Origin of the sequence: Paenibacillus sp. FSL M8-0228, from assembly GCF_038007385.1 — a bacterium.
In the GTDB taxonomy this organism is placed as follows: Bacteria; Bacillota; Bacilli; order Paenibacillales; family Paenibacillaceae; genus Paenibacillus; species Paenibacillus polymyxa_D.
Window position 1 is genome coordinate 473,358 of record NZ_JBBOXA010000001.1, and the last position, 115,343, is coordinate 588,700.

The window sequence follows — 115,343 nt, forward strand, 5'->3', positions numbered from 1 at the left end:
GCCATGGTCTGAGCAAATGGCCGGAAGATTGACCGAGCCAGCACGCTTGCAGTTGAAGCCATTTTTGGAACAGAAGGGTTTCCTGAAGCAATAAAATTTGAGTAGCGACAAAAAACTCTGCAAAATACAAGTACATTTGAGCTATATACGTTTGAAAATACAAGAACCTCCTTATTTACGTATGATGAAGTTCCGCGTAAATAAGGAGGTTCTTTGCTTTGGTTGCATGTTGTGGTTGTAAACCTTCCAGTCAGTAAACAGCTGGTATATCTTTATCCATCAGATAGTGAGTAAAAGCGTCTCGTATTTTCATAAAATAATTGATGGACGGCAGATTCATCTTGCTGGGTCAGCTTGCTGTACGCGCGAATGACGTCGGCAGTCATCCGGGGATGTGTCTGTTGTCCGGTAAAAGGACCCTCGAACGGCCAGGGACCGTCTGTCTCTGCCATGATCTGATCAGACGGATACTGTCTTGCCAAACTGCGGATCTCTTCTTCGTACAGGAGATCCGGTGTGAAGGAGACATAATAGCCGTTCCGGGCGATACGTTCGGTCGTGGCGGCAGAGCCTTTAAACCAGTGAAAATGCGCCTGCATGACGCCGTGACGTTCCAGAAGGTCACAGGCGATGTCTGCGTCTTCATAAACGGCGTGCAGGACAATGGGCTTGCTATGCTTGCTTGCAAACTGGATGAAACGCTCCAGTAGCACTATGTAGGGAGCGAGGTCAAAAGGAGCTCCGCTCTGCGAGGCTTCTAGCCGATTGTAATAGGGTAAGCCGACTTCACCCACGGCGACCATCTGCTGTACATGTTCGTCCATCCAGTCGAACAAGAGGTCAAGCTCAGTTTGCGGTGGAAGGGCCTGTTCGGGATGAAAGCCAAAGGCTGGCCGTACTAGCCCAGGGTAACGCTCGGCTAACCGTAGATTGGCTCGGCCGGAGTCCAGATGCATCGACACGGCTATCACAGCTTGGACGCTGCTATCAGCAAGTGAAGCGAGCAATAGCTTCTGTTGCTCGGGCGGGTAGCTGTCTACATGAATGTGCGCGTCGATTAATGGAGCGGGTCTTGTTGTGGTCAAATCCAAGCCTAGCTTTGTTTGGCTGTTCCATTTCGATGCACATCGAACTTTTACGTCACTCATGCCGATTCAATCCATCTTCCGGGATATTCTTGTGAACGCTCTGAGCATTGTCCATGTCGCCGTCCAGTTTGTACTTTTCCTCACGCATCCAGCCGGTCATGGTTCGCTTCCATTCAATAAAGAGAGGATCGAGGGTGATTTCTTCCCTACGCGGGCGGGGAAAAGGGACATCTACGACATGCACCACCGAAGCAGGTCGCGCTGACAGCACATAAATGCGGTCGGAGAGCAGCAGCGCTTCTTCAATGCTGTGGGTAATGAACAGCACAGAGCGGCGGTTCTTCTCCCACATCCGCAGTAACCATTGCTGCATATCTGCACGTGTCAGCGCGTCGAGTGCGCTGAACGGCTCATCCAGCAGCATTAATTCCTGCGGGCTGAGCAGTGCGCGAAGAAAGGCTGCACGCTGTTGCATTCCACCAGACAGCGTATGTGGATACGCCTTGGCGAATTTGCCTAGTCCAACCTGCTCGAGCCATTGCAGGGCTTCTTTGCGACGTTCGCGTTCACTGGCGTACTGAGGGGGGACTGCTGTATTTTTACGTGGAGCATTTTCCTGCCCAAGCAGTACATTATCCAGCGTGGTGCGCCACGGGAAAAGGGCGGGCTGCTGTGGCATATAGCTGATATGCCCACGTTCACCAGTCATGTCTCGTCCGTGCATACGGATACGTCCCTGCTGTGGTTTGAGTAGCCCGCCGATGATGTGAAACAGCGTACTTTTTCCGCTGCCTGACGGACCGATGAGAGAAACGAATTCTCCCGGCTTGACTGTGAGGGATACATCCTGCAGCACGGGCAGTAAGCTTCGCTTTTCGCGGAAGGCGAGGCTGATCCCGTCCAATTCCAGAGCAGAAGGGGCAGTCGAAGGACTCTGCTGGTCCCCGGCTCGTTGTTCATTAGCAACGTTGTGTGATGATAAGTCAGTCGGATGCAGACTCATATGTGCCACGTCCTTTCTTTGCTGTATTTAATTCAAGGAGGAAGCTATTCCTGATCCGGTTTCCAGCGAACCAGCCATTTTTCCAGTAGTACTATGATGACAAACATCAGTAAACTGAGCGCGACAATGATGCCGATGGCGGCAAAAATGAGGTCCGTGCGATAGGCCGATTTTTGCAGCAGCATATAATATCCGATTCCTTCGCTCGCACCAATCCATTCGGCAATAATTGCGCCCATCACACTGTAGGTGGCAGCAATCTTGATGCCGGAGAATACTTGCGGCAACGAGTGTGGCAACTCCAGCTTCATAAAAATAGCCATGCGACCTGCACCCGACATCTGCATATAGTTCATCATCATACGGTCCGTCCGTGTCAGCCCGTCCATGGTCGCTACAGCCACGGGAAAAAAGCATACTAAGGTAATGACCATCAGCTTGGGCAGCATGCCAAAACCAAACCACACCATGAGCAGCGGCCCCAGGGCGATGATCGGAATGTTTTGGCTCAGGATAAGCAGCGGATACAGGGCGGATTTGAGAAAAGGAATGGTATGAAGAACGATGGCGATCAACAGTCCCGTTGCTGTCCCTATAGCGAATCCCACAAGTGTCAGGCGAATTGTAGCCCATGTATGGGCACCAAGCAGCGCCGTCTGGGCCATGCCCTCCTGTACGATGAGGGATGGAGCTGGCAGTAGCCAGGATTCAATATGTAAATAGGAAACCGCCCCCTGCCAGGCTGCTAAAAAGAAGAGGACCGCCACAAGGGGCGGCCATACGCTTTTCCACCAGGATGCGTTCTTGCCTTTCGGATTCATGGGCGATATTTCTCGGTCAGCTTGTTCATGCTGATGCCTTGTGGGTTATGTGCGATTTTGATCTGTGAAATGACGCTGGGACTGCCCGCTTCCGTCAAAGCCTCATGCATTTCTTTAACCACTTTCAGCAACTCGTCGAGCTCGCCCTCCATGGTCGTATCCAATGGGTTCACCTGATGTTTGACACCGGAGCGCTGAATGACCTCAATCGCCTTATCTACATACGGGTAAGAGTCCTCGTTATTAGGAGTTTTAGGGATTACTTGAATACTGAGCAGTGTATTAGCCATGCAAATTCACCTGTCCTTCATTTGGAGTGTTTTAGAGAAAATAGGGTGGTTTAAGGCGTTTGAGACCGCTCCGCGTTTCATTTGGTCTTACGATCGCTGTTGCAGGGGGATTCTTGGATTATTTAAGTTTTCAAAGGTAAGAATTCCCCTGCAAAGGCGAACGCTCCGCTTCTCCAGATTCAAATGAACCGCTCCGCTGCTGCCCGCCTTAAAAGCACCCTATTTTTAAAGCTGGTTTGTGCGGCATTTTTAACACACAAGCGCACCTACTTAGCGCTTAGATAATATGAAACTAAAGAATAAACCAAGTTGAACGAGAACGAAGTGGGCGGAATGGTGCTGTACAAGCGTTAGCGTTCGCTTTAAAAGCTTTCCGTAGGAAAGCTCGCTTCGGAAGCATAACCTCCCCGGATTTCTACACTAATCATAAGTTTTTATTAAGAAATCCGGGGCGGTGGCGATGGGAAGCACCATCCGACTGCGTAGTAGGGCTTCGTTCACTTCTCTAGTTCAGTCTTATTTAGTGGTTTAACAAATGGTCAGCGCTTGGGCAAGAAGTCGTTTGTGAAGGCCTTATCGACTTCCAAAGGCTTGCTGAGCAGCTTGCGTTCGTACATCCAGTCCGAATAGTTTTGCCATACCTCCGCTTTTTGCACGCCCCATTGCGCGGCATCATCCTGATAACGTGGGCTTAGCCATTTTTGGCTGGCAAGTACCAGTTTTTTATCCAGCTCCGGTACAGCTTTGCTTAAGATGTCCGCGGCTTCTTCCGGATGGGCGATAGTGTATTCATAGCCTTGGGCGGTAGCGTCCATGAACGCTTTGACCAGCTCGGGATCATTTTTTATCGTCTGTTCGTTGCTCACAATTACAGGCGTATAGTAGTCGAGGCTTTTGGAATAATCTTTTACATACAGCATATCCAATGGCTCATCTCGAAGTTGGGCCTCGATTCCGGTCCATGCGTAGAAAATCCAGGCAAAGTCGATATCCCGCTTCACGGCTGTAAAATAGTCTGCATTGCCCATGTTGACGATCTTCACTTTGCTCACATCGCCTTTGTCTGAATCCATGATGGATTTCATGACCGCTTCTTCTACGGGAGAGCCCCAACCGCCGTATTTTTTACCTTCAAAATCTTTCGGGCTCTTAATTCCGCGATCTACCGGGGCTGCGAAGCCTGAGGTATTATGCTGAATCACCGCAGCGATGGATACAAGCGGCACACCTTGCGTGCGGGCCTGTGTGACGCCTTCTTGGTAGCTGATACCAAAAGGTGCAGCATTAGAAGCAACCATTTGATCGGCTCCGCCTGAACCAGGTTGAACAATTTGGACATTCAAACCTGCTTTTTCGTAAAATCCTTTGTCCTTGGCGACATAGAGTCCCGTATGATTCGTATTGGGTGTCCAGTCGAGCACGATTTTAACATCTTTGAGCCCCTTTGCCGGAGTAGACGTTTGAGTGTCGGTAGCGGAAGCCGCTTCTTGGGATGTAGGGGGACTTCCACCGCAAGCGGTCAGGGTCAGGGCCAAGAGCCACAGACTGATCAGTCCCAGGCTTAATATTTTCATGCGCTTCATCGTTAGTGTTCTCTCCTTTTGATTACCCGTTATCCATCCAATCAGACAGCTTAAGTTTCCCATTTTCATAAAAATAACATCTGCCGGACGCGATCTTTCCAACAACTTAATCCTCAACAAAAAAAGCGCCCCGAGTTTCCGGGACGCTTGCGCTTGTATATACCAAAGTAAGGGATGGTCCTATGTAAAAAAGGCACATCTTGCTTAAGCATTCCTACGCTGGCATTACCCAGATCAGGTTGTAAGGGTCAGTGTCTTGGGACACACTCTCAGCCGGCCGATTCCAGCACCCCTGGCATTGTATGGTTTAATGGGTTCATTTATTCGGGTTTACTACGACGATTATATGCTTTGAATGCAGGTCTGTCCAGCATGAAGGGAGAGATAACGGTTCATTTGCCGAACGACAGGGTACACTTTTACTGTGAGCTTTGATCTGAAAATGAGTATGAATCAATCCGATTCGATCCGGTCATGTTATTTTCAGAACAGCTGCGCAGGTAGGTTCAGATGGGCTGGTGCCCAATGGCATGGCGTAGAGAATTCTAATTCGTGAAAAGGAGTTGTTGTACTGTGGGTAAAACGGAAACATTGGATCGCAACCAACTGGAACAAGCCATTGTGAAGGCTTTGGATAACAACAAATTTTGTACGTTAGGTACGGTAGAGGGTGGCAAACCGAAAGTACGCTATATGGCCCTTTTTAACGATGGAATGAACATTCATCTGGCGACAGATCGCAAAACGCATAAAGTGGATGAGCTAAAGGACAATCCGAATGCTTATCTGCTGCTGGGTTATGAGGTTGGCGGTACGAAGGAAGTTGTTGAAGTGGAGGCTACCGTCCAAATTACAGCTGATGAGGGGCTACGCAAACAAGTGTGGAACGACTCCTTGAAGGAGTGGTTTTCCGGACCGGACGATCCCGATTATGTCATTCTGGACGTGAATCCGACTCGCATTGAGTATGTGGGTCAGCAAACGGAGCGCCAGGTGTGGAAGAAATAATACGAATATAAATGGATAAGCCAGTAAATCTCCAATTTTTTCAGGAGGTTTGCTGGTTTTTTTATGTTTGAGAAAATTAATTATTTTTTCATAAATAATTTTAAGTAAATGACTACTCTTTTGTCTGGCGTTGGATTAAAATAGAAATGGTGAGTTCAAGGCTTACATATATGTGCAAAAGTATGTATATGAGGCATACACCTTAATGAGGAGGGGTATATTTTGTTATTACGTAAAAATTGGTTTAAAGGGTTTACAGCAGCAGTTGTAGCTTGTAGCATGCTGGTGTTTTCAGCCGCTCCATCCTGGGCAGCTAGTGATTCTCGTGATAGCGCTACGGTGAATTTGCGGATCATGGAAACAACGGATATCCATGCGTCCCTGATGAACTACGATTACTATTCGGACAAAGAAACCAACGAGTATGGCTTGGTTAGTACAGCTAGCTTGATCCAGAAGGCACGTAGTGAAACAAGAAACAGTATGCTGTTCGATAATGGTGATTTGCTGCAGGGCAACCCATTAGGCGATTATATGGCCCGCAACAAAACCTTTGAGAAAGAAGGCGGTGTCCATCCGGTCTACAAGATGATGAACCTGATGGGCTATGATGCAGCTACAGTGGGCAACCATGAATTCAACTACGGTCTCGACTTTCTGGACAAATCGCTCAAGGGAGCTGATTTTCCTTATGTAAATGCGAACGTTTATGTTGATAAAGGGGGCCAAGCTACTAAGAATTATTTTACCCCTTATCAGATTCTTGATAAAACAGTAACGGACGAGAAGGGCGAAGAGCATACACTCAGAGTGGGTGTGATCGGTCTGGTCACACCTCAAATTATGCAGTGGGATGAAGCCAATTTGAAGGATAAAGTCGTTACGAAGGATATTGTGGAAACGGCGAAAAAGTTTATTCCTCAAATGAAGACGGAAGGTGCTGACATTATTGTCGTGCTTGCGCATACCGGTTATGAGGATGTGCCACAAACGCCACTGATGGAGAATGCCGTTAAGTATTTGAGCCAGGTGGACGGAATTAACGCTATTCTGTTTGGGCATGCTCATAAATCTTTCCCTGGCCCTGATTTTAAAGATATGAAGGGTGTAGATCTGGATAAGGGAACCATTAATGGGGTACCAGCCGTGGAAGCTTCCTCATGGGGCAAGGATCTGGGTATCATTGACCTGAGCCTAGAAAAGAAAAATCGCGAGTGGAACGTGACTAACTCTCAATCTCAAGTGCGTCCGGTTGTGAGCACCACTAATCAGACTGTGCAGTTTATCCCTGAATTTAAACTGATTGATGCGGTCAAAGAAGAGCATCAAGGAACGCTGGATTATATTCGCCAGCCTGTAGGAACAACGACGGCGCCAATTACCAGTTATTTTGCATTAGTGCAGGACGACCCTTCCATTCAAATTGTGACGAATGCACAGAAATGGTATGTTCAAAACCATCTCAAAGGAACTGAATACGAAAAACTTCCAGTATTGTCGGCAGGCGCTCCATTCAAGGCCGGCGGTCGAAACGGAGCCGAGTATTACACTGATATTCCTGAAGGTACGGTAGCGATTAAAAACGTGTCCGACCTGTATGTGTACCCGAACACGGTTCATGCTGTAGAAGTGACCGGTGCTGAAATTCAGGAATGGCTGGAGTGGTCTGCGGGTCAGTTCAACCGTATTGATCCGAAGCAAACTGAGGAGCAATCGCTGATCAACAAAGATTTCCCAACCTACAATTTCGATGTCATTGACGGTGTGAATTACCAGATTGATGTAACGCAGCCTGCACGATATGATGCCAAGGGAACTATTATTGATTCTTCAGCGCATCGTATCAAGGATCTGCAATACAATGGGAAGGCTATTGATCCTGCGCAGAAATTTATCGTAGCCACCAATAACTATCGTGCTTCCTCATCCAAACTGGCCAACCCAGATGGCAAACGAATTGTGATGGCAGCACCGGATGAAAGTCGTCAAGTCGTTGTTGACTATATCCGTACGAACGGAACGATTAATCCATCGGCGGATGGCAACTGGTCTATTGCTCCTTTTGGTCAGGCAAAGGTTACTTTCGAGTCCTCTCCTGATGCCAAAGACGTGCTGGCAGGCAATCAACAAATTTCATACTTGAGCAGCGCGGCAGACGGTTTTGCCAAATACAGCTTAAAAGCTGGCGCTAAGCCTAGTGCAGCAACGACTCCTGTAAAGGAAGCTGTGGCTCCCGCGGAAGCAACAGCAAAGCCAGCTGTTAAAACGACCAAACCGGCGGCTGTTAAACCAGCTAAAACAACAAAGCCAAAGGCGTCCAAATAACTTCGAATTTTAGTTTTCACTCAATATCAGAATGAAGCAGCAAGTCTCTTTAACCAAGAGATTTGCTGCTTTTTTTAATATCAAAAAAAACGGCCCCGAATTATTATGAGTGTAAAAAGGTTTTGTTTTTGTCGAATATGTACTTAAGTCCTAAGTTATCGTTAAGAATAAGCTGCTTTTTTGTAAAAAAACGTAATTATATAGTACTTTTGTTCTAGTTATTTGTGATATAATGGTGAAAAAACCGGAAAATTGTTCCGAGGAGGACCATTATGACATGCAGCAATTGCAGCATCATATTACCTATAAAGGATCAAGGATTGCTTAGAATTAGGTATTCCAGGGTGTCGCTTACTCCAGCATTAGATGGTTTGGGTATGCTATCGGAACAAATGAAGCAGCAACATGAGCGTGAGGGCGGCATAGAGTTTCGCTATGACAGCCGTTCAGAGTTGGAACAGCTGGTTAACGAACTGGCTCGTCTGCCGCAGGAATACTTGAACCATATACAAGTTGTGGTGACTGGCTTGCATCATGTCGAAGGATATGAGGACTGGCTTTTATTTAGTCAATTGCAAGCCAGACTGCAACATCCGGATATCGTGAGTATTATTAAGGATCAAAGTTTTTCCAGCCATATGCAGCCTATTGTTGACCACAAGCTGGATATTATCGGGTTTGAGTTTTTGCTGCGTCCGTCACATGCGGAGAGACCTTTTCAGCCTTTCCGACTGTTTGAAATCGCCCGTGAAGCTGGCTTGCATGCTCATCTGGATCGCTCGGCTCGTTTTTCCGCTATTGAAAAAAGTGCAACATGCCTTCCGGCGGGGATTAAACGTTTTATTAACTTTCTCCCTTCCACCATTTATAATCCGGCTTATTGCTTGAATCACACCTTTGAGACGATTAATCGGTTATCCATGAGTACGAAGGATTTTGTATTTGAGGTCGTAGAAACGGAAGAGATAGACGACCTTAATTTTTTGCATCATATCTTTGAGCAGTATCGTAATCGAGGAGTTTCAGTTGCCCTGGACGATGTGGGGGCAGGCTATTCTACGACAGAGCTTATGAATTGCCTTCAGCCGGATTATGTCAAAATTGACCGTAGCATAATTGACGGCTGTCATAGTAACAGTAATCAGAAGCGGCAAATCACAGGAATTGTAGAATCGGCTTTTCGTTTTGGAGGCCAAGTGTTGGCTGAAGGAGTAGAGCAGATAGAGGATTTTGAATTTTGTCGTGAAGCAGGTGTGTCACTGGCTCAGGGTTATTTGTTTGGCAAGCCGGAGCCCGGTCCGCCCTCCAATTTTATGCTTAGCAGCGTAATATAGTCAGGAACAAATTTAAGTAGATGTAGTTTATAAAAATTGGAGCTTAAATAAGGCTGTCGTATTAGCATTAATGTAAAAAACGCGAGTGCAGAGGTTATTTCACCCCTGCAACTCGCGTTTTTTGGTCATGCTTGCCCACCTGAACAAGCTCTGGCAAGCAAAGCCATCCAGTCTCCAATTTTACTTGGTAAGGGACGTTAAAAGCCCGGAAGCAGTTTACGACCGTTTTTTTTAAAAAGTAAAGATTGACGTTTTGAAGAGAATTGGATACAGTGTACTATATAAGAAACGGTGTTTCCTTGGTGATACACTGTATCTATATTAGGTAAAAGGTTTAACATTACAGGGAGGACAACCAAAATGAAAGCAGTGCAACTGAAAAACGGTTTTGGCTTTGAAGAGTTAACCTTGATGGAACTTGACACACCGGTGCCGGGACGGCTGGAAGTTCTGATCCGCATAAAGGCAGCGTCCCTCAATTACCGTGATTTGGTAGTTATCAACGGAGTCATGCCGATCGGCATTCAATTTCCCTTCATTCCGTTATCCGATGGAGCGGGTGAAATTGTAGCTGTGGGCGAAGGGGTGACAAAATTTCAGGTTGGACAAAGGGTAGCGGCAAATTTACAACAGAAATTCATTGGCGGGAGCACGAGAGCGGAGGTCTTAAAGGACAGTCTGGGAGGCCCGCTCAGTGGAGTGGCGGCTGAATATATCGTTCTGCATGAAGAGGGGGTCGTCGCCATTCCGGATCACCTTTCTTGGGAGGAGGCTTCCACCTTGCCGATTGCGGCATTAACCGCATGGAGCATGCTGATGGAATCCGGCGGGCTGCGAGCGGGGGATACGGTGCTCTTGCAAGGAACAGGCGGTGTTTCCATCTTTGGGCTTCAATTTTCTCTGATGGCGGGAGCAAGGGTAATTATCACATCGAGCAGCAATGACAAGCTGGAACGGGCAAAGGCTCTCGGCGCATGGCAGACAATCAACTATTCGGAGGTTCCAGAGTGGGATAAGGTAGCTCTGGAGCTGACAGGCGGCGGAGTCGACCATGTTCTGGATGTAGGGGGAGCGGCAACAATGGCGCAATCCATCAATGCACTTCGTACTGGAGGGACTGTGAGCATGGTCGGATTCTTATCGGGCTTGACCATTCCTGAGTTCGATGTCACCAGCATTTTGCAGAAGGCTGCGACGATTCGCGGCAGCCAGGTTGGTAACCGGGAACATTTCGAAAACATGAATCGTGCCATTTCCCGCCATCGTTTACATCCTGTCATCGACCGGGTATTCCCGCTCAGCCGAATCGGCGAAGCCTTCGCACTTTTGGCTGAAGGAAAACAGTATTTCGGTAAAATCGTCGTTCAAATATAAATGAGCATTTTGCATAAATCCCAAGAGCAATTTCAAATCAGCACTATATAGATCGAAACGGTTTAGTACGTCTATATAGTGTACTTTCGAGCGTTGGGAATTGAATTATGCAAAATGCTGAAATATTATTCACATTACATAGGAGGCACTCTAATGCCCAGTAAACCTGATTTATCTGTCAAAGATTCTCAAGGAAGAAAGAATAAGAAACCGCGTAAATGGGTACGCAGAACCGGATTATCGCTGCTGTCGGTAATCCTTCTGGGAGTGGTTATTTTTATGCTCATCCCTTCCCCTGTACAGCCTGCAAAATGGCTTGCACCTTCGGCCCCCTCTTTTGAACAAGCGGGTCCATGGCAACAAAACAACAAACTCAGCTCCGCCGAGCTTGTTACAGATGCCCCTAAGTTTCCGGAATTTATCACCTTTGACAAGGAAGGAAATTTATATACGGGAGACTCCGACGGGAAAATTTATAAGGTTGCCTTTGATACAAAGGGCAATCCGCAAAAGGCCCAGCTATATGCAGATACCAAAGGAACGCCCAATGGACTTATGTTTGATGCAAGTGGAAATCTGATCGTTACGGATGTTAAGAAGGGGCTACTGTCGGTAGATCCTTCCGGAAACGTGACGGTGTTGGCCAATCAAGTCGACGGCACACCGATCTATTTGGCCAACGAGCTGGATATTGCCAAAGATGGTACTATTTATTTTTCTGACACCTCCAATTATGGCAGTGTAGTCTTCAAAGAAATCGCCGAGAACAAGCCACATGGACGTTTGCTGAAATATGACCCGGCGACCAAGCAGACGACAGTTCTGTTGGAAGGCCTATATTTTGCGAACGGGGTTGCCTTGTCTGCGGACGAAGATTTTGTGCTTGTGGCAGAGTCGTATCACTACCAATTGACCCGATACTGGCTCAAAGGGCCGAAGAAGGGGACTTCGGATATTTTTGTGGATAATCTTGCCGGTTTTCCGGATAACATTACGCGTGATGATCAAGGCCATTTCTGGGTCGGTCTCTTCACGACACGTATTCCCTTTGTAGATCAAATGCATGGAAGCCCGTGGCTGGCTGGAATGATGGCCAAATTGCCTCAATCGCTGCTCAGCGGTGCAAGCGCACCTGTGAAGCATGGGCTTGCTGTGGAGCTTAATCCGCAGGGGAAACTCATCGGAAGCTGGCATGATCCTGAAGGCTCGCTTTATGGGGTAACCACGGCTGTAAACCATGATGGATATTTATATATAGGTACAGCTCCTGGAGGCAGCCAGGGTGTTCATCGCGTGCTTTTAACCAAATAAGCTTGGGGAGGGTTTAACATGATATTGGATGAGTTGAAATTATCCTGGACAGCGAAGGAAAGCCTGGCCGGGAAAGTAGCTTTGGTAACAGGCGCAAGCAGCGGCATTGGGGCATCGATTGCAAAAAAACTGGCAAAGCGTGGCGCGTATGTAGCTGTATTGGCGCGCCGTCAGGAGCGATTGGATGAATTGGTTCGCGACTTGCACCAAGAGGAATTGTATGAGGTCATGGCAATACCTGCCGATATCCAAAAGGCTGAAGACATACAGCAGGCGGTCCACGCCATTCTTGAACGCTGGGGGCGGCTTGACATTATCGTTGCCAATGCCGGCTTCGGGTATCGAAGTCCGCTGGCAGAGGTGGAACTGGAACGCTGGGAGGAGCTTTACAAGACGAATGTGCACGGTCTTGTCCTGACACTGAAGTACGGACTTCAGCCAATGAGGGAACAGGCCAAGGGGGATGTTGTCATTGTCTCCTCTATTGCAGCGAAGGAAGTGGTTGCCGGAGGAGGACTATACAGCGCTACCAAGTACGGCGTTAGCGCCATAGCCTCTGCATTGCGTTTGGAGACCAGTACGCAAGGAATTCGTGTAACTGCGATTCACCCCGGGGCGGTGGCGACGGAGTTTTCGCAGGTGGCCGGATATCCCGAGCAGGAAATTCGGGCGTTTGCTTCGAGCGTTTTGCCGCTGCATCCCGATGATGTTGCAGAAGCTGCCCTTTATGCACTAGAGCAGCCCGAGCATGTCAATATTCCAGAGTTGACCATTATGCCTTCGAGGCAGGTCCAGCGGTTCAAATAGAGCGATATTTATTCTGACACAAACCGGGTGACCGGGTATGGTCATCGCCGATGCCGGGTATGGCGGCGAGAGGGCTCGTGCCTTCGCTTGACCATAACCTGCTCAAATGGGTGAGCATGAACCAAAGCGCGAGCTACAGGGGGGAATAACCCTTGCACTCGCGCTTTTTTATACTAATGATGAAGCGTGACTGTCCAATAAAGTTTAAAACCACTTTGGGACAGCTCCATTTACTATAGAGGAGACCATATCCCGTAACATTTTGGCCCCACGTTCGCTCATCCAGTCATCGTGAGCACAGCTATAGTGTAATGACGTACAGACCTAGCGGCGTAGTTGCGCTACCTGCAACCATGAAGCTGAGAGAATAGCTGGATCTGCCGGGGGGAACGCTGATATCAGCCAATCGGCATACCTTGGTATTATCTCGTAGCAAAGGGATACCATATACACGATCATTCACGCGTACAGCCCCGGCGAACGCGCCCCCACGTGGATTCGCGTAGATTCTTACGATACGTACCTCGTCACTGTCGTTAACGATGGGAATGGTCGCGTTGTATATGGTTCCGAATTGTCCGCGATTATCTAGCGCAGGCCCCAGCTCGCTGCGTGCCCCGGTAAACAGCAGATCGGCAGGAGCCTCACCGTTTAGCTTTTTGGTGGCACACGCCCGATAGTTTGCGCTCTGTCCCACCACGTACTCTGGCATCCGCGCATTCGTTTCGGAAAAGGACCACACCCCTCGTGGATGCGCCTGTGGTGGAGGTACGGGAGGAAGCGCATCCATATGAATCTGGCGCAGATCGGTCTGCGTGTCCTTGCTGATCACGGTGCGAATCACATAATCCAGCGTACCGTGGCCTTCAGCAAATTCTACGGTAAGGTCATAGATGAATCCGGCCAGCGATCCCTCGGGCAGCTCAAATTCCTCCAGCAGAGCGGTGCCTTTGCCGAATTTATGACGGTCTGCTGGCCTCACACGTTCCATCGTACCCGCCAAACAGCTTTTGGCAATAGACTGCCCGACATCAATAATCCAGTTGCCGTCCTCAGGCACAATCTTAAGAGCGCGTTCAATATGGCGTACTTCCAGTTTAGCAGCGCTCCTGTTCTCTACAGTGATGCCCAGTTTAACAGGGCTGTCGATTTTGTTATAATGCCAGCCGAAAATGCGATGTTTGACTGTTCGGGTTGTCGAGCGAACCATGTCATGCCACAGGGTGGCTTGCTCGGTAGGTACCGTCACATGGGTAAGCGTCTCCGGGTTATCGCTAAGCATCAGGCGGCGTGTTCCGCCCTCAGTGGCTGACTCCACATCCACATGGATGTTGGGCGGGATCACGGCAGTTTCCACAATCAGATCCTTTGGCTCCTTGGATCGATGGTTCATGTAAATTCCTCCTTTTATTCAAAAGTGGCACCGCTTTGGGTACATGTATATGGGCAGTTCATAAATATAGGTAACGCCAGATCCATTTATACAACCTGTTTTACAAAATATTTTTTTAAAATAAACCTCCGCAGATTATAGCGGTTCTGCTAATGCATCGAAGCAAGCTTACAAGACTCTTGTTCCCAATCACCAACGATTCGCAGCCAGGTATTGCGTGTATGTTAAGAGCATAAGCTATTGGATGTACAGAGAAGCTACAGGAGGGAAACATGCCTAAAAAAATATGGTGGAAGGAAGCCGTTGTATATCAGATTTACCCGATCAGTTTTCAGGATTCTGACGGAGACGGTAAAGGGGACTTGCGAGGCATTTTGTCCAGGTTGGATTATTTGTGTGAACTGGGTATTGATGTTATCTGGATTTGTCCGGTATATAAATCGCCCAATCACGATAATGGATATGATATTAGCGATTATTATGCCATTATGGATGAGTTTGGAACAATGGAGGATTTTGACGAACTGCTTCACCAGGCGCATGAACGAGGTATCAAAATCATGATGGATTTGGTATTAAACCATACATCGGATGAGCATCCGTGGTTTACGGAGTCACGCTCGTCCAAGGATAATCCGAAGCGGGACTACTACATATGGCGAACAGGCAAAAATGGCGGATATCCGAACAACTGGGAATCGTATTTTTCTGGCTCAGTGTGGAAATATGACAAGCTTACAGACGAATATTACATGCATCTATATTCCGAGCATCAGCCGGATCTGAACTGGGAAAATGAAGAGATGGTGGGCGAGCTCTACCGCATGGTGGAATGGTGGCTGAAAAAGGGAGTCGATGGCTTCCGTTTTGACGCTATTGCCCATATTGTCAAAGCCGAAGGGCTGCCGGATGCCGATAATCCCGACAAACAAACCTTGGTACGGGCTTATCAGCTCTTTTCCAATCTGGAACAGGTACATGTGCTTCTACGGATGCTGAATGAAAAGGTGCTGGAATGTTATCCCTTAATGACAGTTGGCGAAACGTCTGGCTTAGGACCGGAACAGGCGCTTGATTATGTGGGAGACCAGCGGCATGAATTGAATATGGTCTTCCAGTTTGAACACATGTTTATTGATGCACAAGGGCTAGGGACGGAAAAATGGAAATCCAAGCCATGGACGCTGGTGGAGCTGAAAAAAATAATGAGCAGTTGGCAGACAGTGCTTCATCAGGAAGGATGGAATGCCAATTATCTCAACAATCATGATCAACCTCGGGCTCTCTCCAGATTTGCGAATGATGGACAATATCGTGTGGAATCCGCCAAAATGCTGGCAACCTTCACACATATGCTTGAGGGTACGCCTTATATTTATCAGGGTGAGGAAATTGGGATGACGAATATTGCATTCCCGTCGATTGATGATTATCGGGATGTGGAAACGTTAAACTATTATGAGCAGCAACGAAAGATTGGTGAGCCGGAGGAGCAGATTATGGCGGCAATCTGGCGAAAAAGCCGGGATAATGCACGCACTCCGATGCAGTGGGATGCTGGTCCTGCGGCCGGATTTACCGATGGAGAGCCGTGGATGAAGATTAACGATAACTACACACACATTAATGCAGAGGCTGAAAGAAATAATCCAGGCTCGATTTTCCACTATTATCGTAAGTTGATTGCTCTGCGCAAACAACATGAGGTCATAGTCTATGGCGAATACAAGCTTCTGTTGCCACTGGATACAGAGCTGTATGTATTCACTCGTATGTTGGGAAAAGAGCGTTTGCTGGTCATTTTGAATTTCTTTGACCGTGATCCGGTGTTCCACTGGCCCGAAGGTGAGGAGCTTCCTGCCGCCAAGGCGGAACTACTTCTCTCCAACTACGAACCGGTACAAGGGGAACAACTGCATGCCTTGAAGCTGCGGCCTTATGAAGCCAGAGTGTATAAGCTAACCATGCATTAGGCTTTGCTATCTTTAGAATGGTAAAAGAAGGGAAGGCCCATAGAGCCTTCCCTTCCTTGGAGTAAACTAAAAAGCCCAATCCACACTGGCTACCATGGGCAGGTGTGGATCGGGCTCATTATGATATGGTCTCATTAAATGTAGTTACTTTTTAGTGATAATGTTTCACCTTAAGGTCGTCTAGACTTTTAAACTCATACCCTTGCTTGCGAGCCTCGTCGATGATAGAAGCAAGCGCCTCGGCATTATCCTTGGATACGGAATGGAGCAAAATGACCGCTCCAGGGTGGAGCTGCTTCATGACTTGACGATAGGCATAGTCCGTTCCTTGCTGAATTTTTGTGTCCCAGTCCTTGTAAGCCACAGACCAGAATACGCTCGTATATCCGGCTTCTCGACAGGAAGCCAATGCTTTTTCACTAAAAATACCGCGAGGCGGCCGGACATATTTCATTTCTTTTTGCCCGGTTAGCTCTGCCGATGCATTTCGTACCCGATCCAGCTCAGACCGGATCTCTGCCGAAGAAATGGTGCTCATATCAGGATGGCTCCATGAATGGTTGCCGATAATATGGCCCTCACTCGCCATGCGTCGCATCAAAGCTGGCTGGTCTTTTACAAAATGCCCCGTCACAAAGAAGGCGGCCGGAACCTTTTTGGCCTTCAATACATCCAGCACTTTCGGAGTATACCCATTCTCATAGCCGTTGTCGAAAGTGAGAAATAATTCTTTTTTAGTCGTATCCCCCAGAAAGATGCCACCTTGTCTTTCGATCAGGTGCATAAAGCCTTCTTGTGCGATGGAAGGCAGCTCCCCTCCTTTACTTTTTTTAAACCCAAAATGATAAGGCTGTCCGTCAACAGTCTGAGTAGCCCATGCGGGTTCCGCCGTAACTGCCAACATACCCGTTACTGCAATGCATAGCCACAAGGTAAATATTCGCTTCATCTATGTTCCTCCGCTTTCGTCCCGTTCGGGTAAGGTGTGTATGCTTCGACATATTTCATACCATCTGCAATATCGTACTGATTTATGCAAGGACATGCTTTGACCGAATGTAAAACTCATATTGACATGAATATTAAATCGAAGTAGTATACTTTATAAAACTCACTAGAATACTCGGATTTAATTCGATCGTTTATGCCGAAGAAAAGCATCAGCTCAGAATATCTTACATACTTGTAAGAACGGAAGGAGTTAGGACTCATGATTGAACTTAGGAATGTATCTAAAACCTACGTGAGAAAAGGCCTAAGTATTGAAGCGTTAAAAAATATAAATATCAAAGTGGATAAAGGGGACATCTTCGGATTTATCGGATTCAGTGGCGCAGGGAAAAGTACGCTAATCCGTTTGGTCAATCGTCTTGAGAAAGTAACCAGCGGAGAGGTTCTTGTTGAAGGGGAGCAGTTAAATACCTATTCTACCTCTGGACTGCGGAAGGTAAGGAAGAAGATTGGAATGATTTTTCAGCATTTTAATCTGCTGGAATCAAAAACGGTGTTCGACAACATTGCAATTCCGTTGGTGCTGCTTAAGCGCAACAAACGCGAAATAGAGGGGCGTGTGAAAGAGCTTTTGGCGTTCATAGGATTGTCGGACAAGGCGGACAGCTATCCCAACGAGCTTTCCGGCGGACAAAAGCAACGTGTCGGGATTGCACGGGCGCTTGCGAGCAACCCATCCATTTTGCTCTGTGATGAGGCGACCTCGGCACTTGATCCGCAGACCACACAGTCTATTCTCGACTTGCTTCGCAAAATCAACAAGGAATACAAGATCACCATATTGATCATTACCCATGAGATGTCGGTGATTCAGCGAATTTGCAACAAGGTTGCCGTAATGGAAAAAGGGGAAATCATCGAGCAGGGCAATGTCCTGGAGGTATTCGGACAGCCGCAGCACCCGACGACGCAGAGCTTTGTACGCACGGTCATTCACGATGCAGTACCCGAGAGTGTGCTACAAACGTTCGAACAGCAAGAATCACAGCGGATTTACAAGCTGGAATTTATAGGACAGGTTGCTTCTGATCCGGTAGTTCATGAATTAATTCGGCAGCATGATATCCATGTGAACATTTTGTTTGCCAACATGACGGAGATTCAAGAAACGACGATTGGCTATATGACAATCCAACTGCGTGGTGGACAGCATTCCATTCAGCAGGCTGTTGATTTTATCAAGAGCAAAGGAGTCCATATTCAGGAGGTAGAGAGTCTATGATGATTACAGGAACCACGATAACCTGGGATCAACTGTGGGAAGCTTTGTATGAATCCGTGCTCATGGTCAGCATATCCTTATTCATTGGCGCCCTGATCGGTATCCCTATCGGTATTTTACTCGTCATCACACGCCCGGGCGGAATTCTGGAGAACAAATGGCTGCACAATATTTTGAATCCGATCATTAACATTGTTCGTTCCTTACCGTTTATTATCTTACTGATTGCGATCATTCCGTTAACCCGTCTGATTGTGCATACATCCATTGGGACCAGCGCGGCAATTGTCCCCTTGATTATATATATTGCGCCATATATCGGAAGGCTGGTCGAAAACTCGCTGTTGGAGGTGAATCCGGGGATATTGGAGGCAGCAGATGCGATGGGGGCGACCCCGTTCCAGGTCATTCGATACTTTTTGCTTCCTGAGGCATTCAGTTCTCTGATTTTGTCGTTAACGACAGCAGCCATTGGTCTGATTGGTGCTACTGCTATGGCTGGTGCGGTCGGCGGAGGCGGAATTGGCGATCTGGCGATCGCATATGGCTATCAACGTTTTGATACGCTGGTTATGCTGATTACCGTCATCATTCTAGTCTTGTTTGTACAAGGTGTTCAGTCCTTGGGGAACCTATTGTCCCGTAAAGCACGCAGGGGTTAAATTAGATGTTTTTTTTCACCTATTGTCTGTTCATAGCTTGTAATTTTATAATCCATGCGTTCCAATACGTTGTTCATATCTTTCATTTTTGCAATGAGCTGCTTGCGCTGCTCTATTAGGAGTTCTTTTCTCGCATACATTTAATATATTCAACCCATCTGCAATCTTCTTCCGTGTAATCTCTGATGCCACTTTTATTACGGTTCACACGCGGAATAAGTCCGATGCGTTCATAATAGCGGAGTGTATCCTGAGATAGTTCGAATTTTTTGCTTACTTCTGCGATCAACATGCAGACTTCACCTCCTGATTTCTGATCAAGAAACGCCCTATGTAAATAGATAGGGCGTTCTTGTCGTTTCTTATTTCGAAACTGTCATTTCATCCATATTTACTGGGCGCCAACTACCGGATGAGGAACATAAGGCTCTTCCAGCAATGCGATTTCTTCAGGTGTTAACGTAATCGAAAGAGCAGCTACTGCATCTTCAAGATGAGACGTTTTCGTAGCACCGATAATCGGAGCTGTTACCGGTTCTTTCTGTAGCAACCAGGCAAGTGCGATTTGAACGCGGGGAACTCCGCGTTTTTCTGCGATGGCCGCAACCTGCTCCACGATCAATCGATCGGTATCTGCAGTCGCATCGTATTTAGATTTTGCCACTTGATCGGTTTCGGAACGATGTGTTGTTTCCTGCGCATCACGCGTCAATCTTCCACCTGCAAGTGGGCTGTATGGAATCACACCGATTTTTTCTTCCTTACAAAGCGGCAGCATCTCTCTCTCCTCTTCACGATATAAGAGGTTTAAATGATTTTGCATCGATACAAACCGGGTCCATCCATTCTTCTCAGCTATATGCAAAGCCTTTAGAAACTGCCATGCGTACATGGCAGAAGCTCCGATATATCTTGCCTTCCCAGCCTTCACCACATCATGTAATGCTTCCATCGCCTCTTCAATAGGGGTAGTGTAATCCCAGCGATGAATTTGGTACAGATCCACATAATCTGTCCCCAGTCGCTTAAGGCTCTTATCGATTTCACTCATAATAGCCTTTCGAGAAAGTCCCGCACCATTGGGGCCTTGATGCATACGGAAATGAACCTTCGTTGCAAGGACAATTTCATCTCGATTCGCAAAATCTTTTAAAGCCCGTCCGACGATTTCTTCGCTAGTTCCGTCTGAATATACATTCGCGGTATCAAAAAAATTGATGCCTAGCTCCAGGGCCTTTTTTATAATGGGACGACTGCGCTCTTCATCTAATATCCATGGATGAATCCATCGTTCTGCAACCCCAAAGCCCATACACCCAAGACAAAGCCGGGATACATCCAAGCCGGTATTTCCAAGTTTCATATAGTCCATTTGATTATACATCTCTTTCCTAGATATTGTTTTCTTCAAATGTTCTACTCCAGCTACTTACACCGGATATTATTACATTTGGAGTTCACTCCAAGTCAAGCGATTTTGTTGCGTGATGCCTTCATATAGGACTAATTGTTCAGAATCGGTTCAGTGGGGTTTCGTATAATTCTCTTAGCATAGTTCCTTGGTTGCATAATCCGTAGAACTAAACATGACTAAAGACTTTGATAAAACAGGATATATGCCAATAAATAGCGTCTAGGAGTGGAAATGTTGAAACTTATAAATCGAAATAAATGGATTGCATCTGCGATGGTATTGGGGATTGCTTCAGGCTCCATCGTATCTTTGCCTTGGCTGGGGGGCGCTCAGACTGCTTATGCAGCGACAGCAGATACACAAAGTGAAACTGGATTTGTAGCACAAGCTCGTACTTTGGGTTTGATGACAGGTGGGAATCAGGGCGATTTTATGGCACAAAAGAATTTGACCCGCGCTGAAGCGGCCAAAATTTTGTGCGGTCTGTTCCAGTTGGAAGTTAACAATCAGCCGCAGACTTCTTTTATGGATGTATCGTCCGATGCATGGGGCGCTCCCTATATTGAGGCCGTACGTGCAGCCGGGTATATGACAGGTAACGGAGAACTCTTCCGTCCGGGGGATGCCATTACCAAGGAAGAACTGATTGTTTCGCTCGTACGTGCAATGCACTTGCAGGATACAAGTACTGCGGATGCACAGCAAAATGCAGTTCAGGTTGCCCGCTCTTACGGTCTGTTAACAGAGGATGCTTCTGCAACGGATTTGAAAAATCCATTGAACCGGGAGAGTGGTGCAGAAGTATTCGTCAGCCTGCTGGATCATCCGGTAGGAGAAGTGAAATCAGAGGGCAATACCGTTCGAATCGGAAATATCCCGTACCAGTTGGAAGGATCTTTGCAAGGCTTGTTTGGTGAAAATAACAAAGCTGTATTAAAAGGGGCAAAAATCGATCTTAACCGTAATTTGCGTACACTCACAGGTGTAAATAAGCTGGAAATTAACGCAGACGGTGGTGTATTTGACGGTAAGGGTGTGTCTTTTGATGGACGCCTGATCGTCAATGGTTCGGTAACCTTGAAAAACATGTCCTCCACAGGCGTATTAGAAATCAAAGGCTCAGGGACCCAGCCTGTATCGGCCATTTTGGAAAATACGACATGGTCCGGTGTAGAACTGGGCTCCAAGGATGCCAAACTGACTGCAACCGGGACGACAAAGATTGACAACCTTACGCTGAAAAATGATGCATCGATCGGGACCGAGGGGGATGCCGCGATTAGTCGTGTTTCATTGCAACAGGGACTAGGCAAGCTGTTGGTGAGCGGAAGTATTGGTTTGCTGGATGCATCACAATATGTGGGTGTTCCTTTTATCACACTGGCCAAGGGGGCTGCAATCAACCAGCTCAATCTGCCGGAACAAAAACAGCCGCAGGATGTTATTGTTAACTATAATGCGATGAAGGAAGCTGTTAGTCTCGTAAATGGTACGAAGAACTCATCCTCTGTTGGATCGGTTGTCACGGACACAGATAGCAAAGATAAGAAAAAACGTGACAGTGATATCGTCAGTATAGACCGCAGTCAGTTGGAGACGGAAGTCCATGCAGCCAAAGAACTGTTGGAGCGTGCAGGTGAGGGTGGACTGGATCAGGCGCTTTACACGGTCGCAGCGAAGGAAAACCTGTCCATAGCAATCAATCAGGCTATGCTGGTACTGAACAATACGGCAGCTACACAGGCAGAAGTAGATCAAGCGCTCAGCACATTGAAACAGGATGTTTCTGTGTACACAACCTCAGCCACAGAGCCGGTGATTGGAACACAGGAATTAACTAGACTGGTTCAGTTAGCTTCGACTACCCTTGAACAAAACCGAATGGTTGGTGATGAATTTCCACCTCTTTGGGACGACTCACTAAGTCAAGCGATTCAATTTGGCAACAATGTGTTGGAAGGAAATGCGCCTCAAAATATTGTGGATCGGGAAGCAGAAAGCTTGCGTCGAGTAATAAAGGTATACAAAGCATCAGTAAAACTCAGAGATGCCTATCTGCATTTTGTCGATGTAACGGATCGTGTGGATAATTTGAAAACAGATAAAGCGCGTTACAAGTCCTTAGTAAGAGAAGGATCAAATGTATATGTGAATCCATTGGCTACAACTGAGCAGTTGGAAGAATGGACACAAAAAATAGATCTTGCTACAGAATCATTCTTGGCACTGCAAGCAGCGGACTTCTCGGTGCTTAAGAATACTTTACAAGAAGCGCAGGTTATCTACGATCAGAATGGTTCTCAAAATGCTGAACTAGATAACTTGATTCAGGAATATACAGAGAAGATGCACACTGCTATGACCCAGCAGGACGTATTGAACTTGAACATGGAGCTGAGTCAAAGGCTTACGGAGTTCACTGTGCCATTGCCTGCTACAACTCGGGAAAAACTGCAGCAGCTGGTTCAAGATATTCAACTAAAACTGCTGTCTAACCCTGTGGCTCGTAATTACTTGAATACGGAAATGCTGTCTTTAGAGCAACAAACAGGACAAGCCAACTTTGCACTCATTATGCCATTTACTCCTGAGGAGCAATTGGTCATCTCTTATAATCAATTAAGTCAGGCTAAAGGGACCTATCTTGAAAAATATAACGAGAAAAGACTACAATTGAGAGACAAAGTCATTGAAATGCAGACTTCGATCAATGTAATTTTGCTGCAAAATTCAGGCGCATTAAGCGCTGAGGCTCAGCAAGCCTTGTCTTCTGCTTCAGAGCATGCCTCTACTTTCTTAGGCTTGTCCAGCTTTGAATTACAAGACGTTGTTCCTGTATATGAGGAGCTGCAACAAGTACAGAGCCAGTATGCTGCACCTATAACGGTGGATACTACGTTGTTGAATCACAATATCAATTTGGCCAATAATGAAATTTTGACGTTCGGCCGTCATTATACGGAACAAGATAACGAAGAACTTCAAGGGCAGATTAATCTGGCAAACCTTGTGCTTAATAATCCGGATAGCACACAGGTACAGGTAGACCAAGCTAATACGGATCTGATTACAGCGTTTGCGAACTACCAATTCAAATGGATCGTAACTGATCTTGATATCAATGAGCTTAAGAACATTGCGAACAATCTGCTTACAGTAAATGGTACAGATCCTACGACGGTCTACTTTCACAGAGTAGTGGATGCATTCAATCGTTTGGACCAGTATTTGCCTATGCCAGAACTTAAGAAAAATTACATGGATCTGGAAGATGCGATTCAGGAGTATAAAGATTTTGTAGCCAGCCAGCAACAAAACAGCGGAACAGGAAGCAGTGACAGTAACGGTCGACCAACGCCGCCGAGCGATAGCGACGGAACAGGAAGCAGCGACAGCAGCAGTGGAGCAACACCGCCGAGCGATAGCAACGGAACAGGAAGCGGCGACAGTAGCAGCGGAGCAACACCGCCGAGCGATAGCAACGGTACAGGAAGCGGCGACAGTAGCAGCGGAGCAACACCGCCGAGCGATAGCAACGGGACAGGAAGCGGCGACAGCAGCAGTGGAGCAACACCGCCGAGCGATAGCAACGGAACAGGAAGCGGTGACAGCAACGGTGGAGCAACACCGCCGAGCGATAACAGTGGAGACGATTCAAGCTCGATTCCTGGCGGTAGTATTGATGGCGTTATGATTCCTTAATAGGAGAGGCTAGAAACTACAAGTACGTATTGAAGGGGACGATTCCGCACAGATTTTATCTGCGGCGGGCGTCCTTTTTTGTATGGACAACGCTTCTAATGTAGCTGAATAGAATAACCGATACAAAAGATAGACGTTATTGAAAAGAGCGGAGGATTTATGAAAAAACAGGGTGTTTTATTTTTTATTATACTTCTGCTTGCGGTTGCGTTACCAGTGTATCCGTTAGTGTCGGGTGTTTTATCCGGAAACAGTCATTGGAAAGCTCATAACGGTATTATTGATTTGCGTAATTGGGACCCTCATAAGGAAGGCCCTGTACAGCTGGGAGGGGAGTGGGAATTTTACCCTAATCAGCTTGTGCAACCTTTATCCTTTCATGAAATGCAACAAGATAAGGATTGGGAAAGTCATCAGAGTTCTTCAGAGTTGGGGATGGAAACGAGATCTTCTGCCAAGATTGTGGATGTGCCAGGTAGATGGAATCAGTGGATGCCTAAGGGACAGGCGACCGGATATGGAACCTATCATATCCGTGTGCTGTTGCCTGAAAAAGCGGAAAATCTGTACGGCATCTATATGCAAAACATTCGCAGTGCCAGCCAAGTATGGATTGACGGAGAAAACGTCGGAGCGAGTGGTATTCCCTCTGTTTCTGCCGACAAGGGTAAGCAGGGCAATGTTCCCTATGTTGGGTTTGCATCGGTAGATGGACATTCGGCTGATATTACCGTGCATGTGGCTAATTATAGCTATTCTTCTGGTGGGATTATTTATCCACTGTTATTTGGGGATTACGAGAGTATTACGCATAGCCGGGAAGTTGCAATGGCAGAGGACACCGTACTGATCGCAGGATTTTTTATTCCTACCGTATTTTTTATCATGCTATACCTTTTGCGTAAAAAGGAGAAGGCATTACTTTACTTAGGATGCTTCTGCATCGCGGCTTTATTTTATATTCTGACACATGGAGAAAAGCTGCTAGTCTGGGGAATACCGGATTTACCTTATGAATGGGTACTGAAAATACAGTCGTTCTCGTCAACGCTGTTCTACTATTTTCTGATCCGCTATGTTCATCTTTCGACGCAGATTGTTATGAATCGGATCGTGCTGCGCTTCTATCATATTACAACCGCACTGATGCTGGGTATGGGGCTATTTTTGCCTACATTGGTACTCTCATCCTTTGAATTGTTTATTCTTCTTTTTGGTGTAGTCAGTGTGGGATACGTGTTACTAATCTTGATTCGTGGGCTTCTTCAACAGACGGATGACGCTGCACTGCTAGTCATTAGTATTATGAGCATTCTTATGATTGTAGTGACTAGTTTTGTGTATATTCTGGGCTGGGGAGATGTACGTGGGGTGACAGCCTATGAAATGCTCATATTCGTATTGGCTCAAACGCTGCTGCTGGCCAAACGTTTTGTACATTCGTTTATGGAGGTTGAGAACCTGTCACGACGATTGCTCACACTGGATGGGTTGAAAAACGAATTTCTGGCGAACACGTCACATGAACTGCGCACTCCTCTGCATGGAATTATTAATATCGCTCAATCCATGCTAGACCGCTACGGGACACAATTCAATGAGCCGCAAAAGCACAATTTGGCCTTGATTGCGAATGTAGGACGCAGACTTTCTTATTTAATTAACGATATTCTGGATTTTTCTAATTTGAAAAATGGCAGATTAGCCTTAAATCGTCGGCCTGTCAATGTACAGGCAGCTGTGAATTCCGTGCTGGAGGTATTGGGGCATACGGTGGGTAAGAAAAAGCTTCAATTCGTCAAAGAATGGCCCAGTTCGTTGCCCAAAGTAGATGCGGATGAGGATCGGCTGATTCAGATTTTATACAATTTGTTGGGTAATGCGGTGAAATTTACGGAGGAAGGCAAAATCGTAATCTCTGCCAAAGCGGGGACCCGTGAAATGGAAATCAGTATAAAGGATACCGGCTCCGGTATTGCCCAGGAGCATCTTTCGCATATATTTGAACCTTTTAACCGAGGGGCGAATGCTGAGGATGAAGGATACAGTGGGACAGGGCTTGGATTAGGCATAGTCCGTCGTCTGGTGGAACTGCATGGGGGTCATATCCGGGTAGAATCTAGATTAGGTAAGGGTTCGACCTTTTATTTTACACTGCCCTTGGCGCAGACCGGAACGTTGGGACATGAAGCTCAAAAAGATGTTTCGCCTGCGGTTATATTGCAGCCTGGCGTGACGTCGGGTCAGAATGTGATTCCGCATGAAGAGGATGCACTGGAGCGAGTCCAGACTGTCCCTTACAAAGTGCTGGCTGTAGATGACGACGAGGTTAACCTTCGGGTGCTGGAGGAACTATTATATGCCACAGGTTGTAGCGTGGTGGCTGTGGATCATGCCGAGGAGGCACTTCACATGCTGAATGGCCGTACCCGATTTGACCTGGTCATTACGGACTGGATGATGCCGGAAATGTCCGGTATTGAGCTGTGCCGACGGATAAGGGAACGGTATTCCCTGTCCGAGCTACCGGTGTTGCTCCTGACGGCACGCGATCTGCCCGGCGATATCCGCGCAGGTTTTATGGCCGGAGCGAATGATTTTCTACGTAAGCCTGTTGATGCTGAGGAATTAAAGGCACGTGTGCGCACGCTGCTGAACATGCGCCATTCAGCGGAGGAAGCGGTGCGTTCTGAAATGGCCTTTTTACAGGCACAAATCAAGCCGCATTTTCTGTACAATGCCTTGAATGTCATTGTTTCGACCGTAGCCGTAGACCCGGACAAAGCAGCGGAGCTGCTCATGGAGCTAAGCCAGTATTTGCGGGGGAGCTTTGATTTTCAGAACAGGGAGAATACGGTACCGTTATCCAAGGAGCTGGAATTGGTAGAATCGTATGTGGCACTGGAAAAAGCACGATTTGAAGAACGTTTGCAGGTAACCGTAGAGGTAGGGAGGAACATCCGGTCGCTCATCCCGCCGTTAAGTATTCAACCCATCGTGGAAAATGCGATACGGCATGGTGTGATGCAACGGGCAACAGGTGGAACCGTGCGAGTGGTTGTGCAGGAGGATGGAACCGATTTTGTGGTCAGCGTGACCGATGACGGCGTAGGGATTCCACCGGAGCGACTGGAACAACTGCTGTCGGATGATCATATATCTTCCAGCGTGGGACTGCGTAATATCCATCGCCGTCTTATCCATATGTATGGAGAAGGACTGCGGATTGAAAGTAATCCTATGCAAGGGACGACGGTAAGCTTCCGTGTGCCGGAAACGATTTCGCCCCGGAATACCGATGAATAAAAAAAGTACAGTACATTCGTCGGAAAAGCTAATGTCACGCCCGCGACGATACGATATATAAAATATAAGAAATTAAAATTCGTAAGGATAAAGCAGATAGCATGTAGATAGAGCATCATGATGGATGGTTGCAGCAGGAAGGGAGCATGGACACAAATGAAGGCGATTTTGATTGATGATGAGAGGTCGGCATTAACCTACTTGGAACGGTTGCTGGAGGCGGACGGACGGTTAACGGTAATGGGGAAATATACGTCTGCACAAGCGGGGCTGGATCATCTGGCGTCAGAACGTGCGGATATTGTTTTTATAGATATCGGAATGCCAGAGATGAACGGTCTGGAGGCCGCCGAGTGGATTCAACAGCTGGATTCCCATATTCATATCGTCTTTGTGACCGCGTACTCGGAATATGCTATTGAAGCGTTCGAGCTGCAAGCACTGGATTACTTGTTAAAGCCCGTTCATGCCCGGCGGCTATCCAAAACGATAGATCGGATTGCAGCCACGCTGGCTGATTCCCGTTCCTCCAGCTTGGGAGTTGCAGCAGAGCAATCCCCCAAGGTACGTTGTTTTCAAAAGCTTGAAATTTTGGAGGTTGGACAGGAAGCCGTAGGAGCGAAACCACTCAAATGGCGCACGTTAAAGTCACAGGAGCTATTTTCCTTTTTACTACACCATGAAGGGGAATGGGTGAGCAAAGAACAATTGCTGGATGCGCTGTGGCCTGAATATCATTTGGACAAGGCTGTTGTTCACCTGCACACGTCCATTTACCAAATTCGCAAGGCGTTGAAAGAACGGATGCAAGATACAAAACTAGAATACAATCTGGATCGCTACCGCTTGAACCGCAATGGCTGGATTACAGATGTAGAGCTATTCGAGCGGGGAATATCCGAATGGGCTGCATCCGGTAGCGGCGGTACGCCGCGTATTGATAGCCTGTTGGCTCTATACCGTGGCAACTACCTGGAGGAGCACGATTACCCGTGGGCGTATGCAAAAAGGGAGAAGCTGCGCAGTATGTATCTGGCATGTGCTTCTGAGCTGGCGAGAGAAGAGCTTCGCTCAGGTCGTACCCGGCAGTCTGTTCAGCGCTTGCTCAGCCTACAGCAGCGGGAGCCGTACTCAGACGATATCTGCAGTCTGCTGCTGACCGCCTATGCCCAACTGGGCGATTATACCGCTGCGCAAAAGCATTATGAAAGCTTCGTCAGAATATTGGAAGATGAGTTGGGTATTGAACCGCAGCAGGTGACGCACCAGTTGTACGTGCAATTGAAAACACAGACGCTACCTGCGTAAACGGCTGTACTGGCTCAGGTCGTATGAATAGGCCAACCAGAGATTACTGGTTGGCCTATTCTATTGGAGATTCTACGAGGGAGGCAGCCGGGAGAATGTGATAGCGCTGCTTTTTAGTTTTCACAACCGCTTGCTGAAGCTTTAATACACTTTTCTCCTGGTGGAGGATAAATACCCCAATTCTTCACGGTATTTGGCTACCGTTCTGCGTGACAGCTCTAGTCCTTCCTTTGCCATCAGCTCTGTGATTGCCTGATCTGAAAATGGTTTTTGCTTCTCTTCACTGTCGATGATCTGCTTTATCCGCATTTTTGCGCTCTCTGATGAAGTAGCATCTCCGTCTTTCGATCCTAGGGCGGAGGTGAAGAAATATTTGAGTTCAAACAATCCACGGGGCGTCTGCATGTATTTATTACTGACCGCCCGGCTGATCGTGGATTCATGCAGGCCGGTTATTCCAGCAATCTCCTTTTGGGTCATCGATTTCAGATGATAAACGCCATGCTCAAAAAATTCCCGTTGCCTATCAACAATAGCCTGGGCCACACGCATCAGGGTCAGGCGGCGCTGCTCAAGGCTATGAATAAGCCATAATGCTGTATTCATCTTCTCACGAAGAAATCGTTTCTCTTCCTCCATTGCCGGCTTTCGAAGCATACTTTGGTAAAAAGGATTAATCCCGACGCGTGGGACTGTGATATCATTAACTGTCACAACGTAGTCGTTTTTGGATTTCTCCACTGAGATATCTGCTATATGATACTGGCGTTCATATGGAGCAAATGCCGCTCCCGGACAAGGATTCAGTTTGCGTATCTGATCGGTCATTTGTTGTACCATGTGAATGTCGATCCCTAGAGCATCCGCGATTTTTTGTATGCGGTTACATGAAAGATTGACCATGTGATGTCGCACGATTTCTTCCAGGTAAACATCATCATTCCCGGCATATCGCAGCTGCAAAAGAAGACATTCCTCCAGACTGCGGGCAGCGATTCCTGCCGGTTCAAAGCCTTGGATCAGGGCAAGTATATTTTCAACCTCATCGGTGGGGACGTCAAGTATTCCGGCAGCTGTATTTACATCCAGCTCAAGGTAGCCTTTTTCATTTAAATTCCCAATTAGAAACATGCCAATCATCTGTTGTAGTTTGGATAGCCCGCGGACCATCCCAAGCTGCGCTTTGAGATGTCTATATAAATTATCTGCGGGATTAGAGACAAAGTCCAGAAGGTCTACCGGATTATCATTTTTTCGTAGCGAATATTCTTCTTCTGTGTTGATTCTTTCGATGGACATATCGATCTCTGCCAAGTCAATGATCGGATTTTCATTTGCTTGCTCATGAAGATATGACATTAGATCGACCGAAGAATATTGAAGAATCGTGATGGCTTGTCGTAATTCTGGAGTTATAGCCAGCCTGAATGTTTGCTCTTGCTGTAATCCGTAGCGTATCATTTTATCTCAGCTCCTTACTGGGAAACAAAAATAACTTTTTATGCAGCTTATTCGTGAAGCTTATGCAATTATACTGCCAACCTTTGATCTTGGAAAAGAAGTGAATGGAATGGGCTGAATTTGAGTTTTGGATAGATTCAATAAAAAGGGTATCAGATTAATGATTAACTTGTCAGTTTATTTTCTTGTAGAGGATTATTTCTTTTTTTATATACTAATTAAATAAGAACTAGTCAGCATGGGGGAATACCGTGAAACGAATTGATGAGATCTTAGAGTATATTGCCAATGGGACAAAGAAACTGTCAGTAGAGGCCTTGCAGGACGGCGGTGGAATTACGGCTGCGGAAATAGCCGATCAACAGAATATGTTAAGAAATAATGTAAGCAAGGAGCTTAATAGCCTACTTCGCGCCGACTTGATTATTAAAATCAAGGGGAGACCCGTCAAGTTTTTGCACAAGCAGGTGATCGAGGAGACCTTTCGGGTTCAGCTTAAAGAGAAACAAATCCAAGTCAACAGTATTCATGAAATATTGCTGCCTGGAGAGCAAGTGGATCCGTTTCACGCCTTAATTGGTTTCATGGGGAGTATGAGGAACCAGGTTGAGCAGGGAAAAGCGGCAATATTATACCCGCCGAAGGGCCTACATACGCTGATTGTGGGACAGACTGGCGTTGGGAAAACAATGTTCGCTAGGTTGATGTATAATTATGGGAAATATATGAAGCGCTTTTCAGAGCAAGCACCGTTTATCGTATTTAACTGCGCTGATTATTACAATAACCCTCAGCTGCTACTTTCCCACATTTTTGGTCATGTAAAAGGAGCATTTACCGGGGCTGATCGGGAGAAAGAGGGACTGGTCGAGAAAGCGGATGGGGGCATTCTGTTTTTGGATGAGATTCATCGGCTGCCCCCAGAAGGCCAAGAAATGATATTTTATTTCATGGACACGAACAGTTACAACAAATTGGGCGAGTCGGAGCGCAAGCGGGAAGCGAATGTGCTGCTCATCGGCGCTACGACCGAAGATCCCGGTTCTTCCATGCTGAAAACCTTTATCAGACGGATACCGATTACGATCAACATTCCTTCCTTGCAAGAGCGAACTGTTGAAGAGAGGTTTTTGATCCTGAAGCATCTCTTTGCAAACGAAGCCCATCGTGTGAACAAGCCTATTAGGGTTGAATTGGAAACTGTAAAAGCACTGATTGGCAGCGTAACCTATGGAAATATCGGTCAGTTGAAATCGAACATTCAGCTTGTGTGTGCCAAAGGATTTTTGAACAGCATACATGAAAATAAGGAAGAGATTGAACTTGATTTTAAAATTTTGCCCGGAAATATCAAGGAAGGTCTATTTAATATGGGGAAGAACCGCAAGGAGATTGCCGAAATGGAGATGGTCAACTCCTCGCTGTATATTACTCCTGAAGGCAGCAAAGGAATGGATGAAGTAGACGCTTTTGAACTGCCGTTCAACTTGTACAAATTGATTGAAGACAAGATAGGGATGCTCAAAGAAGAAGGACTCGACGACAGTTTTATCAATAAGTTTATTACTACAGATGTCAATATTCACATCAAAAGCTTCTATAACCGATTTTATAACATCAAAGGGGGAAGGGAACGGATCCTTAAGATCGTAGGCAGAAATATCCTAGAGTTCGCTGAACAGGTGCAAGAGATGGCTCAAAAAGAATTGAACAGAAATTACAGCGACAGGTTTGTTTATGCCTTCAGTCTTCATTTAAGTGCTTTTTTAAAGCGAATCCGGGAGAAAAAATATGTCAGTAAACAAATCTATGAACCGATGAATGATCAGGATGAAGAATACAGACTGGCACTCATTATCAAGGATTTGATCGAGTCCAAGTTTGAAGTCAGCGTACCCGATGCCGAGACCACCTATGTGGCGATTCTTCTGAAATCGGTAGAAGAGGAGCACCAGGGAAATGTGGGAATCATCGTAGCTGCACATGGCAACAGTACGGCAAGCAGTGTCGTTAGCGTTGTCGACAGCCTGCTGGGGAGCTCAAATATTTGCGCAGTAGACATGCCTTTGGATGTTAGCCCCAGAGAAATCCTGGAAGTTATTGTGGAAAAAGTGAAGGACATTGACAATGGCAGAGGCGTATTGCTGCTGGTTGATATGGGCTCCTTGCTCAATCTTGAAGCAACCATTATGGAACGTGTCGGGATTAAGGTGAAGACTATCGATATGGTTTCAACCCCGCTTGTGTTGGAGGCTGTGCGAAAGGCCAGTATTTTTGATATGAATATAGAGGAAATTTATCAATCTTTGAAGGATTTTCGTGGATATAACACTGGAAATGCTGGAGTGAAAGCGGAAAAGACCAGTAATAAGGTAATCGTGACGGTCTGTTCTTCCGGCAAAGGTGCCGCCGCCAAGCTAAAGGAGTTTGTAGAGAAGGTTGTTTATGACTTAACCGAAGAGAAAATAGTTGTTGTACCGGCAAAGGTCAGGGAATTGGATAAAGTGGTGAAGGATTTACGGGCCAAGCATACGCTTCTTGCGGTGATTGGGGTTAAGCGGCCAAGCGAGCTCAATGTACCGTTTATCCCTTTGGAAAAACTGATCGAGGCAAGCGGTGAACAGGCATTAAGAGAATTGTTGCTCAACAATCAGTTGCCTGTTATGCATGAACACGGAAGCGTGATCGTAAGAGATCTATGTGAGGATACGCTAAAGGAGTTTATGACTTATTTGAATCCTCACAAAATTTTGGGGATTTTGATGAAATTTATCGAGCAGCTGGAACAGGAACTGGAGGCTGATTTCCATTATGCAAAGAAGGTTCAGCTTGCTGTTCATACGGCTCATGCGCTGGAACGAATGGTCATTGGAGAAGGGCTAGTGTATCAGGAGGATGTATCCTTGCTTGACCAACGATTAATCGATGTGGTGAACCGTTCCTGCAATATATTTGCCTCCAGTATTAACATTAAGCTGACTAATGATGAAAAATATTATATTTGCGAAATCCTAAGCGAAGTATATAACTGTATCCCCAAGTAGTGGCGCAAGTGTATAAAACGATGCTGGATGTGTATTAATCATGCGGATAAGGATAATAAGTAGTTGGTGAGAAAAGGCCAAATTCCCGGAGCAGCCGAGGGTTTGGTCTTTTTTTTGATAGTTAATCGCATCATACAGAATCTTGGCATGAGACTTGCATATAAGTATAGGCGAAGGATGCAAGGAGGGGGTGAAACAAATGATAGGTGTTATTGTTGGCACTCATGGAAAATTTTCTGAAGAGATCCTAAGATCCACGGAAATGATTTTTGGCCATCTGGAAAATGTGGTGGGTGTAACGTTTGAACCAGGTGAAAGTGTTAACGGACTTGTTGAGAAGTACAAAGCGGCCTTGGAAACAATTGATTGGACGGACGGATTGATTTTTCTCGTCGATTTGTTTGGTGGCAGTCCCTATAATGCGGCCAGTAGGATTGTGGCCAGGTATGAAAAAATGGACATTGTAACAGGGGTGAACCTGCCAATGATCGTAGACCTGCTGACTAATAGAGGGCTGGAGAACGTGGAGAATCTAAGTGATCTGGCCATCCGTGCGGGTCAGGATTCAATGAAGTCTTTTCGTGTCATCCGGGACATACAAACAGAGGAGGAATTATAGGTATGGAAATATCATTTGTTCGTATTGATGACCGTCTAATTCATGGTCAGGTGGCTACTGTGTGGGTGAAGGAAACGAAGTGTAACAAAATTATCGCCGTCAGCAATGAGGTCGCTGCGGATACGCTGCGCAAAACCTTATTGTTACAAGTGGCGCCGCCGGGGATTAAAGCTTATGTTGTCACGATTGCGAAAGCGATTGAAGCTTATAACAATCCTAAATATAACGATTTCAAGACCTTGTTCCTGTTTACCAATCCCACGGATGTACTGCGGGTTGTAGAAGGTGGGGTACCGTTTACATCGGTAAATGTAGGTGGAATGTGCTTCAAAGAAGGCAAAACACAAATTACCGGAGCGGTGTCCGTAGACAAGCAGGATGTAGAGGCATTTTATAAATTGCACGAAAAGGGGATAGAACTGGAGATTAGAAAAGTGGCCAGTGATCCTAAAATTAATTTGATTAACAAGCTCCAAAATGTCCAGTTTTAACAACACGTACGCATAAGAGAGGGGGTCAAACATGAGTGTTTTTGAAATCGTAATGGTCACGCTGGTTGCAGCCATTTGCGGAATGGGCAGTGTTTTGGATGAAGGACAGACTCATCGTCCTATAGTTGCGTGTACACTGATCGGTCTGGTCCTGGGAGATCTCAAAACCGGTATTATTCTAGGCGGTACGCTGGAATTGTTGGCTTTGGGCTGGATGAATGTCGGAGCGTCCATGGCTCCGGATGCGGCTTTGGCCAGTGTAGTCTCAACCATATTGGTTATTGTCGGGCACCAATCGATCGGTGCGGGAATTGCCGTTGCGATTCCGATTGCGGCTGGCGGACAAGTGTTAACTATCTTTGTTAGAACGATTACCGTGTTCTTTCAGCATCTGGCAGATAAATATGCCGAATCTTCAAATTTCAAAGGAATTGAATTATGTCACTTCATAGCCCTCCTTCTTCAGGGATTACGCGTCGCTTTGCCTGCCGTATTGGTGGCTATTGCAGCAGAAACCGGTCTGGTTACGACTTTGCTGGACGCGATCCCGGAGGTCATTACAAAAGGGCTGCAAATTGCTGGGGGATTCATCGTCGTTGTAGGGTATGCCATGGTTATTAACATGATGGCAGCCAAATATCTGATGCCTTTCTTTTTCTTGGGCTTTGTCATCGCGGCATTTACAAGCATCAATCTGGTTGGCTTTGGAATCATGGGGGCGGTTCTGGCTCTGCTGTATATCCAGCTCAATCCTAAATATAGCCAGCGCAAAGATCAAGTGGGTGAAATTGAAGAGCTCTAAAGAAATTCTTAATGAAAGAGTGGGGTACTATGGAAGAAAAAAAGTTGACCAAAAGCGATTTAAACAAAATGTTTTTCCGTTCATGGTTCCTGCTGGGCTCGTTTAACTTTGAGCGTATGCAGTCGATTGGTTTTTGTGTCACCTTGATTCCGGCAATCAAGCGGTTATACAGCAAGAAGGAAGACCAAAAAGAAGCACTAAAGCGGCATTTGGAGTTTTTTAATACTCAACCGTTTATCTCTGCACCGATTATGGGGGTAACGGCCGCTATGGAGGAGCAGAAAGCCAATGGCCAGCCGATTGATAATGCTACCATAAGTGGTGTGAAAGTTGGCTTAATGGGACCTTTGGCTGGAGTAGGAGACCCTATTTTCTGGGGAACATTACGCCCCGTTCTGGCTGCATTAGGAGCTTCCATTGCGTTGTCCGGAAGCGTTATCGGGCCTGTCCTATTTTTCTTGCTTTTTAATGTTATTCGCCTGGCCACTAAGTGGTACGGACTGAAATACGGCTACAAAAAAGGGACGGAGATTGTGTCCGACATGTCCGGAAACCGACTGCAAAAGCTTACGGAATCGGCCTCCATCCTGGGACTATTTGTTATGGGCGCCCTCGTATCCAAATGGACTACTCTGAATATACCACTCGAAGTATCCCGATATACCCGTTCGGATGGAGTAGAGGTTGTTACGACGATACAGATGATTCTGGATCAATTGATACCTGGTCTGTTACCTCTCTTGCTGACTTTTTTATGCATGAGACTGCTCAAAAAGAAAGTAAATGCTATAGCTCTGATTTTTGCTTTATTCGCAATAGGAATTATTGGATACGCTCTTGGTGTATTGGCTTAAGCCAATTTGTAAAGTGATCCGGTCAAGCAGCCGTCTCTGACCGGCAACCTGCCGCTTAACTTGTAAACGCTTTAAATTTTACGGATTAAAATATTCAATCATCTACAAGCGAATCTGCTAGCGTTCAACGATAGTCATGAAAGGCTGCTGGCTTGTTGATAGCTGATATAAGCAATGATTCTATATCATTAATCACTACAGGCTCAATGATGGTTTTAAAGCCACATTGAGCCTGTAAAAGCAGGTTCCGCTCTTTTGCTGTTAGTATGTTCGTTGCAATTTCTTGGAGGAGCTTGCCAGCTCGGGTACTAATAGCCTCTTTTCTCTATGATCTGATATTCGCCGAGACCTGTTTTCTTCAGCGGCATATGCATATAGCATATCTCTCCACAGTTAGGTCATATTGAGAGGTTTATGAAGCCATGAAGACTTAAGGAGGCCACTGCATTGGGAAAAAGGAGACGAACTGGCTTTAAGGGCAAAAGAATTAGGGTGGACGTTAGACAATCTTCTTCAGCTCAAACAGGGCAAGGTGGTAACCCCATTTCAATCAATGCTTCGGATGTTGGGGTAGTAAGAACAGATGTTAAAAACAAATAATCGACTTGGATAGAAGCTCATATTCAACGTAAAAAGACCACCAGGAACAAGTTAACTATCTTGTTCCTGGTGGTTTCGCTTTTTTTGCCGTATTCGGCAGGTACTTTCATCAGCATCCGCGTCTATATAGCCTATGCCTTGCTTTGCGTCTTGTTGTCGACTTCTTTTGCAGAGTTGATTGATCGCACAGGCGTTGCCTTCAGCACAACATATCCGTAAGGAGGAAGCTCGGCATGCAGTCCCTTCGGTCCTACGGACCACTGGCTTTCGCCAAAGGCTAATTGCCATTCCTGCTCAGGAATGTCCAATTCAAAAACGTGATCCTCATCGGAACGATTGAGCAGCACGAGCAGCACTTCTTCCCCGCTGCGGCGCTCGTAGGCAAGTGAGGCACCCTCCGGCTGTGCCTCCAGGAAAGTGATGCCTCCTTGATCACGGAGGACCGGGTGCCCCTTACGAAGCGCAATCAGCTCGCGGTAAAAGTCGAACAGCTCGTGGTCCTGCTTATCGGCATCCCACTCCATGCACTGGCGGCAGCCTGGATCGGCATCTCCATCCAGGCCGATCTCATCGCCGTAAAAAATGCAGGGTGCGCCCATATACGTGAACTGGAACAAAGCAGCCAGCCGCATCAGTCGCTTGTCGCCCCCGCACAGCGTCAGTAGGCGCGGTGTATCATGGCTATCCAGCAGATTGAAAGCAACCTCGGATGCTTGCTGTGGATAGCGGGCCAGCTGTCGTCCGATGGCGTAGGCAAAGCTTTGGGCATCGGTCACTTTTTTGACGAAAAAATCATTCGCCGCGTAGGTGAACGGATAATTCATCGTTGCATCGAATTGGTCCCCCTGAAGCCATTCAGACGATTCATTCCACATTTCACCCAAAATGTACGCATCCGGATTGGCCTGCTTGACCGTAGTGCGGAATTCCCGCCAAAAGGCGTGGTCCACCTCGTCTGCCACATCCAACCGCCAACCATCGATGCCGATTTCTTCGATCCAATGCTTTGCCACATCCAGCAGGTACTTTTTTACCTCAGGATGTTCGGTGTTCAGCTTGGGCATCATCGGTTCCAGCCCGAATGTATCGTACGTCGGTATGCCATCCACCACTTTCAGGGGAAAGCTATGTACATGGAACCAGTCCTTGTAAGGCGAGGCTTCGCCTTTTTCCTGGACGTCGACGAACGGTTTAAAAGTACGCCCTGAATGGTTGAACACCGCATCAAGCAGCACCCGAATTCCTCGATCGTGGCAGGCATCGACCAGTTTTTTCAATGTCTTTTTGTCCCCGAAATGTGGGTCCACCTCCATATAATCCTCTGTATCATATTTATGATTGGTCGTCGCCTTGAAGACAGGAGTCATATATATGGCGTTAATTCCCAGCTCGTTCAGGTGGTCCAGGTGATCCAGAATCCCCTGTAGATCGCCACCGAAAAAATTGTCTCTTTGTGGGGTTCCACCCCATGTCTCTGCACCTTCTGGGCTGATGGAGGGGTCACCGTTCGCAAAGCGTTCCGGGAAAATCTGATAAAATACCGCATCCTTCACCCATGCGGGTGGCTTCAGAATATCAATCGGGTTCAAAAACGGATATTGGAACAGTTTATCTGCATTTTCGGGTTCTTGGGTAGTAAAGTCGTCCTCGTTCATCCAAATACGTTCCTCACCGTCTTCTAGCAAAAATCCATATTTCAGCCGACGGTGAGTAGGTTTTATACTGCACTCATAGTAATCAAACCTGCCATCAGTAGCGAATTTGGACATCGGGACAAGCTGTCGGGTGCGGTCCCAATCGTATTTATCTCCGGTGAGAGCATGAACGGTGTTCAGGTCATTTTTCTTCGCACGTAGCCGTAGAAATATCGTTTCATCATTATAACCAAAAGCCCAATTGCGTTTCGGGTGATGGTATATAGCTTCCAGCAGCATCGGGTAGGCCTCCTTTTTTCATAAGCATTCAAATTTGAAAATGTGAAGCGTATGTCGTATAAGATAGTTATTAACCTTTTTAAGTGGGTTATGTACCATAAATGCTATAATGCCCATTACATAAAAGAAAAACGATAAGTAGGTGCTCATGATGAAAACAAATGTGTTATACATCGAAGATGACCAGGATATCGGTGCTTGGACGCATCAGTATTTGGAAGAGCGGAATTACGCTGTAGTATGGCTTCGCAGCGGGGATGGGGCTGTGGAGGCAGCCCGTACGTGCCAACTCGTGATTTTGGATGTGATGTTACCTGGTCTGGATGGATTCACCATAGGGAAACGGCTCAAGAAAGAGTACCCGGAGCTTCCCATTCTCATGTTGTCTGCTCGTACCTCCATAGACGATAAACTGCAAGGACTGGATTTCGCCGACGATTATGTAACCAAGCCCTTTCACCCGGACGAGCTCATAGCACGTATGGAGATTTTGCTGCGCCGATCAGGAACCGTGCCTGAAGAATCCTTACAACTGGGGCATCTCTCTGTGTTCTCTCCTGATAACCGTATTGTGAACCGTGATACCGGGGAGGAAATTACACTGACAGGCAAGCAATATCACATTTTTGCTTATTTACTGCGGCATTTGGGCCAGATTATGACGAAAGAGCAAATGTATGAAGCGGTATGGGGAGATCCATATATCGACGGAGACAAAACTTTAATGGTTCACATCCGACACCTGCGCGAAAAGCTGGAGATTGATCCTGCGACACCTCGCATCATTGAGACGATCCGTGGTGTAGGATATCGGGTGAAAGCATAATGAACAGGACGCGCAAGGGTTGGAGGAGGTTGCATCCCAGCTCTAAGCCGGATCAGGGAGGTCGGTTTCGCAGTTCACTGTTGTTCCGTTATCTGGTCATCATTGTGGTTGCTATGATGCTGTTGCCCATTGTGTTGCCTGCTACAGCCTTGATATATAGCGTGTTATTCAATTGGGGGGCGGGGTCCAAGCCTAAAAACGCTTACTATCCCTCTGCTACCCATACCGAAAATAGCTGGCATCGCGAAGCTGTAGCCTTGAAGGGAGCCACACCAGAGCAAATCTCAGTCCATCTGCGCAAAATACAACAAGATATGTTCCCTAAATCCCAAATATTTTGGGTGGATACCGCAGGGTTAACTAGGTTGGAGTTACCGACCCAACCTAACCTGCCAAAACAATGGAACGCTGCGCAGGCTATAGCTTTTATGAAGCAAGCAAGCTATGAGGGGCCGTTTACGGTAGTAGCCTTTATTGGCGGGGGCAAGAATGATGTAAATCAGGGCTATATGGTATTAAAAGTGCCTCGTTCGTTCTTTGAACAGCCACCTACTGATAGTAGTATGTTGATGTACTATTTCTTTTTTATTGTATTGATTTTGGGCGCTTTTATATCCGTATCTCTTCTGTTTTTTGGAGACATTCGGCGTAGACTGTTGCAGCTTCAGGCCGCCATGTCGCAGCGAGGAGAGGACGGCTTGCCTATTCTTGTTGCCACTGGACGCCCGGATGAAATCGGCAAGCTGGAAGAAGCATTTAATCAGATGGTCGAGCAGTTGGCAGAGAGTCGGGGACGTGAGCGTCAGGAGGAAGAGCTACGGAAGAGACTGGTCGCGGATCTGTCACACGATATTCGGACGCCGCTTACGGTCGTGCGTAGCCATCTGTATACACTAGATGGTGAAAATCTCAGCAGCAGAGGGAAACAGTCGATTACACTAATGGAAAACAAGCTAAAGGACCTTGGGAGTCTGATCGACAACTTGCTGACCTATAATCTCCTATCCAGTGGCAAATACACCATGAATAACACACCGCGTGATATCCTGCGGCTAGTGCGGGAGTGTGTAGCCAGCTGGTATCCGGTGTGGGAGAAGGAGGGCTTTGAAGTGGATATCGACCTGCCTGAGCATAGTATGGTGTGGAATGTCGATGAGCAAGGCTTCCGTCGTCTGCTGGACAATCTCTTTCAAAATGTAGTTCGCCATGCTGCCTCAGGCCGATATATTGGTGTTCAAGTCCAGAAGGATAATGGGACAGAGGCATTGGTTATCACAGATAAAGGGCCTGGTATGGAGCAACAGTCCAGTGAAAAAGGAGCCGGGATTGGGTTGGCGATTACAGAACTGCTGGCTCGCGAAATGAATTTGGAGAGGGAGATTTTCAGTTCATCAGCCGGGACCCGAATCCGTTTTTTAAACAAAACTTAAACTCAGAGTTCCCTTGGCTTTAAACTTGGCACGTTACGATAGGTGTCGAGGTGAGGAACTTGAACGAATACATTATTGAAACGAACAGTCTCAGCAAAATATACAAAGGCCGCGCGGCGGTTAATCAGCTGGACCTGAAAATAGCTCGGGGAGATATTTACGGATTTCTGGGTCCAAATGGAGCAGGGAAAACGACAACGATCCGCATGCTGCTTGGACTTATTCGCCCAACTCGAGGAACGATCCGTATATTCGGCAAAGATATTCGCAGACATAAGCTTGATATTTTGCGTAAAGTCGGCTCGTTGGTGGAGTATCCTTCGTATTATGGTCATTTGAACGCCATTGAAAATCTGGAGGCCATTCGCCGTATTTTGAATGTACCCAAGCAAAACATTGCGGAAGTGTTAGAGGTCGTCCGACTGACCAAGCATGCCAAACGTCCAGTCAAAGGCTACTCGCTGGGCATGAAGCAGAGACTTGGTATTGCAGCAGCCCTGCTTGGGAATCCAGAAGTGCTCATTTTGGATGAGCCTACGAATGGTTTGGACCCGGAGGGTATTCAGGAAATGCGCACATTGATTCAGGCGATGCCCAAGCAACGGGGGATCACCGTACTGGTATCCAGCCATCTGTTGAGCGAGGTAGAGCATATGGCGAATACCGTAGGTATTATTCGTGAAGGAGAGCTGGTCTTTCAAAACACGATTCATAATCTCCGTCAGGAATCCGCGGGCGGAATTCGGATCGTCGTGTCGGAACCGGAAGCAGCCCAATTGATTGCGCGTGAGCAGGGCTACCATTCGGTGAAGGACGGATCGGCGCTGGAGTTCGAGAACATGAATGATGCGGCTGTTGCGCTGCTGGTCAGAAGATTGGTCGAAAATACGCATGCCGTATACCGTGTGGAGGAACGCCGCAAATCGCTGGAGGATATGTTCATGCAGGTGGTGGGCAAAGGAGGGGCTTCCTTATGATGCTGCGAGCACTCACGGCGGATCTGCTCAAAGCACGCAGAAAGGGAATCTGGTTCTTGGTGTTCCTCGGTCCCCTTGGGCTGGTGGCCATGCAGGCGCTCAACTTTGGACTTCGATATGACTATCTGATTCCGCGTAACAAGGGTCATCTGTGGGAAGTTTTGATGGATAACATCGCTCTTTTTGTACCCCTTGCGCTGGTGCTAGGAGCTACTATGGTGGCTTCCATGTTGGCGAATGTGGAGCATACATCTAACTCATGGAAGCAGTTGCTGGCCTTGCCGATTTCCAAATTCAGCGTCTATATGGCCAAGCTGACGTTGGCGATTGGGATGCTGTGTGTGTCCTGTCTACTCCTGACGGTAGGGACTTGGGTGTTGGGAATGATCCTTGGCTTCGGGGGAGAACCTGCACCCGTAGGAGAACTGCTACGACTCGGATTTTGGCCCTTAGGCGGCACGTTGCCTATGCTCGTATTATTGTTGTGGTTAACAGTCACATTCCATAATCAAGCGCTACCTGTAACACTGGGCATTACGTTAGGCATCGGCAGCTTGTTTGCTTCACAGCTGTCCGAATGGTTTCCATTGGCCTGGCCTCAATTCGCCTGGGTTGCACCTCAAGCGTGGATGTTTGCGTCCGTCGGGTGCGGAACGGGTATGCTTCTCAGCCTGCTGACAGCGGCCCATTTTAGCCGAAAGGATGTGGCGTAATGTTCGGAGGATATGCACGGTTACTTTCTGTTGAACGGTTGAAAATGGCGAAATCGCCCGTCTGGCTGCTCGCGCTCGTCAGCCCGGCGATTGCCGTCCTGATTGGTTTGCTGGCGAATCCGGGAGGGAACTGGCTGTTGCTGTTGTCAGCCATGCTTACAGTTCATGCGCTGCTGTTCCTGCCGATGCTGACGGCCGTGTTTGGGTCTCTGGTCTGCCGTTTCGAGCATGGGGGCGGCGGCTGGAAGCAGCTGATGTCATTGCCATTGTCCCGCACCAGTCTGTACGCAGCTAAGCTGACTATCATTATGGCCTTGGTCGGATTGACCCAGCTACTGTTCGGGGGAGCGTTGCTGAGTGTTGGAGCTGTGCAGGGGATGAACGGACCGATTCCTTGGGCTGTGATCGCTCAAAGTCTGCTCGCAGGCTGGGTAGCCTGCCTGCCGCTGGCTGCGTTGCAGTTGATGGTATCCTTCTTGTGGTCCAGCTTTGCCGCACCGCTTGCGTTGAATTTTGTGTTCACCGTGCCGAATATTCTGGTCGCCAATTCTCAAACCTACGGTCCGTACTATCCATGGACACAGCCTTTATTGGCGATGATGCCGAGTGGAAGAGACAACTTCGGGGCGTTCATGGTGCCAACTGATACACTATTGACGGTTATAATGGGCAGCTTTGTCGTATTTACGTTGGCGGGACTGACGGTATTTCGTTATAAAGAGATATAGGGCGAAATACGGGGATTGCAAAAACTCCTTATCCTCAATGAGGGTAAGGAGTTTTTTTCTGTGCTATTGGTTTACACTAAGTCTGAAATGGCACGGATATTATTGCTGATAAAGTGGCAAGAGGCGTCGAACTTCGCTTGTTCCTCTGGACTTAGTTCCAACTCGATGACCTCTTGAATTCCTCCGCTGCCGATAATCGCTGGAACGCCCGTGCAGACATCGGTGTGCCCGTACTCGCCGTCCAATACAGCAGAGACCGCTATAATTTTACCATCATCATTTAAAATGGAACGGGTAATGTATGCCAGAGCATTGGCAATACCAAAATAAGTGGCGCCTTTGCGGGTGAAGATTTCCCAGCCTGCATCCCTGGTTTTACGGGCAATGTCGTCCAGATCGACGTGGCTGAATCGTTCCTTATGCTGCCGTAAAATGTGTAAAAGCGGCTTACCGCCAATCGTTACGTGTGACCAGGCAACGAATTGGGATTCGCCATGCTCGCCAAGAGCATATCCTTGTACGCTGCGTGGATCTATGGAAAACACCTCAGAAAGCAACGTCTTGAGCCGGGACGAGTCGATAGAGGTGCCCGTGCCGATCACCTTGTTGCGCGGCAGACCGGATATACTTTGTACCATATACGTTACAATGTCGACAGGATTAGCGGCAATGACGAATATACCGTCGAAGCCACCCTCCATAATCGCTGTTACAATCTCTCTGGTGATAAGCACTGCGTCGTCCAGTACAGACAGGCGGTCTTGACCTGGTCTAGGGTTGGCTCCAGCCGTTATAATCACCACGTCCATATCCGTGCAGTCTGCATACGTGCCTGCACGTACCTTAGTGCGTGTGGACGTAAACTCCATACAATGGGACAGATCCAGTGCATGGGCCAAAGCCCGATCATACGTGCGGTCAATCATCATGATTTCATCACAAATGGACTGATTAACCATTGAGTAGGCACAGCTCGAACCGACCATTCCCGCGCCGACAATAGCTACTTTCCTTGCCTTCCCCTTCATCTATGTTGCCTCCTCGTTCCAGCGAACGTTAATATGCTACAAATTATGCCTGAAATCCATTTTACGTTACATAACATAACATATTGCTGATCTTTTGAAAATATCCATTTTTTTGTCTCCATTCCGGAAAATTAAAAATGAACTGTGAAAGAGGTGTCTTTCTGCGATTAATTGTAGAATGAACGTAAATTATCAATACTTTTACTGGAAGGTAGGAGAGTGCATTTCAATTTATATTTAAGGTGACCGCTGTATAAATTATAACATGAACTATGTTGATGGAAGGAATAGTGCCATAGGAATTATAAAAGTATGACATTTATGTGATGCTCTTTAAAGAGTCTTTAGTGTACATAGAACGAAGTATTCTCTGCAATGTCGTTTCTTGTATTTCTACAAAGATTCCGTTATGACAAAGGTTCTTAGCAGTCTGCAATATTAGAACATTTTTGCCAAAGGGTTTCCAATGGATTTCGCGAATTCTACATATACAAGCTTATTTCTTTCCATACCATCCGGGGAGGTAATGATTAAATGGAAGAAATCAAATCGACGACGGAAGCAGCAAAACAGTTGGGAATCGGGGCGAGTACCCTTCGTAAATATGCAGCGGCGCTGGAGGAGCAGGGGTATGTGTTTCAACGTTCCGCGAATCAATCAAGAATGTTTAGTGCTGAGGATGTTGAGTGCTTGAAGGTGATGAGGAAGGCGTTGCGTGAGCAGCATATGACGATGGAGCAGGCGGTTCAGGTGGTGCTTGAGAGAGTGACCGCTCCCTTTCCAATGGAGGATGAAGAATTCCGCTTGCCACCCATCTCGGATGCTGAGTCACTGACCGCAACCTGGGAAGAAATAATGGCGGCGGCTGAAGGCAGGGAAGAGACGGTCATGCAGGCTCAAGTCGCTGCTACGGTTGAACTGACAGAGTTACAGGATGAAATGAATGCTCAGACACTGTCAGAAGAACCCATGCAGCTACAGTTGCAGGAAGAGTTCCAGACTTTGGCATCAACTATTGAGTATAGATTGAAGCAAGCGCCTGTATCTGTACAAACACAGGATTCCCTAGAGCCACAAGAACTGGCGCAGATGCAGGACATGGTGCAAAACGCTTTGTTGGAAATGCGGAGCCGTTTGGAGGAGCTGGAAGCAGAGCACAGCCGTTTGGTGGAAAAGAATATCAACTTGTCTAACCAACTGGAGGATCAAAAACGCTGGATAAAAGAAAAGATCGACGAGGAACGGGATCGGCAGTTAATTACGAATTTGCGTACCTACCAGGGCAGACAACGAAAATCGCGCAGTTCGTTGTTGTCCTGGCTTGGTCTGACACCACGCAGACGCAGAGAGGCATAACTAGCATCTTTTCTGATAAAGACCATCAGACCTTCCCGGTTCTGATGGTCTTTTAGCGTATAAAGAAGAAATAAGAGGAATCCTTAATTTTATGTAGAAATATCTTTTGATCTACTATATTAAAGGAAGGAGAAATTCAATGAAGAAACAAAAGGAAGATATGAAGCTAAGTAAAATAATGAGCAAAATGCTGCGACACAAACCCGAGGAATCCGGGCTAAAGTTAGACATTACAGACGGCTCTTGTACTGTGGAACACTTACTTCAAATCATTCAAAGCTTGCCAGGCTGGTCAGGTGTAAAGCAGACTGATATTGAGCGGATCGTGCGCAATTCAGATAAGCAGCGTTTTGAAATCCATAACGGTAGAATCAGAGCTAGATATGGACATAGCTATCAAAAGATAGAGTATACTCCCGGGAATCCACCAGATGTACTATACCATGGTACGAATAAGCAAGCATTGCCATTTATTATGGCGGATGGTTTAGATCCTGTTGGCAGAAAGTATGTACATTTATCTGAAAGCACTAACTTTGCAGCATTAGCAGGGAGCCGAAGAGGTGAATTGGTCATGCTCAAGGTAAACACGATTAAAGCAAGAGAAGAGGGAATCGCATTTTATTATGCAGGGCATGAGGTGTGGCTTGCTGAGTGGATTCCTTGGGACTTGTGCAGTATTGATGATGAAGAGAGCAACACTTGAGGGGTTCTATAATTTTGAGGTTAATACATAATGCTAGTCTCCAAAATAAACAGGCATTCGCCGCAAAAATGGGGGAATGCCCCCCTTACGCATTTGACCAGGTCTACATACAATGATCCTGTAAATGAGCGAAGGGAGTGTTGTAAATGAGTCATATGTGCGGAGTAGGCGGTATGGGTTGCGGCGTAGGCGCATGGACCTCTGTAGGAGCGATTCTGGTTCTGTTTATTTTGTTGGTGATCATCTCTAAAACCCTGTTTCTGTAATTTCGGTCTTGGCCGATTTCCTGTAAAATGCACAAATGCTGCTCTACGTGACGAAGGGCGCACAACAATAAAGCGAAGACCCTTGATGAGAAGGGTCTTCGCTTTACAAGTTTAAGGGCCTATGGCTTCGCTGCTGTAACTCCATTTGGTTTACCTTGTAACTCAAGACTGTAGGGACTTGGCCTGAAATTCCGCAATATCCTTGAATTCTTCTTCGAATTTACGTGAAATGCGAATATAAATCGGCAGTAAATCGCGATAAATATCCACGTGTTCTGCTACCGGTTTGTGCTGGTGAGTGGTACCAATCATACCGGACACAGCATCCAGCGAATCAATCCGTCCCAGTGCGTACAAGCCTAGAATAGCTGCACCCAGACATGAGCTTTCCAGACTTTCGGGAATAATGACTTCCTGATCAAATATATCTGCCATGAGCTGTCTCCATAGCTCCGAGCGTGCAAATCCACCCGTGGCGTGAATGACTGACGGTCTGTCGATGACTTCTTCCATGGCAAGCATGACGGTATACAAATTGAATAGCACACCCTCCAGAGCGGCGCGAATCATATGCTCTTTTTTGTGACGCAGGGACAGACCGAAGAAGGAGCCGCGAGCATTCGGGTCCCATAGGGGCGCACGTTCACCGGATAAGTACGGAAGAAAGAGCAGACCGTCGGAGCCAGGACGTACCTGTTCCGCAATTTGGGTCAGCACATGATATGGATCAAGTCCCAGTCGTTTGGCCGTTTCCACTTCGGAGGCTGCAAATTCATCCCGGATCCAGCGGAAGACTATACCTCCATTGTTCACCGGGCCGCCGATGACCCACAGCTTTTCGGTCAAGGCATAACAAAAAAAGCGCCCTTTGGCATCCGTGAGCGGCTTATCAACTACGGTGCGGATGGCTCCGCTGGTGCCGATGGTAACAGCGACAACTCCAGGCTTGATCGCATTCACACCGAGGTTGGACAAGACACCGTCGCTGGCCCCGATCACAAAAGGAGTCGTCTTCAGTAGGCCCATGTCATGTGCATAGGTCTCATCCAGCCCTTTGAGCACATGAGTTGTCGGCACCAGCTCGGATAGCTGCTCCTTCGTCACACCTGCAATATGCAGCGCTTCCTCGTCCCAGTCCAACTGCTGCAAATTCATGAGTCCGGTTGCAGAGGCAATCGAGTGGTCCACGACATATTGGTGGAATAACCGGGCAAAAATGTACTCCTTAATGGAAATGAATTTGTACGTCTGGGTCGCAACATCTGGTAAATCCCGTGTAATCCACATTAGTTTTGTGAGCGGTGACATAGGATGAATAGGCGTTCCGGTACGTAAGTAAATATCGTGTCCGTTGTATTCATGTTTGAGCGCTTCGGCCCATTTGGCGCTACGGTTATCTGCCCAAGTGATAGAGGCGGTCAGCGGTTTGCCATTCTTATCCACTGCCAGTACGCTATGCATGGCCGAACTGAAGGAGACGAACAGTACATGCTCAGCTGACACTCCGCTTTGTTTCATGACCTCTTGCACCGTCGTCACAACAGCTTTGAAAATATCTTCCGGATCTTGTTCTGCCGCATCCGGCTCAGGTGTATGGAGCGGATAGCCCACATGGTGCTGGGCGGCAATATTGCCGTTTTCTTCGAAAAGAACTGCTTTGGTACTGGTCGTACCGATATCGACGCCGATCATATATCGGGTGTCTGTCATATTCAATCTCCCCTTCACTTACCGTTATTAGCTCATTATCGTTAAGTTAACACACTCAGCAGCATAATCAAACTGAAAGCAACCAGGGAGAGGATGGTTTCCATAACGGTCCATGATTTTAGAGTCTGCGGAACCGTCATATTGAAAAATTCTTTAATCATCCAAAATCCGGCGTCATTCACATGAGACAAGATCAGCGACCCTGCTCCTGTAGCAAGGACGACCAGTTCGACATTCGCGCCGGGTGTGAGTGCCAGCACAGGTGCGACAATACCGGAGCCTGTCGTCATCGCGACTGTCGCTGATCCAGTGGCTACACGAATGAGCGCAGCGACCAGAAAAGCAAATACAATCACATTCATATGGGCTCCTGTAGCGACCGCTGCAATGGCCTGACCTACACCGCTGTCGATCAATACCGTTTTAAATGCACCACCGCTCCCGATAATTAAGATAATAGAGGCTGTTGGTGCCAGACATTCACTGGTAAAACGGGACAAGTCCTCTTTCTTTAGACCACGTGCATAGCCTAGCGAGAAAAAAGAAAACACGGCCGCAATCAGTAATGCCATAACCTCATCACCAATGAATTTGAAAAATACAGTGAGCGGATGTGTATTGGCCGGGTCTACAATTTCAGCGACTGATCCGCTAAGCATTAGAATAACAGGTAACAAAATGGTGAACAAAGTAATCCAAAAGGGAGGCAACGACCGCCCCGTCGTATTTCTGAACTGCTCGTCCAGCCTCTCGGAAGGTCTGACCATGATTCTTTTGCCAATCCAAGCGCCGAAGACCGGGCCTGCAATAATGGTGGATGGGATGCCCACGATGAGTGCATATCCTATCGTGCGTCCAATATTGGCGTTAAAGGCTTCAATCGCGATCATCGGAGCCGGGTGGGGTGGTAAAAGGCCGTGTACCGTCGATAGTCCTGCCAGCATTGGAATACCGATTTTCAGCAGAGACATATTCATTTTACGGGCAACCGTGAACAGGATGGGAATTAATAAAATAATACCAACCTCAAAAAACACCGGAATTCCCACGATAAAGCCTACGATCATCATCGCCCAATGAACGCGTTTTTCACCAAAACGATCCATCAGTGTAGTCGCGATGCGTTCGGCGCCGCCGGATTCTGCCATCATTTTACCGAGCATTGTGCCTAAACCGATCACGATGGCGATGGAGCCGAGTGTACTGCCGAGCCCTTTGGTGATGGAGGCAGTAACTTCATGTCCAGACATCCCGTTAACCAGTCCGAGAAATACCGACGAAAGCAGCAGTGAAACGAAGGGATTCCATTTGAATTTAGCAATCAGCAAAATCAAAAGAATGACGGTAACTAGCGCCCATATGAGCAGGGACGCGTTATGGCTTAAGCCGAATAACGTGTTCATGAAGGTATGCCTCCTTATTCTTATATGCATAGTTAAATGTATACTTGTCGACAACTTCAATTAAAAGAGAGCCGCGCCAGCGAGAAACGCATAAAGCGCGGTACATCTGCTCTTTGTCACGCATATTGTGGCTAGGACGATGTCTTTCTTCTGTAGGGAGACAGGACGCTATCGTTAACCGCGTTGCGGGTATCTCGATAATGATCCTCAATAAATCCTGACAACTCCTGAGCATCCCTCTGATTTAAAGCGTTTGCAAAGGTTCGATGTTTGTGAATCGTGACTTGTGATTCTTCGATGTTGGACGCAAATCGTTGTTCTGTTGCAGCTAACATGACCGTCAGGATTAGCTGTCTCATGCCGTTCCAGGTATGAAGAATACGGGTATGGCCTGCTTCCAGAACCAGAGCTTCATGAAAGTTAAAATCCTGAAGAGAAAATTCAACGACATCCCTGTACTTGAGAGCGACTTCCATTTTGTCAATCATCTGATTCAAAACAGTCACCAATGTGGCATTATCACTATGTACATACCTTTGTACAACAAAATGTTCAATCAGCATTCGCACATCGAATAGCTCCTCCATATCACCGGGTGTCATGCCGACGACAATCGCCCCCATGCGCTCCAAACGGATCAGCCCTTCGCCCGAGAGTGCCTTCAAGGCTTCACGCACCGGAGAACGACTGGTACCAAAATCGGCAGCAATCTGATTCTCAGATAGCACAGTGCCTGGTGTCTGAACGCCGCGTATAATCTGAAGCCGAAGTTCACAAGCAATCCTTTCCCCAAGCGATGCGCCCTGCAACCAGGTTGTTGGATATTTCATAGGATACTCCTATCTAGGAAATGATTTTGCATACTGGTATACAAGTTATGGAATATTATATACCCCGTTTAAGATCCTTGTAAACGGTATCAGTTGACATCGGTTCCATTTCGCTGCTTTTAGCGTTACAATAGAAGTAGAAAAAAGAAGCAGTGAAAAGTGGAACGAACACGGAAAAGAAGGAGACCGTTTAATGATTATCATTAAAACCAAAGAACAAATTGAAAATATGAAAAAAGCTGGAGACATTTTGGCTGCTTGCCACCGGGAAATTGCCAAAATGATCAAGCCGGGCATTACGACACTGGAAATTGACGCCTTTGCGGAATCCTTTATGAAGAAGCATGGCGCAACACCGGAGCAAAAGGGCTATAACGGCTACCAGTTTGCAACTTGTGGCTCACCTAACGATGTGATTTGCCACGGCTTTCCGAATAAGACACCGTTGAAGGACGGGGACATCGTGACGATCGACATGGTTGTGAACCTGAATGGCTGGCTGGCAGATTCCGCTTGGTCGTATGCGGTGGGTAATGTGTCTGAGCAGGCGCAAAAGCTGCTGGATGTTACCAAGGAATCGCTGTATAAAGGGATTGAGCAAGCCGTTATCGGTAACCGGATCGGTGATATTTCCCATGCGATACAAACCTACGCGGAAGCGGAAGGCTTCTCGGTCGTACGCGAATTTATTGGGCACGGTATCGGAGAAGAGATGCATGAGCAACCGCAGGTTCCACATTACGGACCTCCACACCGTGGACCACGCTTAAAAGAGGGTATGGTCATTACAATTGAGCCGATGCTCAACACAGGCACATACCGCAGTAAAATTGATGCGGACGGCTGGACCGCACGCACGTTGGACGGCGGCTTGTCTGCGCAATACGAGCATACGCTGGCCATTACAGCAGAGGGTCCGATCATTTTGACCCAGCAATAATAAAAGCAGGCATCCACCGCAAGCATACAGACTACCGTGGTGAATGGTCTGGACATATTACAGAAAAGGGGCTGTCCAGAGGACAGTCCCTTTTGCTACGTGCATTCTATAAAGGTCCAGTACATGCGGGGAATAATGGTTTCATCTCCAAAAACCGATTTTGGCCAAAAGGCGAATATCGGTTTTTTTCATTTCATGAGTGCCAGGCCACCATTTTAACGAAATATACACTATGCCATCAGAGTGATCAGCTTAGTTCTGGACGCTAGGATACGCTAAGTGTGTGATTATGAATCTTCTATATAGTACAAAAATAACAATAATTTGAAAACAAATTCATAAGAATGAAATGAAAAAATTTCCTTTATTACACATTTAGTCCCTACCACATTTTGCAGAAATTGTTTGTTCATTGTTATATGAATTATTTTTTTGCTCTAATAGAACTATTTCAACTTTTTTCCTTGATGTCGATGTAATTGAGGATCACAAAAACGTATTCCTTTAGGAAGATGGAGATCCACTCGCTAAAACGAAAAACATGTAGGTTGCGAGTCAGATTGTCCTAGGGGAATATCGGTCACATCTTAAGTCTTGCGATTACAAACAGCAAGATATAAACATCAGGAGGATAACCATTATGAATTCAGTCAAGAAAACGAAGAGCTTGATCAGCGCCCTGACCGGGGCTGCATTATTATTCTCGCTACCAATGACGGCAGGCGCGGAGAGCAATATCAACTATACTGGCATGTTCCTGGGCTATGACGGAAGTGTAAACACCAGTCCTGTCTGGACCTACAACCCTGACATCGTCTCCTATGATCTGCTGAACTGGAACCAGGGGGGAACCGATGCAGCCTCCATTACCTCCAATAGCGCCTCCGCCATCCAAGCCTTGGGGAAAATCGTCACCGTTTCCACCCACATGCCCAATCCCCAGGGTGGAAATGTAAACGCCCCGATGTCTGATTCCGATTTCGAGATCTTGGCTAATACAGACATTTCATCCATCAATTCGTCCAGCCCCGCATGGCTGCAAAATTATAAGGCCCAGGTTGACAATGTCGTGACCGGCCTGCAAAAGTTTAATTCATCCCCCGTTTACTACAGACCCTTCCATGAAATGAACGGAGGCTGGTTCTGGTGGGGGGACAAGAACACGACGGACTATAAGAACCTGTACATCAATCTGTACAATTACATTGTGACGACCAATGGCATGTCCAACGTCAATTTTGTCTATGCTCCAAATAAAGGAGCCAACGCGGCTGCTTATTACCCCGGCTCCAGCTATGTCACCTGGATTGGCATCGACGCTTACAGCGACGATCCGTCCAATGACAATGAAATTAAGATGGCTTACAATGACATCAAAGGACTTGGCAAAACTTATGGCTTCTGCGAAATTGGACCAGCCGTGGGTGGCGACCATGTGGATCGCAACAATAATCAGCTCAAGGAATTCGATTATTCGCTTTGGAACAAGGCCCTGAATGAAATCTACACCGGAGCAAGCTTCTTTATCACCTGGGACGGCGCTTATGCTCCGCAGAACAACATAAACGGCAGCACGCTGTTTACAAAAGAAAGCTCCCAGTAAGTGCCTAGCGCCCGGCGTCCGGGCAAGGCGGAAATGTAGCCTCCGATAGACTAAAAAGACGAAAAGACCAAAAAGGCACGGCCTCCTGGCTGGGAGAACGTGTCCTTTTTTGGTCTATACAGCAATATGCTAGCAAGCATGTTAAAAAACCGTTGGTCAGATGCGGACTTCTGTCTCGTCCGGAACGAATTGACGATATTGAAAATACATACGGAGCCGCCAGTGTAACAAGGTGCCGAAGGCTAGGATGAAAAATAGCCCTGCTGTCTGCGGAATGGTAATGTAATGCTGAATAAATTCATGCAGTAGCAATCGGACGATCAGCAGGCTGAATAGGATAAAGAAGAAGGTACGTGAGCGTTGCACGAAAACCAGCCCTTCTTGCAACTCAAATTTGGTGCTGCGGATCAACGGGTAAGAAAAAATAAACCAGCCGACCAGAAAGGCGCCCAGCGCCCAAAGCCAGGGAACCCGTACTTCCGGCACCACGAACATCATAAAACCGGTGCTCATGCCGAGCGGAGGGATGATGATTTTTTTGGCATTAATCGGGCGATGACCTGTCTTCATACGGATGAAAATAGCCGATATAGCGATTAAGATCATACCGAAGGTTGCGCCATATTGCAGCAATGGGGTGCTAATATGAAACATGGACTGGCCCCCTCTATAAGGAATATAAGCGTTATTGGACAGACTGCAAACCTTTCACATTATACCACATATGCAATGGATATATTTAGTTACAGTCTCTCCCCCGGCAAGCGGATTATACGCCTCTTGGTGATAACACTGGCCCTATAATTGGGTCTCTTTCATACTTATGCGAGTTCTGTTGCTTGTACCTCTCCCTGAGCTGATTTTTTCTCCTTTCGCATGATATAACCCATGGCTACAATAATAAGGATAAAGGCGATTAGTGCGAGAAAAGGAATGGTGATGAAATCGAACCAGTTTAGGTAATCCTGTTCACAGGATACTCTGCCGCAGGAAGTTGAAGTTTGCGTAGCTGCTTTGGCGGCTGCATGGATGCGCTGAATGGTAAAATGATAGACCGAAATCGCACCTCCAATGATAGCCAACGGCATGACATAACGTCGTATCCCCGAATCCCCTCGAAAATAGGCGATCCCGAGTAGAAGGGTCAGGGGATACATCAGAATGCGCTGAAACCAGCATAGCTTACAAGGCTCATACCCCAAAATCTCGCTGAGATACAGACTGCCCAAAGTTGCCACACAAGCTACAACCCAGGCGGCAAACAAAGCAATATCTGTTTTTTTAAACGATCCAATCATAGTAACGCTCCTTTTTTAATTCAAATGAGAACAAAATGAACTCATTATGTCTTGTCCCATCGGCAGGCATCTGCCGATATGTATGTCTTTATCCGTATTGTACTGTATTTTGAGTGCAGGGTCATACTTAAACATATTGACATGACTAACTATCATTTTTATAATTGCAGTAGTTTGGGAAGTTAATGAGGATTCAAGTTAGATATATATCATAAGAAATTAGGAGTGTGCCCAGAATGTCGAGTAGTCCAAAAAATGAAACCCTATCTACTATTAGTGAAAGACACGCGGTAAAGAGCTATGTTAAGGATTTTAAATTGCCAGAGGAAGATTTGGAGGCTATTTTGACTGCGGCGATAGAAGCTCCTTCCGCTTGGAACCTTCAACATTGGAAATTCCTTGTTATCGAAAGCGAAGCGGACAAGCAAAAATTGCTGCCTATCGCCTACAATCAGGGTCAAGTAGCGGAAAGTTCCGTTACGATTGCCGTATTGGGTGATTTGGAAGCGAACCGTAACACCGTCATTTATGATCAAGCGGTAGAAGCAGGCGCACTGCCAGCGGAAATCCGTGACGCATTGGTAGGTCAAATCAATGGCGCGTACCAAAACCCGCAAGTAGCTCGCGATGCAGCCATCCTGAACTCTGCTCTTGCAGCACAAAATATTATGTTGGCTGCTAAATCTCTGGGCTACGACACTTGCGCAATGGGCGGTTTCATTCCAGCACAGTTGATCGAGCAATTCAATATTCCAGCACGTTACCTGCCAACCCTGCTTATTAGTGTAGGTAAGGCACAAGTGCCAGCACGTCCATCAGGACGTTTTCCACTCTCTGAAGTTGTTGTAAAAGGCAGCTTCTAAGAAGATTTGTGAATATAAAAGGGTGTTCCAGCAACCGTTCGTGGTTGGGAACACCCTTTTTTACGTCGTGTTAGACTATTAAAGTCCTGTTGTCAGCCCTTTGTTTAGTCCGAGCGTTTGGACACGAGATATACCAGCTCCAGCGTCAGGATCGGTAGAAAGACAGAAGCTGGATAGGCCAGATAGCGCGGCTCCCATTGCGGCTTGAACTTATCCTTAAAGCGCCGCAGCCCCTGAAAGCCGTAAAAATGTCCCCCGTATTGGAAAACGAGTCGGGCCAGCTTTTCCTCGCGCAATGCCTTTTCGCTTTGCCCTACCTGGGACAGCGGTGCCATTCCCAGATTAAATGTCGTATACCCACTCTCCTTGGCCCACTCAATGACCCGTGTGAATAAATAATCCATCGTGCCATTTGGCGTGTCAGGCAAGTGGCGCATCAGGTCAATGGAGACCGTCCGTCCATGATCATAGGCAGGGGCCATCGTAGCGAAAGCGATGACCTTCCCTTCAGAGTCCCTTAGCAATGCAATCGGAGCCAACTGAAGATAAGATTCTTTGAACCAGCCGAGTGAATATCCCTTCTCCTTGCGCCCATCCAGCCAAATATTCGAAACCTGACGAATCTCCTCAATCAGTGACGCCTCTAGAGGCGGTTGGATGATTTCGAACGAGTAGCCCTCGCGGTCAAAACGGTTTTTGGCGCTGCGTAGCGCTTGATTGCTTTTGCCTGTCAGTGTAAATGATTCCAGCGGCACCAGTGCTTCCTCGCCCAGTTTGAAAAAGCGATAGCCGTTCTCGTGATAGATGGACAAATACTCCGGCGAGGCCTGATAAAATACAGCCGTTAACGCATACCGATCTGCGAACCGCTGAAATTCCTGAATGGCTTCACTCACACGTTCTTTTGGACCGAGTGGGTCACCTAATACAATCAGTTTGTCCCGGCTACGAGCGTAGGGAATGACAACCTGTTCATTTTTGGTCCAATACAGATATTTATCGCCCAGAAAAAGCATATGAGAGACGAGATTACCACCCTGCCGTTCCAAAAATTCTTTTAGCTTATCCAGCTCCTGCTCGTCGGGTAGATTAGCGATGCTACGCTGAGGTCGAAGAAAGAAATATACCGTCAGGAATACCCATGCCAAAATCAGACTAAACACGGCGGTAACTCCGTAATCGCTGCGGTTCATAAAAAAGTCTAGATGGACCTTGGCATGCAAATGGCGCATAAAGGGAGTGTTGGAGCCTGCCCCAATGATAAAATAAGCCCCGGTTACGAGTAGAGATAATCCACCCCATATTAAAATGTTGTGCCGATTCAGCGGCGCACTGACCCGATAAAACCGCGAACGCGAAATCCATAGCATTAAAGCCACAAACAGTAGGAATAAAGCTTCTTCAAAATCCAGACCTTTAGTGAAGGTGAAAATAGCTCCTGTCAGAAGCAGTATCAATGTCAGTCGTAATGCTCTGCGAATACGCAGGGAGATTCCATGGGACAGGACGACAAGCATAATTCCGATGATGACCGAGATTTCATGCGACAAGCGCATGACGGGCAGGCTGAGCAAATGCTCAGCAAAACGAAGCCGATATAACAGACCGGGCGTAGCTGCCGACAAAAGAAGCACCACGCCGGATATGAGTACCAGCTTACCAAGCGCCCATACCCCTAGATCGGCCAAAAACCGGAATTGACCAGGCCAGCCCCATACCTTCTGCCAGGCATTAAGGGAGTAATCCCAACCTGTCTCAGCTAGCTGATTCAGGCGCTCGTTACGCGGAATCATTTCCAGCGCGGCTAACACCAAGCCGATGAGCCACGGGATGATGTAATAAAAGACGCGAAAGACCAGTAGGACAGCCAGTGCCCGATCTGAGTTGGCTCCCGCCATTTGCAGCCCGAGCAGGGCAATGATGTCGAATGCCCCGACCCCTCCGGGTGCAAGACTGATTAACCCGGCAATCGCGGCTATTACATAAATGCCGAACACAGCATGCATCGGCAGTTCATGGAGCAAGTGCGAGCCGATCCATGCAAAGGTAAGGCCAGCCAGCAGCCATTCCAGTAGGGAAGCACTGATGGAAGCGGAGATGGTGGACCAGGAAAGCTGTCCTTCTCCCTTGTTGAACCATGTGGAGTACCGTTTGGAGCGCTGCATGATCAGGAATAGCGGTAGGTACAATGCCATTCCCCACAGCGCCCAATGAAGCCACGGGTGAGCATCCAGTACAGGCTGTACCGGATACAGATGAACAATGGCTCCCCAAGCCAGCAAAGATAGTCCGGTAATGACGACTGGCGAAAGAAACACGACCGCAGAGGTGATGACACCCAACGGCACACCGCTTTTCTTATACAGCACTGTGCGAAGTCCCGCTCCTGTAAAGCCTGCAAAACCAAAGACATTATTAAAGGTATTGGAGATCCAGGCGTAGCGAAATGTTGTTCCAGGCTTGACCTGAAGCTTGAAATGATGTCTGATTACGTAATCATATGCACTCATAGCCGCCACAGCAACCAGTGAGAACAAGCCAATCTCGATGAGAAAGGTGGCATCCATTCGCCGCAGCTCATGAAGCATACGCGCCAGATTAAAGTCTTTTAGTTCTCGTCCCGCCTCCCATATAATAAAAGCCAGTACAGCCAACGGTAGCAAAATACGTGTCAATCGCTGCCTGTAGATGGTCATTATGAACTGTACGATTTTAAAAGACTGAATCGGTTTGTGATTAGATTTCATAGATTCACCTACTTGGAAAAGAATGAGATATACACGGAATGAGGTGCTTAGATTTCATACCCGCTGAACATTACTATATATTATACCTGTAATAATCGCTTCAATAACAACAGAAGGGTTACGAAATGGGATTTCAGATTGATTGCTGTAAATAATTCCAATATAATGATGAAAAACCTAGTGAATTGCTTGGCAATGGAGCTGATTTGGATATGAGTATATGGGACCGTAATCTTTTTATACGTCGCCTGGAGCTGCTATGGCCTCCAGATGCGGACAAGAGCCAATATCCGTTTAACTTAAAGGCCTTACACCAGTGGAACGAACTCAAATTTCATCCTTCCGTCACCTATATTATTGGAGAAAATGGCGTAGGTAAATCGACGCTTATGGAGGCAATCGCGGTCGCGTGGGGATTTAATCCAGAGGGAGGTACTAAAAATTTCAATTTTTCTACACAAGCCACGCATTCCTCACTGTATGAGCATATCCGGCTGGTGAGAGGGGTAGAAAAGCCAAGGGATGGCTTCTTTTTCCGGGCGGAGAGCTACTATAATGTGGCGACTCACATCGACGAGCTGGATCGAGAAGGAGGAGGGCGACCGATTCGAGATTCCTACGGGGGTAAATCGCTGCATGAGCAGTCGCATGGCGAGTCTTTTTTTGCTGCCTTTGTGCATCGGTTTGGAGGGCAAGGATTGTATATTTTGGATGAACCGGAAGCTGCATTATCGCCTTTGCGCCAGATGGCCATGCTTGCACGGATTCACGAGCTGGTGCAGCAGGGCTCACAGTTTATCATTTCTACTCATTCCCCTATTTTGATGGCTTATCCAGATTCCATCTTGTATCATCTGACACATGAAGGGATCGACACCCGGACGCTAGAGGAAACCGATCATTTTATCATTACGAAACAATTTCTGAATAACAGGGAAAAGATGATACAGGAGCTATTCGAAGATCCACAATAAAGTTCGTAGGGACCGCCAGACCGTTCCAGAAATTCATCCTGGTCGTTCGTTATGAGAGGGACAACATCGCCATTTCAAGTTGTTCCTTTTTGCTGTTCTGCCCAAAGGAAAGATTCAGGGTTATCGGAAGTATTTTATGATTGTTATTTGTCCTTCTCTCTATTAATATAATGAAGAGTTTTGCTGGAATGGTTGCAAAATAAGATTTTCGTATACGAAATAAAGAACCTGAGGAGGACAAAACGCTACATGTCAGATTCACAACAGTTGAAAATGGGGCCGCTGGTCATTTTGATGATTAATATGTTTATTGCCATGCTGGGGATTGGCCTCATTATTCCGATCCTTCCCAAGTTTATGAGCTCCTTGGGAGGCAGTGGTGAAACGGGTGGTTATTTGGTTGCCGTGTTTGGCTTAACCCAATTCCTGTTTTCGCCGTTAGCGGGAGAATGGTCCGATAAATACGGACGTAAAAAAATGATTATTATCGGTTTGGTAATCATGACGGCGTCTTCTGTATTGTTTGCGATTGGGGAATCGTTAACCATACTATATATCTCCCGTTTGCTGGGAGGTGCAGGAGCAGCTTTTATGATTCCTCCGATGATGGCCTATATTGCTGATATTACAACGGTCCACAATCGCGGTAGAGGAATGGGGTTGTTGGGTGCTGCCATGTCTCTTGGCTTTGTGATCGGTCCTGGTGTGGGCGGCTTGCTGGCAGATATCTCGATTCGTACGCCCTTATATGTTTCGGCGGCCGTATCGGGCGTAGCTGCACTGATTTCCTTGATTATGCTGCCCGAAACCTTGTCGCTGGAGAAACAGTTGAAGTTTCGGAATGTCAAGGCCAAACGGGATAATGTGATTAAACAGTTTGCCCTTTCTTTCCGCAAGCCTTACTTTATGCTGCTGATTATGATATTCACGCTAACCTTTGGATTGACGCATTTTGAAACGATGTTTCCTTTCTTCGTGACGGGCAAGTTTCATTACAATGAGCGTGATATTGCTATCATTATTACCGTAGGAGCACTGGTCGGAACCGTGATTCAAGCTGTGGTCATTAGCCCGATGTTGAATCGTTTTGGCGAAAAAGGTGTCATTATCGGCTCCTTTCTGTTTTCAGCGATTTCCCTTGTGCTTATGCTGCTCTCCGGCAACTTTTATTATGTACTCGGGGTATCGCTTATCTTCTTTACCGCTACGTCGTTGCTGCGGCCAGCCATTAATACTGCTTTATCCAAAATGGCGGGGGATGAGCAGGGAGTTGCAGCCGGCATGAACAATGCTTATATGAGTATTGGTAATATTCTGGGGCCTGCACTTGCGGGTAAATTGTTCGATGTGCATATCAATTTGCCATATATTTTTGGGGCAGTCATTCTCATCCTTAGTTTGGGGCTGGCTGTAAAATGGAATAGCAGAGATACGCAAACCACAGCGGTTTAATGTTGTTCTTGTCGTAAATTTAGTCTCTTTTGGTGTGAACTGTGACGTTCTTATGAACCACAGATGGCGCCGAAGGAGGCTATTTTTTTGCATACATTGCGAAACGTTAATGAAACGACAGAATCTTGGGTAATAATGCATGATGGTTTTACAACAAGACAAATAGTAGAGCTAAAAGCCAGATAAAAAAAGCTAGAAGGAGCTGAGAGCCGATGGAAGAGCGGAATGAGCAGTTATTTTATACAGGGACTTATGCGTCTCGTCAGGAAAGAGGAATATATGTATGTGCTTTGAATGTGACCCATGGTGATCTGCGCATGGTTGGAGGTGTGGAAGGGATGGAGAGGCCTTCTTTTCTCGCGCTACACCCGGATGGGACAAAGCTGTATGCTGCCAGTGAAACAGAAGGAGGCGAGCTGTATGCGTATCAGGTGAATACCCAGACGGGGGAATTACATCCTTTGGATCGCAAAGGGACAGAGGGAGCACATACTTGCTATGTTTCCGTAACAACCGATGGACGATATGTGCTGGCTTCCAACTATTCAGGCGGCAATGCCGTTGTGTTCCCTGTGACGGAAGCTGGAGGATTAGGAGACATGTCGGGGCAAGTTCAGCATACCGGCTCAGGTATTCGCCAGGACCGTCAGGATGCGGCACATCCGCATTCGATTATTCCAGATCCTTCAGGACAGTATGCCCTGATATGTGATCTGGGGCTGGATCAGATTGTGGTATACCGTTTGACAGAGGATGGCAAACTGGTGACCCATCGTGAGACAGATTTGCCACCTGGTTCTGGACCGCGTCATCTGGTTTTTCATCCTTCGCGTCCATATGCTTTTGTCGCCAATGAGTTGAACAATACCGTCGCTGTGTTTAGTTATAACGAACGTAATGGTGAGCTTACATTGCTGCAAAGCCTGTCCACACTGCCAGAAGGCTTTATAAATGTAGATAATACAGCAGCCGATATTCGGATTACGCCCTGTGGACGCTTTTTGTATGTGTCAAACCGCGGCCATGACAGCATCGTGCTATACCATGTCGATCTGGACAGCGGCAAGCTGAAGACGGTTGAATGGGTGGAAACCTTCGGCAGCACACCGCGTAACTTCAACATCCTGTCCGGTTATCTGGTAGTGGCGAATCAGGATGGAAACAACCTCGTATCCTTTGCCATCCATAGTGAGGATGGAAGGCTGACCCGAACGGGATATGTGCTGGAGGTTCCTTCACCTGTGTGTATTGAACCTGTACGCTAATCGGATAGCACGTGGCAAAAGAGTACGATATAAGTGAATGAAAAATAAAACACGGCGCTTTGTTTCCCATGAAAGGCATGGGCAAAACGCCGTGTTCAGGTCTTGAAGTGGACTAAAACTATTTGCTGCTATCGCCAGCTTCTACCGTTACTGTTTTGGTATGATTTTCTGCATGTTTGTAGTACAAACGGAACAAGATGTCCTGATTGTAGTTACCGAATCCGGTGCCGAACAGAGTAACCCCTCCCACATGCTGGGCATCATCCAATATGGCAATACGGAATTTCCATTGTTTCTGATCAATCAGCACTTGGCTTAAAGTCACGTCAGAAATTTGCTTCCCATCCATAAAGGTACCCTCGGAGGTAACGCGAAGTCTTTTGAGGAGACCATATTGATTGATAAAATCAGGCCACCATGCAGGTGTGTATTTACCACGGTTATCCCCGAAATCCCCTGGGCTGGTCCATGTACCCAAATTCACATCATTTAGGAAAAAAGTGATATCTGAAGGCCAATTATCATTGGTAAAAGGGGCCTCGGATGATAGTTCCATCGAAATTTCCAGTTCCTCAGCTTTTTGGCTGGACAGTAGGAAATTCGGCACCTTATAATCCATATATCCTTGGCTGAACCATAGAATTTTGGAATTGAAGCGCTCAGGGTCCAAGAACGAACGAGGCTCATCGAATTCACCAATGATCTTTTCGACGGTAGCCAGTCCGCAGGTCGCCTGTATTTCAAAATCTGTAAAGTGTCCGACGGAAATCTCTGTCTGATGGAATTGCCGTACATCCTGCTGATAGCGTGGCATGGCGATTTCAATTTTGTCTGTTGCCAGTGAGCACACTTTCTGTACCCCGCCTCGTCCGGGCAGCATTTTGGTCGAAATAATGGACGCTCTCTCCAGTTTCTTGACATGCATCGTCATAATCGCACTGCTGAGCCCCAAAGCTTCCGCCAGCTCACGTATATTCATAGGCTTCTCCGCAAGCAGAACAATCATGTTTAGCCGAACCTCACTGGCCAGCGCCTCATAAACGGGAAGTGATTTTTCAGAAATGTCCAGTTGCATAGTTCCTCCAATTCTAACGCACATCATAAATTGATGGTAGTTTAACATATATGGATTTTTTTCAATAATAATACATAAAAAACGATATGATTTACATTTATATAAACAATATACCCTTTCCTTGATCATTGGCACAAGCCTAACCCCACAAAAATCCAAAAATTGTTCAAAAAACAGGACACCCCATAAACTCTTTCTTTGTTGTTGGGATGTCCTGTGATGGTATGTGATTTGCAGGCAGGATACGGGTAGAGGCATGTGCCATTGGCGTTTAGGATCGGATATGTTCTTCTGCCAAAGAAGAGTCAGCCGTTTTATCTGTATCTGCTGCGCGTAAATCCTGATGTTGAGAAGCATCTGCCTTGATCAAGCCGGGATGACCAACATAAGGACGATCACTGCGCGAGCGACCTCGGGTAAGTCGGAAGCCGATCAAGAACAGCACAAGCTGAACAGCCAGTATGTAGGGAGATGCTTCCGGTCCGATCCATTGAAACAGGGCGACAGCGGCGATTACCAAGCACAACAGGCTTGTTGGAAAATGGGATGCCGTCACGTCCAGATCATTTTGTCTGCGCAGGGTCATCAGCCGATATACATACAGTAGGGCGATCAGGCCTGAAACGAATCTCATCCATGCATACCCTTTGAGCCATGAGGCAGATTGTGCAGTGTCGGGCAGACTAACATCAACATGGCTGGAGGCTGTCAGTTCCACAACCAGCCTTGTGACCAACCAGACGATTCCTGCCAGTGCCAGCGGACCAGCTGCTGGACGCAATAGCTTCCACAATGCTGTTCCCCAGCCCGGAGCATGAGATTCCAGCAGAACAAGACGCCGTTCCTCAATGAGTTTGTTCATTTCACGCTCCAGTGATTTGAGAAGCAATTCTCTGCGGAACGCATCACACTCCCGAAGGGATGCTTGAACCTGCTCTTGAAGGTGAGGGGTCAAATAGGGAGCAGCTTTGGCTTCCTGAAGAGCGTGGATGAGTCCGTTCTGGTACTGCTTTTCGCTGTTATTGAACCCGTTCTGGGTAGTGGTTTGGAGACAACCAGCTAATCGTCCATAGATACGCAGCGATTCCTGTAATTCTTCCAGCCGCTGCTGACGCGAATTTCGAAGCTGGGCTGCACTGTGAACATACAGCCATACCAGCAAAGACAACGCCAGCAGGAAGGCGATCAGACCGGGTGAGATATATGCGACTAACGCCGCGAAGTCCGTCGGGGACACCCGCAATCCCTCCTTCCATTGTTCTTTCTACACTATTGCACAGACTACACAGGCATTTCAAGGGCTTGTATACCTTTGACCAGGATATATGAAGTATTTTTTGGTAAAATAGACAAGATACAAGCAGGAGGGTAGATTCGGTATGGATAAAAATATAAAAATTGCAACAGAAGATCATGAGACATCGAATCGATATCTTGCACGGGTTTAAGCTGGAGATAAAACGGATAAATAACAGTAAGTAAATTATAGACAGGAAGAAGGCAGTGAATATGAAGGTTATTATTTTCGGGGCAACAGGAACAATCGGCAAAGCGTTAGTAAAGGAAGCTATCAAGCGTAAGTATGAGGTGACAGCAGCGGTGCGCGACCCCCAACGTGTGACGGAGCAAAGTGAATACTTGACGGTGGTTCAAGCAGATATTCTAAATCCGAATTCCGTTACGGAAGTGGCTAAGGGGCACGATGCTATCATTAGCGCATACGGTCCCAAGTTTGGAGAAGAGGAAGAACTGCTCGAAGCGACTCGTTCTTTGCTGGAAGGAACTCGGCGTTCTGGCGCGGAGCGCATACTTGTCGTTGGTGGAGCGGGAAGTCTGAAAACAGAAAACGGTGAACGCCTCATGGATACCGCCGAGTTTCCGGAGGAAGTGAAGCCGCTGGCGGCTGCCCATGCAGATGCACTGGAGCTGTACCGCGCTGCGGATGTAGACTGGACCTATTGTAGTCCTGCCGGAATGATTGAAGCAGGAAAACGTACAGGACAGTTCCGTATTGGTTTGGATCATTTGGTGGTTGACGAATTAGGCCATAGCCGTATCTCGGTCGAAGATTATGCGGTAGCCCTGATTGATGAGTTAGTAGAAGGGGAATTTGTCAATTCCCGTTTTACAGTTGGATATTAATAAGCAGGGATAGCCATACGGGAGGCGAAAGGCATGTATATGGTGACCGCCGAAGAAATGCGAGAATTGGATCGCTATACAATTGACAAGCTGGGTATTCCGGCCCTTACCTTGATGGAAAATGCCGGGCGCGCGGTAGCTGACGAAGTATTGAAGCTTTCACACACAGGGCCGGGGGATATACCGGAACATGGCGGTGTTATACGGACAGAGACGTGGAGTCAAGGACGACATGACTTACGGGAACGAGAACACTGGTATATCCTCGTAGGCAAAGGCAACAACGGTGGTGACGGACTGGTGGCGGCCCGCCATTTAACCGATGCAGGTCTACGCGTCACCGTTGTGTACGTCGAGCCGCCAGACACGCTGCGGGGTGAAGCGGCTGCGCAGCGCGATATCATCGCGGCTCTGGGTATCCCGGTGATCCTCTATGGCCGGGATACCCTCGACCTGCGCGGCGCCTCCGGCATCGTCGATGCCCTGCTGGGCACGGGCACGCAAGGCCCGCCGCGCGAACCCTACGCCTCGCTGATCCGCGAGGCCAATGCCAGCGGCGTGCCGCTGGTGTCGGTAGACGTGCCTAGCGGCCTTGACGCCGACACAGGTGCACTGCACGAGCCGTGCATTCGTGCGCGTGTCACCGTATGCCTCGCCTACTTGAAGCGTGGGCTCGTCCAATATCCAGGCGCCGGGACCGCAGGCGATGTGGTGGTACGCTACATCGGTATTCCACCCGGCCTTGCCCGTGAGTGCGGCGTGCAGCTGCAGCTCTTGACCCGTGACACGCTGCGCGCTGCGCTGGACGTGGATGTAAGCCGCAGCCGCGTGCCGGATGGACACAAGGGCACCTACGGCCACGTTCTGGTCGCGGCTGGAAGCCTGCGCATGAGCGGCGCGGGCTTGCTGGCCGCACGTGCCGCCCTGCGCATCGGCAGCGGCCTTGTCACGTGGGCGGTGCCCGAAGCGCTGCTGCCGCGCGTCATTGGCGCCGCGCCGGAACTAATGCTCGCTGCCGCAGCAGCAGGCGGAGACGGCGAATGGAACGCCGACTCCGCAGACGAGCTGCTACAGCTCGCGCAGGCACGTGATGTGCTGGCCGTCGGCCCCGGCCTCGGCCGCTTTGCAGGGGACACCGGCTGGCTACGCCGCCTGTGGGAGGAATACGGCGGTCCGCTCCTACTTGATGCGGACGCCTTGAACATCCTCGCCTCGGCGGGGCCTGAGCTAGAGGCTTGGAAGCCGAGAAGTGCGGCAGTCGTACTGACGCCGCACCCCGGTGAAATGGCTTGTCTGCTGGGCATACCGACAGCAGAGGTGCAGCGTGACCGTATCACCCATGCCCGGGAGTACGCCCGAACACGTGGGGTCACGCTGGTGCTCAAAGGAGCGCGCACCGTCATCGCTTGTCCCGACGGAGCGGCCTACGTCAATACCACAGGCCATGCTGGGATGGCGACAGGCGGTGCGGGCGATGTGCTAACAGGCATCATCGCAGGTTTGCTGGCTCAGGGCCTGAGTGCTTCGCAGGCAGCAGCTTTTGGCGTGTATTTGCATGGTGCGGCTGGAGAAACAGCCGCACGTCATCGCCAGCATCCTGCCTCTGTGATCGCTGGCGACATTATTGAAGCCCTATAGGCCATAGCAGCAGTGGCAGGAGGAAGGCCAGCATGATCTGTAATCCATATTCACGGTTCAGCCAGTGCCTTCCTCCATAATACAGCAGTGTAATCCCTGCACCTGCTATGCCGTTGCTCCATGAAATGCCCGTTCCGGCAGGCGACATCAAAGAACCTAGCAGGAGAAAGACACTGAATCCTGCAGCGAGGTATAGGGTGAGCTGCTCGGGCTTGTGAAGCCAGGGTAAAAGATCGCATAGCGCATCAGCGGCAAGAGCGGCAGGAAGGGCAAAACCATAGGCCCACAGCTGCGCGGTCAGTTCACCACTATTGCCTGCTATAGTCAGAGGAACCCCTATTACTTCCTCTGTCAGATAGCAGTAGACCCATAAGAGGCCAAAAACCAATCCTCCACAGGCCAGTTTATTCAGCGCATAACAACCAAGCTCCATCCGCCAAGGCATTTTGGAATTAAATTCATTCCAAGGCTGTCTCATGTTGCGACTCCTCCTCTGATCACACTCGGTATTTACAACCAATCAAGGAATTTATTTTCAATTACAATCCGCTTACCGTTTACGACATTTCAGTTTACGTTAGCTGTGTATCATGTTCCTAAGCAAAATAAAGATTGCGGATAGCCGCGGTACGGAAAGGCGGGGATTGCATGATACAGGCGGTTATTTTTAATCTCGAAAGTACATTGTTAGACCCCGGAGGACGAGGCTTAACCCAGGGAATGCGTGATATTTTCAGATGGAAAGGTATACAGGTAACTGAAGAACAGGTATCTCATGGGCGAGGAATGCCGATCCGGGATCATATTGCGAATGTGCTGGGACTTTCAGAGGTTCGGAAAAAATGGCTGGAGTGCTTTGGTGCGCATCCTGGCAGAGTGGATATTGAGCATATTTATCTTGAGCTTGTCCCTGTTCTCCGCTCCTTGATCCAAGGGGCTGAGCCTGCTATCGGTATAGACAGGGCGCTGCAGGAGTTGCAGGATCGTCGCATTCAGTCAGGTGCCACTGCATCCTGTCCAATGGAGATGCTCAGTCACGTATTTACGCCTGCACAGTCACCCTATACGCTGGATTGTATGGTTGCCCCTTGTGAAGTTTCGCAGGGGAGACCTTATCCGTGGATGATCTATGAAATTGCACATCGCTTGCAGGTATTTCCGCTGAGCGATATTGTGAAAGTAGGAGATACAGCAGCCGATATGCAAGAAGGACGGAACGCCGGTGTATGGACGATTGGTGTCTTGAACCATAACGAAAGCGTGACGACCGTAGCTCAAACGACCAGCCATGAAGCGGAAGACAGAGTGGCTGAGGAACGGCGCAGACAGAGTGTATATGGTTTGAAAAGAGCAGGAGCCCACATCGTGATGAACTCGGTCGCTGACTTGCCGCGTATTCTGCGTGAAATCGAAATGCTCCAGCATACGGGAGGCTATCCTTCTTACACAAAACAGGTGAAAACAGCGGCGCTACCTCCATCATAAGAACGGGTATGATTCTGGGTTGCTTGAATACACACTTCTAGGTTATATGTATGCACCTACTCGGATAAAGGTGAACTCTGCTCGGCTTTCAAAACATAATAATGGAGCATTCGCTACGTTAGCGAATGCTCCATTTTAGTTTACTTTTTTTGTTTAGTTGAATCGAATCCAGCATCATATTTACTATTCAGCGTTTTTTACCCGGAACTGGTCGGCATGACGCTGCAGATTGTTTGATAGTGTGGTGAGATTGCGGGCTACTTCGGATAGTTCTTTTACCGCTAGGGCCTGTTTCTGAGCGCTTGCTGATACATCTTCTGTCATTCCGGCAGTCTGCTGTGCCGCGCTGGCTGTGTGATTTAAATGTTGATCTACGCTGTGACGTACCTCTTGCATCTCTGCCGTCAACTGAGCCAGATGTGCAGCTAACTCCTCAACTTCCCGTGAAACCTGGGTGACTTTGTCAACAGACTGTAGACATGCTGAAATTTGGGTTTCTTGTTCATTGACGGTCTTTATGTTTTCATCAAATTGATCACCCATTTGCTCAATTTGCTCAACAAAGCTGCTTAAGATTTCGTCGATTTCACGAATCGATATGGCGGATTGTTGGGCAAGTTGCCCCATTTCATGAGCGACCACAGAAAAACCCTTGCCAGCTTCGCCTGCACGTGAGGCTTCAATAGATGCATTGAAGGACAAAATCTGCGTCTGCTTTACGATGCCCTGTACCTGTTGACCGATGTTAGCTGCCTCGCGGGATTTTTCGGTTAACGCGTGGGACATGCGTTGCATCTGCTTGATACGCAGGGCGCTTTCTCGTCCTTTTTCTAATAACAGTTCATGCTCACTGGCTACCTGATTGCGAACCTCATTGAGATGATGGGCTGTATCCGTGAATTGCTGCACATGGCTTCCGACTTCATCCAGCGTTTGTCCTAATCGGTCAGATTGTTGAACTGATTCCACCGCTTGTTCTGCTTGGTTAATAGAGACATCGGCAATTTGCTGGAGCGTACGGGACAGTTCCTCAGTCTGATGGAGTGTCCCCTCCGTTGTCACGACGATATTCTTCGAAGCATGCTGGAGTGTACTTGAACTGCTTTGAATATCCACAATCATATTCGACATGGCTTCCACCATTTTGTTCGTCAATCCGCTGATTTCGCCTAACTGATCATAGGTTACTTGAGGCGATGTAACCGTAAGGTTGCCGTCGGCTACTTGCTCCAGTGTATTTTTAATAAATCTCACCTGACGCAGTATCCGCCGGGTTACCAGCATCATAGCCGTAATGGAGATGATCAGAATGATGGAGACAACAGGAATAACTAATCGGTAGGCCTCGGGCAAGGTATGTTCGTATACTTCAGTCACAGAGGACAGGGATCTATCGATTCCCAAATAACTAATGATGGTTCCATCTGTATCCTTAATGGGAGTAAAGGAGGAAAACATCGTCCCCCACTCAGGGTCCGTTGTAATATCTGTAGTCACTGTTTCCCCTTGTTTCAATTTCTCTTCCGTTTCTTTAAGGGTAAAACTTACAGGAGTTCCGAATGGACTGTAGTCTTTGTCGTCCCATGCGGCTCCATCTACCGTAATTTTCCACTCATTGCCCACACGGTTGTACATATAGATGTACAGGATTCCAGTTTGCAGCCTGAGCGTATTTAACTCGTTACGAAGTTGTTTATACTCGCTACTTTGCTCCGATGAATCCGTATTTAAGCTCTTGACTGCGGATTTGTCCAATAACTGGGCCGTGTTCTTTGCCAGCGTTTCATTATTTAGCTGCATGGTTGATAGAGAAGCATTCTGGATAGATTGATTGATTGGTCGTCCACAGAACAATGACGCCAATCACTATTAAAGGAATGAGCAAGATGAAGTAGAGTTTGGATTGTAATCCCATTCTTTTTTTAACGCTTCTTTTCATAATATGCTCCTTACTATGTTTTTTTTACCTTCATATATATCGTGTACAAATAGGAAAATATGAATAGTTATTCAGATGTTTCATGATTTTTTTTGCGTATTTGCGTAAATTCTCATGAAAAAAGCCTTAGCCCGGTAAGTACCGAGCTAAGGCTGTATCTTATGACTTACAAATCGTCAAATCCGTTGTCATCTCCGACCTTGCCATAATTGCGTGATTTTGCTTCAAAGAAGTCCGTTTTTGTCGCATTCAGCGCTTCATCTGAGAATGGTTTAATCCAAGGCATACAGTTTACATCTACGCCTTCGTACGCTTTGTCCATACCAAGCAATCTCAGGCGCATATTTGCCATGTATTTGATGTAATCGCTCAGCTCGTTCAGGTCGATGCCGCGAACCTCTTTGAGCGTATAATGCGCCCAATTCGTTTCCAGCTCCACAGCGCGGTCAATCATACGATAGACATAGTCCGTATTTTCCTTGGTATTCAGCTCAGGGAAATCAGACAACAGCTGCTTAAACACTTCGGCAAAGAAGTAGCAATGCTGATTTTCATCACGCTGAATATACGAGATCATTTGGCTGGTTGCCATCATTTTCTGATCACGGGCCAAATTGTAGAAGAAAGCAAACGTACTATAAAAGAAAATGCCTTCCAGAATCAAATCGGCTACCATCGCTTGGAAAAAGGTTTGCGGGTTCTGCTCATCGCGGAACTCCTGGTAAATGTCCGAGATGAATGTGTTACGCTCCAGCAGGACAGGATCGTTTTTCCAGTATTCAAAAATTTCCTTCTGTTCCTGATCTGACACCAAAGAAGACAGAACGTAGGAGTAGGACTGGTTATGCACCACTTCCTGCTGCCCGATAATCGCTGAAATAGCTTCCAGTGACGAGTCGGTAAAATAGCGTTTTACATCCCCGACAAACATCGTTTGCATCGAATCCAGTACAGCCAGCAGGCCGATGTTAATTTTAAAGGTGCGCTGTTCTTCGGCATCCAGCACAGGGAACTGGGACGCGTCCTTGGACATCGGAATTTCATCTGGAATCCAGTGGTTCAGCAGTAGCACTTTATACAATTTGTACATATGTGGCATCCGAATATCGTTCCAATTCAAAATACCGGAGCTTTCGCCTTCAATAATACGGGTAGAGCGATTTGGCGCTTCCGTGTTAAAAATCTTCTGTAACTGCATGAGAGCTTCTCTCCTTTAGTTTAGGATGCGCAGCTATCACATTCTTCAATCGTCAGTGCGCGGCTGCGTACATAATAGGTCGATTTCATACCTGATTTCCAGGCATGGATGTGCAGCTCTAAAAATTCAGTTGCTTTAATATCAGGCCGTACATACAGGTTAAAGCTTTGGCCCTGGTCAATATGACGCTGACGTGCAGAAGCCATGTTGATCGAAGCGTGTTGATCCAGCAAGAAAGCCGTCTTGTAGTACCAGATAGTTTTTTCGTTCAAGTCAGGTGCAGGGTTAGCAATCTTGTAAGTTGTTTTCTCTTCATAGGAAAGCAGCTCATACAATGGATCAATGCTGGCGGTAGAGCCTGCAATAATAGACGTGGAACCGTTAGGCGCGATGGCGAACAGCCATGCGTTGCGGACACCGTTTTGTTGGACTTCTTCTGCAAGCTCACTCCACTCGGAGGTAGTGACAAATTTGCCTTCGCGTGTACCATCTGTATAGCCACGGGAAGTGAAATAGTGCCCGGTAGACCAGTCAGAGCCCTCGAATTTGGCATAACGGCCTTTTTCTTTCGCTAGCTCCATGCTGGATTTGACGGCCAGGTAGTTAATTTTTTCATACAAATGATCGTTATAGGTTACCGCTTCATCGGATTCCCAACGGATACCTTCCAGTGCGAGTAGATGATGCAGTCCGAATGTACCCAGACCGACAGCGCGATATTGGCTGTTCGTATATTGTGCTTGCAGTACTTCAATGTTGTTGATATCAATAACATTATCCAGCATACGTACCTGAATCGGCACGAGGCGATCCAGCACACCTGCCGGAACCGCACGAGCCAGATGGATGGAGTTCAGGTTGCACACCACAAAGTCGCCAGGAATTTTGGAAATAACGATGCGTGTTTGTCCGTCCTTGGTGACCAATTCTTCTTTTTCCACTACAGTTGCAGATTGGTTTTGCATAATTTCCGTACACAGGTTGGAGGAATACACCATACCATGGGCGCGGTTCGGGTTGGCCCGGTTTACCGTATCACGGTAGAACATGTAAGGCGTACCTGTTTCTAGTTGTGACTTCATCAGGCGCTTCATGATGTCGATAGCAGGCACCGTAATACGAGAGAGAATCGGATGCTGCGACGCCTCTTCGTATTTCTCGCGGAAGGTACCTGAACCGAAGGTTTCATCATAAAAATCTTCCAGTCCCAGTGGACGACCGTTGTCATCTTTCCAGCCCATTACTTTCTTCACTTCATGCGGACAGAACAGATTCCATTCGCCCCGTGCTTCGACCCGCTCCATGAACAGATCGGGCAGACATACGCCATGGAACACGTCATGTGCACGCATCCGCTCGTCACCGTTGTTCAGCTTCAGGTCAAGGAATGCGAGGATGTCCTTATGGAATACGTCCAGATATACGGCAATTGCACCTTTGCGAGTACCCAATTGGTCTACGCTAACAGCTGTATTGTTCAACTGGCGAATCCACGGAATGACGCCGGAACTTGTATTTTTATGTCCACGGATATCGGAGCCACGCGCCCGTACTTTACCAAGGTATACGCCGATGCCGCCGCCCATTTTGCTAAGACGGGCTACATCCGTATTGGAGTCGAAAATACCTTCCAATGAGTCGTCTACGGTGTCGATAAAGCAGCTGGAGAGCTGTCCGGCCACCTTTTTTCCGGCATTGGACATAGTTGGTGTAGCTGCTGTCATGTACATGTTGCTCATCGCCCAGTACGCTTCTTTGACCAGCTCCATCCGCTTGTCGGCAGGCTCTTGGTGCATCAGGTACATCGCGATGATCATGTAGCGTTCTTGAGGCAGTTCCATTACGCGTCCGTCAAAATCGTTGGCCAAATAGCGCTCAGACAGTGTTAACAGCCCGATATAATCGAACAACAGGTCATTTTTCGGCAAAATGGAATCGCCCAACTCATCAATCTGCTCCTTGGTATAGTAGTCGAGCAGTTCTTGACGGTAAATTCCTTTTTGGACCAAATCAGTGATCAGTGGATAAAAAGCGCCGTAAGGCTCGTCCGCATAGGATTTGTAACGGCGGTGAGTAGCCGCTTTTTTATACAAGGAAGTGAGCAAAGCACGTGCAGCGGCAAATTTCCAGTCCGGTTCTTCCTTACTAACCAATTCAAGGGCAGCCATTGCAAACGCGTTGCTAATGTCATCCCCCGTGACTTCGTCCCGGCGCAGCTTGCTAGTTACACCGCGAATGAGTCGATCCTTATCCAGCTTGTCCAGTCCGCTGAGTACACGGTCGGCATATACGGAGATGCGTATTTCGTCAAAAGCCAACTGGCGATTGTTTGGTTTGGTTACGAGTTGTGGCATAGGATTAATTCCTCGCTTTCCTGATTTGGAATCATACTTGGGAATAGGCATGAAAATGATCATGATGAGAAGATAATGGCGAAAAAAGCGATGGTCAGACAGCATTTGGGGGCTGTATGTAATCCAATAACATAGAAATAGCGATGTACCTGCCAATGAAGGGGGAAAAGATGGTTCCCGTACGATTTATCGGCTACATCACTATATTTAGACGTGTTATGAATATTTAACCCAACATATTGTGTGTAAAAACTTAAAATTTCAAATAAGTGCAAGGAGTATTATAGCAACATTCGAAGCCATACGTAAAGGAAAAGGAATGGAAAATCAAAATATACAGAGAAGTCGCGGGCTGTATTTGAATTGAGACAGTTTGAACGGTACAATGAATGATAAAGATGTTTCCTACAGAAACAAGCAGCATACATATGAACTTTTTTTGTGAAATAAGGCTGCTCGCTCTATAGACTGAAATTTTAGATTTTTAAAGAAGCGATGATTTTAATTTTAGGGAGGAACCTGGCGATGGCTATTGCAGAAGTGACAGTGATCCCGATTGGAACGGGGAGTACAAGCCTGAGCGACTACGTTGCCCAGATGCAAAAAGTGTTGAAGACGCAAAAAGGAATTACCTATGAGCTTACCTCCATGAGTACGATTATTGAAGGTTCGTTGGACGATGTATTCACCGCCATCGCTGCGCTGCACGAAGCACCATTCCTGTCAGGAGCGAAGCGTGTTTCCACCTCGGTCAAAATTGATGATCGCCGTGACAAGCCTTCCTCCAGTCACCAAAAGCTCCGCTCTGTAGCAGAGAAACTATCTGGCACCGTGACAGGAAATGTTACCGAACTAAATCCAAATCCTAGTTGAAAAGGTTGATGTAAGTGATTGATTTTTATGTAACTAAGAGTATAATAGTTTTTGTTGTCAGTTACACTGACCTGCTGGTGTAGCTCAGGGGTAGAGCAACGCACTCGTAATGCGTAGGCCGGGGGTTCAATTCCCTTCACCAGCATAGCTATCAACTCAAGCACAGCGCGGCTTCCAAGCTTTTTGGAGGACGCGCTTTTTTTGTTGGAGTGAGCATTTTTCTACCATTTTTCTAACCCTTTAATCTAGTAAAGTGGGTTTTTCAGTGCTAATACTCTCACCTGTAATTGAATCGCCAATGTTTTTTAACACCGCCTCTTGGAGATTCGGAAGAACATGTGAATAGGTATCCAGAGTTACATTGATAGACGAATGTCCAAGTTGCTCTTGAACGTTCTTCGGATGAATACCAGCTTTGAGAAGTAAGGTTGGTTATTTTTACACTTTCAGGATTATGCGGTTCCAGAAATTAAAGCAGCATTTTTAAATCTTATTGTTAATGTGCCGGATAAGCTTTTAACCACCATCATAGCATTCACCCTCAAGTTACCATTGGAGGATTTTAAAGCACAAGCTCTGCTAACCTTATGGTTGGCAGAGCTTGTTCGTTATCGGAACTCCGTATTTGTTTTCGCAGCTCCTATCGTTAGATACGCTTAATTTATTTCATTATATCGTTCGACTGCCTTGCTTAGCTTATAATTGAAATTCTCAGGTGTGCCATCCGTAGTGTTCAGGAACTGGCCGTTCAGGTCAGAATCAGATACAGGTTCCTTCTTATTGATGCGTTCAATAATTTTTGAAGCAGCCGCTTTTGCCTCAGTGGCTGAGTCAACATAGTTCCTGATACTGAAGCTGTTAATCCCTTCTTTTTGAACTCGATTCTTGTCTTTTGAGATTGTCATGAGCGCACTTAGATCTGCGGTCATAATGTCGTATTTGGCTTTAAACTTCGTCATATCAAGCTGCAGCACATTGTCGGCGGTGATACCCTGCTCATCCATTTCAATGGCCGTAGCCTCGGCATCTATCATGAACTTCAAGGCATTATACCTGATCTGCTGGTCTGAATCCTTGAGTTTTTGCAGTTCAGCCAGACGCTGCTCGTTACCCAATTTTTGCATAGCCGTGAAGTATTGTTTGGAGACAGTCTCGTAAGCGAGATTGGCACTTACCAGCTTGGTATGCAGCTGTTTTCCTTTTGCGAAGTCATCATCCACGTAGCCTTTTGTATCATAGTAGGCTTTCATCTCGTCCAGGACGGACAACAGATCATTGATGACCGGTGTCAGTTTGATCACTACGGGATCTGCGTTCGCAAAAGCAGGTTGGCTTGCGGTATAGCCGTTCGCTTTATCAATAACTTCCCGCTCAGTTTCAGCAACGCCGAGCATGATGAAGCTGAAGTTCTTCTCGATTACAGGCTGTGTATCCACTCCGAACTTCTCGAAATAATGAACCAGAACCTCATTGATTCTGCCTGTCATCAAGTTATTCAGCCTCACATACGCATTGTATTTTTCGATTTCTTTGCTCTCGCCGGACGTAACGCCTGCAGTCGCTTGATCCACGGTGGATGTAATGGCAGAACAAGCGGACAACATTGCACCCAACATAATAATGGAAATAAAGAATGATAGCTTTCTCAAAATAGTGATTCCCCCGACTGAGTAATTTAACGTGCTCTTCTTTTGTAAGATGTCTGAATAGGAGAGAGAACAACTGACCTTTTCCGGGCGATTAAATTCCCTCTTCGCCGCATACCAATGTTAATTGTAAAACAATCTATTCAATTTTAAATTTATTTGGTGAATAGGTCTTGAGACTTGAGTAGCATAATTTTATAAATTTCTTTGTTGTTGACGATTGCTCTGCCAACTTTCTAAATGCTTATATTCCTCTGGTCTCAGTTATAAACTGTTGTCAGGAGATATAAGTGTGCTTCAAGATTATGTTGAATATATTGCAGCAACATCCGCCACTAACGAGAATGAGAAAATCTCAAAACTGTTGAATGTTATAATTTCAGCAAACCAATATAGTATAGATGTAGAAGGTATACTTCAGCAATTTGAAGCCGAAATAAATGCTTTTGCACAACAGCAACTATCATCAGATGATATGTATACCCAACAAGTGATACCGGATTATATCGCGTGGTTTGGTTACGAGTTATCTTATTATTATTTACATCGAGGTTCTTACATTGATGGTTTTAAACATTTGATGTATTCATTAGTAAGTTATCATACACTAAATAATGAGACTTGTTTTATAAACTGTTTGGGTTTGTTTTTACATTTTCGGGATTATGCGGCTCCTGAAACCAAAGCAGCATTTTTTAATTTTATGGAAAAGGTGTGGATGTAGCTTTTTGTTTATTGTTACTGTGCCGGATCAAGCCCTTAACCAACACAATAGTATTCAGCCTTACGTTACCATCGGAGGTGCTTAAACGTAACAAAACCAATCCCCGCTAACCTTAACTGGTCGGCGGGGATTTTTGTTGAACAATCTAAGGGGAACAGTGTGTTGAGGAATCGTACTGGAAATTTAGGCTTTAACTGGTTCAGGTCTTTTTAATTGAAGAGGGGGGGGGATTAGCCAACCCTTTTCTTTATTCATTTTTAAAATACGAACTCCCAAAGCAGTCTTAGTTAGATGATATTTCGCAAATAAAGCCCCGATGTCTTCTCTAATGGATTGACCCATAGCTTGGCTGCAAGATGTCAATCCTACAGTGGTATCTAATGCGATTTTAGCTGCGATTTCGGGATCAGTAAACCTTGCACCAACCGGGATATCCTCAAGTTTCACAGGGGGTCTTTCAGGCAAAATAGGAGCTGGGGCAATCCCATTATCAGTAAGCATTGCGTCGCATTCTTGGATTTCCAGTTTAGCTTGATCAATAAGATCATCCAGTATTTTTTTGAGTTCTTTGTCTCCTGCGTGGTTTAAACATGCTTGGTAAAATGAAACGCTGCCTTTCGCTAACGCTGAAAACTGCCATACACTATAAACTTCTCCGTAATGCATGGGCTCGTCTTTTGGATTCCCGCTTAGGATACCCATTATAAACACCACTCCTTTTTTAATTTTAATGATGTACAAATTTATGATTCCCAGTAGTGAAGATTTAATGTGTGTATAAGAAATAAGTTCAATTGGCATGCTAAATACATTAAAAAATTGATTGCAAACACAAATTTAAAGGAGTGGTTTAGGTATGTTGAAAAAAATGAAGATAATGGCTGTTGTTGCATTAATGATTTCAAGCTTTGGAGCGGCAGTAGCATTTGCTGAAAACAGTCAAAACAATATGGGCACAAACGACAATGGTAGAACACAAATGCTAACTACTACTAATGATAACGATAATAATAATAATTGGGGGTGGCTTGGTTTGTTGGGATTAATTGGATTGGCAGGTTTAAAACGTCGCGAGCCTGAAAACCACAGTAAAAGATAATCGTAAACAACAACTCAAAACAACCAAACAATCCCCGCTAACCATACTTGGTCAGCGGGGATTGTTTACTTTTAGATTCAACACACCGATCACCGAATAGCTATTAAGATTAACTAATCTTATTTTTCCGTGATCAATGTGAATTTAGAGTAAATGAAAGGACTCCGCTAATATATTGCCATAAGAGTCTTTATTTGATTACTCACTTACTTAAAACGTCAGAGTATCTTTACTGTTTTATGGAGTAGTGGGTAATGCAGTTTCCTTCTCTTCGTTATTTTTAACTTTTCTTGTTACTTTCTTAGTTCTCCGTCTAAGAATGACGAACATATAAACTATAGCAATCAAAAATGACTTTATATAGAAAATGTCATCTAATTGTTGATAATAGAAAGACAAAACCAAAATAAAAGTAAAGACAGAGACAATAATCCTTACCGCCAGATGATGAATAAATTTTATAAATTTACTATGTTCATTACTTTTTTGAAGATCAATTATTAAGTATAGTACAAAAACAGGTATGGCAATCGAAGCTCCTTTTAATATATCCTCTATTGATTGTGATCTAACTGTAATAAATATTAGATACGACAATGCAAGCGTGCCAAAAGTAATAAAGGAAGTGACGACATTTTTAAAATTTAAGAATCCTAATAACCATCGTACCAGTACTTTGAAAGGATATAATATAAGAATTAGTGCAAACAAGCCCATGAATACTTCTATCATATATTCCATTCTAACTCTCCTTATGTTATTTAGAACTTAATTCTATACACTTACTATTTTCATTTATTAAATGTTCTCATATATCCACATCGGTTGTGGTATTTGCTTTTTATCTGCCATACATATTATCGGTATTTCCTGTTATTTTCTTTGATTATTTGTTCCATTGAAACAATTTTCTAACTAATGTGATAATGCATATCTTGAGAGTTTTTAGCAGCAATTAGAATTCTTAAGAGTGGAACCAAGTCAAAGATCATCATTCTGCTAGATACAAAGATAAGTATTTTAGAAACCATTAAGGCAACGGTCTCGTCTTGTTACTACTTGAGCGCGCATGGCTCCCACAATGATGGAAAGCTGTAGATAATCACTAATCCTCTGTATAAAATTTCGGATATTTCAACCATAATAAGACAGCCTGTTTTATTCCAAACGTACAGAGGAGTAGATAAAATTGAAAAACAAATGGCTGTTGCCGTTAACCTTGGCGCTCGTTTTTAGCATAACTCCGTTAGTATCGCGCAAGCGAAGGTAGGGGAGGAGAAGGGATCTGCTTGCCTAAGTTCCAAAATGGTGCAACTGAAAGGCGATATGCAGAAGGTATGGATCGACCATACGATATGGACGAGGAACTATATTGTCAGCGCCATATCTAATCTTCAAGATCAGAAGGACGTATTGGACCGGCTTTTACGGAACCAGCAGGATATAGGCAATCTGATCAAGCCTTATTATGGGGAAGCCGCTGGTAATAAGCTGGCTGATCTCCTGAGGGAGCATATTCTGATCGCAGGCAAAATTGTAGTGGCTGCCAAAGCGGGCAATCAGGCGGATGTGAAAATGCTAGAGGCGGATTGGCATACAAACGCCGACGATATCGCCAAATTTTTAAGTGATACGAATCCGAACTGGCAGTTTAAAACGTTACAAGATATGCTGTATACGCACCTTCAGTTGATTACGGAATTAGTCCTTGACTATATCAAAGGAGATTGGAGAGCGGAGATTGCAGCAACCGACAAAAACGAGATCCATATGAATCATTTAGCGGACATTCTGACAGAAGGCATTGTCAAACAGTTTCCTGAAAAATTTTAAGTGAGCGCTATAGACGCTACTAAGCAGATTAGCTTTCTATAATTACCCCAAAGGGTTGTTATGGAAAGCTTTTTTTACCGAGAAGCCGCCTCAAAATATATTTCAATACATATACTTGGAGCATGAACATTCGAAGAAATAGTTTTCGAGAAAAATAGGGAAGTTGGCTTTTATGCAAAATAATATTTTCTAATTTTAAAATGTAGAATGGAGGGAACTTCTTGTGCCACGAGCTTCAGTTATACTTCCAGTTTATAACACTGTGTCCTTTGTTTGGGAAGCGATCCACAGTATATTAGCTCAAACCTATTCCGATTTTGAATTGATTATTATTGATGATGGCTCAACAGATGGATCCGCTTTTGTTATTTCACAGATAACAGATCCTAGAGTAGTTAAAATATTCCATAGTACCAATCAAGGTTTGGTTGCTACTTTAAACGAGGGATTCAATAGGGCAACTGGTGAATATATCGTTCGTATGGATAGCGATGATATTTCTACGCCAGATCGACTGGATGTGCAAATATCATTCATGGATCAAAATCCCTTAATTGATGTATGTGGTGCTGCTTTTACTACTTCTAGTGGAGGGGCACTTAAGGTGAATCCGGCTAGTCATGAAGAAATTAGAACATGGTTGTTATTTCATTGCTGTATCTGCCATCCTGCTACAATATTACGCAATAGCATGATACATCGGCTAAACATTCAATATGATAGTAGTTATCCTCATGCCGAAGACTACGAACTGTGGAACCGATTAGCCTCTCAGGTACAAATAGCAAACCTCCCTATAAGCTTATTGTATTATCGTCAACATAAAGGACAAGTGTCCATTCAGCACAGAGCCATACAAGACGACACCGCTCGGAGAATTCGACAAAGACAGTTTAGCCAGTTGGGCTTGGAATTATCAGATGAAGAGAACCAGATGATGCTGAATATTCTTGAGTTTAAAATTAATCCCTATGATTATAATTGCTACACTAAAGCTGTTGGATTTGCAAATTGGGTGTTGGATCAAAACCGTAAGTATCAGATTTACAATCAGGAACTATTAAGCATGGCTTTTTCGCGGTGTATATCTCATCTTCCATATTAACAAAGCTATCAGCACGCGATCGGAAAGTATCCTAATATTCCGCTGGCATGCGTAAATGGAGTGCTTTTTATGTTTACCTGAATGCCCGGTCATAAAACATATTTACACATATATTAAGATGAAGACAAATAAAGGAGGGCTAAAGCTATGAGCGGATGTGCAGGTGCAGCTGTTTGCGGTGTGTGGACTTCTACAGCGGCTATTTTGGTGCTCTATATCCTCTTGGTTATCATCCTTAAATCATGTTGGGTTTAATTTTGCGAAAAGAATTGTATGATAATGACCCATCAATCAAGTTGAACGACCTTCTTTCATTCTGTCCGAAATTAGATTAGATAAAAAGCTCTGCTAACCTTAAGGGTCGGCAGAGCTTTTTGCATTTGAACAATTTCCTAATCACTTTATTTAGCCGGATAGAGTCCCTCTCGTTGTGTATTTAGTTGAATACTCGCTTAAGGGCTTGCATGATTAAAATTTATTGATTTTCTTTCGTGAGAAAAGAAGCTGCTAACAGTGTAGTATTCGTATAGCCACCTGAAATATTTTCATATGAAAAATTAGCGATAGGAACTCCAATAACTGTAGCAACGTCTCCTTCAAAAATTTCCCCACTTGCTCCCGGATAAACTGCCATTACTGTATTATCATTTTCATCACTAATATAAACGATAGCCGTTGTTCCTATAGGAATGTTATCTTCTTCTATATCTATTACATCGCCGCTTATTTTTACAAATTTGTTTAAGTATAAGTTCAAATTTTTATTTAAGTGTTTTGTTGTTACGGATTTGTCTACTAGATTAATGACTTTGCTTTTATCTGTGGAAGGAAATAAGTCACTGTTTTTAGCAATGAAGTCATAAGACGTTTGTTCCATAGAAGCTTGATCTTCTGTTAACATGGGGGTTCCATCTTTCATGAATTCAGCAAATAAATATTGTTTATCTGTGACCTGATTTGTAGAAGCTTGCTGAGCAGTATTTTCATTGCTTGCTGTTTGTTCAGTAGCAAAGGATGTACTTGAAGACCCAGACCTTGTCGTTGCTTCTTTGAAATTGCTTCCACAAGCTGTTAGAGCTACAGAAAGTAGAGCAATGAATAGAGCTTTTTTTAACATGACGAATTCTCCTGTGAGTATCCTCATCGGTTGAGGTAGTTGCTCATTTTATCTTGTTACCTTTATTATCGAATATTAATGTTGAATAAATAAGCAAAGCACAGCTTCCAGGTTTTTTGGAAGCCGTGCTTTTTTTGTTTAAAGAACGATTTGCAAACTTTTAGTCTAGAAAAAATGTATCGTCCAGTTATAGCAGTTTAGGCGTGATTTCGAGATTAAGTAAATATAAAGAAGGACTTCATCGGCATGTTAGCCGACATGAAGCCCTTCATATGTTTATTTAGTTGAATATTCGCTTACTTCAAATGTGAGAATTTTGTTGAAGATTACGTAGTCTTTGCGATTGCTGAATGGACCTTTGTTGTTATTGTGCTTGTCAATGGCAAAGAAAGAAGCACCTCTACCAGCATCTTTAGCGTCATACCAAGCGATGAAGGCATTCAGTTCTTTTTTACTCAAATCGAATTCTTTATCAAACCCATTGTCCATGGTTACAGTGAGAATGGCACGATCACCAGTTGGTTGGGAGGCCCCATCTGTATCCGACGGATCGGGCTTAGTGGACGGATCCGGTGTAGTAGACGGATCGGGCTTAGTGGATGGATCCGGTGTAGTAGACGGATCGGGCTTAGTGGATGGATCCGGTGTAGTAGACGGGTCAGGCTTTGTAGATGGATCAGGTGTTGTAGATGTATCCGAATCTTGATAAGGTAAAAAACCTTCTGGTACAGAATATTTAAAAGCGCTTGCTCCAAAATTAGCAGTAAGTTTTTTTTCTGATGCATTGCCATTGTAGATTAGTGGGAACACTTGTGATCCAGCAAGCTCTGAAGGTTTTGCAATGCTTGTTCCTTGGGAAACCCCATTTTTGTACCATGTGACTTTGTCGTTGTCCAAATCTAAAGCTACACCAATCACGTCATTGCTGCCAAACATACTACCATAAGGAGTTCTTTGAATATTGTTTGATGTGTTTTTTGTTCTAATTAACAGTTGACCATCCAAGCCATATTTAGCCATCATTTCCCATGACGATGTGGGTAGTGTACCTGTTTCCCCAGTAATTCCTATTAAAGTTATAGAATCGTACCTATTATCATTTACGCTTACTTCCCAGAACCATTTGCCTGAAGCTTTCCCAATAGTTGCTTTGTCGGCATCACCGTTACTCCCAAGAATCCTTACTAAAGATCCATTTGTCCAAGTCACATTTGTAGTCTCTGCGTTTGTAACGGTAGGGAACAATGAGAACACCGAAGCTCCAATGAGAAGGGCTAACACTATTGTTCCTAGTTTTTTGAATATAATATTGTTCATGACTTCCTCCTAAATATATGTAATAACAAGTGAATTATAGAACTAGATTGGGAGAAATGTCCAAACATTAAATGATATAAATTCAAATATGAGTATTATTATGGAATTTAATTTGTTTCAGGGGAACCTAGGTCGTCGAAAGTATGAAAAGGAGAAAACTCTAAAAGATCTAATAACTTTGACGGTCATTAGCCAGTATGAAGAAATATTTCAGGTACATAAATAAGGCAACAGAGTTACGAGTCACAATAGCTCAACTTCAAAATTAGATTTGTATGAGATTTGGAACTTCATCATTCATAATGACCTGGCATATCCCATATGACTAAGTAAGTGCTTTTTGCTCACATAGAGGAGGGATATGATTGGATGCATTCGTAGCGCGCTCATTAGATGAAATACGATTTTGGTCGAGGATTATGAAGGAGCATTCCTTTTTTCTGGGGTTAGGTTTTAGAGCGGAAGATACTCAACTTAAAACAGAAGCCAATCAGTTTTACGCTATTTTCGAGGATATCGAGAAAAGGTCGCATGAATTTAATAACAAGACAGATCCTTATACAATCAAAGAGTTTAATACGGAAGTTCAGAATGCGGCGACGAATATTTGGGCATTTAAGAGGATGGTACTGGGCCTTATATTACAATGCAAGCTTCCTGGACAAACCAATTTTCCTTTACTGGTAGATCACGTAAGTCGGGAAGCAAATTATTTCAGAAACCGTTTAGGAGAACTGAATTCAGGAACACTTGAACCCTTACCTGATGCTATTATTGACGAAAATGTATTTTTCTTAAAAATCATGGCCGATCACGCAAAATTTATAGGCCATTTGCTTGATCCATCCGAACGTAAACTGGTTGAACAAGCTAGGGAGTTTAGTAATGATTTTGATATGCTAATGTTTCAAGCGATTGACCTAAGTCATATGCGACCACAGTCACAAACCGTTCCACTCCTGAGTCAATTTGTTGATGAGAACCGTGTCTCTGTGAAGTCCTTGCGTGATTTTAAGAAAACAGCGCGTGATTTAATCGACGAGTGCCGAATAAAAAGCATTATCCATCCTTTATTAGCCGATCATGTATTTCGTGAAGCTGAGAGGTTCCTTTTTATTCTCGATATGTTTGATCAATCCTTATCAGGTGTTAAGGTGAATAAGAGAGAAATCATGCACTGAGAGAGCCCAGCCAAAAGAACACAGTTTCTGTAAAATATCCAGTGGAAATAAAGCTTTAGACTGAACAAAAAATCAAACAGCGGCGGACCAAGACTTGAAAGATAAAGTCTTAGACAGCCGCTGTTGTCATCCAACTAACGTGTATGAGCATATAGAAAATCCAATATGTCAGCATTAAGTCCCCTATGGAAATGTTCGCGATCAAAGCCGGGAGGGTCTTGCGATGGGAGAAAGGCTGGAGTCCTCATCGATTTCGGGAAAGGACTCAGAAAGGAGAAATGTCCGGCGTTTTTTACTGTTTTGTATTGTACCTTCTTAGGGTCCAGCACGCCATCCAATATTATACGCGCGTGTAAAGAAGGAGTGTACTGATCCTTCTCTGCATCCATCATTAAGATAGGTAGATTAACCGTACGCAAGCTATCTTCAGCTCGAAACCAGACCGACGCTGGCGCTAGTAAAACGAGGCATTTTACTCGGTAATCTGGTGTAACCTCTATAAGCTGGGGCTTTCCGTCCGAGGTCTCGTGAGGAAAAGAAGTCGGCACGCCACCTGCCGCTGCTAATACCGTATAACCACCCATGGAATGTCCAATGAGCGACACAGCATTCTGTATCAAATTGTCCTTGAACAGCATACTATCGAAAAACCAATCGGTGGCCATATTAAGATGTCTAGGTCTATAGATAAGATTCTGGGCAGTCCCTTCCAGACTATTATCATTTCGATTGTTAAATGGATGCTCTGGAATGCCGACAATAAAACCATTACGTGCTAAATACTGCGCCAAAATCCGATACACAAGCGGTGTACTGCCAGTACCGTGAGAGATGATAACCAAAGGGAACCTTCCTTCCGATGGCCCTGCCTCTCTCGCCAACTCTAACTGGTATGGACCCAATCGCTCTATTTGTTCGGGTTCGTCCGTTGGATACATTACCATCATGGGAAATGTAATGCCTAGAGAGGAATCCTTTATTTCTACTTCTCGCCATCCTGCATAACTATTCTTAAATTCTGCGTTTCTTATCATCCACTATACTCTTCCTTTCTCGAAATTTTTGTTTAACTATCCCCCCTGCCCGTTGCTTAGTGCAATAATAGACAGCTACGGAGTGCATACGCCCCATCTCCGATCAGCTTCAATTTTTCTTGTTCACTTCTAATTATTGCTATATATTCAAATCCAAGTATCATTGGCTGCCGTTAATTCTGACTCTGCTCCTCCAGTATTTACCACTCCCCTCGGCTCTACTAGCATGATATGGCACTCCTCATGGGCGAAAGGTTTATGTTCGACCCCCTTAGGTACAATAAACATCTCTCCCTGAGAAACTTGTACCCGTCCATCTCTAAAATCAATGAACATCTCACCTTCAAGTACAATAAAGACCTCGTCGGTATCCTGATGATCATGCCATACAAAATCCCCAACTATTTTCACCAATTTAAATTGATAGTCATTCATTTCACCAATAACTTTCGGAGACCAATGATCACTAAACTTAGATAACTTTTCATTCAGTTTGATGGATTGATACTTCATAATAACCTCCTTTTAAACTAGATATCCTCTGACGGATTTATAATCGCCAAAACCTGGTGATCCTCCCATTTTCCGTTGATCTTTACGTTGCTTCGAGAGATGCCTTCTTTGTGAAAGCCAGCCTTCTCAAGCACACGTATGGATCCTGGATTCTGGGGAGAGGCTTCCCCGAAGATCCGGTGAAACTTTAGCTTATCGAAAGCATAGCGAACCACCTGCTTCACCGCCTCCGTCATATAGCCCTTGCCGTTATATGCTTGATCTAGGCTGTATCCGATCATACAGCTCTGAAGCGGTCCTCTCACCACAAAAGATAGGCTTATGCTGCCTATAATCCGGTCGTCCTCCTTGTGGCATACCACGAAGGAATATTTCCGGTCTTCCATCATGTCGGCCTTGCTTTTAATAATCGTCTGGAGCTGGTGCTCCTCCGTATAGTACTTCTCTTGGCTGTTTGGCGAAAACTTCTCAAAGAATTCTCGATTGCGCTTGTACATTGCTGCCAACTCTGCGGCGTCCGTCTCCTCAGAGAACCGGATGTATACTCGCTGCTCCGACATCTGCACCATCCTTCCAAACTGTAATATTGAAAGAATTATATCACAGGATGAAGATTGGGAAATTGATTTGATGAATGGTGTATATCAGGCAGCATTCCTTTGAATGTTAACTAAAAATATATACCGTAATTATTGGATTGGATATAATGTTTTCTAAAAAAGGAGGATATATTGTAATGAATAATGCTTACGAAGTGCTTGAGGAGCGTATATCCGAATGGGGAATCTCTAATAAGGAAATTATTGCGGTTTATATCGTTGGGTCCCGGGCAAGAGAGGACAAGCCTTTTGATGAGTTTTCTGACTTGGATGTAGTCGTCTTTTCAACGAATCCAGATTACTATCTTCAAAATGATCAATGGTTACTAAACATCGGCAAAGTTTGGACCAGCTTTATGTTTCGAACGGCAAAAGGGGATCCGGAAAAACTCGTTCTCTTTGACCAAGGGGCTGAGGTTGATTTTCTATTCCGTCATATTTCTGATCTGGATCATATAATCAAAAATGGGCGTATTCCTGAAGGGTTTCAGCGGGGGGTTAGGATGCTGTTCGATAAGATGGGAAATGGAAACCAAATCATCCCTCAAACCACTACGATCCCGGGTACTCCTCCGATATCTGAAGGTGCTTATCTACAGGTTGTTAATATGTATTGCTTCGCCTCTCTATATGTGGCTAAACAAATTTTGCGTAATGATCTGTGGGTAGCTAAGCAAAGAGATATGGACTGTAAACAATTATTGCTGCAAAAATACGCGTATCCGGATGAATTATTTTCCCATATTCAAAACTGGTTAGGGGGACAATATGATAAGCATAGATAAAAAGTCGAGCACCCTAATTGTTGTACTGCATGAGATTTATGGGATTAACAAGCATATACAAAATTTTTGTAGCCTATTATCAGATCAGGGTTATGATGTCATTTGTCCAAATTTACTAGGCAAAGAAACGCCTTATGACTATTCGCAAGAGGAAAGTGCCTATACCAATTTTATAAAAAATATAGGATTTGAACGCTCTTTCTATCATATCGAAAGTTTATTATTAAGTATTCGAGCTCGCTATAAAAAGGTATTTATCGTCGGCTTTAGCATAGGGGCAACGGTTGCCTGGCTGTGTAGTAAAGAAAAGTATGTTGATGGAATTGTAGGATACTATGGCTCTCGTATTAGGAATTATTTAGAAATAACTCCACATTGTCCAACACTGCTTTTTTTCCCACAGGAAGAACCATCATTTAATGTGGATGAGCTCATTTCAATTTTAGATAACCGTAATATCCGGGTACATAAATTCAGCGGACAGCACGGATTCAGTGATCCGTACTCTCCCCGATATAACGTACATTCGGCTCAGCAATCATTTAACGAAACGGTAGAGTTCTTCAAGAGAGGTTGATCAATGAACAGCTTCATCCAGCCCACACCTGTTTCATTACTCTGGGGAAACGCACAGTCTTGATATGCGGATTAGTCATATGTATACACATCATTGACTATGAAAAGGAGACGTATGTGGCTGTGGCTACCTTTTTTTCATAATACCATTCAACCTTCTCCGGCAGATGGGGCAAAAGCGGCGGATCAGAGCGGGAAAGCTTCTTAATTTATCCTGCTTACTACGACAGGAGTTAACTTTCAGGACTCCGCCATTGCTATTGCCCAATTCAAACAGTCTGCTTGATTTGAGGTAATGCGAAAAATAAAAGGGCTCTGATGATCTAGTCGACCTCTATCGAAAATATCTCTTTAAAACCTCTTTTACCCTCGGCTGTAATACGTATCGCTCGGGTTGTAGGCAGACGCTCGATCCAATGTAATTCGAATAATCTGTCCAGAATAGCACTTCCTAAAGCACCGGCAAGGTGATGGCGTCGTTCACTCCAATCCAGGCATTTATGTGAGAAGGAGCGGCGCTTTTGTCTTGTTTTTGTAAGGTCAATCTGAAAGTCAGTGAAGAAAGTCTCTCCTTGGTCCGTAATATGAAGCCCGTCCTGATCCTCGGAAAGAATCCCCTTTTGCATGAAAAAATTCATGAGCTGTACGCCTAATTGACCCGCAACATGATCGTAGCAAGTTCTTGCCAACCGTATGGCCTCGTTTTCGGAGGCTTGTTTGAATGACTTGATTGGAACAGGTGGAGCTATGGATAAAAATGACTCCATCACCCGGGCAACTTCGGGGTCTTGAATGCCATAGTAACGGTGACGCCCTTGTTTTTCCACAGTAACGACGTGTGCCTCGGTCATTTTAGCCAGATGGAAGCTGGCCGTTTGCGGTTTGATGCCTGCCATATGGGCCAACTCACTTGCCGTGTGGAACCTGCCGTCTAATAAAGCGGTGAGTATAGCTGCACGAGAAGGCTCGCTAACAAGAGAAGCAATCATAGCTACATTTGACTTGGTGCTCATGGCACGGTTATCCCCCTTTGTAATCCATACTTCGATGAAGGTTGAAATATTTATATTTTACAATAGGGAGGCAGATCTGAATAGAAGGAGAAGAGATAATGAACCCAATAAATCAGATGAATGGAATGAATCATAGCCCAGACGTTAAAACGATTAACCCTAGCATTTTATATTACGGAACCCCTGTGATTTTACTCAATACGGTGAATGAGGATGGAACGACCAATATTAGCCCGATTTCCTCCTCGTGGGCATTAGGAGATTGTGTGGTACTAGGCATTGGAACAGGTGGCAAAGCATTAGAAAATATGGAGCGGCATCCCGAATGTGTAATCAATGTTCCGGGACCTTCCATGTGGGAAAATGTAGAACGTTTGGCTCCTTATACAGGTAAGAATCCTGTTCCAGCGGAAAAAAAGGGACATGGATTTATGTACCATAAAGATAAGTATGAGATCAGCGGACTCACTTCGATTGAGTCGAATAGGGTCAAGCCTGCCCGAATTAGGGAGTGCCCTATTCAAATTGAAGCCAAGGTGAGGGATGTAAGAATTCCTGACCATTCTCCTTATTTTGCTATCGTCGAAACTCAAGCCATACAGGTGCATGTTCATCAGGATATCATCCTCGGCGAGAACCATATTGATCCGACAAAGTGGAGTCCGCTCATCTATAATTTCCGCCATTATTTTGGTCTGGGTGAGCATTTGGGCAAAACCTTTCGATCCGAAACCTGATGCTTTAAATAAAATGATAATATCCTACCTGAATAATGAGAATTTTCTTCCCAAATCGTTCTTTTTGTGCGAGAATAATTGAAAAATCATCCATGACTACGCATACAGGAAGAGACGATTCATACAGCACGTATAACAAGGGAGGAAATAATCATGTCAGAAGAACGCAAGCTGTCATTCGAAACTCTCGCTGTCCATGCCGGACAAGAGATTGATCCTACTACCTTTTCCCGCGCCGTTCCGTTGTACCAAACCACTTCATATGGATTTCGGGATGCCGAGCATGCGGCTGATTTGTTCTCGCTGAAAGAATTCGGCAACATTTATACGCGTCTGATGAATCCGACCACGGATGTGTTCGAGCAACGGATTGCAGCACTGGAAGGCGGGGCTGGCGCGTTGGCCACAGCTTCGGGAATGGCGGCGATTTCCTTCTCCATTCTGAACATTGCGGGAGCTGGAGATGAAATTGTATCAGCCTCCAGCCTGTATGGCGGTACATATAATCTGTTTTCTACCACACTGCCCAAGTTGGGTATTAAGGTGCATTTTGTCGATTCGGATGATCCAGAGAATTTCCGCCATGCCATTACGGATAAAACGAAGGCCATCTTTGCCGAAACGATTGGCAATCCACAGGGCAATGTGCTGGATGTGGAAGCAGTAGCGGCGATTGCGCACGAATATGGTATTCCGCTGATTGTGGATAACACGTTCCCAAGTCCTTACTTATTGCGTCCTATTGAATACGGAGCGGACATTGTCGTGCATTCGGCAACGAAGTTTATTGGCGGACACGGTACGTCTATTGGTGGGGTGATCGTGGACAGCGGCAAGTTTGACTGGAAAGCGAGTGGTCGTTTCCCGGGGCTGACTGAGCCGGACCCGAGCTACCACGGAGTTGTTTACACCGAGGCGGTGGGACCTATCGCATATATTATCAAGGCACGGGTGCAATTGCTACGGGACTTGGGAGCTGCCATTTCTCCGTTCAATTCATGGCTGCTGCTTCAAGGCTTGGAGACACTTCATCTGCGGCTGGAAAGACATAGTCAAAATGCCTTGAAGGTAGCGCAATATCTCGAAGGCCACAAGGATGTGGAGTGGGTCAGCTACACCGGGTTGCCGAGCCACCCGTCCTACGCATTAGCTCAAAAGTATTTGCCGAAAGGACAAGGAGCAATCCTGACCTTTGGTATTAAAGGTGGAAGCCAGGCGGGAAGCAAGCTAATTGCGAATGTAAAGCTATTTTCTCATTTGGCGAATGTAGGTGATTCCAAGTCTTTGATTATTCATCCGGCAAGCACAACGCACCAGCAGTTGAATGAGGAAGAACAGGTTGCTGCCGGAGTCAAACCGGAGCTGTTACGCCTATCTGTCGGGACAGAAGCAATAGACGATATATTGTATGATCTGGAGCAGGCGATCGCGGCCAGCCAGCAGTAGTAGCAGTAGACTCTTCTTAGACTAAGTGTGACAGAGCATTCGTGTAGCATCGCAAGTGATTTTTCGACCCAGATCGGTATTCGTTCAGGGTTGATCAGGCGGGGGGCAACCTCCGTCTTTTTTTGCGTGTTGACAACATACCCCCATAGGTATATATTATACCCCATAGGGTATATAAGGAGGGGAAGAAGTGGGTAGAAAAATAGTTATTATTGGCGGGGTAGCAGGTGGAGCTTCTGCTGCTGCGAGATTGCGTAGATGGAATGAGGAAGACGAGATTACTCTGTTTGAACGCGGAGAGCATGTTTCTTTTGCGAACTGTGGCCTTCCCTACTATATTGGCGGGACAATCCATGCGCGGGAGAAGCTGTTTCTCCAGACACCTCAAGGGATAAGAGACCGTTTTAATATAGATGTAAGGGTACTGAAAGAAGTGATACAAATAGACCGCGAGCAGAAGCTCGTCCATTTCCGCGATATGGTTACAGGGGAAACAGATGAGCAGCCATACGATATTGTAGTATTGTCGCCGGGAGCCAAACCGATGATACCGGACATTCCCGGATTACATGAAGCTGTGAATGTATTTACATTAAGAAACATTCATGACACGGACGTCATTAAAGCATATGTAGATGAAGGACATCCCCAGCATGTCACGGTGATCGGGGCCGGATTTATTGGGCTGGAGATGGCCGAGAATTTGCGGGAGCGTGGACTTGCAGTAACTATTATTGATATGGGACAACAATTATTGAATCCGCTGGACCCTGAAATGGCCAAATGGGTAGAACAGCATATGAGACTGAACGGGGTGGAGGTGCGTTTAGAGGAAGGAGTCACGGCTTTTGAAGAGCAGGGTGCACAACTTCGTTTGACCTCCGGGGGTGTACTTCAGACGGACATGGTTATTCTGGCGATCGGTGTTGTTCCTGAAAATGAGTTGGCCAAGCAAAGCGGATTGGAACTTGGTTTTCGCGGCGCCATCCTGGTCAACGCCCAACTGCAAACCAGCGATCCGGCCATTTATGCGGTGGGGGATGCCATCCAGGTCAAGGACCGCAATCATGGGTTTGCAACGATGGTATCGCTAGCTTGGGGAGCCAATCGTCAGGGGCGCTTGGCAGCAGATCATATTAACGGTCAGACAATTTCTTATGATGGGGCGCTCGGAACATCCGTCATTAAGACCTTTGCATTGACTTCAGCATCTACAGGTAATAATGAAAAAACATTACAGCGGCTGGGTGTTCCTTATCAGGCTGTTCATATTCATCCCGGTTCGCATGCTGGTTATTATCCTGGCGCATCACCCATCGCTATGAAGCTGCTCTTTAATCCCGAGAATGGGATGATCTATGGGGCGCAGGCTGTTGGAGCTGATGGAGCAGACAAAAGAATTGATGTCATTGCGACGGCTATTCGTGGTCATTTGAACGTCCGAGAACTGGCTGATATTGAACTTGCTTACGCACCTCCCTATTCTTCAGCAAAAGACCCTGTGAATATGGCGGGCTACGTGGCTTCGAATATCATGGATGGGCTGGTCCAAACGATACAGTGGCATGAAGTTGATGATTTTCACCGAAAGGGTGGTCTTATTATTGATGTTAGGGATGCAGTGGAGCTACAGGCAGGAGCCATTCCAGGTTCGATTCATATTCCTCTGGCCGAGATTAGAGAGCGGATGGCGGAAATCCCTAGTGATCTGGAGATCGCGGTATCCTGCCAAGTTGGTCTGCGAGGCTATATTGCGGCCCGAATTTTGATCCAATACGGTTATCGGGTGAGGAACGTTGATGGTGGCTATAAGACGTATTCGGTTATGGCTGAACGTGATCATCTCTTAAAATAGTTCATCACCCATCCAATCTGGTTGAGGTGATCTGTTACTTCGCAGTGCAGCGCACCAAAGAAAGTATCTTGTAGCTCCACGGTAACGGTACCTTTTTCTGCTAGTGCGTGGTAAGCCTGCTTAAGCTCGTCCTCACTTTCACAGTCGAGAATGATTTGTACATGCTGTGCTTTCAGCGGCTTACCGTAGGAATCCGAAAAATGGATATGACTGCTACCCAGGTGAAGTTCAGCGTGCAAGAGTCTGCCTTCCTGCTTGTTTAGCACTTTGATTTTTCCGCCTAAAACCGATTGGTAATAGTCAATTGACTGCTGCACGTCGTTTACAATGACAAAAGGGCTTGCACTTCTCATGGAATCATTTCCTTTCCTGTCTTTAATGTAGGATTGCTACTGTACATTATTTACGTTATTCGCAGAGTTTACCCCTTTTCTGATCAAATTATGGCTTGGTTCACTGTGTGACGTCTGTTACAATAGAAGAGGCATATACGAATGGATAGAAAAGAGGTTGAACAGTGGGCACTTCAGTGATTTGGGAAGCAGTTATATATTGGGTAATCTTGGTGATTTCCGCTCTGTGCGTGATCGCAGTATCTGGTAGTCGGAAGACGGCAAGCACGATTATTTTGGCGCCCGTTGTTTTATTCTGTACCATATTTATGATGCAGGGCTCGGTGTTTACTGCCATGCAGCACCCGACGATGGGGTCTAATGTGGGTTTGGGTATGGCATTTCTGACAACATGGGTAGTCAGCGGAATATTGTTTGCTGTTGCGCTTGTAATTGCTTTTATTAAATATAGCAAGAAGAACAAGGCGTAATTTAGCCCTAACCTCATATGAATAAAGGCTTTCGGTGATGTGCCGAAAGCCCTTTTTGTATTCCTTTTTAACCATGCAGGATGTCTCCGCTTATCTGCGTCTTCTCATAAGCAACACAACGATCAGCACGACGATGATCACGATCAATAGGAATTTCATATTCGATAACCTCCTTGGTCTGTCTCATATTTGGTATTAACCATTTTTAGTTAGTATGCACCGATGGATCTCAAGCAAGTATCTATTGTCGAGTTCTTGGGGAAATTTAGAATGTGGGATCAAAAAGAGGTTTACAGGCTTAGCTGGAAAGTGTATACATAAAGTAAGGGAGGCGATTGCCATGAGTGATCGTGCATTTCATTTGTTCTATATTATTTTCTTAACGGTTCTGGCACTTGGAAGTGTTGGTGGAGTCGCTTGGTGGCTGCGCTCTGTCGGTCGTCAAGAGAAGGAAAAAAACTGAATTCAACATGGGAATACAAGCCCAGTGCATCTTCCAGTAGGAGGGTGCATTTTTATGTGTTATAATGGGAACATATGTTCTTTGTAGGAGGGAAGACGATGTTGCCAGATTTGGAACGAAAGCTGCTACGTATTTTGTATAATTATTTCGCCCAGCATCGCCACATGCCTACAATGGCGGAATTGACCGTAAAAACGGGCAAGCGAGACGCTGAAATTACAGTCGCCTTGCGACATATGGAACAGGAGCGCTACATCACTTGGGAAAACAATTCGGGTACCCAACATGTTGTTTTACTGGAAGGATGGGAGCGTCCCTCGACCCAAAGGCGCACTCAAGCCGAAACAAGACGTTCCACTACGCAAACGATGCCGACCGATGGTACAGAATATTGGACGAATTATTAGAAGGTATATAAAACTGGAGAATTAATGAGTTTTTAAGGTGCATATCATTTAGTTTTAAGAAAGCGAGACTATAATGACCCTATTAACCCCTTTTTGATCAAGCTATAGGCCCTGTCGATGTATCGACGGGGTCATTTTTTTGTTCATGATACGGTTTCCGTAAAATGAAAAATCCCCCGGGGATCATCCGGAGGATGGGTGCAGTTTGCATGTACTGCACAGCTTGCCCAAACTTCATCGTTTGATGGCATAATATATATTCAACCCCTGCTACCTTGCAATATATGGTCAGCATGTTCATAAGGGGCAGTGTGATTCCACTGTTCATTTTCCAAACGACAAAAGCCCTACCTCTCTTTCGTCCTTGCGGCTCCGATGACCGCGCCAGTGTGAATGTGAAAATCTTCGGCAAAAGCTCAAAATTCTACATTAGGGTTATACATAAAATTTGGAGAAGCTCCATACGGTGATTAGGAGTAATAGCTTGTTGCGTGGAATCTTATGGGGTTAATACATACTTTAATAGTATAGCAGGAATATATCTAAAACACAAGGTGTGTTTGGTTTCTTAATTAAGAATAGTATGATTTCCCATCTATAAATTGCAGACTAAAAGTCGTCTTCGTATTGTAAAATGCTCAAGCAAGAAGGTAAACTTTTGATGGTTGGACTCCGATATTGAATACACAAGATATTTTAGAGTGTACGGATGAAAAGAGGGGTAGCAATTTGCCGACCTATAAGCGCTTTATTCAGCATGTTATCCTGAACTATATTATAGGTTCGTTTATCACTGTATTGTTGGTAGGTATGATTTTTGTATTTTCCACGTTAAATGTAGCCCACTATGAAATTTGGGGTCTTGTTAAAATTATTGCATTTTCCAGCGTCATTATGATTGCTTGTGAAACCATAGTGTTTCGAATCCATTTGAGACCAGTTCATCGTTTTTTTCTAGGTAACCAGGAAACACTCAAGGATGTAGAAGCGGTGTATATCCGGGTTCATCATCTGCCTAATTTGTCAGTTTTACGTATTGTAGGACCGCATTTGTTAGGCTTCTCTATCCCGGCAACCGTCATTGCGTTATGGATGATACATACTGGACAACTTACTTTTCCCTTTTATTATGTAGGAATCGCCTGTATAGGAGCTTGTCTGGTTGCTTCCATGCACGCACTGGTTGAATTTTTCCTGACCATGAGAGCAATCAAACCACTGCTGGAGGAAATTCGGGATCGAACCTACCAGCAATATGGATTGAGCCTGTCCCTGCGAGGACGAGTCCTGCTATCGCTTCGGCATAAATTTCAGTTAAGTGCGACGCTCATTGGTGCTTTTCCTTTATTTTTATTTTGTTTAGCTACACAGATTCGCTTGGAACGTTTGGAGGCGGCGAATTCTAGTTCCTATTGGGCATGGGCGGGTGCGATTTTAATCTTTGGTGTAGCCTTTGCTTATCTGGGAGGCAGGTTGCTGACCCGTGAGATCGAACAGCCGATCCACCACCTGCTGGAAAAAATGAATGAAGTGAAGGAAGGCCGCCTGAACAGTAATGCCAGCGATTTGTATTCGGACGAATTTGCGGAGCTGGTCGAAGGATTTAACATGATGATTGAGGGCCTAAAGGAACGGGAAGAAAAGAACGGTCAGCTATTGGACAGTTACTTCGCCACCTTGGCGGCAGCACTGGATGCACGAGATGCCTATACCGCAGGACATTCTTTGCGTGTAGCTGAATACTCTGTACTCATTGGGCGCAAGGGAGGTTTGAATGAGGCGGACATCGATTTGCTGCGCAAAACAGCCTTGCTGCATGATATCGGTAAAATCGGCGTGGCTGACGCTGTGCTACTCAAGGACGGCAAGCTGACGGACGAGGAGTTTGATCAGATTAAAATGCACCCGGTTATGGGGGAGAGCATTCTCCGGCAAGTTGAACCGGCTTATGCTATGGCCCCTTATTTGCCTGGCGTGCGCTCGCACCATGAACGTTATGATGGCAAAGGATATCCTGACCAGCTCGCTGGGGAAGATATCCCCTTATTTGGACGAATCATTGCTGTAGCGGATGCTTATGATGCAATGACGTCTAATCGCCCCTATCGGCAAGGTATGAAGGAAGAGAAGGCGGTTATGATATTGGAAGAGGGAAAGGGAACCCAATGGGATCCTTATTTTGCCGAATTATTTGTCAAGGAGTGGCGCCAGAACAAAGGCATCACAAGCTGACTCTATAGGTATCAGCACATTAGGGCGAGCCATTGAGGTTCGCTTTTTTATATAGGGAGGTAAGCATCTTTTGACATGTCGAAAGATGGGGCTTCATGTTATGATGTACAAGAAAGGCAGACGAGGTTAACATAGGCCTGGCATCCAATTTTTTGCGCTATGGGAGTGTGAGTCCATGCAATTTTCAATGATGTTTTTAATGAATTTAGGGATGCTGATTGCCGTTGCCTATGTGGCGAACGTGATTTATAAATATGGTTTGAGTCGTACCTCTTCGCGGTTCAAATATGTCAGCTCGGTGCTGCTAGTGATATTTGGCGGATGGGTCAGCTCTTGCTTTGGTTTTAACTTTAGTGAAACGGTTATTTTTGATCTGCGTTTTGTGCCGCTGATTATCGCGGCATTGGTGTATCCCCGCTCCTATACGCTTATTATTATTGGGGTCGCAATCGGACTTACGAGATTTACCTTTGGTCTGCATATGGCGGCGTGGGTCGGCTTTTTGAATATGAGTATCCTGGGCGTCCTGTGCGCCGGATTGAACTACTGGATGCGGCGTTCCACCTGGCGTCTGATTATTAAGGCATCGGTGACTATTTTAGCGGTTAATATCGTAAATACGTTAAATATTGCCTGCCTGGGCGTCATTCCCTGGCGCTATTATGTAGCGGAGGTTGTTCCTCTGACACTGCCAATTGGCATCGTCCTCAGTTTTCTATTTGCTCTGATTTTACGGGACTTTCAGATGGAGCAACAGCGGAATCATCAGATTAAGCAGGCGAATGAGTTGTTATCAGAGCAGCGAGATGAGTTGCAGAAGGCAAAGGTCATTCTAGAGGAACGTGCCAAGCAACTGATGATGGCTTCCCAATATAAATCGGATTTTATGGCAACGATGTCGCATGAGTTACGTACACCTCTTAATAGCATCATTAATCTGGCGCAGATTATCAACGAGCAGGGAAAGGAACTGGATGAAGACGAGTTATACCAGTACAGCGATCTCATCTATGCCTCGGGGCATGATTTGCTCCAACTGATCAACGACATTCTGGACTTGTCCAAGGTCGAGGCTGGACACATGGAAATCGTAAGTGAGCCGGTCAATGTGCGTGAGATTGCGCAGGTGATGATGATGCAGTTTGAAGTCACTGCGAAGGATAAAAACCTGGAATTCAGCTTAAAGGAGCATGAGCCTATACCGAATGAAATTCGGTCCGATTCCAAACGAGTACAGCAAATTTTGCGTAATCTGTTGTCCAATGCCTTTAAGTTCACTCATGAAGGACGTGTATTGCTAGAAATGAGTACACAGCATCTGGATCAAAAGGGGCAAGAGGGAGATTGGGTTGTATTTGCTGTAAAAGATACGGGCATCGGTATTTCCAAGCTTCAGCAACACGTTATTTTTGAGGCATTCCAGCAGGCGAACGGTTCCATTAATCGTAAATATGGAGGAACTGGGTTGGGATTGTCCATCAGCCGTGATTTTTCCCGCTTGTTGGGCGGGTTTATCCGTCTGGAGAGTGAGGAGGGCAATGGAAGTACATTTTCCCTGTACCTACCGATGTGTCCGTCCAAAAGCAAGGAGGCGGACGAACAACCCTTTAAATTAACCTAATCGCAATTGTAGGAGCAGGAGCGTTATGGCACAAAGGAGGTCTATCATGGAACGTAAAGCGGTCGTTGTGGGTGCAACAGGGCTTGTCGGGGGTTATGTTGTACGAGAGCTGCTGGTGCAAAAGGAATACAACCGCGTCATGGTTATGGGCAGACGTCCGTTGGACATCAAGCATCCCAAGCTGGAGCAGGTGCTCATCGATTGGGAACAGCCGCAGAAAGCGGCGTTCGCCTTCGAGGGGGTGGATGATGTTTTTTGTTGCCTTGGGACAACGATGAAAAAGGCTGGCTCCAAGGAGCAGTTCCGTCAGGTGGATGTGGACTATCCAGTGCTAGCTGCCCAGTTGGGCAAAGAGGCTGGTGCTGTACAGATGCTAGCTATCTCAGCGATGGGGGCCGATCCAGATTCACGCGTGTTTTATAATCGCACCAAGGGTGAGGCTGAAGAGGCGCTTGCCGCTATCGGGCTGTCTGCGCTGCATTTGTTCCGTCCGTCGCTGATCTTGGGAGCGAGACCTGAACGACGTTTGGGCGAAGCCGCTGCCGCTGTTGTCATGAAAGCGCTGGACGGTCTGATGACGGGCAAGCTGGCTTCCTACCGTGCCATCCCGGCTTCGGTCATCGCACGAGCCATGGTACGAATCGCTCTTGCGCAGGCGAGCGGCGTACATATTTATCCGAACGACATCATTCGGGTCATCGGTGCGGAGCTAACATCCGATGTTGAGGAAACTGGTTCAGGAACGGGTGCGGATGCGGATGTAAACGTGTAAAACCACGTTTAGGATTAAAAATGATAATAACGCCGCTGTTGCCCGATGATTCGGGCAGCAGCGGCGTTATTTGTGTTTTATGGGTGGTCTGTATGTTGCGGCACATCGATCGTAATCTCTAATTCATCAAGTGCGTTAATCCGTCGCACGGAATAGTGGCTTTGGGCTTCACATGCTATAATACGGTGAACCAGTATCAGGAAGGAGAATCCAACCCATATGAAAAAAACAATTGCGACTGAAAAAGCACCCGGTGCTATCGGCCCTTATAGCCAAGCGGTAGAGGCAGGCGGGTTTGTTTACACTTCGGGACAGCTTGGACTGAATCCGGCAACAGGTGAGTTTGGTAAGGATGTACAGGAGCAGGCACGCCTGTCCTTGAGCAACGTACAAGCCATTCTGGAAGCGGCAGGCAGCAACATGAACCAGGTTGTGAAAGCGACTGTATTCCTGAAGGACATGAACGATTTTGTCAGCGTCAATGAGGTGTACAGTTCTTTCTTTGAGCAACCCTATCCAGCACGCAGTGCGGTGGAGGTAGCCCGTCTGCCTAAGGATGCACTGGTGGAGATTGAAGTCATTGCATTGAAGGGCGAATAGTCTGAAAGGTCCGTTCATAAAATAAAAAGTTTGCATGGCAACCGGGTGTCCCTATTAAATAGAGGCACCCGGTTGCTCAAATTTAATGTGTTTTGTTTTGTTGAATACAGAGTGGAGGTGGAGATGATTAATAAAAAAATAATTTTCACTGGTGGAGGTTCTTCAGGACATGTAGCAGTAAACTTAGCTTTGATTCCTCACTTACTGGAACAACAATGGAGTGTCCAATACATAGGCTCTGAACAAGGGATTGAAAGAAAATTGATTTCCGGACTAGAAAATGTGTGTTATTTCAGCATCTCAACTGGGAAATTGCGCAGATATTTTGATTGGGATAATTTTAAGGACCCTTTTAAAGTGCTGAAGGGGATTTCTCAAGCGTACCGGATTATAAGAAAAGAAAAACCGGATATTATTTTTTCAAAAGGCGGGTTTGTTTCGGTTCCTGTGGTACTGGCTGGGTGGTTAAATAAAGTCCCTGTAATCATTCATGAATCAGATATTACCCCTGGATTAGCTAATAAAATTTCCAGCACATTTGCTACAGAAATTTGTACTACCTTTCCTGAAACCACTCAGTACTTTCGCTCTAAGCATACCCGGTATGTAGGGGCTATTGTGAGAGATGAACTAAAAGATGGGGTGGCAGCTAAAGGTTTGGCCTATTGCGGTTTTACTCGAAATAAGCCGATCATTCTGATCATGGGTGGGAGTTTAGGTTCCAAGAAGATCAATGAGATGGTCTGTATGAATTTAGAGGCTTTGCTCGTTTATTTTCAAATCGTGCATATTTGTGGTAAAGATCAAGTGAATCATTCCATTCATATGCATGGCTACAAGCAATTTGAATACATAAACGATGAACTGGCGGATGTTATGACGATGGCAGATATGGTTGTTTCTAGGGCGGGTTCAAATTCCATTTTTGAATTCTTGACGTTGCGGAAGCCTATGCTATTGATTCCTCTTTCAAAGGCGGTTAGCCGGGGAGATCAAATTCTAAATGCAAAATCATTTAAGGCGCAAGGCTTTTGTGAATTTTTAGAAGAGGAAGAGTTGGAATCTGAACGGTTTGTCGACATGATTCTTCGTTTGTATGAAAAAAGGTCGGATTACATTATCAATATGAAGAAGATAAATGCAGATCACTCGACAAGCAAGCTTATAGATTTGATCAAAGTCTATACCTAACCATATTGGATAAAATGAATAAACAAAGCAAGCGAGCTTGGGCTAGATGATTCAGACCCGAACTCGCTTGTTTTTGCTAGTAGATATCAATAGTTTCTTTAATCCCGGTCTCGATTACGGGCAAAGAATAGCCATAGGGCGTACACCAGAATGATTGCTGCCAAGATCAATGCAGCCAGCCGTACATTTTCATGGTTCGGATGCTCGACGGCGATGGCGACATAGGCCCATACAAATACGAGAGGATAAATGCTGTCACGATAAGGAAAGCTGACCATGATCGCCAATATGGTGCCGATGAGCAGGATAATGATCGCCCATGTCGTATCACTGAGTCCCCAGCCACTCCATTCATTCTTTTCCAGTGCCACTGCAATATTGATAATAGTAGCAACGGATACCCAACCGAGGTTGAGGCTGAACGGTAGCTTGACGAACCACATTTCTCCGCGGGTTGGCTGAGGTGTGCGGGTACGTACATACACGACGCCCAAGGAAAGCAAGTATAAAATAATAACGATGACGCACAGTTCTACGTATACATACTGCCAGAGGAAAATCCAGATGATATTGAAAAGACAGCCTAGAATAAAAAAAATACCGATGGATTGAACGCTTGTCTTGGCTTGCCCTGTAGGTGTAGCTTGATACACAACAAAGCAGGCGAGCAGCACGTAGATGACCGACCAGATGGAAAAAGCGTAACCCGCTGGGGTGATCAAGGTAGGGTACATGTTGGATACAGCAGCAGTACTTCTGCCACCGATAGGAAGTGTAGAAGCCAGAAAGTTAATGAAAACGACAGCAATAAATACAATAATATTCCACCATTTATACGGATGGCTTCGTGACATTGGGATATCTCCTCCTCAACGAATGATGATCCAAAATGACTGACTGGTCACAATCTTCTACTATGAATATACCCACTTTACTTTCGAATATGTCGGAACGGTAAAAGTTTCTTGATCCCGGCATAATCATAAAAAGTGGTATGTATATGCAGTCATATGTAGTACAATGATAAAAATTTTAAGCACTATATAAGCTGTATTTCCTCAAATTCAACTTATATAGAAGTAAGGAGATAAGTTGAATGAATAGATTGGAGAAAGTAGGGAAATTTGTAGGAGGGACCTTTTCCATCTGGGTACTTTTATTTGCATGCTTGGGATTTTTCTTTCCTGCGGCGTTTACAGGGTTGAAAGGATACATACAGTTATTTCTGGGCATTGTCATGTTCGGGATGGGGCTAACTTTATCTGCGGCTGACTTTCGCGAAGTATTCCGGCGTCCAGTGGATGTGGCTATTGGTGTGGTCGGGCATTATCTGATTATGCCGTTTCTGGCCTTTGGATTGGCATTAGTATTGCAGCTGCCACCGGATATTGCGGTAGGTGTCATTTTGGTAGGCTGTTGCCCGAGTGGAACTGCGTCCAACGTAATGACGCTTTTATCCAAAGGCGACGTGGCGTTGGGGGTATCGATTGCTTCGGTGTCGACGCTGATTGCTCCACTGGCTACCCCAGCCATGATTAACCTGCTTGCTGGACGTTGGATGAATATTGATGCGAAGTCCCTGATCATGGACATTCTCATCGTAGTTATTGTCCCCATTGTGCTGGGTGTTATCATCAAATCGCTATTTCGCAAACAGGCAGAAGCCAGTGTCCAGGCGCTGCCGCTCATATCAACACTGGTGATTATGCTCATCGTGGCTATTGTGATTGCAGGTAGCAAAGGCAAGATTTTGGAGACAGGTCCGATTATTTTTGGTGTGATTATTTTGCATAACGGAATCGGGTTCCTGCTTGGATATTGGTTTGCCAAGCTGTTCGGCATGGATCTTTCCAAGCGTAAAGCTGTTACGCTGGAAACGGGAATGCAGAATTCCGGACTGGGTGCTGCGCTGGCAGCAGCTCATTTTAACCCGATTGCTGCTGTACCGAGTGCGATTTTTAGCGTGTGGCATAATATTTCCGGCTCGTTGCTCGCGACTTGGTTTTCCCGCCGGGAGGAGAAGAAAAGCACAACCGGGAAGCATTAAGCTTTGTTAGTGGCTTGTGCCAAGTGGCTACGGTTCAGCTTTTTCGAACAGTTTAGGGATGGTCAGAAAGGATAGATTTGACTTTATAGTTGCGGATCATTATACTGTGGTTATTATAACCACTGTATTTAAGTAAGCAACAGTAGTTTGAGTCGTTATGGAGGAAAACTACATCGAATTCGTATTTGGCTTCATGCTCAACAGCCTTATATTATCTGATCTGATTTAACTGAAGGAGAGAGAAAGAATGAACCCAAAATATAATTCTCTATTTGAAGCTTTTACCCTGCCATCCGGTGTTACGTTGAAGAACCGTATTACCATGGCACCTATGACTAACTTTGCTTCCCACGAAAATGGTGAAGTGAGTGACGAGGAACTGGCATACTACCGTGAACGCTCAGGGGGTGTGGGCGCAGTTATTACCGCTTGTGTGTATGTAACTCCAGATGGTAAAGGATTTGTTAATGAGTTTGGTGCGGACAAGGATGAAATGATTCCTAGCCTGCGCCGTCTGGCGGATACGATTCATCAGGAGGGCGCGAAAGCGATCCTGCAAATTTATCATGGTGGCCGCCTGTGTCCACCGGATCAGATTCCAGACGGACAACCGATTAGTGCAAGCGCAGTAGCTGAGGAAAAAGAAGGCGCACCTGTGCCGCGTGAAATGACATCCGACGATATCCATCGCGTCATTCGCGCCTATGGCGAAGCAACTCGCCGCGCGATTGAAGCAGGCTATGATGGTGTGGAGCTGCACGGAGCGAATGGTTACCTGGTGCAGCAGTTCTTCTCCCCGCACTCCAACCTTCGTACCGATGAATGGGGAGGAAGTGTTGAAAAACGAATGACCTTCCCGCTGGCGATTGTTCACGAAGTGAAGAAAGTGATCGCAGAACATGCAAAGGGGCCATTCATTTTCGGATACCGCTTGTCTCCTGAGGAAGGACACACGCCAGGCATCACGCTGGATGATACGATGGTGCTTGTAGACCGTCTGGCGGATCAAGGGCTGGATTACCTGCACATTTCCGTAAATCATTTCTTCGGTGGTTCGTTCCGTGACCGTAGTGACGAACGGTCACGTACCGTTCTCATCCATGAGAAGGTAGGTAACCGTGTGCCGATTATGGGAGTCGGATCGCTGAATACACCGGACGAGGCGCTTGCAGCACTGGAGACAGGTGTACCGCTTGTATCGCTGGGACGTCCACTTTTGATGGAGCCGCAATGGGTTCAGAAGGTGCAAAACGGCACAGAAGATACCATTCGCACGACCTTATCCAAGCAAGCCCAGCAGGAGCTAGTCATTCCTGACTACCTGTGGGGTGCGTTGACGACCCTTCCAGGCTGGATGCCTGTTACGGACTAAATTTTGAATGACGGAGATACCCTAGGCTGCTCTCATGCACCTGGGGTATTTTCCTGTCTTGTGACCGTGAACACAATAATATAGGAATAACTGAGAAAGAAGGAAACTGACAATGTTACATGGAGCTAATGGCGCGATTTTGATGGAGTCAACCCATCCGGGGCTACAGATTCGACTGTTGCAAGTAAATGATGCAGAACGTTTATTAGAGATCAGACGTGAAAATTTTGATTTTTTCAAACCGTTCGAGCCAGAACGGCCTGAAGTTTACTTTACCCTGGAAGAACAGGCGCGTCTGATTTCCAACGGTTTGGAAGCGGCACAAGCCGGACAGGGATATACGTTTGGACTTTTTTTGCCGGAAAATAATAAGCTGATTGGCAGAATAGAGCTGTCGGGTGTCGCTAGAGGCCCCTTTCAAAACGCCAATCTGGGCTACTTTGTAGATCCTGCTTACCACGGACAAGGCTATGCTACTTCCGCAGTGAAGGATATTGTACGCTACGCCCTGAATGAGTTGGAATTACACCGTATTCAAGCTGGAGTGATGCCAAGAAATACGCCTTCCAATCGAGTGATGGAAAAGGCAGGATTTCGCCGCGAAGGGCTAGCTCTCAACTACTTGAAGATTAATGGTGTGTGGGAAGATCACGTGCTGTATGCGATAACGGCTGAGGATTTGCAGAATGGCGTCTTCTGAACTCGCCAGGCGTGACACCCTCCAGTTTTTTGAACACCTTGCCAAAATATTTTTCATCCTGATAACCAACCATACCGGCAATATGATGAAGGCGCAGCTTGTCATTCAGCAGTAATAGCTTTGCCTTGCCCATCCTGATCTGGCACAAATAGTCCGACAGATTAACCCCGTACTCCTGCTTGAATTTACGAGAAATATATTCCCGACTGAGGTAAAAGCGGCTCGCCATATCCTGTAGAGAAATGTCTTCATCGTAGTGTGCATCCAGATAGCGGGCAATATCACGGATGGTCGGGTTGTTTGGACTATGGCTTGGTGTAAGTGCCTGACCGGCTGCCAGCAGTCGGTTTTCGACCTGTCTTTGCCATAAGGGCAACGAAAGCATGCCGCGGTTGTCGATCGGCAAGGCATGAATGGAGCCGGACTCATCTGCCATCTCCTCGCCATCGGTATCTCCGGGTCTGTCATTCAACCAGCGGGCCAGCATCCAGTCCAGCTCTTGATTCCAACTGGCTAGCTGTTCTGCTGTAACCGAAGGCAACTCGGCTACGGCTGCTATCCAGCGGCCTACCGCTATAGACACACGACTGGCATTACAGCTGAGCGCACTAAGCCGTAGTTCCTCTTCCATGTCAGGTAACTGGGGAAGACGAATGCTCTGCCGTGTCTGGGTACTCTGGTGCATCCAGTCGGCTTGCAACACATCCCGTTTCCACAACGCTTGCCTTGCCTCTTGGTAGGCAGTGGCTGCCGCTATGGGAAAGGCACCAAAAGAGCCAACCCCGATGTGCATGTAGCACCGCAAAGCGGTTTTGATTCCTGTATGAATATCCTGCAAGAGCTTTGACCAACGAGATGGATCGCCCCAATATAGCAGAATAATTTCGTCCATACGCTCCAGATGGCGGAATGCAACTCCGGTTTGAGAAGTTTCGAGAAATTCGTTGCAGATGTTAGTGAGGGAAAAGCTCAAAAGCGCACGCCGCGTTTTATATTTGTCCAGTATATCGGCATCCAGCTGAGTAGTACTCATCACAGCTGCATTACATATCTGAATAGCTGCGGGAAGACGTAGCTCCTCGCGTAAGGGCGTAATGGAAAGAGGGGTATTCGCTATCCCGGAAACGATTTCAGTCAGGAGCTTATCAGCATAGTGTGGCCTCATCCGATTGACTTCCATGGCCTGCATCGTCTGCCTGTTCCGGTCTTGCTCTGCTGTCCGCCAGGCTTGAGTGGCTTTTTTTACAGCCTCGTTAATCTCCACTGGATCCACGGGCTTAAGAATATAGTCCATGCCTCCCCGGCGGATGACCTGTCGAACCAAGTCAAAATCATCATAGCCACTGACCACCACGACTCTGGTTGCTGGGGAATTGACTTGAATCCACTCCATCAGTGCTATCCCATCCTTGCCGGGCATCCGCATATCCGTGAGTACAACGGGTGGGGAAAGGGCGGTAATGACCTCAATCGCCTGATCGCCCGACTCGGCTTCAATCACCTCGCTCACACCGCAAGCTTCCCAATGTACGAGCATCCGTATGGCATGGCGCACATGCTTCTCATCATCCACAATCAGGACTTTCATTGACAGATCACTCTCCCTTAATATGAATCTCCGTATGGGTTTCCGTGCGAATTTCGAGTGTGTACCGGACACCATGAGGCAGAATGTTGTCTACGCACAGGGTGTTAGAACCATCCTCCGAGTGAAGCTGAATACGCAATAGAACATTACGAAGGCCAATGGAGTCCTGCTCGCTAGTGTCTGGCTCCTCGTAGGCTTTTAGCGGACGTTTTAACATATGCTGGAGTTGCTCCAACTCGGCTTGTGGAATGTTAGTTCCGTTATTTTCCACTGTTATTTTCACAATACCTTCCCGGATTCGGCTACCTGTAATGCGAATTTCACCGGGCCCCAGCCGGGGATCGGCACCGTGTTTAAAGTAGTTTTCCACCAGCGGTTGGAGAATCATTTTAGGCACCCGATCATTCAGGACTTCATCTTCCCACTGGTAAGTGACCTCTAATTGCTCACCGAAGCGTTCCTTTTGTAAATCAAGATATTGTTTTACATGTTCGGCTTCTTCCTTAAGAGTAACGACCGTATGGTCCCTCATATTATAGCGCAGCATTTTGGCAAGGGAAGAGAGCAACGAATAAATTCGCGGCACCTCATGCTGTAGAGCCAGGGTTCCAATAGACTGTAGCGTATTATATAAAAAGTGAGGATTAATCTGTGCCTGGAGCGCTTTCAATTGATGTGTCTTGTTAGCCAGCTCCAGCTTGTATTCCCGCAAAATGAGGTTATTGATGGTATCCATCATCTGTCTGAAACGGCGCGACAGTACTCCGATTTCATCGTTACTCATGGCCCGAATGTCTACATCCAGTTGACCGGACTGAATCTGGTTTATGTAGCGAGTCAGTCGCTTAATAGGTGCCGTGATTTTTATCGAAATCCATAACGTGGCAACAATGGCAAGTAGCAATGCTGCGCCTGTAATGACCGCATTGATCTGAGTCAGGCGGGTAGCCCGTAAATACAGCGTACGATGTGGAATTTTCTTGACGAGCGTCCAGCCTGACAAATTGGCATCCAGCTTGCCGTACACGTGCAATGCTGTATCATCCTCAATCACTCCGTGCTCGTCTTCTTTAGAAATTCGATTGAGCAGGTCAGATTCCTTCCAGTGTGTTCCAATTAATGCTTCTTTTCCGCTATATATGATCGTTCCGTTTCGATCAATTAAAAACAGCTCCTCTGTATCCGCATCATACAATTGACGGCAAATACTGCGCAGCGGCTCCAGATCAACATCTATAGCCAGTACCCCAAGCGTCTCTGAGGCAGGAATGTTCCGAATCGCCCGATGAAGTGTAAATACTTGCTGCTCTGTGCTGTGCTCCGCATAGGAAACCGCCGAAAAGCCGTACAAATGCTTCATATGCGTGGGCTGTATGAACAGTCCGGAAGGGCCATAATGAATAAAACCGGTAAAGGGCTCCAGCCGGAATTCCCGTAGAGGAACCGTGCTGGTAATCAGCGTAGATTGCCCAGCCTCAAAAGAATGCAAATACACCTGGTCAATGCCTGACGTAGCATTCATCATCGTTTGCAGAGTGGTGTAAATTTCAGCGACGGCCCGGTAATCATCCGGAATTTTGGCCAGATTACGCAGAAAATGAGGGTCATTATAGACTCCGATGGACGCGCGATTCAAACCCTGTAAATAGTTATCCAAATTCGTAATTCCCTGAAAAATAAGCCGCTCATTTTCTTGTGTGGCCTGCTCCCGCAAGGAGTGCTTGGTGAGAACGAAGGTCATGGTCATCGACAGCAGTAGCGGCAGGGTGACCGCAATGAGCAAAAACCAGATTAGGCGAGAACGAATACTGTAAAATTTCATGCAGTGAGCTCCTTTCACAATTCAAGGCGAGCCAGAGGTCAATATTTTCCCCCTTAATGGTTCACGATCCTACGTGTTCTCGAGAGCGCTTATTCGACATAATGAACATGTGAATCGCTTATCCTTACGGCCCAAACATCATACTGCTGAAAGAAAGCCGTAAAGGAGCGTTCCAGACACCAATAGACAACATAAGGGGGGATCGGTTTGAATCGCGCCAAGTCGTCGCAATGGCTACAGCAATGGATTTTTGTAGGGCCGTCGACGTTATTTTTCGTTATCATTATTGTAATCCCTTTCATGCTCGGAATGTACTATTCTTTTACAGAGTGGAATGGAGTAGCCAATCAGGCAAAGTGGGTCGGGCTGGATAATTTCAGTCACATTTTATGGAATGATGACAAATTTGGGACAGCGTTCTGGTTTACGGTCCGTTTTACGGTGGTAGGAGTGGTGGCTGCGAATATTTTTGGCTTTCTGCTGGCGTATTTTCTAACCAAACCGTTGAAAACAAAAAATGTACTAAGGACCATCTTTTTTATGCCCAATGTGATCGGAGGTCTGTTGCTGGGCTTTATCTGGCAGTTTATTTTCGTCAAGGGATTTGCAGCAATCGGAGAGAGCACGAACTTGTCCTTCTTCAATCTGTCCTGGTTGGGAGATGAGATCACGGCCTTCTGGGGCATTGTAATCGTGTTTATCTGGCAAACTGCCGGTTATTTGATGGTGATTTATATCTCTTCCCTAACCAATGTGCCCCGCGATATGCTAGAAGCAGCCGAAATTGACGGAGCTAGTCGGATGCAAATTTTGCGGTCGATTATACTTCCTTTAATCATGCCTGCCGTTACGGTTTGTCTTTTCCTGGCGATATCATGGTCATTCAAAATGTTCGATCTTAATTTGTCACTGACCAAAGGCGGTCCCTTCGGGTCCACAGAGTCGGTTGCACTCAATATTTACAATGAAGCGTTTGTGAATAATCGTTATGGGCTGGGAACAGCTAAAGCACTCATTTTCTTTATCATTGTTGCTCTGGTTACGAGCCTTCAGGTACGACTGACGAAAAGTCGGGAGGTGGAAGCGTAAATGGAAACAAGCAAGCGCTACCGCTTTGGAACATGGGCGACCGAGATAGTGATGATCCTCGTCGCATTGTTATTCCTCGTCCCGTTTTACTTTTTATTCGTGAATTCGGTCAAAAGCTTTGGTGACCTGCTCACCGATTCTGCGGCCTGGCCACAAACCTTTGTATGGAGCAACTACGCTAGAGCGTGGAGCATCACGCGTTTTCCCGAAGCTTTATGGAATTCATTCGTGGTTACGGTAGTTAGTAATCTGCTGCTCGTACTGATCAGCTCAATGGCAGCTTACCGAATGGTCCGGCGTCCGACGCGTTATAATCGAGTGTTGTTCAGCCTGTTCGTAGCTGCTATGGTTATTCCTTTTCAATCGGTGATGATTCCTTTGGTCAAGGTTGTAAGTACACTGGATTTAATGAACAGTATAAGTGGTCTGGTCATCTGTTATCTGGGATTCGGAGCTCCAATGTCGATCTTTCTCTTTCATGGATTCGTCAAAGGTGTGCCAGTCGAGGTGGAAGAAGCAGCTACGGTGGACGGCTGTACGCCTTACGGAGTGTTTTTCCGAATTGTGTATCCGTTGATGCTGCCGATGATGGTAACTGTTATTATTTTAAATACGCTCTGGATTTGGAATGATTATCTCCTGCCTTCTCTGGTACTGCAAAAGGCTGAGCTGCGCACGATTCCGATTGCGACCTATGCCTTTTTCGGACAATACACAAAGCAGTGGGATTTGGCTTTGCCTGCTCTGGTGCTGGGCATCTTGCCAGTCATCGCATTCTTTCTGGCTATGCAAAAATATATTATACAAGGTATTATGGCGGGTTCGGTCAAGGGTTGAGTGTGGGATGAGCTGAAAATGTACACGGTGTGCCACTCCGCAAACGGAGGGTGCTTACCATCGCTGTTGCCTCCAGATTTCCCTGAATAAACGAGTAAAGGTGGAAATCTAGAGACAAAGGCGAGCGCTATCGCTTGTTCAGTACCATTCCCTTTGCCCCGTCGCCACATGAATTTTTCGAGTTCATCTGATATGAATTTAAAATAGAAAGGAACATCAACATGAAAACGCATACCTTTAAAAAGAAAGCTCAAGCATTAATCTTGCTTCTCGCGGCCTTTGCCCTGGTTTTGGCAGGTTGTAACAGCAGTGGCGGACAAAACGCAGGCCAAGAGGAAGTGAAGGAAAAAACCATTCACATTTTTCAGTTCAAGGTAGAGATTGCAGAAGCGCTGAACCGCATGAAGGCGGAATACGAAGCGTCTCATCCAGGGATCAAGCTCGATATTCAGACCGTGGGCGGGGGCAGTGATTACGGAGCGGCTTTAAAGGCGAAGTTTGCTTCCGGGGAGCAGCCGGATATTTTTAACGTCGGCGGTTACCGCGAGCTGGATACGTGGCTGGAATATTTGGAGGACCTGTCTGACCAGCCTTGGGTTGGGGATGTGGTCGATGTCGCCAAAGAGCCGATGACCAAAGACGGCAAGCTGTATGGTCAGCCGATGAATCTGGAAGGGTACGGCTTTATTTATAACAAGGATTTGTTCAAGAAGGCGGGGATTACGGAGACCCCTAAAACATTGTCCGAACTGGAGGGAGCTGCACAAAAGCTCCAAGCCGCTGGGATTACTCCATTTTCTAATGGATATCAGGAGTTTTGGGTGCTGGGCAATCATTTGCTGAACGTGGCATTTGCCAATCAGCCAGACCCTTCGGCCTTCGTTAAGGGACTGAATGATGGAACTGCAAAGATTCCGGGCAACGCTGTATTTGCCGAGTGGGTTAAGTTGTTCGATCTGACACTGAAGTATGGGAATACGAAGCCGCTCACGACTGATTACAACACGCAGGTAACGAACTTCGCCACTGGAAAGGCTGCCATGATGCAGCAGGGGAACTGGACTCAAGTCCAAATTGATGGAATTAATCCGAAGCTGAATCTGGGTATTTTGCCTATGCCGATTGGTGAAGACGCAACAGCCGGAGATAAGCTGTTTGTAGGTGTCGCCAACAACTGGGTGGTTAATAAAAATTCGTCTGTCAAACCCGAGGCGAAAGAGTTCTTAAACTGGATGGTAACATCCGAGCAGGGTAAAAAGTATATCACCAAGGAATTCAAGTTTATTCCAGCGTTCAAGAGCATCGAAGGGGCAGAGGCTGATATGGGCCAATTGGGTGCTGAAGTGGTGAAGTACAGTAAGGAAAACAAACTGCTGGGCTGGTTCTTTAGCCGCTATCCTGAAGGAGCACAGCAAGAATTCGGAAGTCAGATGCAAGCCTATGTGGCAGGTAAATCGGATGCTGGGAAGCTATTCGATGATTTCCAGAAAACATGGGAAAATTTGAAGACTAAATAAGAACAAAAGCACGCGATAAAGCCTTCGTATGTCAGGGAAATTGCATGATCCTGAACATACGAAGGCTTTTTTGCAAAATTAATTATATATGGTAATGGAGAAGAACAATATCCCCGCGGCGTTCTATTTCTTGGAGTTCAAACGTACTTGGTAGTGTTCCCTCTGGAAATAACGGTATTCCTTGTCCAAGCACTTTGGGAATGATCGCAATGATAGCTTTCTCCAGCAGTCCAGCTTGTAAGAAGGCCTGGACTAACTGGCCTCCACCGACTAGCCATACCGCACCTTCCGATTGTCCTTGTAGACGTGGAACCAGTTCAGTCAGAGCTTCGTCCGTAAATGTAATATGTGGCGCCTGCTGTTGCTCCGTTAATGCTCGTGTGAGCACATAGCATGGCTTTCCAGCATAAGGGAAATCATCTGAGAGCTTCAATACTTCCTCATACGTCAGTCTGCCCATCAGCACCGTACCAACGGTATCGTAAAAGTCGGCATATCCATTGTCCCCACCATCCCCTTTAACATCATACAGCCAGTCCACCGAACCGTCCGGCAAAGCGATATACCCGTCGAGACTCATGGCAATATACAGCACAACTGCGTTTGATTTCAAATCCTTCATAGTGTTCATTCACTCCTTTCTATATCCTAATGTTACAATGTATTTATGACATCGTATGTCGTAGTTAAACGGTCATTTTAAATTAATTTTTGATTAGAGGGGTACCTTATGAACGAACGCAGAATTGCTCTTATGAGGATACTGGATTCCCGAAAAAAATATACGGCGCGTGAGCTGGCTGAACGTTTTGGTGTCTCCGTCAGGACGATACAGAGAGATCTCGACTATTTGCAGCAGACCGGATTACCCCTTTATACCGAAATGGGTCCTCATGGCGGGTATCGGGCACTTCCCAATCGGCTTCTTCCTCCCCTTCATCTTGCTCGTGACGAGGCCTTGGGTCTTTTTCTCATGCTGCAACTGTTGGAGAACATTCCAGATATCCCTTTTGGCTCAGTTCGTGAGCATTTATCCGAGCACTATTATGCCGAACTTCCACAGGATGTGCAGGACAGTATCGATCAATTAAAGGAGTACATTTCTTTTCGTATGCTACCCACTCACGCAGAGTCACCCTACACCTCAATCATTTTGGAGGCTGCGCTGAATAAGCGCCGGGTGAACATGCATTACCGCTCCGCTTCCGGGGCAAAGTGGACTCAGGTATATCCGATTGGACTGTATTTTGATCACGGATATTGGTACATGCCAGCACATAGCAGAGACCGCATCATTTTGTATCGTTCAGATCGGGTGATCACAATAACGATGCTGGACGACACCTTGGACACCCTTCCTACACTTCAGGAATGGTTGGCTTCGGAGGATTCCCGTATAGGAATTCCGTCCAAAATAAAATTTACCGCATTGGGTGTCAGGCTGGCCGGATCAGATGCCCTCTTCCAAAATGTTTCCCATCAGGAAGGGCAGGCTCAGGAATGGCAGGGATATATTCCGGTCGAAGAGTTTAGATATGTATCCCGACTTTTGCTAAAATACGGGCCAGAGGCCGAGGTCGTATTTCCCAAAGAACTGCGTGTACAGGTCAAGCAACTGTTGCAAGACAGCCTGAACCCTTATCTGAAGGATGCAAAAGCGGATGATGAAGAAAAAGACAATTAATCCTGTAAATTGATTCTCTTATTTATAGTTAACCACATGAATATTTAAGGTTATTGACTTATGACTTTCCATTTATTTTTGTGATAAAGTTTTGAAAAGAGCCCGTTTTCGTATATGATGAAGAGTAATAATTCAAAAGGCTGGACGGGAGACAGATATGAATCAACCGCTTTATGGGATATGGCTCGGAGATGTGTTTTTTTGCTTTTCTGGTGAGACGTCGGAACCACGTATCGATGCGTGGAGCAGTGTAATTCGCAGGCTGACGCTAAAGGGAGACCTTCGGCCGTTTCGGCAGGCTGCGTTGCGCCTTGCCGAGGTACGAATACCGAACACTGCTCGTGTGGAAACCGCGGGCAGAGGTGGCAAAAGACGTTCCATGCTGGGGCGTACATTGGAGGGCTTGGCGCTGGAACCGCGCGAGACGATGGCACTGCTGACCCGCATGGACGAGAAGGGCTGTGCGGCATCGGGCATTACGCTGGGCGAGGAAATGCAATATTGGCAAAAAGCCGCTTATTTTGCGCTAGAGCTGATGCAGCGGGGCGAAATTACGCCATCGCTTACAGAGGCGCGTCCATCGGGACCGCGTCGTCGCGGTCCGGAAGCGGCTGTCGGGGTGTGGATTCCTCGTCTGTATCAAGAGGAGGACATACGCCGCTTTCATGAGCTGGCTGCTGCAATGCCGGCTGTTTGTATGGCGGCTCCTGCCGTGTTCGCGGGTAAGGAGCCTGAAACACGCGAGGATGCAGCCGGAATCGTGCTGTACTCCTTCTTGTGTGCGGTCATCCATGCGGAAACGACCGCGGTGTTGGCAGCATCAGACCGTGAGCTGGGACGATATCGTGCAGAGTATCGGCGCGGAGGATCGCCGCTGACAGAGCTATGGTGGAACAGTCTGCTGACAGGTTCCCGCCCGGTGGCGATTCAGGGAACGCCCGCGGAGATGGAGGAGCTGGTTCTCCAAGCGTCCTCTCTTAAGGGAAGCGCAATGCCTGTCACGGAGCGGGAAGACAAGGAGCCGATAGAAGGGCAACTGCGGTTGTGCCTTCGTTTGGAGCCTTCGCTGGAAGAGAGTGTGAAGGAATGGCGCATTACCTTTTGGGCAGAAAGCGATGCTGAGCCGGGGTTGCGACTGCCTGCTCTGGCACTGTGGGCGCATCCTGAACGCGATCTGGTTCGCGGCGGAATTGTATATCGTCAAGTGCAGGCGCAACTGCTAATGAGGCTCGGACAGGCTGCTGAAGCGGCACCTATATTGCAAGAAGCGTTGAACCGCCCTTATCCCGAAGGGCTGACACTGGAGCCGGAGATGTTCTTCCGCTTCCTGACGGAAGCCGTTCCCGCATTACAAAAGAACGGTATTACCGTGCAAATGCCTTCACGCTGGAGCCGGGAGGGCCGAAGACGTGCAGGCTTGCGGCTCAAAATGCGTTCGA

General features: G+C 46.3%; 99 protein-coding genes, 1 tRNA gene, 4 pseudogenes and 1 riboswitch (2 of these 105 cut by a window edge). Of the genes and pseudogenes, 65 read left to right on the forward strand and 39 right to left on the reverse strand.

Features of this window, described 5'->3' with window-relative positions:
• A protein-coding gene (nfsA, locus tag MKY98_RS02115) for an oxygen-insensitive NADPH nitroreductase (RefSeq protein ID WP_029514690.1) crosses the window boundary here: on the forward strand, nt 1–94 show its 3' end. It extends 650 nt beyond the left edge of the window; the window shows 94 of its 744 coding nt (coding positions 651–744); its start codon lies beyond the left edge, outside the window; it ends in the stop codon at nt 92–94.
• Between the two features lie 178 nt (nt 95–272).
• On the opposite strand, the gene MKY98_RS02120 is transcribed toward nfsA, so the two are convergent.
• The 5 genes from MKY98_RS02120 to MKY98_RS02140 form a co-directional block, all read right to left on the reverse strand.
• Nucleotides 273–1,085 (reverse strand): TatD family hydrolase, encoded by an 813-nt coding sequence (locus MKY98_RS02120; protein WP_069010961.1) that lies wholly within the window; start codon nt 1,083–1,085, stop codon nt 273–275.
• Between the two features lie 55 nt (nt 1,086–1,140).
• Nucleotides 1,141–2,091 carry an ABC transporter ATP-binding protein gene (locus tag MKY98_RS02125; protein ID WP_069010756.1) on the reverse strand — a complete coding sequence of 317 codons (951 nt, stop codon included), beginning with the start codon at nt 2,089–2,091 and terminating at the stop codon, nt 1,141–1,143.
• 44 nt (nt 2,092–2,135) lie between these two features.
• On the reverse strand, nt 2,136–2,912 hold the full coding sequence (locus tag MKY98_RS02130; protein WP_029514693.1) for an ABC transporter permease: 777 nt from the start codon (nt 2,910–2,912) through the stop codon (nt 2,136–2,138).
• Nucleotides 2,909–3,202: an MTH1187 family thiamine-binding protein gene (locus tag MKY98_RS02135; protein WP_016818835.1), complete on the reverse strand. Its 294-nt coding sequence runs from the start codon at nt 3,200–3,202 to the stop codon at nt 2,909–2,911. The genes MKY98_RS02130 and MKY98_RS02135 overlap by 4 nt, the downstream gene beginning before the upstream one ends.
• Before the next feature lie 539 nt (nt 3,203–3,741).
• A complete protein-coding gene (locus MKY98_RS02140; RefSeq protein ID WP_069010757.1) occupies nt 3,742–4,785 on the reverse strand; it encodes an ABC transporter substrate-binding protein in 1,044 nt (347 codons plus the stop codon).
• Nucleotides 4,786–4,979: 194 nt separating this feature from the next.
• Nucleotides 4,980–5,089: riboswitch (TPP riboswitch) on the reverse strand.
• A 269-nt stretch (nt 5,090–5,358) separates the two neighbouring features.
• Between MKY98_RS02140 and MKY98_RS02145 the strand changes: the two genes are divergently transcribed.
• The 6 genes from MKY98_RS02145 (at nt 5,359) to MKY98_RS02170 (ending at nt 12,944) form a co-directional block, all read left to right on the forward strand.
• The gene (locus tag MKY98_RS02145; RefSeq protein WP_039270290.1) at nt 5,359–5,793 is read left to right on the forward strand and encodes a pyridoxamine 5'-phosphate oxidase family protein; all 435 of its coding nucleotides are present in this window, start codon (nt 5,359–5,361) and stop codon (nt 5,791–5,793) included.
• A gap of 222 nt (nt 5,794–6,015) precedes the next feature.
• Nucleotides 6,016–8,118, forward strand: a complete 2,103-nt coding sequence (locus MKY98_RS02150; RefSeq protein WP_069010758.1) for a bifunctional 2',3'-cyclic-nucleotide 2'-phosphodiesterase/3'-nucleotidase — start codon at nt 6,016–6,018, stop codon at nt 8,116–8,118.
• Nucleotides 8,119–8,390: 272 nt separating this feature from the next.
• Nucleotides 8,391–9,452: an EAL domain-containing protein gene (locus tag MKY98_RS02155; protein ID WP_069010759.1), complete on the forward strand. Its 1,062-nt coding sequence runs from the start codon at nt 8,391–8,393 to the stop codon at nt 9,450–9,452.
• A 360-nt stretch (nt 9,453–9,812) separates the two neighbouring features.
• Nucleotides 9,813–10,826, forward strand: a complete 1,014-nt coding sequence (locus MKY98_RS02160; protein ID WP_069010760.1) for a zinc-dependent alcohol dehydrogenase family protein — start codon at nt 9,813–9,815, stop codon at nt 10,824–10,826.
• 153 nt (nt 10,827–10,979) lie between these two features.
• Complete coding sequence (locus MKY98_RS02165) at nt 10,980–12,137, forward strand: SMP-30/gluconolactonase/LRE family protein (RefSeq protein WP_069010761.1); 1,158 nt, start codon at nt 10,980–10,982, stop codon at nt 12,135–12,137.
• Between the two features lie 18 nt (nt 12,138–12,155).
• Complete coding sequence (locus MKY98_RS02170) at nt 12,156–12,944, forward strand: SDR family oxidoreductase (protein ID WP_069010762.1); 789 nt, start codon at nt 12,156–12,158, stop codon at nt 12,942–12,944.
• Nucleotides 12,945–13,245: 301 nt separating this feature from the next.
• On the opposite strand, the gene MKY98_RS02175 is transcribed toward MKY98_RS02170, so the two are convergent.
• Nucleotides 13,246–14,337: a hypothetical protein gene (locus tag MKY98_RS02175; RefSeq protein ID WP_069010763.1), complete on the reverse strand. Its 1,092-nt coding sequence runs from the start codon at nt 14,335–14,337 to the stop codon at nt 13,246–13,248.
• Between the two features lie 272 nt (nt 14,338–14,609).
• On the opposite strand from MKY98_RS02175, the gene MKY98_RS02180 reads away from it, so the two are divergent.
• Entirely contained in the window at nt 14,610–16,310 is a 1,701-nt protein-coding gene (locus MKY98_RS02180; RefSeq protein ID WP_069010764.1) for a glycoside hydrolase family 13 protein, read from the forward strand.
• Between the two features lie 151 nt (nt 16,311–16,461).
• Here MKY98_RS02180 and pdaA read toward each other — a convergent pair whose 3' ends face one another.
• Nucleotides 16,462–17,259: a delta-lactam-biosynthetic de-N-acetylase gene (gene pdaA, locus MKY98_RS02185; protein WP_069010765.1), complete on the reverse strand. Its 798-nt coding sequence runs from the start codon at nt 17,257–17,259 to the stop codon at nt 16,462–16,464.
• Between the two features lie 261 nt (nt 17,260–17,520).
• On the opposite strand from pdaA, the gene MKY98_RS02190 reads away from it, so the two are divergent.
• Together MKY98_RS02190 and MKY98_RS02195 are read left to right on the forward strand one after the other, a co-directional pair.
• On the forward strand, nt 17,521–18,543 hold the full coding sequence (locus MKY98_RS02190) for a methionine ABC transporter ATP-binding protein (protein ID WP_069010766.1): 1,023 nt from the start codon (nt 17,521–17,523) through the stop codon (nt 18,541–18,543).
• On the forward strand, nt 18,540–19,205 hold the full coding sequence (locus MKY98_RS02195; RefSeq protein ID WP_029514704.1) for a methionine ABC transporter permease: 666 nt from the start codon (nt 18,540–18,542) through the stop codon (nt 19,203–19,205). The genes MKY98_RS02190 and MKY98_RS02195 overlap by 4 nt, the downstream gene beginning before the upstream one ends.
• Here MKY98_RS02195 and MKY98_RS02200 read toward each other — a convergent pair.
• Both MKY98_RS02200 and MKY98_RS02205 read right to left on the reverse strand, forming a co-directional pair.
• Nucleotides 19,202–19,497: pseudogene (locus MKY98_RS02200) on the reverse strand (MerR family transcriptional regulator). The gene MKY98_RS02195 and the pseudogene MKY98_RS02200 overlap by 4 nt on opposite strands.
• A gap of 99 nt (nt 19,498–19,596) precedes the next feature.
• The gene (locus tag MKY98_RS02205) at nt 19,597–20,577 is read right to left on the reverse strand and encodes an aldo/keto reductase (RefSeq protein WP_069010767.1); all 981 of its coding nucleotides are present in this window, start codon (nt 20,575–20,577) and stop codon (nt 19,597–19,599) included.
• Between the two features lie 273 nt (nt 20,578–20,850).
• Between MKY98_RS02205 and MKY98_RS02210 the strand changes: the two genes are divergently transcribed.
• The 3 genes from MKY98_RS02210 to MKY98_RS02220 all read left to right on the forward strand — a co-directional run bounded on the left by MKY98_RS02210 (nt 20,851) and on the right by MKY98_RS02220 (nt 28,935).
• Nucleotides 20,851–24,321, forward strand: a complete 3,471-nt coding sequence (locus tag MKY98_RS02210) for an S-layer homology domain-containing protein (protein WP_208332431.1) — start codon at nt 20,851–20,853, stop codon at nt 24,319–24,321.
• Nucleotides 24,322–24,480: 159 nt separating this feature from the next.
• Entirely contained in the window at nt 24,481–27,627 is a 3,147-nt protein-coding gene (locus tag MKY98_RS02215; protein WP_069010769.1) for an ATP-binding protein, read from the forward strand.
• A gap of 156 nt (nt 27,628–27,783) precedes the next feature.
• The gene (locus tag MKY98_RS02220) at nt 27,784–28,935 is read left to right on the forward strand and encodes a response regulator (protein WP_069010770.1); all 1,152 of its coding nucleotides are present in this window, start codon (nt 27,784–27,786) and stop codon (nt 28,933–28,935) included.
• A gap of 141 nt (nt 28,936–29,076) precedes the next feature.
• Here MKY98_RS02220 and rpoN read toward each other — a convergent pair whose 3' ends face one another.
• Nucleotides 29,077–30,396 carry an RNA polymerase factor sigma-54 gene (rpoN, locus tag MKY98_RS02225; RefSeq protein ID WP_069010771.1) on the reverse strand — a complete coding sequence of 440 codons (1,320 nt, stop codon included), beginning with the start codon at nt 30,394–30,396 and terminating at the stop codon, nt 29,077–29,079.
• A gap of 251 nt (nt 30,397–30,647) precedes the next feature.
• Between rpoN and MKY98_RS02230 the strand changes: the two genes are divergently transcribed.
• The 6 genes from MKY98_RS02230 to MKY98_RS02255 all read left to right on the forward strand — a co-directional run bounded on the left by MKY98_RS02230 (nt 30,648) and on the right by MKY98_RS02255 (nt 36,806).
• Nucleotides 30,648–33,440 carry a sigma-54-dependent transcriptional regulator gene (locus tag MKY98_RS02230; RefSeq protein WP_069010772.1) on the forward strand — a complete coding sequence of 931 codons (2,793 nt, stop codon included), beginning with the start codon at nt 30,648–30,650 and terminating at the stop codon, nt 33,438–33,440.
• A gap of 199 nt (nt 33,441–33,639) precedes the next feature.
• On the forward strand, nt 33,640–34,059 hold the full coding sequence (locus tag MKY98_RS02235; RefSeq protein ID WP_013369099.1) for a PTS sugar transporter subunit IIA: 420 nt from the start codon (nt 33,640–33,642) through the stop codon (nt 34,057–34,059).
• Between the two features lie 2 nt (nt 34,060–34,061).
• Nucleotides 34,062–34,550, forward strand: a complete 489-nt coding sequence (locus tag MKY98_RS02240; protein ID WP_013369100.1) for a mannose/fructose/sorbose PTS transporter subunit IIB — start codon at nt 34,062–34,064, stop codon at nt 34,548–34,550.
• A 31-nt stretch (nt 34,551–34,581) separates the two neighbouring features.
• Nucleotides 34,582–35,352: a PTS mannose/fructose/sorbose transporter subunit IIC gene (locus MKY98_RS02245; protein WP_013369101.1), complete on the forward strand. Its 771-nt coding sequence runs from the start codon at nt 34,582–34,584 to the stop codon at nt 35,350–35,352.
• An 11-nt stretch (nt 35,353–35,363) separates the two neighbouring features.
• On the forward strand, nt 35,364–36,206 hold the full coding sequence (manZ, locus tag MKY98_RS02250) for a PTS mannose transporter subunit IID (RefSeq protein WP_275041127.1): 843 nt from the start codon (nt 35,364–35,366) through the stop codon (nt 36,204–36,206).
• A gap of 447 nt (nt 36,207–36,653) precedes the next feature.
• Nucleotides 36,654–36,806: a hypothetical protein gene (locus MKY98_RS02255; protein WP_176715694.1), complete on the forward strand. Its 153-nt coding sequence runs from the start codon at nt 36,654–36,656 to the stop codon at nt 36,804–36,806.
• A gap of 131 nt (nt 36,807–36,937) precedes the next feature.
• Here MKY98_RS02255 and MKY98_RS02260 read toward each other — a convergent pair whose 3' ends face one another.
• Nucleotides 36,938–38,740: an alpha-glycosidase gene (locus MKY98_RS02260; protein WP_069010773.1), complete on the reverse strand. Its 1,803-nt coding sequence runs from the start codon at nt 38,738–38,740 to the stop codon at nt 36,938–36,940.
• 151 nt (nt 38,741–38,891) lie between these two features.
• Between MKY98_RS02260 and MKY98_RS02265 the strand changes: the two genes are divergently transcribed.
• The 5 genes from MKY98_RS02265 to MKY98_RS02285 are packed head-to-tail and all read left to right on the forward strand — an operon-like array spanning nt 38,892 to nt 43,414.
• On the forward strand, nt 38,892–39,566 hold the full coding sequence (locus tag MKY98_RS02265) for a response regulator transcription factor (protein ID WP_029514713.1): 675 nt from the start codon (nt 38,892–38,894) through the stop codon (nt 39,564–39,566).
• Nucleotides 39,566–40,996 carry a sensor histidine kinase gene (locus MKY98_RS02270; protein WP_029514714.1) on the forward strand — a complete coding sequence of 477 codons (1,431 nt, stop codon included), beginning with the start codon at nt 39,566–39,568 and terminating at the stop codon, nt 40,994–40,996. The genes MKY98_RS02265 and MKY98_RS02270 overlap by 1 nt, the downstream gene beginning before the upstream one ends.
• 59 nt (nt 40,997–41,055) lie before the next feature.
• Nucleotides 41,056–41,973, forward strand: a complete 918-nt coding sequence (locus MKY98_RS02275) for an ABC transporter ATP-binding protein (RefSeq protein ID WP_069010774.1) — start codon at nt 41,056–41,058, stop codon at nt 41,971–41,973.
• The gene (locus tag MKY98_RS02280) at nt 41,970–42,686 is read left to right on the forward strand and encodes an ABC transporter permease (RefSeq protein WP_029514716.1); all 717 of its coding nucleotides are present in this window, start codon (nt 41,970–41,972) and stop codon (nt 42,684–42,686) included. Before MKY98_RS02275 ends, MKY98_RS02280 begins: the two co-directional genes overlap by 4 nt.
• Complete coding sequence (locus tag MKY98_RS02285; protein WP_069010775.1) at nt 42,686–43,414, forward strand: ABC transporter permease; 729 nt, start codon at nt 42,686–42,688, stop codon at nt 43,412–43,414. The genes MKY98_RS02280 and MKY98_RS02285 overlap by 1 nt, the downstream gene beginning before the upstream one ends.
• Before the next feature lie 71 nt (nt 43,415–43,485).
• On the opposite strand, the gene MKY98_RS02290 is transcribed toward MKY98_RS02285, so the two are convergent.
• A complete protein-coding gene (locus tag MKY98_RS02290; protein WP_029514718.1) occupies nt 43,486–44,442 on the reverse strand; it encodes an L-lactate dehydrogenase in 957 nt (318 codons plus the stop codon).
• A gap of 534 nt (nt 44,443–44,976) precedes the next feature.
• On the opposite strand from MKY98_RS02290, the gene MKY98_RS02295 reads away from it, so the two are divergent.
• The 3 genes from MKY98_RS02295 to MKY98_RS02305 all read left to right on the forward strand — a co-directional run bounded on the left by MKY98_RS02295 (nt 44,977) and on the right by MKY98_RS02305 (nt 46,770).
• Nucleotides 44,977–45,798 carry a MerR family transcriptional regulator gene (locus MKY98_RS02295; protein WP_069010776.1) on the forward strand — a complete coding sequence of 274 codons (822 nt, stop codon included), beginning with the start codon at nt 44,977–44,979 and terminating at the stop codon, nt 45,796–45,798.
• Between the two features lie 139 nt (nt 45,799–45,937).
• Nucleotides 45,938–46,504 carry an RNA 2'-phosphotransferase gene (locus tag MKY98_RS02300; RefSeq protein ID WP_029514720.1) on the forward strand — a complete coding sequence of 189 codons (567 nt, stop codon included), beginning with the start codon at nt 45,938–45,940 and terminating at the stop codon, nt 46,502–46,504.
• Between the two features lie 146 nt (nt 46,505–46,650).
• Nucleotides 46,651–46,770 carry a hypothetical protein gene (locus tag MKY98_RS02305; protein ID WP_013369112.1) on the forward strand — a complete coding sequence of 40 codons (120 nt, stop codon included), beginning with the start codon at nt 46,651–46,653 and terminating at the stop codon, nt 46,768–46,770.
• Nucleotides 46,771–46,932: 162 nt separating this feature from the next.
• Here MKY98_RS02305 and gntK read toward each other — a convergent pair whose 3' ends face one another.
• The 3 genes from gntK to MKY98_RS02320 all read right to left on the reverse strand — a co-directional run bounded on the left by gntK (nt 46,933) and on the right by MKY98_RS02320 (nt 50,713).
• Nucleotides 46,933–48,480: a gluconokinase gene (gene gntK / locus MKY98_RS02310; protein WP_069010777.1), complete on the reverse strand. Its 1,548-nt coding sequence runs from the start codon at nt 48,478–48,480 to the stop codon at nt 46,933–46,935.
• A gap of 41 nt (nt 48,481–48,521) precedes the next feature.
• The gene (locus tag MKY98_RS02315; protein ID WP_069010778.1) at nt 48,522–49,883 is read right to left on the reverse strand and encodes a GntP family permease; all 1,362 of its coding nucleotides are present in this window, start codon (nt 49,881–49,883) and stop codon (nt 48,522–48,524) included.
• Nucleotides 49,884–50,014: 131 nt separating this feature from the next.
• Entirely contained in the window at nt 50,015–50,713 is a 699-nt protein-coding gene (locus tag MKY98_RS02320; protein WP_029514723.1) for a GntR family transcriptional regulator, read from the reverse strand.
• A 193-nt stretch (nt 50,714–50,906) separates the two neighbouring features.
• On the opposite strand from MKY98_RS02320, the gene map reads away from it, so the two are divergent.
• Together map and MKY98_RS02330 are read left to right on the forward strand one after the other, a co-directional pair.
• Entirely contained in the window at nt 50,907–51,653 is a 747-nt protein-coding gene (gene map, locus MKY98_RS02325; protein WP_013308498.1) for a type I methionyl aminopeptidase, read from the forward strand.
• 640 nt (nt 51,654–52,293) lie between these two features.
• The gene (locus tag MKY98_RS02330) at nt 52,294–53,256 is read left to right on the forward strand and encodes a glycoside hydrolase family 26 protein (RefSeq protein WP_069010779.1); all 963 of its coding nucleotides are present in this window, start codon (nt 52,294–52,296) and stop codon (nt 53,254–53,256) included.
• 156 nt (nt 53,257–53,412) lie between these two features.
• On the opposite strand, the gene MKY98_RS02335 is transcribed toward MKY98_RS02330, so the two are convergent.
• On the reverse strand, nt 53,413–53,910 hold the full coding sequence (locus MKY98_RS02335; RefSeq protein WP_029514725.1) for a CcdC family protein: 498 nt from the start codon (nt 53,908–53,910) through the stop codon (nt 53,413–53,415).
• A 167-nt stretch (nt 53,911–54,077) separates the two neighbouring features.
• Entirely contained in the window at nt 54,078–54,554 is a 477-nt protein-coding gene (locus MKY98_RS02340; protein WP_069010780.1) for a disulfide oxidoreductase, read from the reverse strand.
• A gap of 236 nt (nt 54,555–54,790) precedes the next feature.
• Here MKY98_RS02340 and MKY98_RS02345 point away from each other — a divergent pair, with 236 nt between their 5' ends.
• Nucleotides 54,791–55,417: a nitroreductase family protein gene (locus MKY98_RS02345; RefSeq protein WP_069010781.1), complete on the forward strand. Its 627-nt coding sequence runs from the start codon at nt 54,791–54,793 to the stop codon at nt 55,415–55,417.
• A 104-nt stretch (nt 55,418–55,521) separates the two neighbouring features.
• On the opposite strand, the gene mprF is transcribed toward MKY98_RS02345, so the two are convergent.
• The gene (mprF, locus tag MKY98_RS02350) at nt 55,522–58,164 is read right to left on the reverse strand and encodes a bifunctional lysylphosphatidylglycerol flippase/synthetase MprF (RefSeq protein ID WP_069010782.1); all 2,643 of its coding nucleotides are present in this window, start codon (nt 58,162–58,164) and stop codon (nt 55,522–55,524) included.
• 212 nt (nt 58,165–58,376) lie between these two features.
• On the opposite strand from mprF, the gene MKY98_RS02355 reads away from it, so the two are divergent.
• From MKY98_RS02355 to MKY98_RS02365, 3 genes are all read left to right on the forward strand, one after another.
• On the forward strand, nt 58,377–59,138 hold the full coding sequence (locus MKY98_RS02355; RefSeq protein WP_069010783.1) for an AAA family ATPase: 762 nt from the start codon (nt 58,377–58,379) through the stop codon (nt 59,136–59,138).
• A 249-nt stretch (nt 59,139–59,387) separates the two neighbouring features.
• The gene (locus MKY98_RS02360) at nt 59,388–60,590 is read left to right on the forward strand and encodes an MFS transporter (RefSeq protein WP_029514730.1); all 1,203 of its coding nucleotides are present in this window, start codon (nt 59,388–59,390) and stop codon (nt 60,588–60,590) included.
• Nucleotides 60,591–60,802: 212 nt separating this feature from the next.
• On the forward strand, nt 60,803–61,855 hold the full coding sequence (locus tag MKY98_RS02365; protein WP_069010784.1) for a lactonase family protein: 1,053 nt from the start codon (nt 60,803–60,805) through the stop codon (nt 61,853–61,855).
• 118 nt (nt 61,856–61,973) lie between these two features.
• Here MKY98_RS02365 and MKY98_RS02370 read toward each other — a convergent pair whose 3' ends face one another.
• Both MKY98_RS02370 and MKY98_RS02375 read right to left on the reverse strand, forming a co-directional pair.
• A complete protein-coding gene (locus MKY98_RS02370; protein WP_039270301.1) occupies nt 61,974–62,930 on the reverse strand; it encodes an ArsR/SmtB family transcription factor in 957 nt (318 codons plus the stop codon).
• A 271-nt stretch (nt 62,931–63,201) separates the two neighbouring features.
• Nucleotides 63,202–64,167 (reverse strand): hypothetical protein, encoded by a 966-nt coding sequence (locus tag MKY98_RS02375; protein WP_069010785.1) that lies wholly within the window; start codon nt 64,165–64,167, stop codon nt 63,202–63,204.
• A gap of 272 nt (nt 64,168–64,439) precedes the next feature.
• Between MKY98_RS02375 and MKY98_RS02380 the strand changes: the two genes are divergently transcribed.
• Nucleotides 64,440–65,072, forward strand: coding sequence for an NAD(P)-dependent oxidoreductase (locus MKY98_RS02380; protein WP_039270303.1), 633 nt, complete (start codon nt 64,440–64,442; stop codon nt 65,070–65,072).
• Between the two features lie 33 nt (nt 65,073–65,105).
• On the forward strand, nt 65,106–66,710 hold the full coding sequence (locus MKY98_RS02385; RefSeq protein ID WP_069010786.1) for an NAD(P)H-hydrate dehydratase: 1,605 nt from the start codon (nt 65,106–65,108) through the stop codon (nt 66,708–66,710).
• Here MKY98_RS02385 and MKY98_RS02390 read toward each other — a convergent pair.
• Nucleotides 66,694–67,188, reverse strand: a complete 495-nt coding sequence (locus MKY98_RS02390) for a hypothetical protein (RefSeq protein ID WP_069010787.1) — start codon at nt 67,186–67,188, stop codon at nt 66,694–66,696. The genes MKY98_RS02385 and MKY98_RS02390 overlap by 17 nt on opposite strands.
• A 170-nt stretch (nt 67,189–67,358) precedes the next feature.
• Here MKY98_RS02390 and MKY98_RS02395 point away from each other — a divergent pair, with 170 nt between their 5' ends.
• A complete protein-coding gene (locus MKY98_RS02395; RefSeq protein WP_029517887.1) occupies nt 67,359–68,195 on the forward strand; it encodes an HAD hydrolase-like protein in 837 nt (278 codons plus the stop codon).
• A gap of 183 nt (nt 68,196–68,378) precedes the next feature.
• On the opposite strand, the gene MKY98_RS02400 is transcribed toward MKY98_RS02395, so the two are convergent.
• The 3 genes from MKY98_RS02400 to MKY98_RS02410 all read right to left on the reverse strand — a co-directional run bounded on the left by MKY98_RS02400 (nt 68,379) and on the right by MKY98_RS02410 (nt 73,686).
• Entirely contained in the window at nt 68,379–69,995 is a 1,617-nt protein-coding gene (locus MKY98_RS02400) for a methyl-accepting chemotaxis protein (RefSeq protein WP_245231490.1), read from the reverse strand.
• A 305-nt stretch (nt 69,996–70,300) separates the two neighbouring features.
• Nucleotides 70,301–71,332, reverse strand: coding sequence for a ribonucleotide-diphosphate reductase subunit beta (locus MKY98_RS02405; RefSeq protein WP_029517885.1), 1,032 nt, complete (start codon nt 71,330–71,332; stop codon nt 70,301–70,303).
• A gap of 20 nt (nt 71,333–71,352) precedes the next feature.
• Nucleotides 71,353–73,686: a ribonucleoside-diphosphate reductase subunit alpha gene (locus tag MKY98_RS02410; RefSeq protein WP_029517884.1), complete on the reverse strand. Its 2,334-nt coding sequence runs from the start codon at nt 73,684–73,686 to the stop codon at nt 71,353–71,355.
• Between the two features lie 525 nt (nt 73,687–74,211).
• Here MKY98_RS02410 and MKY98_RS02415 point away from each other — a divergent pair.
• Both MKY98_RS02415 and MKY98_RS02420 read left to right on the forward strand, forming a co-directional pair.
• The gene (locus tag MKY98_RS02415) at nt 74,212–74,559 is read left to right on the forward strand and encodes an MTH1187 family thiamine-binding protein (protein WP_029517883.1); all 348 of its coding nucleotides are present in this window, start codon (nt 74,212–74,214) and stop codon (nt 74,557–74,559) included.
• 73 nt (nt 74,560–74,632) lie between these two features.
• A tRNA-Thr gene (locus MKY98_RS02420) sits at nt 74,633–74,704 on the forward strand.
• Nucleotides 74,705–74,799: 95 nt separating this feature from the next.
• Here MKY98_RS02420 and MKY98_RS02425 read toward each other — a convergent pair.
• Together MKY98_RS02425 and MKY98_RS02430 are read right to left on the reverse strand one after the other, a co-directional pair.
• Nucleotides 74,800–74,988 (reverse strand): annotated as a pseudogene (locus tag MKY98_RS02425) (tyrosine-type recombinase/integrase); the annotation flags it as partial.
• A gap of 227 nt (nt 74,989–75,215) precedes the next feature.
• Nucleotides 75,216–76,208: a YiiG family protein gene (locus MKY98_RS02430; protein WP_029516023.1), complete on the reverse strand. Its 993-nt coding sequence runs from the start codon at nt 76,206–76,208 to the stop codon at nt 75,216–75,218.
• 262 nt (nt 76,209–76,470) lie between these two features.
• Between MKY98_RS02430 and MKY98_RS02435 the strand changes: the two are divergent.
• A pseudogene (locus MKY98_RS02435) lies at nt 76,471–76,929 on the forward strand (transcriptional regulator); the annotation flags it as partial.
• Between the two features lie 183 nt (nt 76,930–77,112).
• Here the strand turns inward: MKY98_RS02435 and MKY98_RS02440 are convergent.
• Complete coding sequence (locus tag MKY98_RS02440; RefSeq protein WP_069010789.1) at nt 77,113–77,631, reverse strand: DUF3231 family protein; 519 nt, start codon at nt 77,629–77,631, stop codon at nt 77,113–77,115.
• Nucleotides 77,632–77,785: 154 nt separating this feature from the next.
• On the opposite strand from MKY98_RS02440, the gene MKY98_RS02445 reads away from it, so the two are divergent.
• Nucleotides 77,786–78,028 (forward strand): WGxxGxxG family protein, encoded by a 243-nt coding sequence (locus MKY98_RS02445; RefSeq protein ID WP_069010790.1) that lies wholly within the window; start codon nt 77,786–77,788, stop codon nt 78,026–78,028.
• Nucleotides 78,029–78,265: 237 nt separating this feature from the next.
• On the opposite strand, the gene MKY98_RS02450 is transcribed toward MKY98_RS02445, so the two are convergent.
• Nucleotides 78,266–78,769, reverse strand: coding sequence for a hypothetical protein (locus MKY98_RS02450; RefSeq protein WP_069010791.1), 504 nt, complete (start codon nt 78,767–78,769; stop codon nt 78,266–78,268).
• 448 nt (nt 78,770–79,217) lie between these two features.
• Between MKY98_RS02450 and MKY98_RS02455 the strand changes: the two are divergent.
• From MKY98_RS02455 to MKY98_RS02465, 3 genes and pseudogenes are all read left to right on the forward strand, one after another.
• Nucleotides 79,218–79,861 (forward strand): annotated as a pseudogene (locus MKY98_RS02455) (glycosyltransferase).
• A gap of 223 nt (nt 79,862–80,084) precedes the next feature.
• On the forward strand, nt 80,085–80,966 hold the full coding sequence (locus MKY98_RS02460; protein WP_029516018.1) for a glycosyltransferase family 2 protein: 882 nt from the start codon (nt 80,085–80,087) through the stop codon (nt 80,964–80,966).
• Nucleotides 80,967–81,113: 147 nt separating this feature from the next.
• Nucleotides 81,114–81,221 (forward strand): hypothetical protein, encoded by a 108-nt coding sequence (locus MKY98_RS02465; RefSeq protein WP_023986758.1) that lies wholly within the window; start codon nt 81,114–81,116, stop codon nt 81,219–81,221.
• Nucleotides 81,222–81,441: 220 nt separating this feature from the next.
• Here MKY98_RS02465 and MKY98_RS02470 read toward each other — a convergent pair whose 3' ends face one another.
• Both MKY98_RS02470 and MKY98_RS02475 read right to left on the reverse strand, forming a co-directional pair.
• Nucleotides 81,442–82,083 carry a hypothetical protein gene (locus MKY98_RS02470; protein ID WP_069010792.1) on the reverse strand — a complete coding sequence of 214 codons (642 nt, stop codon included), beginning with the start codon at nt 82,081–82,083 and terminating at the stop codon, nt 81,442–81,444.
• 276 nt (nt 82,084–82,359) lie between these two features.
• Entirely contained in the window at nt 82,360–83,400 is a 1,041-nt protein-coding gene (locus MKY98_RS02475; protein ID WP_069010793.1) for an SPRY domain-containing protein, read from the reverse strand.
• 365 nt (nt 83,401–83,765) lie between these two features.
• Between MKY98_RS02475 and MKY98_RS02480 the strand changes: the two genes are divergently transcribed.
• Nucleotides 83,766–84,581 (forward strand): DUF2935 domain-containing protein, encoded by an 816-nt coding sequence (locus MKY98_RS02480; RefSeq protein ID WP_039270320.1) that lies wholly within the window; start codon nt 83,766–83,768, stop codon nt 84,579–84,581.
• Nucleotides 84,582–84,715: 134 nt separating this feature from the next.
• Here MKY98_RS02480 and MKY98_RS02485 read toward each other — a convergent pair whose 3' ends face one another.
• The 3 genes from MKY98_RS02485 to MKY98_RS02495 all read right to left on the reverse strand — a co-directional run bounded on the left by MKY98_RS02485 (nt 84,716) and on the right by MKY98_RS02495 (nt 86,688).
• Nucleotides 84,716–85,615, reverse strand: a complete 900-nt coding sequence (locus MKY98_RS02485; RefSeq protein WP_069010794.1) for an alpha/beta hydrolase family protein — start codon at nt 85,613–85,615, stop codon at nt 84,716–84,718.
• Between the two features lie 147 nt (nt 85,616–85,762).
• Nucleotides 85,763–86,128, reverse strand: coding sequence for a cupin domain-containing protein (locus MKY98_RS02490; RefSeq protein ID WP_039270324.1), 366 nt, complete (start codon nt 86,126–86,128; stop codon nt 85,763–85,765).
• A gap of 17 nt (nt 86,129–86,145) precedes the next feature.
• Nucleotides 86,146–86,688, reverse strand: coding sequence for a GNAT family N-acetyltransferase (locus MKY98_RS02495; protein ID WP_069010795.1), 543 nt, complete (start codon nt 86,686–86,688; stop codon nt 86,146–86,148).
• Nucleotides 86,689–86,864: 176 nt separating this feature from the next.
• Here MKY98_RS02495 and MKY98_RS02500 point away from each other — a divergent pair, with 176 nt between their 5' ends.
• Together MKY98_RS02500 and MKY98_RS02505 are read left to right on the forward strand one after the other, a co-directional pair.
• The gene (locus tag MKY98_RS02500; RefSeq protein WP_069010796.1) at nt 86,865–87,512 is read left to right on the forward strand and encodes an aminoglycoside 6-adenylyltransferase; all 648 of its coding nucleotides are present in this window, start codon (nt 86,865–86,867) and stop codon (nt 87,510–87,512) included.
• Entirely contained in the window at nt 87,496–88,089 is a 594-nt protein-coding gene (locus MKY98_RS02505; RefSeq protein ID WP_069010797.1) for a dienelactone hydrolase family protein, read from the forward strand. Before MKY98_RS02500 ends, MKY98_RS02505 begins: the two co-directional genes overlap by 17 nt.
• Nucleotides 88,090–88,411: 322 nt before the next feature.
• On the opposite strand, the gene MKY98_RS02510 is transcribed toward MKY98_RS02505, so the two are convergent.
• The gene (locus MKY98_RS02510; protein WP_029516008.1) at nt 88,412–89,101 is read right to left on the reverse strand and encodes an ArsR/SmtB family transcription factor; all 690 of its coding nucleotides are present in this window, start codon (nt 89,099–89,101) and stop codon (nt 88,412–88,414) included.
• A gap of 98 nt (nt 89,102–89,199) precedes the next feature.
• On the opposite strand from MKY98_RS02510, the gene MKY98_RS02515 reads away from it, so the two are divergent.
• The 3 genes from MKY98_RS02515 (at nt 89,200) to MKY98_RS02525 (ending at nt 93,139) form a co-directional block, all read left to right on the forward strand.
• The gene (locus MKY98_RS02515) at nt 89,200–89,838 is read left to right on the forward strand and encodes a flavin reductase family protein (protein WP_049816915.1); all 639 of its coding nucleotides are present in this window, start codon (nt 89,200–89,202) and stop codon (nt 89,836–89,838) included.
• A 153-nt stretch (nt 89,839–89,991) separates the two neighbouring features.
• On the forward strand, nt 89,992–91,284 hold the full coding sequence (locus MKY98_RS02520) for a homocysteine synthase (protein WP_039270330.1): 1,293 nt from the start codon (nt 89,992–89,994) through the stop codon (nt 91,282–91,284).
• Nucleotides 91,285–91,474: 190 nt separating this feature from the next.
• Nucleotides 91,475–93,139, forward strand: a complete 1,665-nt coding sequence (locus tag MKY98_RS02525) for a CoA-disulfide reductase (protein WP_069010798.1) — start codon at nt 91,475–91,477, stop codon at nt 93,137–93,139.
• Here MKY98_RS02525 and MKY98_RS02530 read toward each other — a convergent pair.
• The gene (locus MKY98_RS02530) at nt 93,124–93,492 is read right to left on the reverse strand and encodes a VOC family protein (RefSeq protein ID WP_069010799.1); all 369 of its coding nucleotides are present in this window, start codon (nt 93,490–93,492) and stop codon (nt 93,124–93,126) included. The genes MKY98_RS02525 and MKY98_RS02530 overlap by 16 nt on opposite strands.
• A gap of 164 nt (nt 93,493–93,656) precedes the next feature.
• On the opposite strand from MKY98_RS02530, the gene MKY98_RS02535 reads away from it, so the two are divergent.
• The 8 genes from MKY98_RS02535 to MKY98_RS02570 all read left to right on the forward strand — a co-directional run bounded on the left by MKY98_RS02535 (nt 93,657) and on the right by MKY98_RS02570 (nt 101,248).
• Complete coding sequence (locus MKY98_RS02535; protein WP_238794843.1) at nt 93,657–93,962, forward strand: hypothetical protein; 306 nt, start codon at nt 93,657–93,659, stop codon at nt 93,960–93,962.
• A gap of 340 nt (nt 93,963–94,302) precedes the next feature.
• Entirely contained in the window at nt 94,303–94,425 is a 123-nt protein-coding gene (locus MKY98_RS02540) for a hypothetical protein (protein WP_256026045.1), read from the forward strand.
• 98 nt (nt 94,426–94,523) lie between these two features.
• Nucleotides 94,524–94,832: a hypothetical protein gene (locus tag MKY98_RS02545; protein ID WP_029516002.1), complete on the forward strand. Its 309-nt coding sequence runs from the start codon at nt 94,524–94,526 to the stop codon at nt 94,830–94,832.
• Between the two features lie 729 nt (nt 94,833–95,561).
• Nucleotides 95,562–97,064 carry an HD-GYP domain-containing protein gene (locus tag MKY98_RS02550; protein ID WP_069010801.1) on the forward strand — a complete coding sequence of 501 codons (1,503 nt, stop codon included), beginning with the start codon at nt 95,562–95,564 and terminating at the stop codon, nt 97,062–97,064.
• A gap of 175 nt (nt 97,065–97,239) precedes the next feature.
• A complete protein-coding gene (locus MKY98_RS02555) occupies nt 97,240–98,685 on the forward strand; it encodes an ATP-binding protein (RefSeq protein ID WP_069010802.1) in 1,446 nt (481 codons plus the stop codon).
• 46 nt (nt 98,686–98,731) lie between these two features.
• Nucleotides 98,732–99,457 (forward strand): NAD(P)H-binding protein, encoded by a 726-nt coding sequence (locus tag MKY98_RS02560; RefSeq protein WP_069010803.1) that lies wholly within the window; start codon nt 98,732–98,734, stop codon nt 99,455–99,457.
• 219 nt (nt 99,458–99,676) lie between these two features.
• A complete protein-coding gene (locus MKY98_RS02565; protein ID WP_029515998.1) occupies nt 99,677–100,057 on the forward strand; it encodes a RidA family protein in 381 nt (126 codons plus the stop codon).
• Nucleotides 100,058–100,183: 126 nt separating this feature from the next.
• Nucleotides 100,184–101,248, forward strand: a complete 1,065-nt coding sequence (locus MKY98_RS02570) for an undecaprenyldiphospho-muramoylpentapeptide beta-N-acetylglucosaminyltransferase (protein WP_029515997.1) — start codon at nt 100,184–100,186, stop codon at nt 101,246–101,248.
• A gap of 98 nt (nt 101,249–101,346) precedes the next feature.
• Here MKY98_RS02570 and MKY98_RS02575 read toward each other — a convergent pair whose 3' ends face one another.
• Nucleotides 101,347–102,102: a tryptophan-rich sensory protein gene (locus MKY98_RS02575; protein WP_029515996.1), complete on the reverse strand. Its 756-nt coding sequence runs from the start codon at nt 102,100–102,102 to the stop codon at nt 101,347–101,349.
• A gap of 242 nt (nt 102,103–102,344) precedes the next feature.
• Here MKY98_RS02575 and MKY98_RS02580 point away from each other — a divergent pair, with 242 nt between their 5' ends.
• The 3 genes from MKY98_RS02580 to MKY98_RS02590 all read left to right on the forward strand — a co-directional run bounded on the left by MKY98_RS02580 (nt 102,345) and on the right by MKY98_RS02590 (nt 105,367).
• A complete protein-coding gene (locus MKY98_RS02580; protein WP_069010804.1) occupies nt 102,345–103,295 on the forward strand; it encodes a bile acid:sodium symporter family protein in 951 nt (316 codons plus the stop codon).
• 247 nt (nt 103,296–103,542) lie between these two features.
• Complete coding sequence (locus MKY98_RS02585; RefSeq protein ID WP_029515994.1) at nt 103,543–104,667, forward strand: NADH-dependent flavin oxidoreductase; 1,125 nt, start codon at nt 103,543–103,545, stop codon at nt 104,665–104,667.
• Between the two features lie 112 nt (nt 104,668–104,779).
• Nucleotides 104,780–105,367, forward strand: coding sequence for a GNAT family N-acetyltransferase (locus MKY98_RS02590; RefSeq protein WP_029515993.1), 588 nt, complete (start codon nt 104,780–104,782; stop codon nt 105,365–105,367).
• On the opposite strand, the gene MKY98_RS02595 is transcribed toward MKY98_RS02590, so the two are convergent.
• Both MKY98_RS02595 and MKY98_RS02600 read right to left on the reverse strand, forming a co-directional pair.
• Nucleotides 105,297–106,955, reverse strand: coding sequence for a response regulator (locus MKY98_RS02595; protein WP_069010805.1), 1,659 nt, complete (start codon nt 106,953–106,955; stop codon nt 105,297–105,299). The two genes, MKY98_RS02590 and MKY98_RS02595, sit on opposite strands and share 71 nt — an antisense overlap.
• Before the next feature lie 7 nt (nt 106,956–106,962).
• A complete protein-coding gene (locus MKY98_RS02600) occupies nt 106,963–108,777 on the reverse strand; it encodes a sensor histidine kinase (RefSeq protein WP_069010806.1) in 1,815 nt (604 codons plus the stop codon).
• Nucleotides 108,778–108,984: 207 nt separating this feature from the next.
• Here MKY98_RS02600 and MKY98_RS02605 point away from each other — a divergent pair, with 207 nt between their 5' ends.
• The 3 genes from MKY98_RS02605 to MKY98_RS02615 all read left to right on the forward strand — a co-directional run bounded on the left by MKY98_RS02605 (nt 108,985) and on the right by MKY98_RS02615 (nt 112,220).
• Nucleotides 108,985–109,866: a carbohydrate ABC transporter permease gene (locus MKY98_RS02605; protein ID WP_029515990.1), complete on the forward strand. Its 882-nt coding sequence runs from the start codon at nt 108,985–108,987 to the stop codon at nt 109,864–109,866.
• On the forward strand, nt 109,867–110,703 hold the full coding sequence (locus MKY98_RS02610) for a carbohydrate ABC transporter permease (RefSeq protein WP_029515989.1): 837 nt from the start codon (nt 109,867–109,869) through the stop codon (nt 110,701–110,703). It begins immediately after the preceding gene.
• A 221-nt stretch (nt 110,704–110,924) separates the two neighbouring features.
• On the forward strand, nt 110,925–112,220 hold the full coding sequence (locus tag MKY98_RS02615; protein WP_069010807.1) for an ABC transporter substrate-binding protein: 1,296 nt from the start codon (nt 110,925–110,927) through the stop codon (nt 112,218–112,220).
• A gap of 82 nt (nt 112,221–112,302) precedes the next feature.
• On the opposite strand, the gene MKY98_RS02620 is transcribed toward MKY98_RS02615, so the two are convergent.
• The gene (locus MKY98_RS02620; protein ID WP_029515987.1) at nt 112,303–112,842 is read right to left on the reverse strand and encodes a dihydrofolate reductase family protein; all 540 of its coding nucleotides are present in this window, start codon (nt 112,840–112,842) and stop codon (nt 112,303–112,305) included.
• 108 nt (nt 112,843–112,950) lie between these two features.
• Here MKY98_RS02620 and MKY98_RS02625 point away from each other — a divergent pair, with 108 nt between their 5' ends.
• On the forward strand, nt 112,951–113,904 hold the full coding sequence (locus MKY98_RS02625) for a helix-turn-helix transcriptional regulator (protein WP_069010808.1): 954 nt from the start codon (nt 112,951–112,953) through the stop codon (nt 113,902–113,904).
• 157 nt (nt 113,905–114,061) lie between these two features.
• Nucleotides 114,062–115,343, forward strand: the start of a protein-coding gene (locus tag MKY98_RS02630; protein ID WP_069010809.1) for a DEAD/DEAH box helicase. Its footprint extends 1,844 nt past the window's final position; the window shows 1,282 of its 3,126 coding nt (coding positions 1–1,282); the start codon lies at nt 114,062–114,064; its stop codon lies beyond the right edge, outside the window.

Bases quoted from the DNA above. Each gene is read 5' to 3' on its own strand.
- MKY98_RS02125 (WP_069010756.1), bottom strand. From the start codon at position 2,091: ATGAGTCTGCATCCGACTGACTTATCATCACACAACGTTGCTAATGAA.
- MKY98_RS02130 (WP_029514693.1), bottom strand. From the start codon at position 2,912: ATGAATCCGAAAGGCAAGAACGCATCCTGGTGGAAAAGCGTATGGCCG.
- MKY98_RS02135 (WP_016818835.1), bottom strand. From the start codon at position 3,202: ATGGCTAATACACTGCTCAGTATTCAAGTAATCCCTAAAACTCCTAAT.
- MKY98_RS02140 (WP_069010757.1), bottom strand. From the start codon at position 4,785: ATGAAGCGCATGAAAATATTAAGCCTGGGACTGATCAGTCTGTGGCTC.
- MKY98_RS02155 (WP_069010759.1), top strand. From the start codon at position 8,391: ATGACATGCAGCAATTGCAGCATCATATTACCTATAAAGGATCAAGGA.
- MKY98_RS02160 (WP_069010760.1), top strand. From the start codon at position 9,813: ATGAAAGCAGTGCAACTGAAAAACGGTTTTGGCTTTGAAGAGTTAACC.
- MKY98_RS02165 (WP_069010761.1), top strand. From the start codon at position 10,980: ATGCCCAGTAAACCTGATTTATCTGTCAAAGATTCTCAAGGAAGAAAG.
- MKY98_RS02170 (WP_069010762.1), top strand. From the start codon at position 12,156: ATGATATTGGATGAGTTGAAATTATCCTGGACAGCGAAGGAAAGCCTG.
- MKY98_RS02175 (WP_069010763.1), bottom strand. From the start codon at position 14,337: ATGAACCATCGATCCAAGGAGCCAAAGGATCTGATTGTGGAAACTGCC.
- MKY98_RS02180 (WP_069010764.1), top strand. From the start codon at position 14,610: ATGCCTAAAAAAATATGGTGGAAGGAAGCCGTTGTATATCAGATTTAC.
- pdaA (WP_069010765.1), bottom strand. From the start codon at position 17,259: ATGAAGCGAATATTTACCTTGTGGCTATGCATTGCAGTAACGGGTATG.
- MKY98_RS02190 (WP_069010766.1), top strand. From the start codon at position 17,521: ATGATTGAACTTAGGAATGTATCTAAAACCTACGTGAGAAAAGGCCTA.
- MKY98_RS02195 (WP_029514704.1), top strand. From the start codon at position 18,540: ATGATGATTACAGGAACCACGATAACCTGGGATCAACTGTGGGAAGCT.
- MKY98_RS02205 (WP_069010767.1), bottom strand. From the start codon at position 20,577: ATGGACTATATGAAACTTGGAAATACCGGCTTGGATGTATCCCGGCTT.
- MKY98_RS02210 (WP_208332431.1), top strand. From the start codon at position 20,851: ATGTTGAAACTTATAAATCGAAATAAATGGATTGCATCTGCGATGGTA.
- MKY98_RS02215 (WP_069010769.1), top strand. From the start codon at position 24,481: ATGAAAAAACAGGGTGTTTTATTTTTTATTATACTTCTGCTTGCGGTT.
- MKY98_RS02220 (WP_069010770.1), top strand. From the start codon at position 27,784: ATGAAGGCGATTTTGATTGATGATGAGAGGTCGGCATTAACCTACTTG.
- rpoN (WP_069010771.1), bottom strand. From the start codon at position 30,396: ATGATACGCTACGGATTACAGCAAGAGCAAACATTCAGGCTGGCTATA.
- MKY98_RS02235 (WP_013369099.1), top strand. From the start codon at position 33,640: ATGATAGGTGTTATTGTTGGCACTCATGGAAAATTTTCTGAAGAGATC.
- MKY98_RS02240 (WP_013369100.1), top strand. From the start codon at position 34,062: ATGGAAATATCATTTGTTCGTATTGATGACCGTCTAATTCATGGTCAG.
- MKY98_RS02245 (WP_013369101.1), top strand. From the start codon at position 34,582: ATGAGTGTTTTTGAAATCGTAATGGTCACGCTGGTTGCAGCCATTTGC.
- manZ (WP_275041127.1), top strand. From the start codon at position 35,364: ATGAAAGAGTGGGGTACTATGGAAGAAAAAAAGTTGACCAAAAGCGAT.
- MKY98_RS02260 (WP_069010773.1), bottom strand. From the start codon at position 38,740: ATGCTGCTGGAAGCTATATACCATCACCCGAAACGCAATTGGGCTTTT.
- MKY98_RS02265 (WP_029514713.1), top strand. From the start codon at position 38,892: ATGAAAACAAATGTGTTATACATCGAAGATGACCAGGATATCGGTGCT.
- MKY98_RS02270 (WP_029514714.1), top strand. From the start codon at position 39,566: ATGAACAGGACGCGCAAGGGTTGGAGGAGGTTGCATCCCAGCTCTAAG.
- MKY98_RS02280 (WP_029514716.1), top strand. From the start codon at position 41,970: ATGATGCTGCGAGCACTCACGGCGGATCTGCTCAAAGCACGCAGAAAG.
- MKY98_RS02285 (WP_069010775.1), top strand. From the start codon at position 42,686: ATGTTCGGAGGATATGCACGGTTACTTTCTGTTGAACGGTTGAAAATG.
- MKY98_RS02290 (WP_029514718.1), bottom strand. From the start codon at position 44,442: ATGAAGGGGAAGGCAAGGAAAGTAGCTATTGTCGGCGCGGGAATGGTC.
- MKY98_RS02295 (WP_069010776.1), top strand. From the start codon at position 44,977: ATGGAAGAAATCAAATCGACGACGGAAGCAGCAAAACAGTTGGGAATC.
- MKY98_RS02300 (WP_029514720.1), top strand. From the start codon at position 45,938: ATGAAGAAACAAAAGGAAGATATGAAGCTAAGTAAAATAATGAGCAAA.
- MKY98_RS02305 (WP_013369112.1), top strand. From the start codon at position 46,651: ATGAGTCATATGTGCGGAGTAGGCGGTATGGGTTGCGGCGTAGGCGCA.
- gntK (WP_069010777.1), bottom strand. From the start codon at position 48,480: ATGACAGACACCCGATATATGATCGGCGTCGATATCGGTACGACCAGT.
- MKY98_RS02315 (WP_069010778.1), bottom strand. From the start codon at position 49,883: ATGAACACGTTATTCGGCTTAAGCCATAACGCGTCCCTGCTCATATGG.
- MKY98_RS02320 (WP_029514723.1), bottom strand. From the start codon at position 50,713: ATGAAATATCCAACAACCTGGTTGCAGGGCGCATCGCTTGGGGAAAGG.
- map (WP_013308498.1), top strand. From the start codon at position 50,907: ATGATTATCATTAAAACCAAAGAACAAATTGAAAATATGAAAAAAGCT.
- MKY98_RS02330 (WP_069010779.1), top strand. From the start codon at position 52,294: ATGAATTCAGTCAAGAAAACGAAGAGCTTGATCAGCGCCCTGACCGGG.
- MKY98_RS02335 (WP_029514725.1), bottom strand. From the start codon at position 53,910: ATGTTTCATATTAGCACCCCATTGCTGCAATATGGCGCAACCTTCGGT.
- MKY98_RS02340 (WP_069010780.1), bottom strand. From the start codon at position 54,554: ATGATTGGATCGTTTAAAAAAACAGATATTGCTTTGTTTGCCGCCTGG.
- MKY98_RS02345 (WP_069010781.1), top strand. From the start codon at position 54,791: ATGTCGAGTAGTCCAAAAAATGAAACCCTATCTACTATTAGTGAAAGA.
- mprF (WP_069010782.1), bottom strand. From the start codon at position 58,164: ATGAAATCTAATCACAAACCGATTCAGTCTTTTAAAATCGTACAGTTC.
- MKY98_RS02355 (WP_069010783.1), top strand. From the start codon at position 58,377: ATGAGTATATGGGACCGTAATCTTTTTATACGTCGCCTGGAGCTGCTA.
- MKY98_RS02360 (WP_029514730.1), top strand. From the start codon at position 59,388: ATGTCAGATTCACAACAGTTGAAAATGGGGCCGCTGGTCATTTTGATG.
- MKY98_RS02365 (WP_069010784.1), top strand. From the start codon at position 60,803: ATGGAAGAGCGGAATGAGCAGTTATTTTATACAGGGACTTATGCGTCT.
- MKY98_RS02370 (WP_039270301.1), bottom strand. From the start codon at position 62,930: ATGCAACTGGACATTTCTGAAAAATCACTTCCCGTTTATGAGGCGCTG.
- MKY98_RS02380 (WP_039270303.1), top strand. From the start codon at position 64,440: ATGAAGGTTATTATTTTCGGGGCAACAGGAACAATCGGCAAAGCGTTA.
- MKY98_RS02385 (WP_069010786.1), top strand. From the start codon at position 65,106: ATGTATATGGTGACCGCCGAAGAAATGCGAGAATTGGATCGCTATACA.
- MKY98_RS02390 (WP_069010787.1), bottom strand. From the start codon at position 67,188: ATGAGACAGCCTTGGAATGAATTTAATTCCAAAATGCCTTGGCGGATG.
- MKY98_RS02395 (WP_029517887.1), top strand. From the start codon at position 67,359: ATGATACAGGCGGTTATTTTTAATCTCGAAAGTACATTGTTAGACCCC.
- MKY98_RS02400 (WP_245231490.1), bottom strand. From the start codon at position 69,995: ATGCAGCTAAATAATGAAACGCTGGCAAAGAACACGGCCCAGTTATTG.
- MKY98_RS02405 (WP_029517885.1), bottom strand. From the start codon at position 71,332: ATGCAGTTACAGAAGATTTTTAACACGGAAGCGCCAAATCGCTCTACC.
- MKY98_RS02410 (WP_029517884.1), bottom strand. From the start codon at position 73,686: ATGCCACAACTCGTAACCAAACCAAACAATCGCCAGTTGGCTTTTGAC.
- MKY98_RS02415 (WP_029517883.1), top strand. From the start codon at position 74,212: ATGGCTATTGCAGAAGTGACAGTGATCCCGATTGGAACGGGGAGTACA.
- MKY98_RS02440 (WP_069010789.1), bottom strand. From the start codon at position 77,631: ATGGGTATCCTAAGCGGGAATCCAAAAGACGAGCCCATGCATTACGGA.
- MKY98_RS02445 (WP_069010790.1), top strand. From the start codon at position 77,786: ATGTTGAAAAAAATGAAGATAATGGCTGTTGTTGCATTAATGATTTCA.
- MKY98_RS02450 (WP_069010791.1), bottom strand. From the start codon at position 78,769: ATGGAATATATGATAGAAGTATTCATGGGCTTGTTTGCACTAATTCTT.
- MKY98_RS02465 (WP_023986758.1), top strand. From the start codon at position 81,114: ATGAGCGGATGTGCAGGTGCAGCTGTTTGCGGTGTGTGGACTTCTACA.
- MKY98_RS02470 (WP_069010792.1), bottom strand. From the start codon at position 82,083: ATGTTAAAAAAAGCTCTATTCATTGCTCTACTTTCTGTAGCTCTAACA.
- MKY98_RS02475 (WP_069010793.1), bottom strand. From the start codon at position 83,400: ATGAACAATATTATATTCAAAAAACTAGGAACAATAGTGTTAGCCCTT.
- MKY98_RS02485 (WP_069010794.1), bottom strand. From the start codon at position 85,615: ATGATAAGAAACGCAGAATTTAAGAATAGTTATGCAGGATGGCGAGAA.
- MKY98_RS02490 (WP_039270324.1), bottom strand. From the start codon at position 86,128: ATGAAGTATCAATCCATCAAACTGAATGAAAAGTTATCTAAGTTTAGT.
- MKY98_RS02495 (WP_069010795.1), bottom strand. From the start codon at position 86,688: ATGTCGGAGCAGCGAGTATACATCCGGTTCTCTGAGGAGACGGACGCC.
- MKY98_RS02500 (WP_069010796.1), top strand. From the start codon at position 86,865: ATGAATAATGCTTACGAAGTGCTTGAGGAGCGTATATCCGAATGGGGA.
- MKY98_RS02505 (WP_069010797.1), top strand. From the start codon at position 87,496: ATGATAAGCATAGATAAAAAGTCGAGCACCCTAATTGTTGTACTGCAT.
- MKY98_RS02510 (WP_029516008.1), bottom strand. From the start codon at position 89,101: ATGAGCACCAAGTCAAATGTAGCTATGATTGCTTCTCTTGTTAGCGAG.
- MKY98_RS02515 (WP_049816915.1), top strand. From the start codon at position 89,200: ATGAACCCAATAAATCAGATGAATGGAATGAATCATAGCCCAGACGTT.
- MKY98_RS02520 (WP_039270330.1), top strand. From the start codon at position 89,992: ATGTCAGAAGAACGCAAGCTGTCATTCGAAACTCTCGCTGTCCATGCC.
- MKY98_RS02530 (WP_069010799.1), bottom strand. From the start codon at position 93,492: ATGAGAAGTGCAAGCCCTTTTGTCATTGTAAACGACGTGCAGCAGTCA.
- MKY98_RS02540 (WP_256026045.1), top strand. From the start codon at position 94,303: ATGAGTGATCGTGCATTTCATTTGTTCTATATTATTTTCTTAACGGTT.
- MKY98_RS02545 (WP_029516002.1), top strand. From the start codon at position 94,524: ATGTTGCCAGATTTGGAACGAAAGCTGCTACGTATTTTGTATAATTAT.
- MKY98_RS02555 (WP_069010802.1), top strand. From the start codon at position 97,240: ATGCAATTTTCAATGATGTTTTTAATGAATTTAGGGATGCTGATTGCC.
- MKY98_RS02560 (WP_069010803.1), top strand. From the start codon at position 98,732: ATGGAACGTAAAGCGGTCGTTGTGGGTGCAACAGGGCTTGTCGGGGGT.
- MKY98_RS02565 (WP_029515998.1), top strand. From the start codon at position 99,677: ATGAAAAAAACAATTGCGACTGAAAAAGCACCCGGTGCTATCGGCCCT.
- MKY98_RS02575 (WP_029515996.1), bottom strand. From the start codon at position 102,102: ATGTCACGAAGCCATCCGTATAAATGGTGGAATATTATTGTATTTATT.
- MKY98_RS02580 (WP_069010804.1), top strand. From the start codon at position 102,345: ATGAATAGATTGGAGAAAGTAGGGAAATTTGTAGGAGGGACCTTTTCC.
- MKY98_RS02585 (WP_029515994.1), top strand. From the start codon at position 103,543: ATGAACCCAAAATATAATTCTCTATTTGAAGCTTTTACCCTGCCATCC.
- MKY98_RS02590 (WP_029515993.1), top strand. From the start codon at position 104,780: ATGTTACATGGAGCTAATGGCGCGATTTTGATGGAGTCAACCCATCCG.
- MKY98_RS02595 (WP_069010805.1), bottom strand. From the start codon at position 106,955: ATGAAAGTCCTGATTGTGGATGATGAGAAGCATGTGCGCCATGCCATA.
- MKY98_RS02600 (WP_069010806.1), bottom strand. From the start codon at position 108,777: ATGAAATTTTACAGTATTCGTTCTCGCCTAATCTGGTTTTTGCTCATT.
- MKY98_RS02610 (WP_029515989.1), top strand. From the start codon at position 109,867: ATGGAAACAAGCAAGCGCTACCGCTTTGGAACATGGGCGACCGAGATA.
- MKY98_RS02615 (WP_069010807.1), top strand. From the start codon at position 110,925: ATGAAAACGCATACCTTTAAAAAGAAAGCTCAAGCATTAATCTTGCTT.
- MKY98_RS02620 (WP_029515987.1), bottom strand. From the start codon at position 112,842: ATGAAGGATTTGAAATCAAACGCAGTTGTGCTGTATATTGCCATGAGT.
- MKY98_RS02625 (WP_069010808.1), top strand. From the start codon at position 112,951: ATGAACGAACGCAGAATTGCTCTTATGAGGATACTGGATTCCCGAAAA.